This is a genomic window from Sphingobacterium sp. Ag1 (assembly GCF_000988325.1).
In the GTDB taxonomy this organism is placed as follows: domain Bacteria; phylum Bacteroidota; class Bacteroidia; order Sphingobacteriales; family Sphingobacteriaceae; genus Sphingobacterium.
In genome coordinates this window covers 1-115,343 of record NZ_LBGU01000039.1, presented here as the reverse complement: position 1 = coordinate 115,343, position 115,343 = coordinate 1, and the positions used below count along the sequence as shown (strand labels likewise).

103 protein-coding genes and 1 other RNA gene (1 of these 104 running past the window's edge) are annotated in these 115,343 nt (G+C 39.6%); 54 read left to right on the top strand and 50 right to left on the bottom strand.

Features of this window, described 5'->3' with window-relative positions; translation table 11 throughout:
- The 6 genes from AAW12_RS13310 to AAW12_RS13285 all read left to right on the top strand — a co-directional run.
- Positions 1 to 263 carry the 3' end of a heme-copper oxidase subunit III gene (locus tag AAW12_RS13310; protein WP_046674129.1) on the top strand. Its footprint begins 319 nt before the window's first position, so the window shows 263 of its 582 coding nt (coding positions 320–582); its start codon lies beyond the left edge, outside the window; the stop codon is at positions 261 to 263.
- A 9-nt stretch (positions 264 to 272) separates the two neighbouring features.
- Positions 273 to 1,007, top strand: a complete 735-nt coding sequence (locus AAW12_RS13305) for a cytochrome c oxidase subunit 3 (protein ID WP_046674128.1) — start codon at positions 273 to 275, stop codon at positions 1,005 to 1,007.
- Positions 1,008 to 1,034: 27 nt separating this feature from the next.
- Positions 1,035 to 1,412: a cytochrome C oxidase subunit IV family protein gene (locus AAW12_RS13300; protein WP_046674127.1), complete on the top strand. Its 378-nt coding sequence runs from the start codon at positions 1,035 to 1,037 to the stop codon at positions 1,410 to 1,412.
- 12 nt (positions 1,413 to 1,424) lie between these two features.
- Positions 1,425 to 2,153, top strand: a complete 729-nt coding sequence (locus AAW12_RS13295) for an SCO family protein (RefSeq protein ID WP_046674126.1) — start codon at positions 1,425 to 1,427, stop codon at positions 2,151 to 2,153.
- A gap of 10 nt (positions 2,154 to 2,163) precedes the next feature.
- Entirely contained in the window at positions 2,164 to 2,709 is a 546-nt protein-coding gene (locus tag AAW12_RS13290; RefSeq protein WP_046674125.1) for a DUF420 domain-containing protein, read from the top strand.
- Positions 2,710 to 2,917: 208 nt separating this feature from the next.
- A complete protein-coding gene (locus AAW12_RS13285; protein WP_046674124.1) occupies positions 2,918 to 3,373 on the top strand; it encodes a hypothetical protein in 456 nt (151 codons plus the stop codon).
- A 112-nt stretch (positions 3,374 to 3,485) separates the two neighbouring features.
- Here AAW12_RS13285 and mtgA read toward each other — a convergent pair whose 3' ends face one another.
- Positions 3,486 to 4,250, bottom strand: coding sequence for a monofunctional biosynthetic peptidoglycan transglycosylase (gene mtgA / locus AAW12_RS13280; protein ID WP_046674123.1), 765 nt, complete (start codon positions 4,248 to 4,250; stop codon positions 3,486 to 3,488).
- A 136-nt stretch (positions 4,251 to 4,386) separates the two neighbouring features.
- Between mtgA and mutS the strand changes: the two genes are divergently transcribed.
- Positions 4,387 to 6,993 (top strand): DNA mismatch repair protein MutS, encoded by a 2,607-nt coding sequence (mutS, locus tag AAW12_RS13275; RefSeq protein WP_046674190.1) that lies wholly within the window; start codon positions 4,387 to 4,389, stop codon positions 6,991 to 6,993.
- Between the two features lie 207 nt (positions 6,994 to 7,200).
- On the opposite strand, the gene AAW12_RS13270 is transcribed toward mutS, so the two are convergent.
- A complete protein-coding gene (locus tag AAW12_RS13270) occupies positions 7,201 to 8,358 on the bottom strand; it encodes a hypothetical protein (protein WP_046674122.1) in 1,158 nt (385 codons plus the stop codon).
- Between the two features lie 97 nt (positions 8,359 to 8,455).
- Here AAW12_RS13270 and AAW12_RS13265 point away from each other — a divergent pair, with 97 nt between their 5' ends.
- Together AAW12_RS13265 and AAW12_RS13260 are read left to right on the top strand one after the other, a co-directional pair.
- The gene (locus tag AAW12_RS13265; protein WP_046674121.1) at positions 8,456 to 9,163 is read left to right on the top strand and encodes a tRNA1(Val) (adenine(37)-N6)-methyltransferase; all 708 of its coding nucleotides are present in this window, start codon (positions 8,456 to 8,458) and stop codon (positions 9,161 to 9,163) included.
- Positions 9,164 to 9,166: 3 nt separating this feature from the next.
- The gene (locus AAW12_RS13260) at positions 9,167 to 9,661 is read left to right on the top strand and encodes a metallophosphoesterase family protein (RefSeq protein WP_046674189.1); all 495 of its coding nucleotides are present in this window, start codon (positions 9,167 to 9,169) and stop codon (positions 9,659 to 9,661) included.
- 219 nt (positions 9,662 to 9,880) lie between these two features.
- Here the strand turns inward: AAW12_RS13260 and AAW12_RS13255 are convergent, their stop codons facing one another.
- Positions 9,881 to 10,216 (bottom strand): MerR family transcriptional regulator, encoded by a 336-nt coding sequence (locus AAW12_RS13255; protein ID WP_046674120.1) that lies wholly within the window; start codon positions 10,214 to 10,216, stop codon positions 9,881 to 9,883.
- A gap of 188 nt (positions 10,217 to 10,404) precedes the next feature.
- Here AAW12_RS13255 and AAW12_RS13250 point away from each other — a divergent pair, with 188 nt between their 5' ends.
- The gene (locus tag AAW12_RS13250) at positions 10,405 to 10,740 is read left to right on the top strand and encodes a hypothetical protein (protein WP_046674119.1); all 336 of its coding nucleotides are present in this window, start codon (positions 10,405 to 10,407) and stop codon (positions 10,738 to 10,740) included.
- A 128-nt stretch (positions 10,741 to 10,868) separates the two neighbouring features.
- Here AAW12_RS13250 and accD read toward each other — a convergent pair whose 3' ends face one another.
- The 5 genes from accD to dprA form a co-directional block, all read right to left on the bottom strand.
- Entirely contained in the window at positions 10,869 to 11,711 is an 843-nt protein-coding gene (gene accD / locus AAW12_RS13245) for an acetyl-CoA carboxylase, carboxyltransferase subunit beta (protein ID WP_046674118.1), read from the bottom strand.
- Positions 11,712 to 11,933: 222 nt separating this feature from the next.
- Positions 11,934 to 12,031: signal recognition particle sRNA small type (ffs, locus tag AAW12_RS26060), an RNA gene on the bottom strand.
- A 306-nt stretch (positions 12,032 to 12,337) separates the two neighbouring features.
- Positions 12,338 to 12,565, bottom strand: a complete 228-nt coding sequence (locus tag AAW12_RS13240) for a DUF6814 family protein (RefSeq protein ID WP_046674117.1) — start codon at positions 12,563 to 12,565, stop codon at positions 12,338 to 12,340.
- Entirely contained in the window at positions 12,558 to 14,060 is a 1,503-nt protein-coding gene (locus AAW12_RS13235) for an MFS transporter (protein ID WP_046674116.1), read from the bottom strand. The genes AAW12_RS13240 and AAW12_RS13235 overlap by 8 nt, the downstream gene beginning before the upstream one ends.
- 92 nt (positions 14,061 to 14,152) lie before the next feature.
- Positions 14,153 to 15,271, bottom strand: a complete 1,119-nt coding sequence (gene dprA, locus AAW12_RS13230) for a DNA-processing protein DprA (protein ID WP_046674115.1) — start codon at positions 15,269 to 15,271, stop codon at positions 14,153 to 14,155.
- Positions 15,272 to 15,531: 260 nt separating this feature from the next.
- Here dprA and AAW12_RS13225 point away from each other — a divergent pair, with 260 nt between their 5' ends.
- Positions 15,532 to 15,765, top strand: coding sequence for a hypothetical protein (locus AAW12_RS13225; RefSeq protein ID WP_046674114.1), 234 nt, complete (start codon positions 15,532 to 15,534; stop codon positions 15,763 to 15,765).
- A 75-nt stretch (positions 15,766 to 15,840) separates the two neighbouring features.
- Positions 15,841 to 16,431 (top strand): hypothetical protein, encoded by a 591-nt coding sequence (locus AAW12_RS13220; RefSeq protein WP_046674113.1) that lies wholly within the window; start codon positions 15,841 to 15,843, stop codon positions 16,429 to 16,431.
- Here the strand turns inward: AAW12_RS13220 and rsmG are convergent, their stop codons facing one another.
- Both rsmG and AAW12_RS13210 read right to left on the bottom strand, forming a co-directional pair.
- Positions 16,432 to 17,067, bottom strand: coding sequence for a 16S rRNA (guanine(527)-N(7))-methyltransferase RsmG (gene rsmG / locus AAW12_RS13215; RefSeq protein ID WP_046674112.1), 636 nt, complete (start codon positions 17,065 to 17,067; stop codon positions 16,432 to 16,434).
- A 22-nt stretch (positions 17,068 to 17,089) separates the two neighbouring features.
- A complete protein-coding gene (locus AAW12_RS13210) occupies positions 17,090 to 18,232 on the bottom strand; it encodes a glycosyltransferase (RefSeq protein ID WP_046674111.1) in 1,143 nt (380 codons plus the stop codon).
- A 276-nt stretch (positions 18,233 to 18,508) separates the two neighbouring features.
- On the opposite strand from AAW12_RS13210, the gene tgt reads away from it, so the two are divergent.
- From tgt to AAW12_RS13195, 3 genes are all read left to right on the top strand, one after another.
- Complete coding sequence (tgt, locus tag AAW12_RS13205; protein WP_046674110.1) at positions 18,509 to 19,639, top strand: tRNA guanosine(34) transglycosylase Tgt; 1,131 nt, start codon at positions 18,509 to 18,511, stop codon at positions 19,637 to 19,639.
- A 26-nt stretch (positions 19,640 to 19,665) separates the two neighbouring features.
- On the top strand, positions 19,666 to 20,742 hold the full coding sequence (locus AAW12_RS13200) for an LptF/LptG family permease (RefSeq protein ID WP_046674188.1): 1,077 nt from the start codon (positions 19,666 to 19,668) through the stop codon (positions 20,740 to 20,742).
- 96 nt (positions 20,743 to 20,838) lie between these two features.
- Positions 20,839 to 21,750 carry a DMT family transporter gene (locus tag AAW12_RS13195; protein ID WP_046674109.1) on the top strand — a complete coding sequence of 304 codons (912 nt, stop codon included), beginning with the start codon at positions 20,839 to 20,841 and terminating at the stop codon, positions 21,748 to 21,750.
- A gap of 140 nt (positions 21,751 to 21,890) precedes the next feature.
- Here the strand turns inward: AAW12_RS13195 and AAW12_RS13190 are convergent, their stop codons facing one another.
- Complete coding sequence (locus AAW12_RS13190) at positions 21,891 to 24,932, bottom strand: VIT domain-containing protein (protein ID WP_046674108.1); 3,042 nt, start codon at positions 24,930 to 24,932, stop codon at positions 21,891 to 21,893.
- Between the two features lie 347 nt (positions 24,933 to 25,279).
- Between AAW12_RS13190 and AAW12_RS13185 the strand changes: the two genes are divergently transcribed.
- Positions 25,280 to 26,569, top strand: a complete 1,290-nt coding sequence (locus tag AAW12_RS13185) for an esterase-like activity of phytase family protein (RefSeq protein ID WP_053003672.1) — start codon at positions 25,280 to 25,282, stop codon at positions 26,567 to 26,569.
- Positions 26,570 to 26,717: 148 nt separating this feature from the next.
- Here AAW12_RS13185 and AAW12_RS13180 read toward each other — a convergent pair whose 3' ends face one another.
- Together AAW12_RS13180 and gltB are read right to left on the bottom strand one after the other, a co-directional pair.
- Positions 26,718 to 28,178, bottom strand: coding sequence for a glutamate synthase subunit beta (locus AAW12_RS13180; protein WP_046674107.1), 1,461 nt, complete (start codon positions 28,176 to 28,178; stop codon positions 26,718 to 26,720).
- A gap of 17 nt (positions 28,179 to 28,195) precedes the next feature.
- Positions 28,196 to 32,710 (bottom strand): glutamate synthase large subunit, encoded by a 4,515-nt coding sequence (gltB, locus tag AAW12_RS13175; RefSeq protein WP_046674106.1) that lies wholly within the window; start codon positions 32,708 to 32,710, stop codon positions 28,196 to 28,198.
- 303 nt (positions 32,711 to 33,013) lie between these two features.
- Here gltB and AAW12_RS13170 point away from each other — a divergent pair, with 303 nt between their 5' ends.
- From AAW12_RS13170 to AAW12_RS13140, 7 genes are all read left to right on the top strand, one after another.
- Entirely contained in the window at positions 33,014 to 34,111 is a 1,098-nt protein-coding gene (locus AAW12_RS13170; RefSeq protein WP_046674105.1) for a mandelate racemase/muconate lactonizing enzyme family protein, read from the top strand.
- Between the two features lie 156 nt (positions 34,112 to 34,267).
- A complete protein-coding gene (locus tag AAW12_RS13165) occupies positions 34,268 to 34,576 on the top strand; it encodes a hypothetical protein (protein WP_046674104.1) in 309 nt (102 codons plus the stop codon).
- Between the two features lie 243 nt (positions 34,577 to 34,819).
- Positions 34,820 to 35,836, top strand: a complete 1,017-nt coding sequence (locus AAW12_RS13160; RefSeq protein WP_046674103.1) for a hypothetical protein — start codon at positions 34,820 to 34,822, stop codon at positions 35,834 to 35,836.
- On the top strand, positions 35,737 to 36,822 hold the full coding sequence (locus AAW12_RS13155; RefSeq protein WP_084823167.1) for an outer membrane beta-barrel family protein: 1,086 nt from the start codon (positions 35,737 to 35,739) through the stop codon (positions 36,820 to 36,822). The genes AAW12_RS13160 and AAW12_RS13155 overlap by 100 nt, the downstream gene beginning before the upstream one ends.
- Positions 36,823 to 36,962: 140 nt before the next feature.
- The gene (locus AAW12_RS13150) at positions 36,963 to 37,943 is read left to right on the top strand and encodes a deoxyhypusine synthase family protein (protein ID WP_046674101.1); all 981 of its coding nucleotides are present in this window, start codon (positions 36,963 to 36,965) and stop codon (positions 37,941 to 37,943) included.
- A 188-nt stretch (positions 37,944 to 38,131) separates the two neighbouring features.
- On the top strand, positions 38,132 to 38,794 hold the full coding sequence (locus AAW12_RS26665) for a hypothetical protein (protein ID WP_046674100.1): 663 nt from the start codon (positions 38,132 to 38,134) through the stop codon (positions 38,792 to 38,794).
- 147 nt (positions 38,795 to 38,941) lie between these two features.
- Positions 38,942 to 39,517 (top strand): non-canonical purine NTP diphosphatase, encoded by a 576-nt coding sequence (locus AAW12_RS13140; RefSeq protein ID WP_046674099.1) that lies wholly within the window; start codon positions 38,942 to 38,944, stop codon positions 39,515 to 39,517.
- A 158-nt stretch (positions 39,518 to 39,675) separates the two neighbouring features.
- Here AAW12_RS13140 and AAW12_RS13135 read toward each other — a convergent pair whose 3' ends face one another.
- Positions 39,676 to 42,204: an OstA-like protein gene (locus tag AAW12_RS13135; protein ID WP_197084032.1), complete on the bottom strand. Its 2,529-nt coding sequence runs from the start codon at positions 42,202 to 42,204 to the stop codon at positions 39,676 to 39,678.
- A gap of 99 nt (positions 42,205 to 42,303) precedes the next feature.
- On the opposite strand from AAW12_RS13135, the gene tilS reads away from it, so the two are divergent.
- The 5 genes from tilS (at position 42,304) to AAW12_RS13110 (ending at position 46,185) form a co-directional block, all read left to right on the top strand.
- The gene (gene tilS / locus AAW12_RS13130) at positions 42,304 to 43,635 is read left to right on the top strand and encodes a tRNA lysidine(34) synthetase TilS (protein WP_046674098.1); all 1,332 of its coding nucleotides are present in this window, start codon (positions 42,304 to 42,306) and stop codon (positions 43,633 to 43,635) included.
- A gap of 189 nt (positions 43,636 to 43,824) precedes the next feature.
- Entirely contained in the window at positions 43,825 to 44,319 is a 495-nt protein-coding gene (locus tag AAW12_RS13125; protein ID WP_046674097.1) for a hypothetical protein, read from the top strand.
- 89 nt (positions 44,320 to 44,408) lie between these two features.
- Complete coding sequence (locus AAW12_RS13120; RefSeq protein WP_046674096.1) at positions 44,409 to 44,729, top strand: DUF4834 family protein; 321 nt, start codon at positions 44,409 to 44,411, stop codon at positions 44,727 to 44,729.
- Between the two features lie 33 nt (positions 44,730 to 44,762).
- A complete protein-coding gene (gene recF / locus AAW12_RS13115) occupies positions 44,763 to 45,866 on the top strand; it encodes a DNA replication/repair protein RecF (protein ID WP_046674095.1) in 1,104 nt (367 codons plus the stop codon).
- Positions 45,859 to 46,185 carry a DUF721 domain-containing protein gene (locus AAW12_RS13110; protein ID WP_046674094.1) on the top strand — a complete coding sequence of 109 codons (327 nt, stop codon included), beginning with the start codon at positions 45,859 to 45,861 and terminating at the stop codon, positions 46,183 to 46,185. Before recF ends, AAW12_RS13110 begins: the two co-directional genes overlap by 8 nt.
- Positions 46,186 to 46,878: 693 nt before the next feature.
- Here the strand turns inward: AAW12_RS13110 and AAW12_RS13105 are convergent.
- The 3 genes from AAW12_RS13105 to sucC all read right to left on the bottom strand — a co-directional run bounded on the left by AAW12_RS13105 (position 46,879) and on the right by sucC (position 50,611).
- Positions 46,879 to 47,499 (bottom strand): L-threonylcarbamoyladenylate synthase, encoded by a 621-nt coding sequence (locus tag AAW12_RS13105; protein ID WP_046674093.1) that lies wholly within the window; start codon positions 47,497 to 47,499, stop codon positions 46,879 to 46,881.
- Between the two features lie 148 nt (positions 47,500 to 47,647).
- Complete coding sequence (gene asnS, locus AAW12_RS13100; protein WP_046674092.1) at positions 47,648 to 49,093, bottom strand: asparagine--tRNA ligase; 1,446 nt, start codon at positions 49,091 to 49,093, stop codon at positions 47,648 to 47,650.
- A 324-nt stretch (positions 49,094 to 49,417) separates the two neighbouring features.
- Positions 49,418 to 50,611, bottom strand: coding sequence for an ADP-forming succinate--CoA ligase subunit beta (sucC, locus tag AAW12_RS13095; RefSeq protein ID WP_046674091.1), 1,194 nt, complete (start codon positions 50,609 to 50,611; stop codon positions 49,418 to 49,420).
- Positions 50,612 to 50,783: 172 nt separating this feature from the next.
- Here sucC and AAW12_RS13090 point away from each other — a divergent pair, with 172 nt between their 5' ends.
- From AAW12_RS13090 to AAW12_RS13075, 4 genes are all read left to right on the top strand, one after another.
- A complete protein-coding gene (locus AAW12_RS13090) occupies positions 50,784 to 51,434 on the top strand; it encodes an ABC transporter ATP-binding protein (protein WP_197084035.1) in 651 nt (216 codons plus the stop codon).
- Positions 51,435 to 51,499: 65 nt separating this feature from the next.
- Positions 51,500 to 51,979, top strand: coding sequence for a hypothetical protein (locus AAW12_RS13085; protein ID WP_046674089.1), 480 nt, complete (start codon positions 51,500 to 51,502; stop codon positions 51,977 to 51,979).
- 77 nt (positions 51,980 to 52,056) lie between these two features.
- On the top strand, positions 52,057 to 52,587 hold the full coding sequence (locus AAW12_RS13080) for an HAD hydrolase-like protein (protein ID WP_046674088.1): 531 nt from the start codon (positions 52,057 to 52,059) through the stop codon (positions 52,585 to 52,587).
- A 127-nt stretch (positions 52,588 to 52,714) separates the two neighbouring features.
- Complete coding sequence (locus AAW12_RS13075) at positions 52,715 to 53,719, top strand: LacI family DNA-binding transcriptional regulator (RefSeq protein ID WP_053003671.1); 1,005 nt, start codon at positions 52,715 to 52,717, stop codon at positions 53,717 to 53,719.
- Positions 53,720 to 53,801: 82 nt separating this feature from the next.
- On the opposite strand, the gene lpdA (AAW12_RS13070) is transcribed toward AAW12_RS13075, so the two are convergent.
- The gene (gene lpdA, locus AAW12_RS13070; protein ID WP_046674087.1) at positions 53,802 to 55,190 is read right to left on the bottom strand and encodes a dihydrolipoyl dehydrogenase; all 1,389 of its coding nucleotides are present in this window, start codon (positions 55,188 to 55,190) and stop codon (positions 53,802 to 53,804) included.
- A 245-nt stretch (positions 55,191 to 55,435) separates the two neighbouring features.
- On the opposite strand from lpdA (AAW12_RS13070), the gene AAW12_RS13065 reads away from it, so the two are divergent.
- On the top strand, positions 55,436 to 55,735 hold the full coding sequence (locus tag AAW12_RS13065) for a DUF3817 domain-containing protein (protein ID WP_046674086.1): 300 nt from the start codon (positions 55,436 to 55,438) through the stop codon (positions 55,733 to 55,735).
- 168 nt (positions 55,736 to 55,903) lie between these two features.
- Here the strand turns inward: AAW12_RS13065 and AAW12_RS13060 are convergent, their stop codons facing one another.
- From AAW12_RS13060 to AAW12_RS13030, 7 genes are all read right to left on the bottom strand, one after another.
- Positions 55,904 to 56,308, bottom strand: coding sequence for an acyl-CoA thioesterase (locus AAW12_RS13060; protein ID WP_046674085.1), 405 nt, complete (start codon positions 56,306 to 56,308; stop codon positions 55,904 to 55,906).
- Positions 56,309 to 56,375: 67 nt separating this feature from the next.
- Positions 56,376 to 57,782, bottom strand: a complete 1,407-nt coding sequence (gene lpdA / locus AAW12_RS13055) for a dihydrolipoyl dehydrogenase (protein ID WP_046674084.1) — start codon at positions 57,780 to 57,782, stop codon at positions 56,376 to 56,378.
- A 216-nt stretch (positions 57,783 to 57,998) separates the two neighbouring features.
- Entirely contained in the window at positions 57,999 to 58,532 is a 534-nt protein-coding gene (locus AAW12_RS13050; protein WP_046674083.1) for a plastocyanin/azurin family copper-binding protein, read from the bottom strand.
- 176 nt (positions 58,533 to 58,708) lie between these two features.
- Complete coding sequence (locus tag AAW12_RS13045) at positions 58,709 to 60,310, bottom strand: response regulator (protein WP_046674082.1); 1,602 nt, start codon at positions 60,308 to 60,310, stop codon at positions 58,709 to 58,711.
- 22 nt (positions 60,311 to 60,332) lie between these two features.
- Complete coding sequence (locus AAW12_RS13040; RefSeq protein WP_046674081.1) at positions 60,333 to 60,893, bottom strand: chemotaxis protein CheB; 561 nt, start codon at positions 60,891 to 60,893, stop codon at positions 60,333 to 60,335.
- Positions 60,894 to 60,895: 2 nt separating this feature from the next.
- Positions 60,896 to 61,735 (bottom strand): CheR family methyltransferase, encoded by an 840-nt coding sequence (locus AAW12_RS13035; RefSeq protein WP_231585263.1) that lies wholly within the window; start codon positions 61,733 to 61,735, stop codon positions 60,896 to 60,898.
- Positions 61,723 to 65,148 carry a response regulator gene (locus AAW12_RS13030; RefSeq protein WP_046674080.1) on the bottom strand — a complete coding sequence of 1,142 codons (3,426 nt, stop codon included), beginning with the start codon at positions 65,146 to 65,148 and terminating at the stop codon, positions 61,723 to 61,725. The genes AAW12_RS13035 and AAW12_RS13030 overlap by 13 nt, the downstream gene beginning before the upstream one ends.
- A gap of 928 nt (positions 65,149 to 66,076) precedes the next feature.
- Between AAW12_RS13030 and AAW12_RS13025 the strand changes: the two genes are divergently transcribed.
- The gene (locus tag AAW12_RS13025) at positions 66,077 to 66,595 is read left to right on the top strand and encodes a KdsC family phosphatase (RefSeq protein ID WP_046674079.1); all 519 of its coding nucleotides are present in this window, start codon (positions 66,077 to 66,079) and stop codon (positions 66,593 to 66,595) included.
- Between the two features lie 2 nt (positions 66,596 to 66,597).
- Positions 66,598 to 67,176 (top strand): Maf family protein, encoded by a 579-nt coding sequence (locus AAW12_RS13020; RefSeq protein ID WP_046674078.1) that lies wholly within the window; start codon positions 66,598 to 66,600, stop codon positions 67,174 to 67,176.
- A gap of 55 nt (positions 67,177 to 67,231) precedes the next feature.
- Here the strand turns inward: AAW12_RS13020 and AAW12_RS13015 are convergent, their stop codons facing one another.
- From AAW12_RS13015 to AAW12_RS12940, 16 genes are all read right to left on the bottom strand, one after another.
- Entirely contained in the window at positions 67,232 to 69,817 is a 2,586-nt protein-coding gene (locus AAW12_RS13015) for a TonB-dependent receptor domain-containing protein (protein ID WP_084823165.1), read from the bottom strand.
- Between the two features lie 263 nt (positions 69,818 to 70,080).
- A complete protein-coding gene (locus AAW12_RS13010) occupies positions 70,081 to 70,680 on the bottom strand; it encodes an HYC_CC_PP family protein (protein ID WP_046674077.1) in 600 nt (199 codons plus the stop codon).
- A 395-nt stretch (positions 70,681 to 71,075) separates the two neighbouring features.
- Positions 71,076 to 73,541: a phosphocholine-specific phospholipase C gene (locus AAW12_RS13005; RefSeq protein ID WP_046674076.1), complete on the bottom strand. Its 2,466-nt coding sequence runs from the start codon at positions 73,539 to 73,541 to the stop codon at positions 71,076 to 71,078.
- A gap of 183 nt (positions 73,542 to 73,724) precedes the next feature.
- Positions 73,725 to 74,486: a tryptophan synthase subunit alpha gene (gene trpA / locus AAW12_RS13000; protein ID WP_046674075.1), complete on the bottom strand. Its 762-nt coding sequence runs from the start codon at positions 74,484 to 74,486 to the stop codon at positions 73,725 to 73,727.
- Positions 74,487 to 74,489: 3 nt separating this feature from the next.
- Positions 74,490 to 75,674 carry a tryptophan synthase subunit beta gene (gene trpB / locus AAW12_RS12995; RefSeq protein ID WP_046674074.1) on the bottom strand — a complete coding sequence of 395 codons (1,185 nt, stop codon included), beginning with the start codon at positions 75,672 to 75,674 and terminating at the stop codon, positions 74,490 to 74,492.
- Positions 75,671 to 76,297, bottom strand: a complete 627-nt coding sequence (locus AAW12_RS12990; RefSeq protein WP_046674073.1) for a phosphoribosylanthranilate isomerase — start codon at positions 76,295 to 76,297, stop codon at positions 75,671 to 75,673. The genes trpB and AAW12_RS12990 overlap by 4 nt, the downstream gene beginning before the upstream one ends.
- Position 76,298: 1 nt before the next feature.
- Positions 76,299 to 77,288: an anthranilate phosphoribosyltransferase gene (gene trpD, locus AAW12_RS12985; protein WP_046674072.1), complete on the bottom strand. Its 990-nt coding sequence runs from the start codon at positions 77,286 to 77,288 to the stop codon at positions 76,299 to 76,301.
- Between the two features lie 361 nt (positions 77,289 to 77,649).
- The gene (locus AAW12_RS12980) at positions 77,650 to 78,117 is read right to left on the bottom strand and encodes a hypothetical protein (protein WP_156167639.1); all 468 of its coding nucleotides are present in this window, start codon (positions 78,115 to 78,117) and stop codon (positions 77,650 to 77,652) included.
- A gap of 139 nt (positions 78,118 to 78,256) precedes the next feature.
- On the bottom strand, positions 78,257 to 78,478 hold the full coding sequence (locus tag AAW12_RS12975; protein ID WP_028072584.1) for a DUF2795 domain-containing protein: 222 nt from the start codon (positions 78,476 to 78,478) through the stop codon (positions 78,257 to 78,259).
- 122 nt (positions 78,479 to 78,600) lie between these two features.
- Entirely contained in the window at positions 78,601 to 79,359 is a 759-nt protein-coding gene (locus AAW12_RS12970; RefSeq protein WP_046674070.1) for an ABC transporter ATP-binding protein, read from the bottom strand.
- A complete protein-coding gene (locus AAW12_RS12965; protein WP_046674069.1) occupies positions 79,341 to 80,132 on the bottom strand; it encodes a lysophospholipid acyltransferase family protein in 792 nt (263 codons plus the stop codon). Before AAW12_RS12965 ends, AAW12_RS12970 begins: the two co-directional genes overlap by 19 nt.
- Before the next feature lie 66 nt (positions 80,133 to 80,198).
- The gene (locus AAW12_RS12960; RefSeq protein WP_046674068.1) at positions 80,199 to 81,113 is read right to left on the bottom strand and encodes a substrate-binding domain-containing protein; all 915 of its coding nucleotides are present in this window, start codon (positions 81,111 to 81,113) and stop codon (positions 80,199 to 80,201) included.
- A 4-nt stretch (positions 81,114 to 81,117) separates the two neighbouring features.
- The gene (locus AAW12_RS12955; RefSeq protein ID WP_084823163.1) at positions 81,118 to 81,588 is read right to left on the bottom strand and encodes a DsrE family protein; all 471 of its coding nucleotides are present in this window, start codon (positions 81,586 to 81,588) and stop codon (positions 81,118 to 81,120) included.
- Between the two features lie 31 nt (positions 81,589 to 81,619).
- Positions 81,620 to 82,600, bottom strand: a complete 981-nt coding sequence (locus tag AAW12_RS12950) for a c-type cytochrome (RefSeq protein ID WP_046674066.1) — start codon at positions 82,598 to 82,600, stop codon at positions 81,620 to 81,622.
- 80 nt (positions 82,601 to 82,680) lie between these two features.
- Positions 82,681 to 83,583 (bottom strand): LysR family transcriptional regulator, encoded by a 903-nt coding sequence (locus AAW12_RS12945; RefSeq protein WP_046674065.1) that lies wholly within the window; start codon positions 83,581 to 83,583, stop codon positions 82,681 to 82,683.
- A gap of 61 nt (positions 83,584 to 83,644) precedes the next feature.
- Positions 83,645 to 85,015 carry a dipeptidase gene (locus AAW12_RS12940; protein WP_046674064.1) on the bottom strand — a complete coding sequence of 457 codons (1,371 nt, stop codon included), beginning with the start codon at positions 85,013 to 85,015 and terminating at the stop codon, positions 83,645 to 83,647.
- Between the two features lie 107 nt (positions 85,016 to 85,122).
- Between AAW12_RS12940 and AAW12_RS12935 the strand changes: the two genes are divergently transcribed.
- The 7 genes from AAW12_RS12935 to AAW12_RS12905 all read left to right on the top strand — a co-directional run bounded on the left by AAW12_RS12935 (position 85,123) and on the right by AAW12_RS12905 (position 93,825).
- Positions 85,123 to 85,437: a hypothetical protein gene (locus AAW12_RS12935; protein WP_156167638.1), complete on the top strand. Its 315-nt coding sequence runs from the start codon at positions 85,123 to 85,125 to the stop codon at positions 85,435 to 85,437.
- Positions 85,438 to 85,444: 7 nt separating this feature from the next.
- The gene (locus AAW12_RS12930; RefSeq protein ID WP_046674062.1) at positions 85,445 to 85,996 is read left to right on the top strand and encodes an RNA polymerase sigma factor; all 552 of its coding nucleotides are present in this window, start codon (positions 85,445 to 85,447) and stop codon (positions 85,994 to 85,996) included.
- Entirely contained in the window at positions 85,989 to 86,342 is a 354-nt protein-coding gene (locus AAW12_RS12925) for a hypothetical protein (protein ID WP_046674061.1), read from the top strand. Before AAW12_RS12930 ends, AAW12_RS12925 begins: the two co-directional genes overlap by 8 nt.
- 188 nt (positions 86,343 to 86,530) lie before the next feature.
- A complete protein-coding gene (locus AAW12_RS12920) occupies positions 86,531 to 89,254 on the top strand; it encodes an outer membrane beta-barrel protein (RefSeq protein WP_046674060.1) in 2,724 nt (907 codons plus the stop codon).
- An 18-nt stretch (positions 89,255 to 89,272) separates the two neighbouring features.
- A complete protein-coding gene (locus AAW12_RS12915; RefSeq protein ID WP_046674059.1) occupies positions 89,273 to 90,061 on the top strand; it encodes a GLPGLI family protein in 789 nt (262 codons plus the stop codon).
- A 253-nt stretch (positions 90,062 to 90,314) separates the two neighbouring features.
- Positions 90,315 to 93,032 (top strand): outer membrane beta-barrel protein, encoded by a 2,718-nt coding sequence (locus tag AAW12_RS12910; RefSeq protein WP_046674058.1) that lies wholly within the window; start codon positions 90,315 to 90,317, stop codon positions 93,030 to 93,032.
- 1 nt (position 93,033) lies between these two features.
- Positions 93,034 to 93,825 (top strand): GLPGLI family protein, encoded by a 792-nt coding sequence (locus AAW12_RS12905; RefSeq protein ID WP_053003670.1) that lies wholly within the window; start codon positions 93,034 to 93,036, stop codon positions 93,823 to 93,825.
- 59 nt (positions 93,826 to 93,884) lie between these two features.
- Here AAW12_RS12905 and AAW12_RS12900 read toward each other — a convergent pair whose 3' ends face one another.
- Together AAW12_RS12900 and AAW12_RS12895 are read right to left on the bottom strand one after the other, a co-directional pair.
- Positions 93,885 to 94,064 carry a hypothetical protein gene (locus AAW12_RS12900; protein WP_046674057.1) on the bottom strand — a complete coding sequence of 60 codons (180 nt, stop codon included), beginning with the start codon at positions 94,062 to 94,064 and terminating at the stop codon, positions 93,885 to 93,887.
- 118 nt (positions 94,065 to 94,182) lie between these two features.
- Entirely contained in the window at positions 94,183 to 96,321 is a 2,139-nt protein-coding gene (locus AAW12_RS12895) for a S46 family peptidase (protein ID WP_046674056.1), read from the bottom strand.
- Between the two features lie 176 nt (positions 96,322 to 96,497).
- Between AAW12_RS12895 and AAW12_RS12890 the strand changes: the two genes are divergently transcribed.
- The 4 genes from AAW12_RS12890 (at position 96,498) to AAW12_RS12875 (ending at position 99,009) form a co-directional block, all read left to right on the top strand.
- Positions 96,498 to 97,868 (top strand): DEAD/DEAH box helicase, encoded by a 1,371-nt coding sequence (locus AAW12_RS12890; RefSeq protein ID WP_046674181.1) that lies wholly within the window; start codon positions 96,498 to 96,500, stop codon positions 97,866 to 97,868.
- Positions 97,869 to 97,874: 6 nt separating this feature from the next.
- Complete coding sequence (locus AAW12_RS12885) at positions 97,875 to 98,120, top strand: hypothetical protein (protein WP_075991115.1); 246 nt, start codon at positions 97,875 to 97,877, stop codon at positions 98,118 to 98,120.
- A gap of 103 nt (positions 98,121 to 98,223) precedes the next feature.
- Positions 98,224 to 98,574 carry a gliding motility protein GldC gene (gene gldC / locus AAW12_RS12880; RefSeq protein WP_046674054.1) on the top strand — a complete coding sequence of 117 codons (351 nt, stop codon included), beginning with the start codon at positions 98,224 to 98,226 and terminating at the stop codon, positions 98,572 to 98,574.
- Positions 98,575 to 98,601: 27 nt separating this feature from the next.
- The gene (locus tag AAW12_RS12875) at positions 98,602 to 99,009 is read left to right on the top strand and encodes an EVE domain-containing protein (RefSeq protein ID WP_046674053.1); all 408 of its coding nucleotides are present in this window, start codon (positions 98,602 to 98,604) and stop codon (positions 99,007 to 99,009) included.
- 110 nt (positions 99,010 to 99,119) lie between these two features.
- Here AAW12_RS12875 and AAW12_RS12870 read toward each other — a convergent pair whose 3' ends face one another.
- From AAW12_RS12870 to AAW12_RS12840, 7 genes are all read right to left on the bottom strand, one after another.
- Positions 99,120 to 99,647 (bottom strand): acyl-CoA thioesterase, encoded by a 528-nt coding sequence (locus AAW12_RS12870; protein WP_046674180.1) that lies wholly within the window; start codon positions 99,645 to 99,647, stop codon positions 99,120 to 99,122.
- A 14-nt stretch (positions 99,648 to 99,661) separates the two neighbouring features.
- The gene (locus AAW12_RS12865) at positions 99,662 to 100,576 is read right to left on the bottom strand and encodes an SDR family oxidoreductase (RefSeq protein WP_046674052.1); all 915 of its coding nucleotides are present in this window, start codon (positions 100,574 to 100,576) and stop codon (positions 99,662 to 99,664) included.
- A gap of 182 nt (positions 100,577 to 100,758) precedes the next feature.
- On the bottom strand, positions 100,759 to 101,703 hold the full coding sequence (locus AAW12_RS12860; protein WP_046674051.1) for a M20/M25/M40 family metallo-hydrolase: 945 nt from the start codon (positions 101,701 to 101,703) through the stop codon (positions 100,759 to 100,761).
- A gap of 88 nt (positions 101,704 to 101,791) precedes the next feature.
- A complete protein-coding gene (locus tag AAW12_RS12855; protein ID WP_046674050.1) occupies positions 101,792 to 102,442 on the bottom strand; it encodes a lipoprotein signal peptidase in 651 nt (216 codons plus the stop codon).
- 55 nt (positions 102,443 to 102,497) lie between these two features.
- A complete protein-coding gene (locus AAW12_RS12850) occupies positions 102,498 to 102,884 on the bottom strand; it encodes a TraR/DksA family transcriptional regulator (protein ID WP_046674049.1) in 387 nt (128 codons plus the stop codon).
- A 3-nt stretch (positions 102,885 to 102,887) separates the two neighbouring features.
- The gene (ileS, locus tag AAW12_RS12845) at positions 102,888 to 106,301 is read right to left on the bottom strand and encodes an isoleucine--tRNA ligase (RefSeq protein WP_156167637.1); all 3,414 of its coding nucleotides are present in this window, start codon (positions 106,299 to 106,301) and stop codon (positions 102,888 to 102,890) included.
- Between the two features lie 214 nt (positions 106,302 to 106,515).
- A complete protein-coding gene (locus AAW12_RS12840) occupies positions 106,516 to 106,866 on the bottom strand; it encodes a HesB/IscA family protein (RefSeq protein ID WP_046674047.1) in 351 nt (116 codons plus the stop codon).
- Between the two features lie 285 nt (positions 106,867 to 107,151).
- Here AAW12_RS12840 and glyA point away from each other — a divergent pair, with 285 nt between their 5' ends.
- The 8 genes from glyA to purE all read left to right on the top strand — a co-directional run bounded on the left by glyA (position 107,152) and on the right by purE (position 115,316).
- Positions 107,152 to 108,423, top strand: a complete 1,272-nt coding sequence (gene glyA, locus AAW12_RS12835; RefSeq protein WP_046674046.1) for a serine hydroxymethyltransferase — start codon at positions 107,152 to 107,154, stop codon at positions 108,421 to 108,423.
- A 542-nt stretch (positions 108,424 to 108,965) separates the two neighbouring features.
- Positions 108,966 to 109,562, top strand: a complete 597-nt coding sequence (locus tag AAW12_RS12830; protein ID WP_046674045.1) for an RNA polymerase sigma factor — start codon at positions 108,966 to 108,968, stop codon at positions 109,560 to 109,562.
- Positions 109,563 to 110,024: 462 nt separating this feature from the next.
- Entirely contained in the window at positions 110,025 to 110,720 is a 696-nt protein-coding gene (locus AAW12_RS12825; RefSeq protein ID WP_046674044.1) for a zinc metallopeptidase, read from the top strand.
- Positions 110,721 to 110,853: 133 nt separating this feature from the next.
- A complete protein-coding gene (ffh, locus tag AAW12_RS12820) occupies positions 110,854 to 112,194 on the top strand; it encodes a signal recognition particle protein (protein WP_046674043.1) in 1,341 nt (446 codons plus the stop codon).
- Between the two features lie 333 nt (positions 112,195 to 112,527).
- A complete protein-coding gene (locus AAW12_RS12815; protein ID WP_046674042.1) occupies positions 112,528 to 113,118 on the top strand; it encodes an NADH-quinone oxidoreductase subunit A in 591 nt (196 codons plus the stop codon).
- Positions 113,119 to 113,120: 2 nt separating this feature from the next.
- Positions 113,121 to 113,624: an NADH-quinone oxidoreductase subunit B gene (locus tag AAW12_RS12810; RefSeq protein WP_046674041.1), complete on the top strand. Its 504-nt coding sequence runs from the start codon at positions 113,121 to 113,123 to the stop codon at positions 113,622 to 113,624.
- 31 nt (positions 113,625 to 113,655) lie between these two features.
- Positions 113,656 to 114,798 (top strand): 5-(carboxyamino)imidazole ribonucleotide synthase, encoded by a 1,143-nt coding sequence (locus AAW12_RS12805; RefSeq protein WP_046674040.1) that lies wholly within the window; start codon positions 113,656 to 113,658, stop codon positions 114,796 to 114,798.
- A gap of 8 nt (positions 114,799 to 114,806) precedes the next feature.
- The gene (gene purE, locus AAW12_RS12800) at positions 114,807 to 115,316 is read left to right on the top strand and encodes a 5-(carboxyamino)imidazole ribonucleotide mutase (protein ID WP_046674039.1); all 510 of its coding nucleotides are present in this window, start codon (positions 114,807 to 114,809) and stop codon (positions 115,314 to 115,316) included.
- The last annotated feature ends 27 nt before the right edge of the window (positions 115,317 to 115,343 follow it).

Below are 115,343 nucleotides of genomic sequence, written 5' to 3'. Positions count from 1 at the left end.
AAGTTCATGCTTGGAATGTATTGATCGATCGGGGTGTTTATTTTGTGAATAACAATGCTTCGCAATCGTTTATATATGTTTTTATATGGATGCACTTGGCACATATTATTGCGGGTTTGATCGTTTTGATTGGCGCGATTATAGGAATTAACAAACTTCCTAAAGACGGCAATCTTTTCCGCATGGATCTTGCCAGTATTTTTTGGCATTTTCTCGATCTTTTATGGATTTATATATATGTTTTCTTACTTTTGAATCAATAATAGTAAACAATGAGTACAACAGTATCGCAATTGGATAAGGTAAAAACTGGTCCATGGAATGGTGGAAAATCACCTTGGAACTTAGAGTATGGAAAAATCATGATGTGGTTTTTCTTGGTAGGGGATGCCTTCACATTTTCTGCATTTTTGGTTTATTATGGCGCACAACGCTTTTCCCATCCAACTTGGCCAGATCCTGATAAGATCTTCCAATCCATCCCTGGAATTGCGGAGCATGGTCAGCCGTTGGTATTTGTCGGTTTGATGACATTTATTTTGATTATGTCTTCAGTAACGATGGTTTTGGCTGTGGAGGCAGGTCATCGTAACCAAAAGAATGAAGTAGTCAAATGGATGTTGTGGACAATTTTAGGCGGTATCTGTTTCGTAGGTTGTCAGGCTATCGAGTGGACTCACTTACACCACATGGGTTTTTGGTTTGGTAAAAATCCAGCGACAGGTTTGGAAGGTGATGCCATCAAAACAGCGTTGATGCCTTATTTCACACATGACATTTCCTATACTTCAGCATTGCAATTTGCTAACTTGTTCTTTACCATTACGGGTTTTCACGGATTCCACGTTACAGTGGGTATTATTTTAAATATCATTATTTTGTGCATGACATTGAATAATACATTCGAAAACCGTGGTTCTTACCTGATGATCGAAAAAGTAGGTTTATATTGGCACTTTGTGGATTTGGTGTGGGTATTCGTATTTACATTCTTCTACTTAATCTAATTACGGAATAAATAATTTTAGATAGCTATGTCACAATATCAAGATAATATCGCTCATGGCGAGCACGCTCACGAAGGTGGGATGGATAAGAAAGCCATCTGGAGAGTATTTGGCGTACTTTTGGCCCTTACTTGTCTGGAGTTCTTAATTGCATTGGGCTTTGTGCACCATTGGCAAATTTTAGCGAAGGGTGCTTTAGTAAACACGATTTATATCGCGCTTACTTTAGTTAAAGCTTATTATATCGTTGCATTCTTTATGCACTTAAAGTTCGAGAAGTCAAGCTTTATTGTTACCGTTGCAATTGTCTTTATCTTTATTATTTATTTTATTGTTTTGATGCTTGTTGAAGGGGCGCATTTAGCTTCTGCTTTCCAGGAACATCAATTGTTTCCAAATAAATAGATAAAGTGGATAATGAATAATAATACTGGACAAAAGAAAGGTATTAAAACTATATTGATCCTGGCAGTAATTCTTTTATTGCCAGGATTTTTATATTTTATACTAAATAAAAGCGGCTCGAATAGCTACGCGTCCTTACCGATTTTTGGAAAAAAGGAGGTACCGGGGACAACACACCGAAAATGGGGACGTGATATTCCCGATACCATCTACCATACGGTGACACCTGTTGATTTTGTGAATTACGATGGTAAGAAAGTGCATTTGTTGGACAATGACACGACACTTTCTGTAGTCCACTTGATGTATTCTAGGGACGCTTCCTTATCAAGGACAATGATTAAGCGATTAGATCAAATTGCTAATCGGTTTATTCAGAATCAGAAAGTTAAGTTGTATTCTATCACGGTTGATACAGCCTATGATACACCTGATGTGTTAGCGAAATACGCGAAAGTTTACAAACCCTGGACCAAATCTTGGTTTTTTGTGACAGATCCTTCTGTTGATATCTTTAAATTTGCCAAGGAAAGTTTATTGCAGGATGCACTTGTCAATAATGATGGTAGTAAACCATTCATTATTGGGTCTAATTATCTTTTACTTGATACAAAAGGACGTATAAGAGGTATATATGATATCAACGTAAAGACAGATGTCGATCGTCTTGAGGATGAAATTAAATTATTATTGGTGGAGGAAATCCGAAACCATCCAGCTACAATAGAACAAAAGAGGTAATTATATTATCATGGAAGAGAGTCTTAATAAGGAAAAAAAGTACAGCAAATGGATTTGGTTGCTATCGATCGTCATACCGATAGTGGTCGCTGTCCTTTTTACGGTGAATTTGCAAAAATTGGGTTATGATGTGAAGCCACTAACCTTTTTGCCGCCGATCTACGCGGCTATCAATGGCGTTACGGCTATATTGCTGTTTTGGGCAGTGGCAGCGATAAAAAAGGGTAATAAGTCATTGCACGAACGTTTAATAAAATTGTGCATAGCTTGTTCTTTAGCTTTTCTGGCGATGTATGTTGCCTATCACATGACTTCCATCGAAACGAAATATGGCGGTGAGGGCATTTTGAGACCGATCTATTTCTTTATTCTGATCACCCATATCCTGCTTTCCATTATTATCATTCCTTTTGTACTCTTTACTTTTGTTAGGGGTATATCCGGTTCTTATGAGCGTCATAAAAAGCTTGCTCGTATTACTTATCCGATGTGGCTTTATGTGGCGGTTACCGGCGTGATTGTTTATTTAATGATCTCGCCTTACTATATCGGTTAGGTTCAAAGGGGAAGGGGATTAAATTACGTCGTAAACGTTCCGTTGTTAGTACCGTAAAAGGCTGAAAAAGGTTAGTTTGAAAACTGAACAACTTTCTTGGAAGGTATATTTGATAGCCGGCTGCATATAGATAGTATAGGACGATATAAATAGTACAGGACCAGTCTCACTGAAAGCAGACGACGGGGACTATAAAAATTAGTTACATATGAAGCGTATTTGGATTTATCAGGCAGATCGTCTATTATCGGCGATGGAGTCACACGATATTGTTACGGAATTGGAAGCTTTTGCTGAGCAGTGGAAAGTGCATGGAAAACCACTTTCGGCTACGGCAGAATTACGCGATAACCTTTTTATTATCCTTAAAGTGGACGAAGAAGTCGCAGCTGCATCGGGCTGCTCAATCGATAGTTCGGTTCGGTTTTTAAAAGGCATTGAAGCGAAATACGGGATTCAGCTATTTGATCGGATGCGATTTGCTTATAAAGATGAACAAGGAATTGCTGTTGTTAATCGCGACAGATTTGAAAAGTTATTGGCAGACGGTACCATCAATGATAATACCTTAGTATTTGATAATACCATTACCCATGAACATCAAATGGAGAATGCTTGGGCAGTGCCCTTCCATCAAAGCTGGCATAAACGACTTTTTAAATAAGTTGTAAACAAGTATAAAAGAAAGGCCATATGTAATTATGGCCTTTCTTTTTGATCTATAGATCTGTATTGCTTCTCTTTCTGATTGATCCGTCAAATGGCGATAGCTTCGCTTATTCAGGAATGGTATAATGGTGCATGTATTTTGCAATCGCATTTGCACGTCTATTGACATAGGCCGAAGGGTTACGCGCATCCCATTCTCTTGGATTTGGCAGTATGGCTATAATCAATGCGGCTTGCTTTTTCGAAAGGTTACTACCTGTTTTGCTGAAATAATACGAAGCTGCCGCATCGGCGCCATAGACACCCTGTCCCATTTCAATCACATTAAGATAAACTTCAAGAATTCTTTTCTTACTCCAAAAGGTCTCAATTAGAATTGTAAAATAGGTCTCGAAGCCTTTTCTTAACCAGGAGCGCCCTGGCCATAGAAAGACATTTTTGGCGACCTGCTGACTGATCGTACTTCCGCCACGTAATTTTTTTCCTTGCGCATTTTTTTTGATGGCATTCTGAATCCCTTGTAGGTCGAATCCCCAGTGTGTCATAAAGTGAGCATCTTCTCCTGCAATGGCCGCTAACTTTAGGTTGTCCGAAAGTTCATCGTAATCCAGCCAGTTTTTTTCCAGTTTAAATCCCTTTCCCTGTTCTTTTAGCTCAAACCCACGCTGAATCATCAACCAGGTGATGGGAGGATTGACGAACCTTAAGCTAATGACCCAAAAGAGTGAAATACCAATAAAATAGAGTACCACCCGTGTCACTATGCGCAGGATCGGAGATTTTATGGACTTCAATGGGTTGAAGGATTTTTTTTTGAAGGTATTTTGTTGTTTGCTGGACGTATTTTGTTTACCAGATCTTTTGATGGCCATGACTAATTTTTTTCGGATACAAACTTAGCTTATATTCTTGTTTAATGGAAATGATTTTGTCGAGAAGTTGAGTGTATCGTTTGCCAAAGCGACGATATTATCCTATTTTTACGCTTCATAAAAATTGATTTACAAGTTGGCAAAAGAAAAGAAAGTAACCCCATTGATGCAACAGTACAATGCGATCAAGATTAAGTATCCTGGAGCGTTGTTGTTGTTCCGTGTTGGCGATTTTTACGAGACATTTGGTGAGGATGCAATCAAAGCAGCCCAGATTTTGGGCATTGTTTTGACGAAGCGTGGTAATGGCTCGGAATCAGAAACCGCATTGGCTGGTTTTCCTCATCATTCGTTGGAGACATATCTTCCAAAACTGGTGCGTGCTGGCCAACGGGTGGCGATCTGTGATCAGTTGGAGGACCCGAAGACGACAAAGACAATCGTTAAGCGTGGTGTGACAGAGTTGGTCACACCTGGCGTTTCCTACAATGACAATATTGTTCAGCAGAAATCGAATAATTATTTAGCATCAATCTTTATCGAAAAAGAGCGGATCGGTATTTCTTTTCTTGATATTTCAACAGGCGAATTTTTGGTTGCTCAGGGAAGTGTTACCTATATTGATAAATTGCTCCAAGGTTTTAAACCAACGGAAGTCATTCTTTCCAAAAAACAGAGCAAGGATTTTGTGGAGCAGTTTGGGTCGCATTATTATACTTATTTTCTTGACGAATGGCCCTATACGGGAGACTATGCCACAGAAACATTATTGAAGCATTTTGAGGTTTCGTCGATGAAAGGATTTGGTGTTGATCGGATGCCTGCAGGAATTGTTGCTGCTGGTGTAGCTTTACATTACCTCAATGAGACCGAGCATCGCAACCTACAACACATCTCTACACTTTCCCGTATCGAAGAAGACCGTTTTATGTGGCTGGATCGTTTTACGATCCGCAATCTGGAACTAGTCGGTTCGTTGAATGAAAATGCGGTCACACTGTCCGATGTATTGGATCATACATCCAGTCCAATGGGAGCGCGCTTGCTCAAGCGTTGGATTGTGATGCCCTTAAAAGACAAGAAAAGTATTCAGGAACGATTGAATGTGGTGGATTTCTTTTTCACCGACCGCAATTTAAGGGATGAATTGATAGGTCAGATCAAGCAGGTGGGTGATCTTGAACGCTTAATTTCCAAGATTGGACTTCAGAAAGCCAATCCACGGGAAATCGTGCAATTAAAACGGGCTTTATATGCGATAGAAAAGTTGAAGGAACTTACAGATCGTAAAGATGCTAATGCGCTACAGACCATATCGGAGCAACTGGATGCTTGTACAGTTATCCGCGAAAGAATAGAGCTGCAGGTTCAGGCCGAGCCCCCAGTGGCAATCAATAAGGGTAGCGTAATTGCTGATGGGGTTGATCCGGAATTGGACCGATTGCGTAAAATTGCCTTTGGCGGTAAGGATTATTTGCTTGAGATTCAAAAAAGGGAAGCGGAACTCACTGGGATTCCCTCTTTAAAAATTGCATTCAATAATGTCTTTGGTTATTACCTGGAGGTTACCAATACACATAAGGATAAGGTTCCTACAACATGGATACGTAAACAGACGCTGGTGAATGCTGAGCGTTACATTACGGAGGAACTGAAAGAATATGAAGAACAGATTCTCGGTGCTGAGGAGAAGATCCAGGCACTGGAGAATAGACTATACGCTGAGTTATTGCTTGCCATTGCCGAATATATCAAACCTATTCAGCTCGATGCACAGTTGATTGCCAAGCTGGATGTGTTACTTAACTTTGCTGTTGTAGCAGAGAAAAATTATTATGTAAAGCCTGAAATCAGCGAGAGCAAGATTTTGGATATTAAAGGCGGGAGACACCCGGTCATTGAAAGAAACCTGCCAATAGGCGAGGACTATATTACCAATGATACGTTCTTGGATCCAAAGACGCAACAGATTATTATTATTACGGGGCCGAATATGGCCGGTAAATCGGCGTTACTCCGTCAGACCGGACTGATCGTGTTAATGGCACAAATAGGTTGTTTTGTACCGGCAAAAGAGGCTAAGATCGGTTTGGTTGACAAAATTTTTACCCGTGTGGGCGCGTCAGATAATCTTTCTTCTGGAGAATCCACGTTTATGGTAGAGATGAATGAGACGGCGAGCATCATGAATAATTTGTCCGATCGTAGTCTTATTCTTTTGGATGAAATTGGTCGTGGTACAAGTACATATGACGGCATCTCTATTGCTTGGGCCATTGCGGAGTTTTTACATAACCATCCCGCAGCTAAAGCAAAAACATTATTTGCAACGCATTACCATGAATTAAATGAGCTGACAACTTCATTGGATCGTATTAAAAACTTTAACGTGACCGTAAAAGAAGTCAATAATAAAGTTATTTTCTTACGGAAGCTCGTTCCAGGAGGTTCAGAGCATAGTTTTGGTATCCATGTGGCAAAGCTTGCGGGTATGCCGCAAAAGTTGCTGAATCGTGCCAATCAGATCTTGAAAAGATTGGAGCAGGAGCGAACAGGTGGGGAACAAATTAAGGATAGTATGCGTAAGATTCAGAAGCAGGCTTATCAATTGCAGATGTTTTCGATTGATGACCCTGTTTTGAATAAGATCAGGGATATGCTCAATAATTTGGATGTTAATTCGCTTACTCCGGTTGAAGCATTAATGAAATTGGATGAAATACAACGGCTGCTAAAGAATTAAATCTTCTTTTGGACTTGGACACCTGATCTCAAGAGGGACTTGTTTTCTTCGATTTACATACGCCAGATCATGTTTTGTTAAGGCAGACATCATCTGGCGTATTTTTTTTCTGAAATTGCCTGCTCTTATTGGCCAGAAAGACCCTTCAGCTCGCTTTCGTTGTTATTGGTGTCTGCGAAGTCATGAAGGTTTTTGAAGGGCTATTGCTTAAAACCTAAAGAATAGTTCAAAACTTCCGTAATTTGCCTGTATTGGGATCAATACCTTACTGCTGGCATCATATGGCGCGTAATGATAGCCGAGTTCAAAGCCGATATACTTTTGGTTTTTCATGCGAAATAAAGATGCGAAAGCAAGTCCCAGGTGAACATTATTGATCGTCACCATGCGGTCTGTATATCCGCCGTCGTAGTAATAACCGTCCGGATCATAATAACCAGAAGAATATGCACTCTCTGTGATACCTGTATCTGTGATGTCAATACCAAGGATACCTTTTGGAATCAGGATACATTTGTCGTTGTCAAAAACTTTGTAACCTACAGCGCCCCCCATAAATGCGGTAGCGGAAGAATTGACCGAAACAGTGGATCCTTCATAGTTATAGTCAATATTGCGGTCGTTCGAGTTGATGCGTATCTTGAATCCACCTTCAAAGATAAATTTTCTTTCCAGTGAGCTCATCAGCATAAATCCAAGGTTCAGGTTTGTGCCGAAAACCTTGTTCGCCCCGCTGAGTGGGCTCATTACACCGATAGAAGGTACATACCCTAATTTAGCTTTATGCCTGTCTTTGTATATCTTGTAGTTTGGAACTCGCTGTTGCTCATCTTGGTCGTTACTCGGGCTGTTTTGTTTATTCTCAGGCGCTGCTGTATCGGAAAAGAGTTGCAGTATATTTCTCTCCTGATCGGTTAACGTGTAACTGTCAGAAACAAGGAGTGCTTGTGCCCTCACTTTGATGAGGCCATCCAGGGGGTGCCGCAATGGATAGAAATTGTATTTTTCCTTATGCCGTTCGTATTGTGTTGCAAAATCGTCCTGGTCTGCCGCATCCAGTCTTTGTAGAAAGCTTTTATCGAATTGACTGCTCCAATAGAGGTCAATCGCTGCAGCACTATTTTTCTTTTCAATGATTTGCATAAGGATGCGTAACCGTTGTACATATTCATTGATGCCACAGCTTGTCTGTATATTATTAAGTAAAGGGTCAATTTTGTCAAAGTCATTGTTGTTTAAGGCTTGTGTCAATAGGGGAAGTGTCTCAACCGTATATCGTTCACAATTTTCCTGCCCATACAGTAGCTTTGTTGGAATGACACAGCTCATAATCAATATCATAAGAGCAAGCTGACGGATATTCATGGCTTATATAGATTTGTTGCTGACTAAATTAGCAAATAAATTGCAGGATGTATGGGTTTGTTTGCGCCAAAGGTCCTAAAAGTTTTATCTTTGGCGTATGGCGTCGATATTTCGGTTTAAACAATTTGAGGTTGATCAGTCTGATTGTGCGATGAAGATCAATACAGATGGTGTTTTGTTGGCTTCACTGTTGGAGATAGAACCTGTGGAACGTGTCTTGGATGTGGGTACAGGCACTGGAGTCATTGCCTTGATGTTGGCTCAGCGTCTTGGGGAAAGCCAGATAGAAGCTGTCGAAGTAGACGCTTTGGCTGCTTTGATGGCAGATAAGAATTTTCGGAATTCCATTTTTCGTGAACGCCTAACATTACATGCGAGTTCCTTTCAGCAATTGAGGACAGCGGGGTATTATGATTTAATTGTTTCAAATCCACCTTTTTATACGGATTCGTTGCATAACCCTGATGAACGCAGGAAACTGGCTAAACATACGGATCTGGATTTTTTCGCTGAACTGTTGGATTTTGCCTCTTTGCGTTTATCAGATCAGGGTAAATTAATCTTGATCGTTCCGACGCCGTTAGCAGATACCTTAGTCAAAATTTCTACAGAAAGAGGATTATATTGTTCTACTGAAGTTCGGATAAGTTCCTTTGAAGGAGAATCTGTGCTGCGTAAGATCATTACCTTTGAGCGCATGCCTGTTGAGTCGGTTGCTGTACGTGAGTTTATTATTTACGCTGCTAAAGGTATTTATTCAGACGCTTATCGCACGGCCTTGGCCCCTTATTTTTTAGCTTTTTAAATGATGACAAAGATCGGATTACTCTCAGATACACATTCCTTTTTGGATGAAGCTGTATTTACCCATTTTGCTGCGTGCGACGAGATTTGGCATGTGGGCGATTTTGGTGATGCGGATGTTGCAGATCGGTTGGCAGCTTTTAAACCACTGCGTGGAGTTTATGGGAATATTGATGGTCAAGAAATTCGTTCGCAATTTCCAGAAGATTTGAGGTTTAAATGTGAGGAGGTGGACGTTTTTATGACACATATTGGTGGTTATCCCGGGAAATATGCTCCGCGTATTAAGGGGGAATTGATGAAAAATCCGCCGAAATTATTTATTACAGGACATTCCCATATTCTAAAGGTTATCTTCGATCCTAAGATTCAATGCCTTCACCTCAATCCAGGTGCAGCGGGTAAGCATGGTTGGCATAAAGTGAGGACATTGATGCGATTTGATATCAACAAAGATAGAATTGAAAATCTTGAGGTTATAGAACTGAACGAGCGTTAGGTGGGGGTCTCTTTAATCTTTTTTGAGCTTTGAAAGCTGGATGATATATGGTGTGATGGCAAAGCGATCGTGGGTACATTTGGTTCCCATGTAATGGGTCCAGAAATTTGCGCTATTTCTGTATAGTCGAATGGATTTCGTTACTGAAATGGATCCGATGAACACTGCGAATATGATGTAATAATTCCGTTTCGGGAGTTTATAAGAGTTTTCTCAATGCTATAGTGAATCACGAACTTCCAGAAGAAAGTTCTTCAAACGCTCCAATGAATCTACAACACGTTGATTTTCTTTTGCCTCAGATTTGTTGTCACGTAGGTAATCACGTGCCCCCTGTAGTGTATAACCTTTATCTTTAACCAAATTGAAGATGATCTTTAAATTGGCAATATCTTCTTGCGTAAATAAGCGATTACCCTTTTTATTTTTCTTAGGCTGTAGAATATCAAATTCACGCTCATAAAAACGTATCTGGGATGCATTTACATCAAACATTTCTGTAACTTCTCCCATTGTATAATACAATTTATTTATTTCACGCTCTTTGTACGGCATATCTTCACAATTAATCTATAGCAAACTTAATAAAAATTCCTATTCAAAAAGAAATTTTTGCGATCTCTTATCTGATCAAGGACTGAACGATAGGTATATAGTACAATTCATAAGACGCCAATAATAATTGTGTATAAAAGTAAATTTTTCTAAGTTTGAGTCGTTTGAAAACGGTCTAGACGTCCTATATGATCATAGTTAGCAAATTTTGGACAAATTTCTTCTCTTTTGGAAAAGCTAATGCAATTACTATTTATCCTTTTATCTTTCTGAAAAGTACTTTTTTTAAACAGAAGGACGACTTGATTCGTCATGAGCGTATACATTTGCGACAGGCGCTTGAATTAGGTATTCTCTTCTTCTATGTTTGGTATCTCTTTGAATTTGCCGTTCATTTTATTCAATTTCGGGATTTTGATAAAGCGTACCGGCGTATTTCGTTTGAGCGGGAAGCGTATGACAAGGAAGTGGAACCGGACTATTTGTCCAAAAGAAAAATATGGGCTTTTTGGCGATATCTTTAAAAAAGACGGTTGATTTATCCGTTCTATAAATCCGACAAGAGGTCGCAGGCACAACAGTTATGGGGCGAAAAAAGAAAGCGGTACCAAGCATATTCTTGGCACCGCTTTCTTTTATATCCTAGCAATGATTATCCCACTAATTTAAGGTAGGTAGCCACTTGGTTTTTTAACTGTCTACGGTCGACAATGAAATCCAAAAATCCATGCTCGAGCACGAATTCCGAAGTCTGGAATCCTTTAGGAAGATCCTTTTTAATTGTTTCTTTAATGACACGGGGGCCGGCAAATCCGATTAACGCACCAGGTTCTGCGATATTTATATCACCCAACATCGCGTAAGATGCTGTAACTCCTCCTGTAGTAGGGTCTGTCAATAAACAAACGTAAGGGAGTTCTGCTTTTGCCAATAACGCTAATTTAGCCGAAGTTTTGGCCATTTGCATTAATGAAAATGCGGCTTCCATCATCCGTGCACCACCTGATTTGGATATTAACATAAATGGAATTTTATGCTCAATACAGTAATCTATCGAACGCGCGATTTTTTCACCAACGACAGATCCCATGGATCCGCCGATGAAACTAAAGTCCATACAAGCAATCACGATATCTTGACCATTCATTTTCCCATGGGCAGAACGTAAAGCATCTTTAAGGCCTGTTTTGGCTTGACTTTCCTTTAAACGTTCAGGATATGGCTTCGAATCGAAGAATTCTAATGGATCACCAGAATTTAGATTAGGAAATAGTTCTGTAAATTCGTTATTGTCAAATAAAATTGAAAAATATTCTTTGGAGCCAATTCTTAAGTGGTGGCCACAATATTGACAAACATAGTCGTTTTCTACTTGTTCAAGATGCAACAATGGCTTTTTACATGTCGGACATTTGTTCCACATGCCATCAGGTGCTTCTTTTTTATTAGCGGTAGCTGTGCTAATACCAGCTTTTTCTCTTTTAAACCAACTCATACGATAGTTCTTATTCGATTACAAACTTATATAAATTTGCTTTTATATACAATTATAATTGTGTTGAATGTACATGCCAAGCGATTAAAACGCCTTGTGTAACAGGGCTTCTATAAATAGGGGAATTAGGGGTAACAATTGGGATATATAAGATATTTGGTTGATTTTTAGGTTAGAATTGAATTTCAGACCAGCGGATTAGTCAAAAAAATGGGCATAAAAAAAGGGTAAGCTACTCCTATCGCACCGCTCAACCAAATACCCTTGCTTTGTTCCCAACCTGGGGGAGTCAATGGGAGCTGGTCGTAGAAGACTTACCCGCCACAAAAGTAGAAAAAAAAACAGTTTTAGGAAAGAAAAAATACCTTTTTATCTTATTCTGTTGATTATCATGGCAATAAATTGCATTTGATATCTTTTCATAGCACCAATTTATGGCGAAATAGGTCTGGTATTTGTGTAAACAGCTAAAAATGGCATGAAAAAAGCGCTTGACGAAGTCTATTTGCCGTAAATATTCTTTTCAAAATGTCGGAAAGTAGCATAACCTGGCGTATTCGGAGATCGACGTTGAATAAGCATAATCGGCTAATTTTGCCTATTCAACGTCGATCTCCTTTTTAGAACTACATTTTCTCTTGGTTGTATTCACCCAATAGGGAATAATAGCCAAATAAGCCAAGTCCAATGGAGATTATGGGGGTCAAGATGCACAGGATAATGATCCCAAATACCAGATCTTCTTGATGTCCCGTTGAAATCTTTGGCAGCGCCAGTTCAAAAATGGAGAAGTAGGCTGTAAATAGAGCTAAAATGATCCATAAGACGCCGAGGAATTTTTTGAGGTTATTCATGGGGTGCTGAAGTTGATTTGTTGTTGATATAAATACTGCCTATGATAAAACATACAATGGCAATGATAATAGGGTACCATAAACCTGCAAGATAGAATTGCGGGGTATTGGAAGCTTCGGCATTTGTCGTTAAATATGTCGATACAGCCGGAAGGAGTCCGCCGAATATTCCATTGCCAACATGATAGGGTAAGGACATGGATGTGTAGCGGATTTTTACGGGGAACAGTTCAACAAGGAATGCTGCAATGGGCCCGTACACCATGGTAATATAAATCACTTGTATAAAGATCAGCAGGACGAGCAGCATATAGTTTTTGCCTGCAATATGGACCGTGGTTTTGGTTGTTTGCTGCCCTTTTAGTTTTCCGGATTGATGTACTATTTTAGCGTTCGTGATTTCCGTTCCATCCTCATATTGCGTTTTGATAACTGACTTAATTTCTGCTTGTGAAACAGTCGAGGTATTGACTGTTTCATTCACTTTGACCTTCTGTTCGGCATTGGAAAGTTGGTACATGGATTCGTAAATCGGACGATAGGTCAATACGGCAAGTAACATCCCACCGAGCATGATCCATTTTCGTCCAATTTTGTCACTAAGCCACCCAAATACGACAAAAAATGGAGTTCCCAAGAGTAAGGCGATGCCGAGGATGGTATCGGCCTGGTCAGATTGAAGGTGCATGACCGTTTTCATGAAACTCATGGAGTAGAACTGCCCGGTGTACCAAACAACGCCCTGTCCCATGGCTGCACCAAAAAGGGCGAGCAGCACAAATTTGAGGTTGTAGCGGTTGCCAAAACTTTCTTTTAGCGGATTTGTGCTCGTTTTCCCTTCCGCTTTGGCCTTGCTAAATTCGGGTGATTCCTTCATTTTCTTACGAATAAGATAGGAAACGTATACCATGACTAAAGAGAGGAGGAAAGGAACCCGCCATCCCCAGGAATCAAATTGTGATTCGCTGAGAAAGCCTTTGGTAAGGAGGATGACAACGAGTGATATGAAAAGGCCAAAAGTAGCCGTTGTTTGTATCCAGGATGTCCAATAGCCCCGTTGACCCAATGGGGCATGCTCAGCCACATAAGTTGCTGCACCGCCATATTCGCCGCCTAGGGCAAGACCTTGCAAGAGACGAAGGATCAATACGAGCAGTGGTGCCCAAAAACCGATACTTTCATAACTGGGGATGCAACCGATGAGAAATGTTGCGCCGCCCATGAGCATTAAAGTTACCATAAACGTATATTTTCGACCGATAATATCGCCTAGTCGGCCAAAAAATAGAGCGCCAAATGGCCGGACGACAAATCCTGCCGCAAATGTGGCTAGGGTGGAAAGAAAAGCGGCTGTTGGATTTTCTGCCGGAAAGAATTTAGTGGAAATTACAATGGATAGGCTGCCAAAAATGAAAAAGTCATACCATTCGATAAGCGTTCCCATCGAAGAGGCCCCGATGACTTTCCAGATACTTTTTGTATTGTTTTCGTTCATTAATTCTTGGTTTTTGGTTGAGTATAAATGTACATTTTAATTGCGCTCTAAACTATATTCCTGAGGGTAGTTGGTGCATGACAGAAAGTGAGCTAATTCTTTTGAATTTCGGTAAGTCCGACTATTTTATAGCGTTTTCCGGGTAAGGCGTGAATGAGTGACTGCATTTCAAGTTCCAATAGGATTAAGGCCAATTTACTTTGTGGCCATTTTGTGAGGTCAATCATATGGTCTATTTCTAATTGTCCCTTTTGCTGAATGAGCGTAAAAAGGAGTTGTTGATCTTTTGTCAATGTCAAAGGAAGGCTAAGCTGTTGACCAACAGCTTTTGTACTGATTTCCCAATTCATGAGGTATTCGAGATCGTGAAGACCTCTAATCATATGCGCACGGTTGGTTTTGATGAGGTAATTGGTGCCTTCAGAACTTTTTTCGTAAACGGCTCCTGGAAAGGCACATACATCGCGATTGTAGCTGTTGGCTATTTCGGCGGTAATCAAAGCACCTCCTTTAATTGCAGCTTCTACAACAATGGTGACATCCGCCATACCGGCTATGATGCGGTTTCGCATAGGGAAGTTACTGCGCTCAGGTAATGTGTTGGATGTAAATTCTGTCAATAAACCTCCTTGGTCTAGCATTTTTGTGGCAAGTTCACGATGGGATGCCGGGTAAATTCGATCGAGACCATGCCCTAATACAGCAACGGTGGGAATATTATTTTTTAGTGCGTTGCGATGTGCTAAAGCGTCAATACCATAAGCCAGACCGCTTACGATTAAGGTGTCTTTGGTACCATTCATCGCCTCTAGCAAATCTTCGCATATTTTCTGACCGTAATAGGTTGCATGTCTAGTACCGACGATACTGATAACTTTGGTGCTGTTGAGTGGCTGGTTCCCTTTGTAATAGACAACAAGCGGAGCGTCTTCACATTGGCGCAGCCTATGGGGGTAATTTTCGTCTTCCAGCCATAATGCTTGTATCTGATGTTTTTCGATAAAAGCGAGTTCTTTTTCGCAGGCAGACATATAGCTTTTATTGTATATGGCTTCTGCGATCGATTCCCGTATCCCAAGAATTTGCATCAAATCTTTTTTTGAGTAAGCAAATAAGTCTGCCAACTCGTGACCTTGGTCAATGATGTTACGCGCTGTTCTAGGGCCAATGCCCTTGATTTTCGTCAAAGCTATGGGATAAATTAGTTTCATAATTGGGTTTATCTAAATATAGGAAAAATATAACGAGCTGTTGTACTTTTTGTTAGAATTGCTTAGGCATATTATGTTTTTAATGCAATGACAGAGTTCTTAGTCGGAGGCGATCGCGTGTCTGCTGAAAAGCCCTTGGATTGTATGACATGAATGCGCTTTTCCTAAGCTTATTTGAGATATCAAGGAATGAAATATTGGGCACTTTTGGAAAGAAAGAAGAGGAATTGGTACCTTTGGACGATTAATGATATTTAACTATGGAAATGAAAGAACCTTTTGATATCGAATTGGGGGATGTAGTTTATTCTGTTTTCCCTGAGGAAGAAGATACGTATGTTATTTTTAAAGAGGGTGTGGAATACGTAAAAATTATTAAAGACAATGATACAAACTGGTTGAAACTGAATCCAGAAACGGAGCTTCCTATGTTCGGAATGGATGAAGAAATCAATCTAATTGGCCTAGAAATTAAAAAACAGTTAGGTCTTTAGTTTTATAAGTTAAAGATAGTTAAATACTTTTTAATTTTATTTATAGTTGATTATTTTAGTTTATCAGTTATAAATATGGTTCGTATTGGGTTTCTATCTTTATTGTTTTTCTGTGTCTATTTCTCATTTTATCGGGAGGGGCTTTTTGCCTATCCAGCGGAATTTTATCATCAGGATACCATTGCGAAAAAAGGCAGTCAAAAAGATACTTTACGTTTGGATACTGTTTCGATCAAGCGTAAATCAGCAGCGGATAAATGGGAAGAAAAAAAAGAGGGGTATCAATCTATCTTCTTCTGGGGTGATACGAAGAATATGGTGACTTTGCCTCACCAGGGAGGAATTGCGGTCAATCTGAACAAACTTTACAATAAATTCAGTCGAAAGGGACGAAATTCGCGAAAGCTTCAACGTCAGTTTGAAAGAGAATATCAACAGGATCTGATTCGCGAGGAATGGTATCCGCTGACTCAGGAATACAGTAAGTTGTCGGGAGATTCTCTGCGCAAATTTAGAATATACTATGAGCCTTCCTTAAAGTGGCTTCGTGAGAATGATCGTTATGAGAAGATTGCTTATATCCATCAGTGTTTAACGAACTACCTGGACTCTGTAGACATTATCCATAGGCGACTTCAGTTTCCTATGGGTAATGCCAAACTTTAACTACATAGGTACGTATACCAGGTATTTTGTGTCAAAGAAATCTTCTTTAAAGTAACCGGAAAGTGGGTGTAATTCTGCTTTGAGCTTAGATTCTTTGATCTCTTCGGTGAGATCTCCGCCTTTCAAGTAAAGAATTCCATTAGGAATACCGTTTTTATCTTTTTTCGCGAATTTATTCTGTATCCAAGGCGTAAATTCTGCAAGTCTTGTCACAGCTCGTGATATCACAAAATCGTACTTGTCGTCGAGTTGTTCTGCGCGGATATGATCTGCTTCAACATTTTGGAGACCCAGTCCAGCAGCAACTTCGCGTACGACTTTGATTTTTTTGCCGATAGAATCGACCAAATGGAATTTGACTTCAGGAAACATAATGGCCATTGGGATACCTGGAAAGCCCCCGCCGGTTCCCACGTCCAAAATTTGTGTTCCTGGCGTGAGCTCTTGGACAAATTTTGCAATGCCTAGCGAGTGCAGCACGTGGTGCAGGTAGAGGCTATCAATGTCCTTACGTGAAATGACATTGATTTGGCTATTCCAAAATGTGTATAGGTCGGCAAGTTTTGCAAACTGTTCTTTTTGAATAGCCGTTAATTTTGGAAAATAGTTATAGATGATATCAACTGTTGGATTCAAAGCTTAATGTTTTAAAAGTGAATTATTTCCAGCTTATTTTTTTCTTTTTTCTGCTGAACATGCCATTGATGCAAATATAGAAATAGTAGATGAAGTCTACCAAAGGTAGCCACCAAATGAGTTCCTTTACTTCTAGTTTTTTATAGATGTTGGCAAATATTATCCATTGTGCAATCAGCCTTAGGAGGTAAGCTGTAACAGGAACATACCAGTACATTGGAAAGGCAATTGCTGTTGCGATAAGGGCGACATAAAAAAGGACGGCCGATACCAGCTGCGTGCCCAGCGTGCGCTGATGACGCTTTTTGTAAATGGTAGAGGCTCCTGAGTGTCTTGCTTTTTGCTTGTAATAGCTCCTCCAGGTCGCTTTGGGTTCCGAATAGACAATGGATTCGGCTGCCAGTGCAATGTTAACGTTGGTCGGATTTGCATTTTGGTTGACAAAAAGATCATCATCGCCAGATTTAATATGCATATGTGCCGCAAAACCTTTGTTACGAAAGAAAAGGTCTTTTTTGTAAGCCATATTGCGTCCTACTCCCATATAGGCATCTCCCTTTAGTGCATAGGCGAGATAACTCATGGCGGTATGGCTGGTTTCAAATCGAATCAATAGATTTAGCAAACTTTTTTTCTTAAAATAAGGAGAATAGCCCAGTACAATTTCTGTTTCTGGTCTGAAAGCTGCTGCAATTTCTTTGAGCCATTGATCGGACTGTGGCGCACAATCTGCATCGGTAAATACCAGTGTCTGATGCTTTGACGCTTTGATCCCCATACTAACGGCAAACTTTTTGCCATGTTTCAAGCGAATATGTTCTTTGATATCCACAATCTTTAAATGGGGGTATTTTGCTTCGAAATCATGCAATATCCAGGGCGTATTGTCAGTCGAGAAGTCATTGACCACAATGACTTCAAAATTGGGATAGTCTTGATTCAGTATACTCGGGAGGAATTCCGTAATATTATCCTGTTCATTGTGTGCACAAATAATAACGGATAGCGGTGGAAATTCAGTTCCTTCTTGTATAGGTTCAATTTGATAACTACTCAATTTACGATATACAAATAAGATGTAGTACAATTGTATCAATAGGAAAAGGCCCAATACTCCGAAAGCAATATATGGAAGATTGGCCAAAAATACGTGAAGGTCAAGCATAGCTCACAAAGATAAGTGCTTTCCGCAACTTTTTTATAGGGGAAAAATGATAATTTATTTTTGAAACATCCTGTTTGCAAATCTTTTTATAGTATTTTTGCAACGTATTCTAGGGATGAATCCGAGCTTGGGTGGAAATTAGGAAAGCTATAGCGACTTTTTAAGTTGCAACTGATTGAAAATGAGTTTTTATTTTTTTTACTCCAAATGCCGATACCGCCATGTCCTTGGCAAATCATCCTTTAAAATAGAAATAGTCTCAGAGGAAAAATATTAATGAAATTTACGCTACAAGCACAAGATAAGTTGTCAAAAGCACGTGCAGGTGTTGTCGAAACTGCACACGGTCCCATTCAAACACCTATTTTTATGCCTGTTGGTACGGCAGGTACAGTGAAAGCAATTCATCAACATGAATTGAAGAACGATATTGAAGCGCAGATTATTCTGGGTAATACCTACCACCTCTATTTACGTCCAGGATTGAATGTGTTGAATAAGGCGGGCGGACTGCATAAATTTAATGGTTGGGATCGACCTATTTTAACGGATTCCGGTGGTTATCAGGTGTATTCATTGACGGAAGTACGTAAAATAAAAGAAGAGGGGGTGACATTTCGTTCCCATATTGATGGATCAAAACATCTATTTACACCAGAGAATGTCATGGATACGCAACGTATTATCGGTGCGGATATCATTATGGCATTTGACGAGTGTACGCCTTATCCATGTGATTATGGGTATGCACGTCGTTCTTTGGATATGACCCATCGTTGGCTGAAACGCTGTGTGGATCGTTTTGATAGCACAGATCCACTTTATGGGTATGATCAAACGTTGTTTCCAATTGTTCAAGGATCTGTTTACAAAGATTTAAGAATAAAATCTGCGGAAACTATTGCTTCGTTTAACCGCGAAGGAAATGCGATTGGTGGATTGTCGGTAGGTGAACCTGCGGAAGAAATGTATGCGATGACCGAAGTTGTCTGTGATATCTTACCGTATGACAAGCCACGTTATCTTATGGGGGTGGGAACACCGGTAAATATCCTTGAAAATATTGCTTTAGGGGTGGATATGTTCGATTGCGTTATGCCAACCCGTAATGCTAGAAATGGTATGCTTTTCACGCAAAATGGTATTATCAATATCAAAAATGAAAAGTGGAAAGATGATTTTTCACCGATAGAAGTGGAGAGTGATCTACATGCAGATCAATTTTATTCGAAAGCCTATCTAAGGCATTTGATTAAATCGCAAGAAATTCTTGGAGCACAAATTGCTTCTTTACATAATTTACATTTTTACCTTTGGTTGGTGAATCAGGCTAGGGAGCGAATCATTGATGGAACTTTCTACGATTGGAAAAACAAAATGGTGAAAATATTGGATCAACGTTTGTAAAACTAAATAGCTCAAGTTAAAAAATGCTGTCGTTAATCGATCGTTACATCATCAAAAAGTATCTAAGTACTTTTTTATTCACTATGGCAATATTTACTGTTGTCATGGTGGTTTTTGACGTGTCCGAACGATTGGATGATTTTTTAAAATATCATGCTCCCCTCGATAAGATTATTTTTGAGTATTATGCAGGATTTATTCCTTTTTACCTAAATTTTCTTTGTCCGCTGATCAACTTTATTGCAGTTATTTTCTTTACCTCCAAGATGGCGGATCAAACAGAAATTGTCCCGATTCTCAGTGCCGGATATAGCTTTAACCGTTTGCTTCGTCCCTACATGATCGCTGCAACCCTAATCTTTGCCATTTCTTTGGTATTTAACATCTTTATTATTCCGAAGACCAATAAGATGAAGGTTGATTTTGAAAATATCTATGTAAAGCCACCTAAGGATAACTCGAGGGTTTCTACCCATATGCAACTGGACAAAAACAGCTATGTTTATATAGACAACTTTGATAATTCTACCAAAACAGGCTACGGATTTGTACTTGAAATTTTCAAAGGGGATACCCTTAAGGAGAAAATGATGGCTGACCGTATTACGTGGGACTCGGTGGCGACAAAATGGAAGATTGAAGGGTATACCAATCGTATTATCAATGGGCTACATGAACGCATGGACAAAGGAGCTGTTAAAGACACAACCTTGGATATGAAACCTTCTGATTTTGAGGTACGTGATAATATGTTTACCGCCATGGATACACGCGAATTAAATATTCGTATACATAAGGAGGAGATCAGGGGAACCGGAGTCATGAACGATTTATTACTGGAGAAATACAAGCGTTATGTATATCCATTTTCAGCTTTTGTATTGACCTTGATGGGTGTGGCACTGTCATCCAAGAAAGTGCGTGGGGGGATAGGATTGAGTCTTGGTATTGGTATCGCGCTAAGTTTTACGTATATCGTATTTATACAGTTTGCAACTATGTTTTCTTTGAAAGGGGGACTGCCACCGTTGATAGCCGTATTAATTCCGAATGTTACCTTCTTTTTGGTAGCACTATACCTGGCGATAAAAGCGCCAAAGTAATTTTTTGTTAGTTTTCAATAACTTCAGTGAGCCTGCCTTATAAAGGGAAATAATAGGTATTGCTCATCATTTCTATACAAATGTATTCTAGAGAATATGACTAAAATTCAATTAAATCGGAATATTCTAATTCTGCATTTAACAATACTCATTTGGGGATTTACCGGAATTTTGGGTAGTCTGATTTCCGTATCTGCCCTACATTTAGTGTGGTATCGTGTTGCAATAGCGTCTATCGCGCTGTTGATCTATTTCTTGGTAACCAAACAGTCTATTGTAGTTTCGAGGAAACAATTTCTCCAGTTTTTTATGGTGGGGGCCGTTGTTGGGCTGCATTGGGTATTATTTTTTTATTCAATTAAAGTATCCACTGTATCGGTAACATTGGTTACGCTATCCTCGGTGACTTTATTTACGGCAATATTGGAGCCTATTGTGAATAAAAAGCGTATTGCGCTGTTGGATATTGTAGTTGGTTTGGTTATTATCATCGGTATTTATACAATCTTTTCTTTTGAAACACATTACCTCGTTGGTCTATTGGCGGGGCTTGGCTGTGCGTTTTGCGCGAGTATATTTTCTATCGCCAATGCGCGCATGGTTAAAAAATCGAGCCCGACCCTGATTACGTTTTATGAGATGATGGGGGCATGCTTCTGGATCAGCGTATTGATGCTGTTTACAGGAGATTTCAATGCTGAAATGAAATTGGGGCAGCAAGATTTAATTTATCTGCTGTTGTTAGGTGTGGTTTGTACGGCGGTGGCCTATGTTATGGGAGTTGCTGTCATGAAGGAATTATCTGCTTTTACTGTTGCGCTGACAACCAATCTGGAACCTGTTTATGGTATTCTGTTGGCGATGTTGATATTTGGACAAAAGGAGACCATGAGCGGCGGGTTTTATCTTGGCGCTTGTATCGTTTTGGGAGCAGTGTTCACTTACCCCTATGTAAAAACAAAATTAGAACATAGGCAAAAGGATCTGGTTATCCGTAAATTGCATTAATTGAAGTCGGGGCTATCCAATCTTTTTGGATAGCCCCGATTTCATGTGGTTTTATGCCAGTCCCCCTAAAGCATCATTTCATAGAGCCAATTTTCAAAGGGTTTGATTTGTTTTTTTGAACACCTTCTGTCTCTGCTCATCTACTGGAATGAAAATTCGCCAATCCCAATATTGCGCTCTTTATTGCGGTCAAGATAGATCGTAACGATTTTTCGTTCTTGCTTGCCACTGCTATAGTAGGTATAAATTTCGGCCATGACCGCTGCAGGTCCTGCTAAAGTAAGCGAATCATCGTTATAGAAGTCAACTTCAATTTTGTATTTTCCTTTTAAAGCTTTTTTTAATAAAAATTGCTCAGGGCCATAACCACCAGTAAAGTCATTGCTAAGTCGGCCCCCAATGGCTGTGGCAGGATTACTATAGAAGCATTTTTCTTGATTTGGATCAGTTACCCAAAGGTCGATATCAGTGTTTCGTGAATTCCAATTGATGACAACACGCATGTCGACGGGTAGGTCAGCAATCAATTTTTTGTTCACCGCAACTTTGGAGCTTGCAGCTTTGTTTGCTTTAAGGAGATTATTGATTTCCATGACCAATGTTTCTTCAATACCATCATCGCGATCGGCAGCTTCTGGGGAGTAGCTCTGGGTCAAAATCCCATATAATTGTTCTAGTGCCTCCTTGAACATACCTTTGTCTTGTAAAACGAGAGCATAATCGCGGTGGCTTTGTGGATCCATGGAACGCCATTTTAATACCTTAGCAGTAATGAACAGTGCATTGTCGTAATCTCCCCATTCCCGTAACTTATAGGAAATGGTTTTGTAGAGATCTGCATTTTCAATTTGTAAGTCTGCAAGTGCGCTTAAGATGAGTAAGGCTTTGTTGTGATCTCCTCTTTTGAAAAAGAAGTTTGCGACATCAAAATAGAAAGTTGGCGTTCCCATATACTGATTCCGAAGTTGGAGATAGCTTTTGTAAGGATCTTTGGATTGATTAAGGTCCTGTAAATAGGCTTGGTCTTCTTTAATTTCAGGGATGCTTATTTTTCCATGTATGCTGTTGATGCTGCTTGTCATTTGCATGCCAGCTACGCGTTCTTCTAAGGATTGAACAACAGCGAATTCCTGAAGAACATCATCAGATGCGGCCGCCATCGCCAATTCATTGGTAACAGCTTTGGCGGTATTTGAATTGCCTTCGGCGGACACTCTTTTTTCACTAGCGGCATCTGATGACCTGAATTCTTCGGCTCGTGCTGTCGCGGCAGGGCTAGCTGAAGGACGCGACGGTATAGGTGTAACAGGAGCAACTCCGGTAGCCATTTCTTCGGTAACAGCAAGTTCAGGGGTGGAAATCAATCTTTTACGCGTTGGGTATTTCTTTTTTTGCTGAAAATCGGTATTCCACCAGGACTGAAGCTGTTTGGTAATGTCTTGAGCCTGATCCAACAAGTCTGCTACACGTTCTTCCTTTTCTATATGTTCTTCTTTGATGAGCCGATTGAATTCGGAAAGCAATTCGGCTGGCGGAGTTATTGCATAACGTACGTAATCTTCTACAGTTTCCAGTACAATCAGGCTGGTATTTCGGGTAACAATACCGAACTGTTTGCCAAGCGTTTCAATTTCTTCACGATTGTCTTCGTATTGAAGATCCAACGCTTCAATTTTCTTTTGTGCCCAGATCTGCTGTAGGTCAATTTCACCATGGTCAGGCTGCAGCGCTATACTAATCTCTTGCGGTGCTTGTTGCCCATCTCCTACAAGTACGGTGATCTGTTTCAATCCCGGGCGTTTCCCTACGCCTGCGAGAGAAAAATTGGCTTGTACTGGCGTGCCTTTTTGAGGATAAACTTCCTCAAAATCATTTTTTTCTTTTATCCCCAGGTAAATAAGGTCTATCGTATTTAGCTTATGGTACGCTTCAGTTGTTGGGGTATTGGCTAAATTGATCATCTTTCCAAGATGTGTCTGGGAAATTTGTTCTAGGACACCGTAGTCCGATCCATTGGACGAAGTAATGCTATAGACTGGATTGTCAAGGTTGATTTTACTTTGACCAAATGTAGAAAGGCCGTCGCTAAACAGCAGGTAATTGTTGGCTTGTATTATACCGGTCTTTATTTGACTATAGTCTGTGCCACCATCGTAGTTAATTCCTTTGATGTAGTTTTTGAGCTCATTCCAATTACCTTGTCGTACCTGAAACGTATGACCTTTTACAAAGCGGATATCCAATAAGCCCAGATCGACAGTCATATTGGGGTTTTCTTTAAAAAAGAGATCTAATAGGGCGAGTTCCTTTTCTATATCTCTATTTTTACTGCTGAGCGAGCGGTCCCATATAATTCCAATACTGTGCCCCCATTTTTTTTGAGTAGGTTTTATAGCGTTTACCGTTGCATTGGCAAGAAAGTAGAAGCTTTTATCACCATTTTCCTGAAATAGGCCAGATGCTTCCTTGTTGCCTGTCGGCAGTTGAACAACTAAATTTCGCTGGGATTTAAACTGTTGTTTATGTAAAGAAGCTGTGTAATTGCTGTTATGCTGTGAGAAAGCCAAAGAACCGTCTGGTTTCTCGGTGAAATCTGGCTTGTCGGTATTTTGAAAGACATGAATATCCAATGCGAAGTTTTCAATGGGGGAACTATAGTTTAAGGGTAGATGGTAGTAACGAGCCTGATCGGATGCTGTGGTTAGATTTTCTGAATAGCTAATCTGAACGGTGCGTTTCCCATTCGCTGGTAAAGGATAAATTCGAGTTCGGAAATTATTTCCTTCGACTTTTTCCAATAGACCCGGATCGACCCGGCGTGTTTCTATACTTTCAAATACTTCGGTTCCTTTATTCTTATCGACTGGAACTGCTTGGCGTAATTTGCCGTTGATATCTAAGGCGTAGCCGCTCACGGAGACACCTTCGGGCATAGGGAATGTCAGTTCGCCCTCGAGATCGCGGTTGGTCTTGTTATCAAAGACCATTGTCATCGTCGTTTTGGCTATATTTCCGAATATGACAACAGCTATTTTTAGGTCTGCCAATATCACTTTGTTTTGCTGGCCATCGCCATCTTTAATTTTTAAGCTTGGTATTTCGCGTGTAGTTCTGATCTGAGATTTCGTATCCACATTGGAAAATACCAAAATTATGCAAAGGGCAACTATAATCTTTTTCATCTTTCTATTTTTAGTAGGTGAGGGCAGAGAATATCCTGTCGATTCGCTGCACAATTAGCTATGTATTCTTGTAGTGATGCCGGGAAATTCAAAATTCCATAATCGAGGATAATTAATTTTTATACCGTGTTTTTTACGGTTGATGCAGTTTATTTAAACTTATGTTAATCATTGGCTAATATTTGGCTTTTATGTTTGCAATACCGTTGGGTTGCCCACTGCGCATGGATTGTGTAGACAAAACCTGCTGTGTTATAGCCTAAGCAAGACGATAAGAATGAAATTTAACTAGTTGAACGTGTCCGGAATATGGATAACAGTAAGCATTATTTGAAAAATTTAGACAGATGAAAAAAATATACAGTGTATTGGCGTTGGCCCTATTATGTGCTTCATGTAGTAAAGATGACGTATCGCAGATTACTGATCCGATTGAACTGACCTATCCCGAAAAGGCCATAGCAACAGATCCCAAAGTATTGATTGATGTTAATGGAGTAAAAGTGTATAATGGGGGTTATGGATCATCGATGGCTCAAGATCCTACTGATAAATCTATATTTTATCTTTTAACGGATAGGGGACCAAATATTGATGGGACGGAAAATGATAGTAAAGTATTTGCTTCGCCAACATTTACACCGCAGATCGGTAAATTCAGATTAAAAGATAATACGCTAACATTGGAATCTGTTATCGAATTGAAAAATAAAGATGGTGTGAAATTGAATGGTCTGCCAAATCCAGAAGGGAAGGGTGGTTCTGGGGAAAAAGCATTGGGAGTTGATGGTAAAGACCTAGGGAAAAGTGAGGATGGAATCGATTCAGAGGGACTAGCGAGAGCGGCGGATGGTTCTTGGTGGGTCAGTGACGAATACGGACCACATATCGTTCATTTTGACGCTTCGGGAAAAGAAATAGAGCGGATCAATCCGTGGTCTACGGGTAAAAAGTTGCCTTTGGTATTTGCCAAACGTCGTCCTAATCGTGGAATGGAAGGATTGACGCTTACACCAGATGGTAAAACACTGGTCGGAATTATGCAGTTTCCACTTTATAATCCATCTAAAGAGGCGATTAAAAATTCATTGGCAATCCGTATTGTCACGCTGGATATTGCGAGCGGCGTCACGAAACAATATGTCTATATGATGGAGCGTACCGATTTGCAGGCTGTAAGTGAAATTGCTGCCGTGAGCAATTCCACATTTATTGTCTTGGAACGTGATGGGGAATATGCGACGGAAGCAACCCGTTCCACTGTATTTAAGAAAATTTACAAAATTGATCTTTATGGCGCAACAGATATCTCAGACGCGAATAATACGGCAACGGGGAAATTATTTGATGGTAAAACTGTGGAGGAACTCAAAGATGCGGCTACATTGGCAAAATATAATATTAAACCAGTCACTAAGACATTGGTCGCCGATTTAATGACGGATATCAAGGAATTGTATCCGCATGATAAAGCTGAGGGCCTGGCTGTCATTAATCCATCCCTTATCGCGGTATGTAATGATGACGATTTTGGGGTAACAGGAAAAGGTTTTTACGAGTCAAAGATATTACCTTACATAAAGACTGTAGACAAAAACAGCATTTATTTTGTTAAACTTAAAGATCCATTGAAATAGTGACCGATTACTGATCATAAAAAGGTCCGTTGAATTCTCAACGGACCTTTTTATATTTTGTGCTGTCCAAGCTTTTATCCTTGTTACGAAGTCTAAACGTAGCTTAGCATATCACTGGTATGATCTCTCTATTGAGAACTTCCTTCTTTTAAGCATTTATTGTTGCCAGGAAGTCCTTGCTTTCAAGCTCTGAATACCCCATTAAGTATTCGTCTACTTTTCGAGCACATTCGCGTCCTTCAGAGATGGCCCAAACAACAAGCGACTGGCCTTTACGGCAATCTCCGGCAGTGAAGATATTATCAATTGTCGTTTGGTAGTCTTTGTCATTTGCAAGGATATTTCCTTTTTCATCGACACGTACACCCAATTGTTCTAGGAGCGTATGTTCAGTATGTTGATAACCAATAGCCAATAAGACGAGGTCTGCTGGTATTTCACGGATCTCGGATTCTCCTAAGCGGGTTCTTTTTCCAAATTCATCAACTTCGTATTGAACCTCTTTGATTTTTATAGCTTTGATATGGCCATCTTCATCTTTAACAAATTCTTGCGTTTCTGTAGCCCAAAGTCTTTCACAGCCTTCTTCCTGAGAAGAGGAAGTTCCGAATGTGAGCTTGTCCATGGGCCAAGGATTGTTCTTTAGACGTTGTTTAGAAGGTGTAGGTTTGCGGGCAATCTGTGTGATACTTTTTGCACGATGACGATTGGATGTACCAATACAGTCTGATCCGGTATCACCATCACCGATGACAACAACATGTTTGTCTGTTGCCAGTATGCGGTCTTGTTCGATATTAATTCCACTTACTTCTTTATTTTGCTGGGTCAGAAAGTCCATGGCAAAATGTATGCCTTTAGCTTCATGCCCTGGTAATTGCATGTGCCATGGAACGGTAGAGCCTGTTGCCAATATAACAGCATCATAAGCTTTTAATTCATAAAAACTGATGTCTTTGCCAACTTCTGTATTCACCTTGAATTCTATTCCCGATTCTTTCAGGAGATTGACACGGCGATCGATCACCGATTTTTCTAATTTAAAATCCGGAATACCGTAGCGGAGTAATCCTCCAACCTGATCATCACGTTCGAAAACAACAACATCGTGTCCTGCTTTATTGAGCTGAGCAGCAGCCGCTAGTCCTGCCGGACCGGAGCCCACGACGGCGACGCGTTTGCCTGTTTTTAAATAACTTTTATGTGCTTTGACATAACCCTTTTTAAAAGCAATCTCGATAATATGTTTTTCGATCTCCTCAATAGTGATCGGAGTACTATGTATACCGAGTACACAGGCTGATTCGCATGGTGCTGGACATATTCTACCTGTAAATTCAGGGAAGTTATTGGTGGAGGACAAAATCTGATAGGCCTCTTCCCATTTTCCATCGTATACGGCATCGTTAAATTCAGGGATGACATTGCCCAGTGGACAGCCTGAATGACAAAATGGAATACCGCAGTCCATGCAGCGCGCAGCCTGCTTATTGAGCTCGTTCTCCGAATACCCTTTATTGAATTCTTTAAAGTGCTGTACGCGGCTTTCCACAGCTTCTTTTGTCGGAAGCACGCGCTCAAATTCTTTAAAACCTGTAATTTTTCCCATGATCTGTGCTTCCTATATTATGCTTCAACTAATTTTTGACGAATGACATTTTTGTATTCTCTCGGGAATACCTTAATGAATTTATTTTTTTCTCTTGACCAATTTTGTAGAATGAAATCTGCTCTACGGCTATTGGTGAGCAAGATATGACGTTTCAGTAAGGCGATAATTGCGGTTTCGTCTTCACTTTCCAATGGATCCAGGTCGACCATTTCCTGATTACAGTTTTCGCGGAAATCTTCGTTAATGTCGTAGATCCACGCAATACCACCGCTCATTCCGGCAGCAAAGTTACGACCGGTTGCACCCAAGATCAGCGCACGCCCCCCTGTCATGTACTCACAGCCATGGTCACCGACACCTTCAACTACAGCTGTTGCCCCAGAGTTACGTACGGCGAAGCGTTCACCGGCCTGTCCGTTGACGAATAGATGCCCAGATGTGGCTCCAAATAGTGCAACGTTGCCAATAATGATATTATCTTCCGGCACTAGCGCACTTTCTGCAACTGGATAGATGGCTAACTGAGCTCCTGATAGTCCTTTTCCGACATAGTCATTGGCTTCACCTTGTAATTCAAATGAAAGACCTTTCGTTGAAAATGCACCAAAACTCTGTCCGGCAGAACCTTCAAATTTGAAATTGATGGTATTGTCTGGAAGACCTTCTGAACCATAAAGTTTTGAAATTTCATTGGACAGCATGGTTCCGATGGTACGGTCCGTGTTTTTTACTTTAAACGTGCCAAATACAGGCGTTTTGCTTTCTAAAGCCAACTTGGATTGTTTTAATAAGCCCCAATCCAAAATCATGGCCATACCGTGATCCTGCTCTTCGGTGTTGTATAACGATTGTCCAGGCTCGTTACGTTCCACATGTAGAATGTCTGTGAAATCAATTTTCTTAGCTTTCCAATGGTCTATATTTTCCCGTTTCTTTAAGAACTGAGCCCGTCCGACCATCTCGTTGATGGTGCGGAAACCAAGATAAGCCATCGTTTCACGGACTTCCTCTGCTAGGAAGGTAAATAAGTTGACAATATCTTCTGGTTTTCCAGAGAATAATTTACGCAGTTCTGGATCTTGCGTTGCAACACCTACAGGGCATGTATTCAAGTGGCATTTACGCATCATGATACAGCCACCGGCAACCAATGCTGCTGTAGATACACCCCATTCCTCAGCGCCCAATAGTGTGGCGATGATGATGTCACGACCTGTTTTTACCTGACCGTCCGCCTGCAATACAACGCGACTGCGCAATTTGTTTTTAACAAGTGTCTGATGCGCTTCTGCAAGGCCTAATTCCCAAGGCAATCCAGCGTGTTTGATTGAACTGATCGGGGATGCACCTGTACCGCCATCAAAACCTGCGATAAGAATCACGTCGGCATGGGCCTTCGCAACTCCGGCAGCAATGGTACCAACACCAGCTTTAGAGACCAACTTTACGTTGATTCTTGCTTGACGGTTAGCATTCTTTAGGTCAAAGATCAGCTGCGCTAAATCTTCGATGGAGTAAATATCGTGATGGGGTGGGGGTGAAATCAGACCGACACCCGGTGTAGAGTGTCTGGTTTTTGCAATCCAGGCATCCACTTTGGGGCCGGGTAATTGACCTCCTTCTCCCGGTTTGGCACCTTGTGCCATTTTGATTTGTAGTTCGTCTGCTTGTGTCAGATAGTTGGAAGTAACACCAAAACGAGCCGAGGCAACCTGTTTTATTGCCGAGCGCATAGAATCTCCATTTGGAAGCGGTTGATAACGCAATTCATCTTCGCCGCCTTCACCGGTGTTCGATTTTGCGCCGATGCGGTTCATGGCGATGGCAAGGGTGCTATGCGCTTCGTGAGAAATTGATCCAAAAGACATCGCGCCGGTTGCGAAACGTTTTAGAATTTCACTAGCAGGTTCTACTTGCTCCAATGGAATGGAGTTACGATGTTTTGCAAAGTCCAACAATCCACGAAGGGTAAACATGTGTTCTTTCTGCTCATTGATTTTCTGCGCGTATTTTTTATAGGTCGCATAGTCTCCAGTGCGACATGCCTGTTGCAATAGGTGAATCGTGTCTGGATTCCAAAGGTGGCCTTCACCACGACGTTTCCATTGATAAATACCGCCTTCTGGCAACAGATTTTGTGGAGTACGGCTTTTTTCAAATCCGCGCCAATGTTTTGAAAGAGCTTCTTTAGCCAGATCATCCAAGGTCATACCGCCTATACGTGAGACAGCTCCGCAGAAAAATTTATCGACAACAGACTTGTCAATACCAAGTACCTCAAAGATCTGTGCACCGTGGTAGGATTGCAATGTGGAGATCCCCATTTTGGAGAAAATTTTCAACAAACCATTGTTAACGGCTTTGACGTAATTTTTGGATAGTTCTGGCCAGGTCAGTTCGGTATCCAAGGTGTTTTGTTCTTTCATGGTACGGATACTTGCCAAGGCCATATAAGGATTGATCGCAGTGGCGCCGAATGCCAATAGGCAGGCAAAATGGTGTACTTCCCAAGCATCACCGGCTTCGACCACTAGGCCTACAGCACCACGATTACCTGTTTTGATCAAGTGGTGATGGACTGCCGAAACAGCAAGTAATGAAGGTATAGCTGCATGTTTGGAGTCGATGGCACGATCCGAGAGAATTAATACTTCAAAACCATCACGTACAGCATCATCCGCATAGCGGCATAATCGTTCCAGACCGGCTTCCAATGATCCAGGTTTACCATCTGAGCGGAAGTAAGACTGGATGGTTTTTGCTTGGAACAATCCTGTATCGATCGAACGCAATTTCTCCAGTTCTTTGGAGGTCAGGATCGGATGCGGTAAGGTTACACAGTGACAGAATTTCTTGTCTTCGATTAGGATATTGCCTGCGTTACCGATAAATGTTGCTAAACTCATGACCAAGCGTTCGCGAATCGGATCGATCGGTGGGTTGGTTACTTGGGCAAAAAATTGCTTAAAATAACTTGAAATATGTTGTGGTTGATCAGAAAGAATGGCTAGCGGAACATCGGACCCCATGGAGCCTGTTGGTTCGTATCCTGTCAATGCCATTGGGGTCAGGATGGTTTCTAGATCCTCGCGGGAGAAACCAAATGTCTTTTGATATTTGAAAACAGAATCTTTGGAAAGATAGGTGTAGGTTACACGAGGTTCTTCCAGTTCTTCTAGCTTAATTTTATAGTTGTCCAACCAATCACTATAAGGCTGTTGGTTGATCAATTGATCTTTTACTTCGTTATCGGTGAGGATACGGCCTTGTTCCATGTCGACAAGGAAAATCTTGCCTGCTTGTTGACGGCCTTTTTTGATGATGGTAGACTCCTCGATCGGAAGTGCCCCTGCTTCAGAAGCAACAACGACGCGGTCGTCTGAGGTTACGGCATAACGTAGCGGGCGTAAGCCGTTGCGGTCTAATGTAGCACCAATATGCTTGCCATCGGTGAAGCAGAGTGCTGCAGGACCATCCCAAGGCTCCATCAAGGTTGCGTGATATTCGTAGAAAGCACGTTTTAAAGGATCCATTTGCGTATTGCCATCCCAAGCCTCAGGGACCAACATCAACATCACATGGGTGAGACTACGTCCGCTATGTAAAAGCAGCTCGGCTACATTGTCAAGGCAGGCTGAATCTGACTGACCACGGTCAACAATAGGAAGTAAGATTTCCATCTCTTCTTCCGTGAAATACGGCGATGATAAAGCGCGCATACCGGCGTAAAACCAATTCAGGTTACCTGTCAATGTATTGATCTCGCCATTGTGTGCCAGCATACGGAATGGTTGAGCGAGGGACCATGAAGGAAAAGTATTGGTGGAAAAGCGCGAGTGAACTAAGCCAAAAGCAGATACCACACGAGGATCGCGTAAATCAAGATAATAAGTTCCGACCTGGTATGTTGTTAATTGACCTTTGTAAATAATTGTTTTGCAAGAAAGCGATGCAAAGTAAAGAGGGAGAGGGTATTCTTGTTGTTGTTTAACTTTTTGAATGATCAGGCGACGTAGTACAAAAAGTTTGCGTTCAAATTCTTCAGTGTTTGAAACGCCGTCCGGTCTGCTGACAAAAAATTGGACTATTTCAGGTTCTGCACTGAGCGCTGTTGGTCCAATACCTTCACGATTGACTGGTACTGGACGGTAGCCAAGGAATTTCATACCCCTTTCTGCTGCCGCTTCCTCAATCAAATCCCGACATATTTTGTTCATGTCTTCTTCTTTTGGAAGAAAGACCATACCTGTGCCATAATAACCTGGCTCTTCCAATTGTATACCCAAGTTGATACATTCTTCCCATAAAAATTCATGGGGAAGCTGGATCATGATACCCGCTCCATCACCGCTTTCTGGGTCACAGCCACAAGCACCACGGTGCTCCATATTCTCCAACATGGTTAATGCATCTTTTACTTGTGCGTGTGATTTATTCCCTTTGATATGGGCGACAAAGCCTACCCCACAGGCGTCATGCTCAAAATTAGGGTCGTAGAGGCCCTCCGTTTTCGGTCTTTGTTGAATCATCTTTCCTTTTCAAATATTATACATTGCTAATATAGGAATAAAAAACGGAAATATTGTAAATATTCTAATGAAAATGTATTTAGTTTGATTTTATCATTTCTTTTGATATGTTTTGTTGCCGATATTGTATTTGATGTTCGCCGCAGTCAATTCTGTTTGATGCATCGCTGAATAATGCAACATTTGGCAATATTTTTTGTGGGATTTGGAAAAATCATCCCAAGATTGCAAGAATATATATAAATTAGGCAAAGTATTGCATATCCTTTATGCTGTATCGACATGGCTTAACTAAAGAGTGAGATGAAAATAACTGAAATTGAAATTTATCGACTAAGCATTCCTATGGAACCTTTTGTTATCGCAACAGGGACGATGGATTATGCGCAAAATACTTTTATACGTATATATACAGATGCTAATGTATATGGTGTGGGCGAATGTTCTGCCTTTCCGATGATCGTAGGAGAAACACAAGATACTTGTTTAATTCTGGCACGGGATTTTGCAAAGATTTGGAAGGGGCGCGATCCTTTGGCTATAGAAGAGCGTTTGGCAGAATTGGACCTATATATCGCCGGTAACAAGACGATCAAATCAGCTTTTGATATGGCCTTGCATGATCTGGCGGCCAAACATGCTGGTCTGCCACTTTATCAATTTCTAAAGGGAGCGAAGCGAGAGATTACGACAGATATCACCTTGGGAATTGCGTCTCCAGAAGAGATGGCGTTGAAAGCAAAACGTTTACAGAGCGAAGGTGCGGTCATGTTGAAAGTTAAGTTGGGAAAGGATCCAAAAACAGATATTGCGCGTATACGTGAAATACGTAAGGCTATTGGATTCGAAATGCCTATTCGTGTTGATGCAAACCAAGGCTGGTCTTATGAGGAGGCATTAGAAGCATTACAGGGGTTGGAACCTTATAAGATACAATTTTGCGAGCAACCGATGCGTACATGGGACGACGAATATTTACCGCAATTGCGTGCAGAAACAATTGTTCCCGTGATGGCGGATGAATCCGTTTATTCTCACCATGATGCAGAGCGTCTCTGCAAAGCGGATGCTTGCGATTATATCAATATTAAATTCTCGAAATCAGGAGGCATACAGGAAGCTTTGAAAATTAATCATATTGCCGCGGAATACGGTATTACTTGTATGATCGGAGGGATGTTGGAATCTCGCTTGGCTTTAGCTGCTAAAGTACATTTCGCTTATGCAGCACCGAATGTTAAGTTTTTTGATCTGGACACCTGTATGGTTGGCCATCTGAAGGACCCTGTTATAGGTGGTATTCAATATGACGGATACAAAATACATATCTCAGACCAAATTGGAATCGGAGCAGATATGGAACAGACATTTTTAGATCAATGCGAGAAATGGATCATTTAAATTGAAAAAATATGAATAGTATGAATTGGGGAATAGGGATGCAAGAGATTGTTGTCCTAATTATTATCGTTATTTTTTTGGTAGCGGCATATCTGTTTTTCTCTAAGTTGCTGAAAAAGTAGGTTTTAATGACCTTTTTTTGATTGAGTTCCTTCTATGAACTTATTTTTCAGTGTAAAGAGCAAACAATCTCTTCCTATACGAATATTATATCAGTCGGGGGTTAGTCATACGATGCTAGAAGAGCTTAACCGCAAATTTGCGTTTAGTTTGGGCCAAATGTTGCAACAGAATGGACTGGCTGCGGGTACTCCAGCGATAAATACAAAGCTTGCAATTTTACGCGGTGCTAAAATACCGGCGCTTCTCCTTGAGCTGGATAACATCAATGCCATTGATAAAAACGTAAAACCTGAATTTATCCATAAACTAGCCCAGGCTATAGACCAAAGCTTTGAAGACTAAGCGCTAATTTTAGTAGATATCATGAAGTTTAGGATGCTTATAGGGTTATCCATGGCATTGCCATGTCTGTTATCGGCGCAAATAGTCCCCAGAACTAAACAGCAATTAACCGACAGCACGATGCTGCGAAATACTGGATCCGATTCAAGGAGGATAGATACAGTGCTTGTTGAGGGATCAGGGCCGCTCGAACAGCAACTTTTGGATCGGGTCCGTATTTGAACGGGCAGCAATCCCGTTTTATTGAATGGAAATACGTTGGCTGTTTTAAATGCCATTCCGAGTATACAGGTAGACGAATTGGGCAATTTTTCTTTACAGGGAAAAACGGGCGTGTTGATTACCGTCAACGGCAAGGAGACCTATCTCACCGGAACCTCTTTGATCGCCTATTTAAAATCTATCCCGGCAAGCTCTTTAGAGAGCATTGATCTCATGACCATTCCACTAGCAAAATGGAGTGCGGAAGGGGCTGGTGGAGTAATTGATATTCGTATCAAAAAGGATGTCCTGAAAGGTCTAACAGGAAATGTTTTTTTAGGAGCATCAAAAGGAAGGCTTTGGAAGTATAATAATGGCGTGGGGCTGCAGTATGGAATGAAGAAATGGACCTTAAACTCCAGTTTTTCCGTTGCACGCTCTTCGAATTATTTTGATGTTGACCGTAGGCGTGAACTTGCGTATCGTGAAAATGTTCATTATATGATCGGACAGCTGAATAAAGAGACAAATAGCACGCAGGAATTAAATGGTCGTTTGGGCATGAATTATCGAATCGACAAGCATTCGTCTATTGAATTGAACTGGAATTATCTTCGCAATAATTATGAGGAGATAGGCGTCTATCAAAATGATTTTTCAGCCGATGGAACATTGGAGCAATCCACTGCTTCAACTAGTAACCTGGGAAATCCGCTGTATAGAAATAGTATAAATCTTCACTATGATTTTGCTGGGGAAAATAAGGGTAAAGTGCTGCAGTTCGATGTTGATTATTTGCGGTACAGCAGTATTCGGAAACAGGACTTGAAGACAAAGACCATACCTTTTTTTTCTGACCAACAAGAGCAGCAGCAATTTTTGCGCTCAAATAACCCCTTCTCTGTTGACCTCTTTGGCTTCCGGGGGACGTTCAACGGAAACTTGATGGGCCCTTCTCTATGGAGGCAGGTTTTCAGGCGAATCGTTCTCAACGTCAATCGCATGGGCATTATCAAAAAGGAGAAAAAGAGTACGCATTGGCCGACGATGATAGCCTAGAAAATACGGTTAAACAAACCGAATACCTGGAAGCTGTTTATACGGATTTTCAGCTAAAACTTGCGCAATGGGAGATTAAATTAGGTGTACGTGCTGAATACACACAATTTCAGACGAAAATTGACTACATAAATCAAAATGCACATGGAAGAAATCAAATATTCAATCTATTCCCGACTGTATTTGGAATTTATCGAATGGCTAAAAATATGGATCAAGCGGTACAGCTAGGGTATGGACGAAGAATATCAAGACCTAATTATCAAGATTTAAACCCTTCGATTTTCTTTTTCGATCCAAGCACAAGCTATCAGGGGAATGCTCAGCTTTCCGCTCAATTGTCAGATAATATGGATCTTAAATATGGTCATGGTCAAAAATGGAATATTGGGATTTCTTTGATCAATCACCACAATTATATCTCCATGGTCCATCAGCTTAGTGCGCAAAATTATATGCAAACCTATCAGAATATTGCCGATGTTAAGAGTTCTGCTATCTCGATGAATATGGGAGGAAAAGCCATTGCTAAAAATATGATGCTTTATAGTTTCGGTCAGCTTCAATATATACATTATAAAAATTTCCCAACAGCGTTGAATGATCTTCTGATCGATCGGGGAATTTGGTCCTTTCAGACTAATTTAATGATGCAGTTAAATTTACCTTATCAGCTGACTGTAAATTGGACAAACTCATACAGGACTAATGTGCTTTATGCGCAGACCGTTATAAAACCTTTATATGAAATGCATCTGACGGTCAATAAGCAATTTTCGAATGCGTTAAGTCTTGCGCTGACAGCACGAGATCTGTTCCATAGCCGGGTTTTGAAAAGAGAGATTTTGGGACAGGGATTCAACATTTATTCTAAAACAGTGGTTGATTCAAGAACTATTGGCCTGAATTTTAACTATACATTTGGCCTTTATAAAAAGCAAAAGATCAAACAGACGTCGATTGAAGGAGAAGTGTCACGTTTATAAGCACAACTTAGGAATACCATTCTTTTTACATTTGTTAAAAAAATGTGGTCTATACGTGTTTTGAATCTCTATTGGGACGAAAATAGATTATATTCAGTACCTTTGTGGTACTTATTATTTTATAAAAGTTAGAAAATATCATGAGTACTCAAAAAGGACCTATTTCTCAATTTATTGAGCATAATTACCGTCACTTTAACGCAGCTGCATTAGTAGACGCTGCAAAAGGTTACGAGGAGCATCTGTTGGATGGTGGAAAAATGTTGATCTCTTTGGGAGGTGCAATGTCTACTGCCGAATTGGGTGTTTCTTTAGCAGAAATGATCCGTCAAGATAAAGTACACTTTATTTCTTGTACTGGTGCCAATTTGGAAGAGGACGTGATGAACCTTGTCGCACACTCACACTACAAAAGAATTCCGAATTATAGAGATTTGACAGCTGAGCAAGAAAGAGAGCTATTGGATAATCACTATAATCGTGTTACAGATACTTGTATTCCAGAAGAGGAAGCTTTTCGTCGTTTGCAGAAACATCTTGAAGATGTTTGGCATGCTGCTGAGGCTAAAGGTGAGCGTTACTTACCACATGAGTTTCTTTATCAGGTTGTTAACTCTGGTGTGTTGGAACAATATTATGAAATCGACCCAAAAGATTCTTGGATTGTTGCTGCTGCTGAGAAAAATTTACCAATTGTATGTCCGGGATGGGAAGATTCAACGACGGGTAATATCTTCGCTTCCAATGTGATCAAAGGTAAATTGAAAGCAAGTACAGTAAAATCGGGTATCGAATACATGATTTACTTGACAGAGTGGTACCGTAACAACTCCGCAGGTAAAGGTGTTGGATTTTTCCAAATCGCAGGTGGTATTTCTGGTGACTTCCCAATTTGTGTAGTTCCGATGATGTATCAAGATCTTGAATGGGAAGAAGTACCTTTTTGGGCTTATTTCTGTCAGATCTCTGATTCAACAACTTCGTATGGTTCTTACTCAGGCGCTGTTCCAAACGAGAAAATCACTTGGGGTAAATTAGATATTGATACACCTAAATTTATCGTAGAATCTGACGCGACAATCGTTGCGCCATTAATTTTCTCGTATATCTTAGGTCATTAATCTTTTTGACATACAGCAGGGGCTATCCAAAGGTTGGATAGCCCCTTTTTTATGAGATTTTATATTTGTTACCTGGCAGTATCGTTTCTAATGTTCCGTTCGCGAAAGGTTTGGCTTGACTTATTAGACGGCTTTTTTTTCTTTTCCCTTTTCTTCTTTATCTTTACTGGCTAATATTTCTTTTCTAGATGAGCAATCTTATAACAGATAATCCCGTTGCACTTCAGGCCTTAATGGATGAAACCATCTTTGGAAATGGTTTTGACTTTCAAGCCGATCTGTCTGTACATCCTATGCCGGAGGAGAACGGTACTCCAGTGCAGTCTGCTGGACCCACCTCATCTGCGAGGCAAGATACCTCCTATGTAGCGGTAGGATTAGGAGCAGAACAAAAAGCTGTAGGTATTGAACCTGAAAGGGGGCTTCCTGATGCTGTTAACGATCTTGAAGTGCGCGGTGGCGAATTTATCTATCAGGGGAATAAAGAAAAGGGGATACTTTTTATTTTGCGCTACGAGCAATATCCCTACTTTTCTCCCGCAGCATTGGACGCTTTTGAAAAAACAATTGGTGCTTTGAAATTGACTAAAGAGACCGTTGCGGTACTCAATTTGGCAAATCCCCATAATCCGAATGATTTTAAGCGCATTATGCAGTTTTTTCAACCGACTAAGATTATTTTGTTGGGTGTCGAACCGGCCTCGCTGAAATTACCTTTTATTGAACATAATTCCTATATGAAAGGCCGTATTGCAACGGTTTTTAATACGTTCAGTTTTGAAGAGATGTTTGTCGATGTGAATAAAAAGAAGCTGTTCTGGAACGAATTTAAGACCTTTATTGTTGCCTGATTTTTATCAGATACTTGTTCTGAATAAAAATTGGGGTTTAATGCTTATTTTTGGGGGCGTGACTTCATGGAAAGATAGTAACATACTCAAGGTGAGGAGCACTGTCAACAAAGAGAAAGAACAAACAAAAAGCTAAATTTGAAGAAGATGCTAGAACTTGTATTTGCAACCAATAATGCCCATAAGCTGGAAGAAGTCCAAGCGATCGTAGGAAATGCTTTTATCATTAAGAGTTTAAACGATATTGACTGTCAGGATGATATTCCAGAAACAGGAGTAACCTTTGAGGAAAATGCACAACAGAAAACAGACTATTTGGTTAATAAGTATGGTCTTTATTGTTTTGGTGATGACTCAGGTTTAGAGATAGACGCATTGAATGGCGAACCGGGAGTCTATTCAGCACGTTATTCGGGATCAAGGGATATGGAAAAGAATATTGATCTTGTCCTACAAAAATTAGGCGATAACCCCAATCGTACAGCGCGATTCAAAACAGTTATTTCATTGTATTTGAATGAGCAGCAGCACTTTTTTGAAGGCAGTATCGAGGGGAAAATTATTGAAGAACGTAGAGGTATTGATGGCTTTGGTTATGATCCCATTTTTATTCCGAATGGCTATGATAGGACGTTTGCAGAAATGACAGCGGCAGAAAAAAATAGCATTAGCCATCGAGCGATTGCTGTTGGTAAACTTGCTACATATTTAAAAACGAAATAGGTTAATAACTACCTCATTTGAGTTATAAATAGAAATTTTCATTTCTCTGAGCTAAGGGATGAGTGCGTCTGATACGATCAGGAGATAGCCTTAAATTAAAAAAGCAGCGCAAAACAAATTGTTTTGCGCTGCTTTTTTGTGCGAATCAGTATTGGCGGTTATTTAGCTTTTACTTTTGTTTGAATACTATCTTGAGCAGGTATTATCGTTGACTTACGACTTGTCGAGTCGGACTTCGCAGCTAGCTTGTCGGTTGCGGTCTTTACATTTGTTTTTTTAGCGTTAACTTTATCTGTTGTTTCGGATGGCTTAGCCATTTGGGTGACAGCGCTTGTCTTATTGTTTGCAGCGTCCACCTCATTTTCTTTCTCGGGCGTTTCGTTAGCACCGGCTTTCTTGTCGGCCCCTTTTTTCGGGGTAGCGGTTTTATCGCCTTTTTTGATAGATTTCATTGTTCCTGATTCTTCACTTTCCGGTGTAGCTGGGACAGTAAAGGATGTTTTTGACAGATCCCTTTTGCGATTCAATAAATCATTTTTCGATTTAGGTCTGTCTTCGGGACGCCAGGTGAAATTCGGAAGAAACTCCTTGTCGGCAGTGACTTCAGCAATAGGATAGACTTTTCCATCTACCTTCCGAATGGAAACATATTCCTTCAACTTATTATCTTCCATCAAGATCTTGAAACGACTGCTTCGATCATGGATAAGTTCCGTGGTTACGTTGGTCTTTTCATCAATATTGTAGAAGATATTTTCTGCGTTGCCATCGACAAATAGGCGTTCCATGCGGTTATTGGTGAAAAAGCTGGTAATTTTACGACCTTTAATCTGGTTAAATTTCAAGGAGTCGCTTGTTGCGTTTACCATGAAAGCGTTACCGACGAGTAGCGAATTGTCCAATTTCTGATTCTTAACCTGTAGGAATATGGTATCTCCGGAGATTTGTGAGTTTTCGGCCCACATCATTGGTTTTCCCATCAGTCTGAACATGGAGTCTTGCATGCCATAATACATAGAATCTGCTACAGCTTGCAGGTCTGATTTAAATAATCGGGCATTATAGTAGGCCTTTATAATCCGTGTTTTAGCCGTATCCTGGGCGAGGGAATCCCGTTTACCCTGTTGGGCATTTTTTAACGCTGCTCCCATCAGTTTATCGGATTCTCCACCTTTTGGGATGATCGCTTTTTTACGCAATACACTATCAGCCTTGAGGTTTTTTTCAATTTCTATCTTGTTTTGATCACCGACAATAGCTGTTGTTTTCTTTGGCACATTCGGCTTCTTATTTGTCAGGCTATCTTGTGCTTTCTTTATACCCTTTTCAATAACCGGTTTGCCAGTATCCTTTTTATGCAAGCTATCGATGCTTTTTTGAAGACCGTCCGCTCCGGTTTTTGAAGTGCCTGTAGAGTCAATCTGTAATGAAGTTGAATCTTTATCGCCATAATCGACCTCATTATCATCCTCAATAGCCCCACCTTCGCGATTCAGTTTAAAATCTCTTGCAACATAATCTCTGCGAAATATCATTTGCGAGAAGAGGGTGTCGGCTGTCATAAAAACAGAATCTACCTGTGAATCAGACTTGAGCGGTTGATTTTTGTTGTCTTTAATGTTTTTACCCGGATTTTCCTTTTCTTCCAGCACAACTTCCGATGTGCCTTTCTTTGGTTTGGGCTCATCTTGGTGTTGTTCTTTTACAATCTTCCTCACTTCTTTAGCTTCTTTTTTTAGCTCTTTCTCCGATTTTTGTTGGGCAGGAGACAAAGAAGATGCAGAATCTTGTTTTGTTGAATCTTTTTTGACAACTGAAATGATCAGTGGTTTGTCTGTCATTGTAATGGATTCGTTCCTGCCATTGTACAGACCAAATCCCCCATAGGCATAAAATTTGTCCAAGGTGTCAACGAAGACCACATTTTTTACGGCTTTACCGATGCCTACTTGTCTATCGTAGAAAAGGCTGTCTCCCTTAAGAAACTTTGTCCCTTCCGTATAGAGGTTGTTCTTAGAGAAATAAGCCTGACCCGTTGCCATATGGTATCGGCCTTTTTCAGTATACAGGTTTTCCCCTTTATTTCCTTTGATATTTGTGGGACCGTAGAAATCGGTAATGCGCGTATTACCATTATATTTCATGGAATCTGTGTAGACTTTTACATTGGTTGACCGGACTACAACTTTTTGGTTGAAATAGGATTCTCCTGTATTTTCGAAATAGGTAGCGCGCTGGCTGGTAATTGTATCGCTTCCTGATAGAATGCGCCCGCCGCTGTAATAATTGCCGATTTTACTTCGCATATTATAGACAAGATGATCGGTTGTCAGTACAGACCCGCTGGTACTGACCATGCGAACTGCTCCCGTAAGCGTAGCTAGTTGCATTGCCGCTTCGTAATGTAATTTATTGGAAAATATCTGTGTACCGTCGGGCTGCGTGATGATTACATTCCCAAAAGCTTCAAAAAATTGTCGGCCAATGTTGTCTTTATGTAAATAGCCACTATCTGATGATAGTGTGGAACCCACGTGTTCATAGACTGGACGGTAAAACAAAATATTGCCGTCTTTCCCAGTAATAATATGGGATGAAGAAAGAAGCTTTAGTTCATCCTGTTTCTGAGCTTGTACCGACAAGCCAGTTAAAATTAATACAATAAGTGTATAAATGTATTGTTTCACAAGGGCAAAAATATGGATTTTAATTGCTACTTTACTGGATTTCACAAATTTTAAGAGTTGAATTTATCATTCGGACAAAATATACCGTAACTTTGTTCTATGAATGTGTTGGAAAGACTAATGGGCTATATTGAAAAGGAGCATTTGTTGATGCCTCATGATAAAATATTGCTTACGGTAAGTGGGGGAAAGGACTCAATGTTAATGGCACATTTATTTACAAAAGCGGGGTATACTGTGGCCATTGCACATTGCAATTTTCAATTGAGAGGGAGTGAATCTGAGGAGGATGAAGCTTTAGTTCGGAAATTTGCAGTGGAAAATAGTGTTCCAATATATGTGAAACACTTTGATACGAAAGCTTACGCTAAGGAGCATCAGATTTCGATTCAGATGGCGGCCAGGGAACTTCGTTATGCTTGGTTTGAGAAATTGCGCCATGAACTGCAGTTCGATCGAATTGCAGTAGCTCAGCATCTGAACGATCATATCGAAACGGTACTCCTGAACCTTTCACGTGGAACTGGTCTCCAAGGTCTCCAGGGTATTTTCCCTATCCGGGAACGCATCATTCGGCCGCTACTTTTTCTGAAGGCAAGCGAAATTGAACATTTTGTTAAGATGTATGGGATTGCCTATCGAGACGATCAATCCAACTTTTCAACAAAATATGCGCGTAATAAGATTAGGATTGATATCATCCCACATTTTAAAAAACTTCAGCCAGATTTTGAAACGGTTTTCGAGCAGAATATCAATCATTTTAAAGAGTCCTACCAGCTGCTGCAACAATTTGTGGAGCCTATTCGGAAAAAACTGTTTTACCCTATAGACGAGGGTTGGGGAGTTCGGAAAGAAGATCTGGAACCCTATATGGATAATTTACCTTTGCTCTATGAGTTGTTTTCGGCTTTTAATTTTTCAAAGGCGGTGCTAAGTGATCTCCAATATGCATGGGTGAGGGAATCGGGACGAATTTTCCAATCCGATTGTTACCATATGCTTTTGGATAGAAACGAACTTTTTATTCGGGAAAAGGAATTTATATCTCCCGATGAAGCTTTAATCACCTCCGAAACGTCGACTGTGGAGTGGAAACAATACTGTTTTCATGCCCATATTTCTACGGATATAGCTATTGTTAAATCGCGTGATGTCGCGAAGTTGGACTATGATTTATTGGTTTTTCCACTCACGATCCGATCATGGAAAGTTGGAGATTGCTTTTATCCTTTAGGTATGGAAGGACGTAAGAAGCTCAGTGATTTTTTTATCAATAAAAAGATCAGCTTATTCGAAAAGGAAAATATTCCGATCCTTGTCAATGGAAACGGAGATATCCTTTGGGTGGCCAATTATCGCATGGACAATCGTTATAAAATTACCGCCAATACAAAAAAAGTCCTTACTTTAGTTTGTGGAATTGATTAGCAGGAAAATGACTGATGCTAATCAGCGCGAAGGGTCTCTGTTTAGAGAAGCATGCCATATGGTTGATAGTTCATACGATGGGGCCTGGAGGTGATAAAATCTATAGCAGTAAAAACGAAGTTATTGAGGAGCTCAACTATTAGAAAACAATGGTGCGAGGCTCCACATGCATAGCTAAATCTTAAATAAATGAAACAAGGTGTACTCTATTCGGAAAATCAATATTTAGGTCGTGATCGGGTTTGGATAAGCGTGCGTTTGGTGCTCGTGCTTTTTTGCTTTACGGCATTTTATCTGAATTTGGATCACCTGATATCCAGTCAGTTGTTCTTTATTGTAGGAGTAGGCATTATCATCACGTCCATCGTCATGATGTATATGGTATTATTTCGTACGGAAGTATTTCAAGATCATGTTCTCATCAGTGGACTTTGGTCTACCCGGGTCGTCAAAATTGATCTTGCCTCTATTACTAAGATTGAAAAGGCGCCTTATAGTACCTTCTTTTTCAATAATCCAGTTTACAATCTGCACACAAAAGGAAAGATCAAATTCTTTGCTGGTGGTAAAAATGCTGTTTTTTTAACGGATAAAGATGGTTTAACCTATGTGTTGGGAACACAGCGTCAGGAAGAGCTCTACCGAATTATTATGGAAGCAAAAGGGCGATTAGGAAAGTCTTAAAATTTGTTAATAAATTCTTATCTGACATTTTAAAGACAACAGTTTATCGAGTTATTGGTTAAATTTGAGAAAATAGCAACGAATTAACTATGGCATTTTTAAAATTTATACTTATTACATTCGCTGTTTACTTTGTAATAAGATTCTTATTTAGATTATTTTTACCATTTGCAATGCGTAAAGCGGCTGAGAAGTTGATGAAAAAAGCGCAGCAGCAGGGTGGAACATACGGTAGTCAAGGATCAGGCGGTACATTTTATTATGAATTTAATGGTCAGGGACAACAGGAAAGTAAAAAATCTCAGCCCGAAGGAAAGGTACATGTCGATTATATTCCACCGAAAGAAAGCCCTGACCGCAAAGGGACCGAAACCGCTGGTGAGTTTGTGGATTTTGAGGAAATAAAATAATTTTTAGCAATCCAAATAGCGTATCTTTGTGCTATGTGGCTGAAGCAACTTTCTGTTCTAAATTTCAAGAATTACTCGGAATCATCTTTGGAATTTCTTCCCGAGGTAAATGCGTTTACAGGCAATAATGGTGTTGGTAAAACCAATCTTTTGGATGCAATTCACTATTTATCACTCTGCAAAAGTTATTTTAATCCAATTGATTCGCAGCATATTAAATCAGGCAATGACTGGTTTATGGTACAGGGCGAATTTGATAAAGAATCAATTAGTGATTTCATTTCTTGCAGCCTAAAAAAAAATCAGAAAAAACAATTTAAAAAAAATAAGAAGGATTATCCCCGATTGGCTGATCATATCGGATTATTTCCTTTGGTCATGATATCCCCAAATGATAGTATCATTGTAACAGATGGGAGTGAGGAGCGGAGAAAGTTTGTGGATAACGTGATTTCCCAAACAGACAATAAATATCTAGATACCCTAATTATCTATAATAAGTTTTTAGCTCAACGTAATAGCCTCCTTAAACAAGCGCGTCAAACCAGTGTATTAGATCTTGGCCTAATCGAAATTCTCAATTTTCAACTTGAAGAAGTAGGAAATATTATTTTCCATAAAAGGAGGTCTTTTATGGAAGAGTTTCAGCCCGAGTTTGACCGACACTATCAGTTCCTTACCGAGGATGCAGAGTCGGTACAATTACACTATGAGTCCCCTTTAATGACTGAGTCTTTTCTTACTATTTTGGAGAAGAATTTGGAACGTGACCGTATCCTGGAACGTACGACTCAGGGAATACATAAGGATGATCTGATCTTTACGATCCATGGTGGAATGCCTTTAAAGAAGTTTGGTTCTCAGGGCCAGCAAAAATCTTTTCTAATTGCGCTAAAACTTGCACAGTATTCTTATTTGCAGCAGAAAAAGGGGTTTAAACCTTTACTTCTTTTGGATGATATCTTTGATAAGCTTGACGATCGCCGAACACATAAATTGATGCAGATGGTTTCGGAAGATGACTTTGGCCAAATTTTTCTGACCGATACGGATTCGACACGAATTCAAAGAATCTTTGATGAAATCAACCGTCCCGTTCGTATATTTGATATTGAAGGAGGACAAGTCAATGTATAAGAAGCAAGTTAAAAAGAGCCTGGAATTTATTCGTTCAAGCGACGATATGACAATTAAGGAAGGGATTGAACGTCTTTTGGAGGCATACAAACTGCGAAGGAAATTTGATGAGACCTCGATCGCATCGGTGTGGCCCCAGTTGATCGGGAAAGCTATTGCTAATCGCACCCAACAGCTCTATGTCCGCGATAAAAAACTGTTTGTACGTGTGGAGTCTGCCGTTATTAAGAATGAATTGGCGCTGATGCGCAGACAAATCCTAGGGCGGGTAAATGAATATGTAGGTCACGTCATTATTGAGGAAGTTGTGATTTTATAAAACCTCCTTTCATGTTAGAGCAACTCTTTTAAGATTTTTTTCCTACATCTGGGCTAGTGCCTTAAAACTTTTCTCAAACTTCGAGCGTATTGGATTAAAAGAGTATTCTCATTGACGCGACAGCAGAAGAGGTATGGAGCCCAACTATCAAACAGTTTGAAAAGCAACCGGTCGGAAATGCATAGGTTAGATTTGTCCAAGGTGAATTGTTTTGGATTGTTTTTTCCTTTTCTAGGAAAACTACTTATAGAAACAAAGCGCAGATATGGCCTTTTCAACATAGCGATAAAAAGACGGATAGCATATAGTTCTTAACTTTCCACAGGGATCTGTTAGTATAGTATTTTTATAAACACGCTATTTAACAAATTTGTCGATAACCGCTTACTTATACACATTTTTGTGTGTATAACCCCTTGGTTTTGCACATTTTGTCATTTTTTAGAAACCTTACACTTTGTGTTATTAACAATTCTATGTTGATAAGTGGTTACTTGTACACATTTTATGTTAATGTGCATAGGCCATTAAGCTACTTATTAACATTTTCTGTGTTAATAAGTAGCTTATTTTGTTAATAAGTATATTGACGGGAGTAGTTTATGCACAAATTACCAACAATGTTGTTGGAGGAGATTTTGAAACTTAGTTAAGAAACTTAGTTCATATGGGGAATTCCCAGAAAATTGGTTTTTATAGGAATTGCTCCAAGTCACCTTTTCCTTCACGAATAACATCAAAAGTTCCTTCTGTAAGGTCAACCACGGTAGATGCGACATTATCGCCATAACCGCCATCTATAACAGCATCAACTAGATCTTCGTATTTTTCGTGAATTAATTCTGGATCAGTAGAATATTCAATAATTTCATCTTCATCGTGAATGGAGGCTGTCACAATAGGGTTGCCTAATTGTCTGACAATTTCACGAACAATATTATTGTCTGGAACACGGATACCCACGGTCTTCTTTTTGGAACTTAGGAGCTTAGGGACTTTAGTTGTTGCGTTAAAAATAAAAGTAAAAGGTCCTGGCAATGCTTTTTTCAATACACGGAATACGGAGGTATCGAAGGATTTTGTGTACTGCGAAATATCTGTTAAATCATAGCAGATAAATGATAGGTTCGCCTTTTCTGGTTTTAGCCCCCTAATTTCACATACGCGTTCTATGGCTTTTTGTTGCGTGATATCACAGCCAATACCGTATACGGTATCGGTAGGGTAGATAATTACACCACCACGGCGAAGAATATCAACCGCCTGTTCTATTGCCCTGGGATTGGGGTTATCGTTATATATCTTAATGAGCATTTTTATTTTTGTTAAGCACCTGAATTAGGTCTAATCTCAGGCCCTATTGTAGGATGTCAATAGGGCAATGGTTATTATCTGCATTCAGATACGTTATATATAAAAGAACAACAGCCAAAATATTTTGTTTTGGCTGTTGTTCTTTATATTAAAATTCTGCGTTTTTCGGCGTACGTGGGAATGGAATGACGTCGCGAATATTGGTCATTCCCGTTGTGAACAAAACGAGGCGTTCGAAACCTACACCAAATCCTGAATGTGGTACTGAACCAAAGCGTCGTGTATCCAAGAACCACTCCATTTCTTCTGCAGGAATACCAACTTCGGCCATGCGATCGAGTAAACGGTCAAGATTTTCTTCACGCTGTGAACCACCGACCATTTCACCAATACCTGGGAAAAGAATATCCATGGCACGGACGGTGTTTCTTCCTTGCGCATCTGGCTCATTTTGCTTCATATAGAAGGACTTGATTTCGCGTGGATAGTCTGTTAAGATGACAGGTTTCTTGAAGTGTTTTTCCACCAAATAGCGTTCGTGTTCCGATTGTAAATCAGCTCCCCAATCATCAATTAAATATTTGAATTGTTTCTTTTGGTTTGGTTTGCTACGCTTTAATATTTCAACAGCATCTGTATAAGTAACGCGCTCAAAATCGTTTGTTAATACGAAGTTTAATTTCTCAACAAGATTTAATTCTGAGCGTTCTGTAGCTGGTTTAGATTTCTCTTCTTCCAGCAAACGATTTTTTAGGAACTCGATTTCTTCCGGACAGGTTTCCAAAGCGTATTTGATGACATATTTCAGCAAAGCTTCGGCCAGATCCATATTGTCTTCCAATTCATAGAAAGCCATTTCTGGTTCGATCATCCAAAATTCGGCTAAGTGACGTGTTGTATTTGAGTTTTCCGCTCTAAATGTTGGGCCGAACGTATAGATGTTTCCAAAGGCCATAGCGCCAAGTTCCCCTTCCAATTGGCCCGATACAGTTAGGTTCGTCGATTTTCCAAAGAAGTCTTCTTTGAAATCGATATCTCCATTTTCTTTGCGTGGCGGGTTGTTTAAATCCAAGGTTGTAACCTGAAACATTTCTCCAGCGCCTTCCGCATCCGAACCTGTGATGATCGGTGTATGCATATAGACAAAGTCATTTTCCTGAAAAAACTTGTGTACCGCAAATGCCAATGCATTGCGTACTTTGAATACCGCATTGAATGTGCCAGTACGGAAACGTAAATGCGCAATTTCACGTAAAAATTCTAAGCTATGCTTTTTGGGTTGTAATGGATATTTTTCGGGGTCAGAGTCGCCAATAATACTTACTTCAGTAGCTTTAACCTCAACTTTTTGCCCTTTACCGAGTGATTCTATCAATTGACCTTTTACGCGAACTGCTGCTCCAGTGGTGATCCGTTTTAAGATATCTTCAGGTGTATTTTCAAAATCGACAACTGCTTGAATATTATTGATTGACGAACCGTCATTGATTGCTATAAACTGATTGTTACGGAAAGTTCTTACCCAACCTTTAACAACGACCTCTTTGCCAAATTCTGTGGCATTCAATAGTTCCTTTATTCTTGTGTGTTCCATCTTAATTTTTGGAGATTGACTTGTAAAAGATGCTTTGTTAGAAAAGCAATACAAAAATAAGCTATTCTGTTGGTTTATTGGTTATAAATGTTGATTTAATTCGCTTGAAGATGGTTCACTAATATGCAAAAGGAAAATATATTTTGAAATGAAGATGGGTGAAAATGGAAAGCAGGGGAAACGACGCATAGCTCACTTTGATAGGGCGTATGAGGAATCGGTAAGAGGCGTCCTTTTTATTGTTGTGGCCAACGGAAACAGCAGGTAAAAATAAAAAACGCGGACTATCATTAATCCGCGTTTTCGTTATGATGATTAAAGGAATTAACCTTTCAATACTTTCGTTACCAATTCGGCAGCTTCTTTCAATAAGATTGCAGAATAAACTTGTAAACCGGACTCATCAATTAATTTTTTCGCTTCTTCAGCATTCGTACCTTGAAGGCGAACGATGATTGGAACAGGAATGTTACCGATTTCGCTGTAAGCGTCAATTACACCTTGGGCAACGCGGTCACAACGAACAATACCACCGAAGATATTAATTAAGATCGCTTTTACGTTAGGGTCTTTTAAAATAATGTTGAAACCAGCTTTTACCGTCTCAGCATTTGCAGTACCACCTACGTCCAAGAAATTTGCAGGCTCACCACCAGCTAATTTGATGATATCCATTGTAGCCATTGCTAAACCAGCACCATTTACCATACAACCTACGTTACCATCTAATTTAACGTAGTTTAGGTTTGATTCACCAGCTTCAACTTCCGTTGGATCTTCCTCAGTTACGTCACGCATAGCAGCGTAATCTGGGTGACGGTACAATGCGTTCTCATCAAGATTTACTTTCGCATCAACTGCTAAGATCTTGTCGTCTGAAGTTTTCAATACCGGATTGATCTCAAACATGGAAGAGTCTGTAGAATCGTATGCTTTGTAAAGAGCGGCAACAAATTTTACCATTTCTTTGTGTGCTGCACCAGAAAGACCAAGATTGAAAGCAATTTTACGTGCTTGGAATCCTTGTAAGCCTACTTTTGGATCGATTTCTTCTTTGAAAATCAAGTGCGGTGTTTTTTCTGCAACTTCTTCGATGTCCATACCACCTTCTGTAGAGTACATAACGATGTTACGTCCCTTAGCACGGTCCAATAATACAGACATGTAGAATTCTTTTGTTTCGCTCTCGCCTGGATAGTAAACGTCTTGGGCTACCAAAACTTTGTTTACTTTTTTACCTTCAGGTCCAGTTTGAGGCGTTACTAATTGCATACCAATGATGTCAGTTGCTCTTTGTTTGACTTCATCTAAGTTCTTAGCTAACTTGACACCACCACCTTTACCACGGCCACCAGCGTGAATTTGAGCTTTGACAACAACCCAATCCGAATTGTAGTCTTCTTTCATTTTTTTAGCCGCTTCCACAGCTTGCTCTGGAGTATCTGCTACGATACCTTCCTGTACGCGCACACCAAAGCTCTTTAGTATTTGTTTTCCTTGATATTCGTGAATGTTCATTTGCAAAAATATTTGGCGTAAAAATATAATTTTTTGGGGGATAAGACAAGGGATAAATTGCTCTTTTATCTATTTTTTGACATTTAGACAAAATAAAATGGCCGGAATAGAGAAATAACAGCTTATTTATTCAAACTCGTGGTATCGTAAATTTATTTATCTTTGCCCTATGATGTTACATGCCAAAGGAATTCACAAAGCTTATGGATCACTACCTATTTTGAAAGGTGTTGATATCGCCGTTGAAAAGGGGGAAATCGTCAGTATTGTCGGTGCTTCAGGAGCTGGTAAAAGTACACTATTGCACATCATTGGCACCTTGGATAAACCTGATCAAGGCTCGGTGTCTATAAATGGAATTGATGTTCAAAAATTGAATGCTAAAAAGCTGAGTGCGTTCCGTAATGAGCATATAGGCTTTGTTTTTCAATTTCACCATCTATTGCCTGAATTTACGGCCTTGGAAAATGTATGTATTCCGGCTTTTATTCAAGGAAAGGGGCGGTCCGAGGCAGAGGCTAAAGCAAAGGAATTACTTGAATTATTGGGCGTTTCGCATCGAATTGACCACAAACCTGCGGAAATGTCCGGCGGCGAACAGCAACGCGTTTCTGTGGCGCGTGCTTTAATCAATGATCCCTCCATTATTTTAGCAGATGAACCCTCAGGTAATCTTGATTCAGAGAATGCAGCAGCTTTACATCAATTGTTTTTTGATCTTAGGCATAAATTTCAACAGACATTTATTATCGTTACTCATAATGAGGAACTCGCTCGAATTTCCGACCGAACAATCCATATGCGCGACGGGCTAGTCATTTAGCAGATCCAAAATACCTTAAAATATCAAATTGTCCTTAAATAATTTAGGCTATAACTATATTTTTAATGAAGAAAATACTCATAACTTTCGGAACCAGGCCTTTGGCGATGCGTATCGCTAAAAGACTTGGAGCTGATTTCGAAATATTATATGCCAGTTCAGAAGACATTCCCGAATTGCTTTTAGCATCCGGAAAATACACCAAAATTCCAAAAGGTCTTCTTCCTACTTTTGCTCATGAGATACTCAAATTAAGTTTAGACCAAGAGGTTGATTATCTGTTGCCTTTGGGTGGTTTTGAGCTGGAACCATTGTCTACTGCGAAAGTTTTATTTGAGGAATATCAGATATCCGTTCTTGTCCCAGATAAACAGCTGCTTGAAACTATTCCCGTTCTAGAAAACCCACCCGCTGACTTGCCATATAGACTCCTTTCAAAGGGTACGAATTTATTGGATTCGACGAGATTTGAGAGACCGTTGGATGGATTGTTTGTCGCCTCGGATTCAGGCGAAGACTTAGCGCTAATCTGTGTGTCCAAATAGAATCTTATTGTTGTGGCCAGTGTTATTAAGGTTTTAACGATGTCGACACAACCCTTAATTTTAAGCTTTTACTTATCATGATGTTTCCAGAAGATAAAAAGGTCTATGTCTTTGAATTAGATGATGTAATCTTTCCTAAAAAAGATTACTTACTTCAAGTATATTATCTTTTTGCTAATTTTATAGAATTTACAGAGACTGTTCCGGCCCAAGCTGATTTGGTGCAATTTATGAAAAATCACCTCGAACATCAAGGTGAACATTTATTATTCGAACATGCACAGCAGGCTTTTGGGTTTGATCCGAAGTATAAAGAGAACTTCGAGCGGCTCCATGTGAATGCAATTTTGCCGCTACGCTTACATTTATTTGATCATATTAATACGCTGTTTAAGCAGTTGAAAGCCGCGGATAAACAGGTTTGTATCTTAACGAAAGGAAATCCGCTAGAACAACTTAATAAAGTGAAATTTGTAGACTGGGGCGAGTATGGGAATGCGTTAAAAATTTACTTCTTGGATGAACTCGTTTTTAAGGGAATCGAACCTTTGGAGTTCCTTGCGGATGAGTTTGCAGTAGAAGCTACCGCAATTCAATTTGTAGACTAAGCTTACAGTAAGTATCTTTGTTTAATCTACCAACAATAGTTGTCATTAAAGTCATCGTCAATATTGTTGAGAAAAAATTATGATTAGGGATATAAAAGCCCTATTTTTATGTAAAGCCCTTGGATTTATGAATAAAGTGAACAAGCCCGCCACGATTAAAGAAATTGCCAAGAAGCTCAAAATCAGTCCTTCGACAGTTTCTAGAGCATTGAATGATCATCCAAGTATTGGATTGGTAACAACAATGCGGGTTAAAAAAATGGCCGAAGAATTGAATTACGAACCCAATCAAACGGCGATATTCTTCAAGCAGCGTAAAACATTTACGATTGCCGTCATCTTACCGAGTTTGTCTGAACCATTTTTTTCTTTCGCTATCAGTGAAATTGAAAATGTCGCATCCGAGCATCGATATACTGTACTGATGGGACAATCATTGGATGACCCTGATCGTGAAGAACAGATCTTAAAGACATTTAAAAACCATCGCGTCGATGGTATTTTGATGTCTATAGGTAAAAAAACGACCAATTTGGAGTTTATTGAAAAATTGGAAGCGTCCGGTATCCCTATTGTTTTCTTTGATTGTGTGCCAAGTTTACCAAATATCAATAAAGTACAAAGCGATCTTTCTACGGGTATGAATGAAGCTGTGGATGCTTTCGTCGCACGTGGTCATAAAGTGATTGCACTTGTGAATGGACCGAAAACATTACCAGCAAGTGAAGATAGAAAGGTGGCTTATCTATCGGCTATGAAAAGGAATGGAATGGACATCCTGGAAAAGAATATCATCGAAACGGATTTAAGTACGGAGGGAAATGAGAAAGCCATGGATCATATATTCGCAATGTCGGAGCGACCTTCTGCCATTATATCTTTTAATGACTTTGTTACACTTGATTTGATGAAGGCAGCCAGACAAAAAGGCCTTGTCTTAAACCAGGATATCTTCTTTATCAGCTATGCAAATTATCCTTTATGGCAATATATGGAAAATCCACCAATGGGGCGCATTGAACAATTCCCTGGAATGCAGGCACGTAAAGCGGCTGAAATTTTATTTGATCGCATTGACAATACCGAAATTGTCGATCAACAGATTGTCTTTAAGTCGAGATTGGTTATGTAAACGCTGTTGCTCATTCGATAATAAAACTAAAAAGGGGAAAATCGTTAGATTTTCCCCTTTTTAGTTTTATATTGTTTCAATACTATAAGTGAATAACTTCACCGTAAGCATCAGCACAAGCTTCCATAATTGCTTCACTCATTGTTGGGTGAGGATGGATCGTTTTAATCATTTCATGCCCCGTTGTTTCCAATTTACGGGCAACAACAACTTCTGCAATCATCTCGGTCACATTGGCTCCGATCAGGTGTGCGCCTAGAAACTCACCATATTTAGCGTCAAAGATAACTTTAACAAAGCCATCTTTGGCACCAGCAGCTGAAGCTTTTCCTGAAGCTGAGAATGGGAATTTACCAACTTTAATTTCATAGCCGGCTTCTTTTGCCGCTTTTTCGGTATAGCCTACAGAAGCAATTTCTGGGGAGCAATAGGTACAGCCTGGGATATTATTGTAGTCAATAGGTTCAACATGTAGCCCTTTGATTTTTTCAACACAAGTGATCCCTTCTGCTGAGGCAACGTGAGCCAAGGCTTGGCCTTTAACGATGTCACCGATAGCATATACACCTTCGATGTTAGTTTTGTAGAAATCATCCACAACAACACGGCCGCGATCGGTTTTTACACCAACCTCTTCCAAGCCGATATTTTCGATATTTGGAGCGATACCAACCGCAGATAATACAACCTCTGCTTCGATAACTTCAATGCCTTTTTCTGTTTTGATCGAAACTTTACTCAACTCAGCTGTTGTGTCAACCGATTGAACTTCAGATTTCGTTAAGATGTTAATACCTTGTTTCTTTAAACTTTTCTCTAATTGTTTTGAAATTTCTTCATCTTCAACAGGAACAATTCTATCCATAAATTCCACGATCGTTACTTTTGTTCCGATTGCGTTGTAGAAATAAGCGAATTCAACACCGATGGCACCAGAACCTACAACAACTAAAGATTTTGGTTGTTTAGGAAGTGTCATTGCTTGACGGTAGCCGATGATTTTTTTACCATCTTGCGGTAAATTAGGCAATTCACGTGAACGTGCACCCGTCGCTAGGATGGTATGTTTTGCCGAATATTCTTTCGTAGAACCGTCTGCTCCTTTCACATCGATTTTACCACCTTTTTTAATTTTTGCAGTTCCATTGATAACATCGATTTTATTCTTTTTCATCAAGAACTGAATACCTTTACTCATTCCTTCAGCAACCCCGCGACTTCTTTTGACAATAGCGTCAAAATCGGCCTCACCACCTTGAACATTGATGCCGTAATCAGCGGCATGGTTTAAATATTCAAATACCTGAGCACTTTTCAATAATGCTTTTGTAGGGATACAGCCCCAGTTTAGACAGATTCCGCCTAATGATTCGCGTTCAATAATCGCTGTTTTGAACCCTAACTGAGCGGCTCTAATGGCAGCAACATACCCGCCTGGACCACTACCGATTACAATGATGTCGTAATTCATATAAATAAATATTCTGTAGTTGAGTGTTATAGCTTCAAATACCAAAATATACGAAGCATATATTCATTCAAAAGTACGCATTTTTTCTGATGAATCTGAACTATTTATTGTAAAATTGGCGGTTTCTGATAAAACACTGACCTTGCTCTTGGGTTAATGTCACATCCTGGTCAAAGGGAGAAAAATAATGAATAAAGCGTTTCTAGAGTCTTATTTTTGAAGTTCACAATACACAGTTTATCATTATGTTAAGAATATTCAGACAGATCGCCCTGTGGGAAGCAATCTCCACCATTTGCTTGTTTTTTATTGCTATGCCTTTGAAGTATTTTGCGGGAATCCCCGAAGCTGTCAAAATAGCCGGTTCCATTCATGGCTTCTTTGTTGTTATTTTTGTGGTTATGCTGATTATGTCAACAGTAGAATACAAGTGGCCTATATTAAAGGCGGTAAAATATTTCTTGGCATCTTTGATCCCTATTTTTGGCTTTTGGGTGGAATTGGACCTTAAAAAAGAAATCGAAGGAAAAAGACAGAAGTCATAGTGTTTGTATAAAAATTCAAATGCATGATTTTTATAAAGGGTCAGGAAGAGGTAAGAGAAGGAATTGGATTGCGAATAGATCAGAGGAATCGCTTGTATTCAATGGACGAATACGTGTGTCCATCTCCTTTGCGGGAGATATCAATTAATAAGAACAGGAGAGAGATGTTTAATCCTCTCTACCTGTCTTCTCAATACCCATATACGCATAGGTAATGCTATCCCTTCCGTGGGGAGCAGGATTACCTTCTTCATCCAGGTTTACAAAGACCAATTTATCGATTGATAGAATTGTTTTTCTAGATATTTTATTGCGGACCTCGCAGCGCATCGTTAGCGATGTCGTTCCAAAGTTAATCGCTTCAATACCCAATTCGAGAATGTCACCTTGTTTGGCTGAGCTTACGAAGTTTATTTCTGAAATAAATTTCGTAACCACCTTTGGATTTCCCAATTGAACGATAGCATAGATGACTGCCTCTTCATCAATCCATCGTAATAATGTTCCACCAAATAATGTTCCATTGGGATTTAGGTCTTCGGGTTTGACCCACTTTCTTGTGTAAAAATTCATTGTGTTTAGGTAGTTAAGACAAAGGGGAAAAGTTTCCTTTTCCCCTCATGTATTCGATATTTATCGCCTAAGCGTGTATTGCTCTATTTGCTGTCGCTGCTAGCGCCGCCTCTTTGATTGCTTCCGTATAGGTTGGGTGTGCATGGCAAATACGTGCGATATCTTCTGCAGATGCACGGTATTCCATAGCTACGGTTGCCTCACCGATCATATCTGCTGCACGCGGACCGATCATATGTACACCCAATACTTCATCAGTTGTGGCGTCAGCCAGTACTTTTACAAAACCGTCGGTGTCACCCGATGCTTTTGCACGACCAGAAGCTTTGAAAGAGAATGATCCAGCTTTGTATTTTACACCAGCCTCTTTAAGTTGTTCTTCCGTCTTGCCAACAGAAGCAACTTCAGGCCAAGTATACACAACACCTGGGATCAAATTATAATCAATATGTGGTTTTTGACCTGCGATATATTCTGCAACATATACACCTTCGTCTTCCGCTTTGTGTGCCAACATTGCTCCAGTGATCACATCGCCAATGGCAAATACACCTTGTACAGCCGTTTCCAAATGTGCATTAACGGGGATTTTCTTGCCTCTTTCTTCGACCGTAATGCCGATATTTTCTAATCCTAAACCTTCAGAATAAGCGGTACGACCAACGGCTACGATACAATAATCACCTTCTAGCGTTACTTCTTGTCCTTTTGGATCTTCTGCAGTTACTTTTACAACTTTACCTTTCGCAGAAGCTCCAGTTACTTTATGACCTAAATAGAACTCCATGCCCAATGATTTTTTCAAAACACGTTGTAGTTCTTTTCCTAAGCCACCATCCATTGTACCGATGATCGATTTTGCAAATTCCACAACAGAAACTTTTGAACCCAAGCGCGCGTAAACTGAGCCTAATTCCAAACCGATAACACCACCACCAATGACGATAAGGTGTTTTGGTATCTCTTTTAGGTTAAGTGCTTCGGTAGAGGTAATGATTCTTTTTTTATCAACAGGTAAGAAAGGCAATGCAGTAGGTTTCGATCCCGTTGCAATAATGACATTCTTAGCCGTGATCTGCTCTGTAGAGCCATCTGCTTTCGTTATTTTGATGGTGTTTTTGTCCACAAATGAACCCACACCTTGAAAACTGTCAATTTTATTCTTTTTGAATAAGAAGGTGATACCGGCAGTATTTTGGGCAATGACATCGTCTTTACGAGCAATCATCTTTGCCATGTCTACTTTCAGGTCTTTCAAGCTGATGCCGAATGCATCAAAATTGTGCGCAGCATTGTGGTAATGCTCCGAAGAATCCAAAAGCGCTTTTGAAGGAATACATCCAACGTTAAGACAAGTACCACCAAATGTGCTATATTTTTCAATAACAGCTGTTTTTAATCCTAATTGGGCACAACGGATAGCTCCTACATATCCGCCTGGACCACTTCCGATTACAATTACGTCGTATTGCATTGATTACGTTTTATTTTTTTGTACCACAAATTTAATGATTATTAATGGGATAGGAAATCAAAACTTACGATTTATGACCAAAGACCCTTACTTTACATTTTTTTGATAAAAGAATCGAAATTGTGCACCTTTTGGAGGAATGAGTAGGTGTTTGTGGGGGGAAATAAATCTAAAAAAAGGATATTCATATTTTGAATATCCTTTTTTACTTATTTGTTATTCTGCAACAATTTTTCCTTGCATGACACCATAATGGCCAGGGAAGCTACAAATAAACGTGTAAACCCCTTTTTCAAGTGTAAAAGTGATTTTATCCGTTTCTCCAGGTCCCAATAATTTGGTATGGGAAACAATTGAAGATAACGCTGATTTTGGAATATATTCGTCGGCAGCAGCTGCGGCAGCCTCAGCACCAAAAGTTGGAAGGTCAACACCTGGTTTTAGGATAACGACGTTGTGTCCCATGGACTCTTTTGGCATAGTACCTGCATTTTTGAAAGATAACTCGACAGGCTCACCCGCTTTTACACGAAATAAATCCTTATCGTATTTCATTTGATCGTTACCTTCTAAAGATAAGCTGTTGGAAATAGCTACGTTTTCAATACCAGGCACTGTTTCTGTCGCTTGGCTTTCTGTTGAAGTTGCTGCTTCTGTACTAGTTGATTTTTCAGACTTGTCACTGTTTCCACCACAAGAAGCAATTGATAAAGCAACTGCTACTGCTGGTATCATAAAAAGTTTTTTCATTTGAATGATTGTTTGTTTATCTTTTATTTACTGGAGGCATTTCCGCTGCCCTCAGCGGTTTAGTGATGAAGTTATTATGAATTTGATTCCTTTTTGGATACGCGTTCAGGAGAAATAACATCAAAACATATTGTTAATGTTTTAAAATTAATGATTTCATTGATAAATTGAAACTATCATTTCAATTTTGACAATAAAGTATCAATTGTTTTATATAATTTGATAGGATCGAATGGCTTGCCGACAACTTCATTGGCTCCGGCATCGAGTGCTTCCTGTTGTTCGGCCTGTAACACCGACGCTGAAATGGAAATAATTGGCATGTTGGCGATTGTCGGATTTGTATTTCGACGTATTTCCTTAATCGCTTCAAAACCACTCATCAGTGGCATGTGTGCATCCATAAATACCAAATCAATTTTTTTCTTGTTGATCTCTTCTAAGGCAATGAGGCCATTGGTTGCTAAAGTGATCTCACAGTTCCAGCTTTTGAGGATATTTGCCAACATAAAACTGTTTAATTCATTGTCTTCAGCAATCAGAATCATCGGGAAGTTGAACTTGGGTAACTCTGTATAAAGTATCTGCGTTTCTTTCTCGACGGGTTTGTCTTTGATTTTGTCGAAAGTACATTCAAAGGAAAATATACTTCCTTTACCGTATTCGCTTGAAGCAAAAACCCGACCGTTGAGCAGGGCAGCAATACGTTTTACAATCGCCAATCCCAATCCTGTACCACCAAATTTTTTGGTAATGCTATCCTCTCCCTGTTCAAACGCAATAAATATTTTTTCCAAGGCATCTTCTACGATGCCAATTCCTGTGTCTATCACCTGAAACCGTAAACAGATACTATGGTTGTCTTCTGTCAGAAGCTGAATTTTTAAAACAACGGACCCTTCTGCAGTGAATTTAAAACTATTGGATATAAAATTGGTCAATATTTGTTTTAATCGAAGTGGATCTGTTAGAAAATAGCTTGTGATCCGCTCATCGACATCAATTGAAAAATCCAGACCTTTGTAGATCGCTTTATCAATGAAGAGATTGTTTAGATCATCCGTAATATCATGTACAGAGGTAGATTCCATATTAAGTTTCATCATGCCCGAGTCAACTTTCGATAGGTCGAGTATGTCGTTGATAATAGTCAACAGATTTTGAGAGGCAGAATCCAATTTATTGATCCAATTTTCTTGCTCTAGCGTGAGCTGAGAGTTTTTTAGCATCTGTGTAATGCCCATAATGCCGTTAATTGGAGTACGGATCTCATGGCTCATGTTGGCTAAAAAGGTTTCCTTGGATTTTCGTGCGAGATCGGCCTCTTCCTTTGCTTTAAGAATAGCTTGTTTTGACTCTTCTAAAGCAATGTTTTTCTCTTTAATTTCTTGCTGTATCAGTAATTGCTGAACAAAAGATTTGACTTTCGCGATGGTTGCTTCGGGGTTGAGCGGTTTATATAAATAATCCACAGCTCCGCTATTAAGTCCCTGAATGAGGTATTTATCTTCTTTTGAAATCGCTGTCACCATAATGGGGATAATATGATTTGTTTTCGGATTCTTCTTTAGAAAGGAAACAAATTCAAAACCGTTGATTTCGGGCATTTGTACATCTACGAGCGCTAAATCGATATCCTCTTTCCAACAGATTTTTAAGGCTTCGTTGGGATCTGTGCTCGTTACTATATTTATATTTTCGATATCTTCCAGCAATGCTGTTAGACTGATAATATTTTCAATTTTATCATCGACAATCAATATATTTACCTTCTTCATTATAGCAAATCTAAATACAATTTTAAATCAACTGCTTGATGTAATCTTTTATTTCTTGAATACTCAAAATGCGTTCCTGTGCATCGAGCTGAATAGCTGCTTCGGGCATGATGGGAACTTCAGCAGTCGCAGGGTCTTGTACAAATGTCTTCCCACCGTATCGTTTTATCATTAATAATCCTTGTGCACCATCCTGATTCGCTCCAGAGAACAAAATAGCTGTACAGTTTTCTTTATATATTTCGGCTACGGATTCAAAAGTCACATCAATTGATGGCCTTGAGTACTGAACAGGTTCCGAGATATCCAAAGAAAAGCTGTAGTCTGGCTCAACCAGAAGATGATAGCCCGCAGGGGCAAAGTAGATTGTCCCATTTTCTATCGCTTCCTTATCATCTGCAGTTTTTATTTTTTGAACAAGTGCTTTGGAAAGCGTGTCCTCAATACTAGAAGCATATTTAGGGTTTCTGTGTACAATGACAATAACGGGTATGTGTATTGGTCGTTCCAATGACTTTAAGATATTTAGAATCACACTAAAGCCACCTGCGGACCCCGCTAACAAAAGAATTTTTCTTTCCATCACTACCCAATTTTTTGGTAAATATTCTGTTTTTTGTTTACGATCTTAAATTTAGCTGAGTCTTTATAGTTGATTAAAGATTCTTTCGCCCCCAAACATAAGAAGCCGAGATGGCATAGTGAATGATAGAATAAATCCAGGACTTTATTTTGCAATTCAGTATCAAAATAAATCAATACATTACGGCAGGTAATCAGTTGAAATTCATTAAAAACGCCATCGGACACCAAGCTATGCATGGAGAAAAGAACATTTTTCTTAAGGCTATTATTAATGGTAGCGGCATTGTACATCGCTGTATAATAATCCGACAAGGAGTTTTTTGGTTCTGTTTTAATAAAATTCTCCGAGTATTCTTTGACTTTTGCAAGCGCATAAATGCCGCGTTTTGCCTTTTCTAACACTTTGCTGTTAATATCGGTACCATAAATAAACGCACGTTGATATAGATTAGCTTCTTCTAATAAGATGGCTAACGAATAGACTTCTTCGCCTGTAGAACAACCTGCACTCCAAAGTTTAATATGTGGATAAGTTGCGAGGTAGGGAAATACATCGATTTTTACAGCTTTATAGAAATCCGGATCCCTAAACATTTCTGTCACATTGACAGTGATTTCCTGTAGAAAATAGGTGCTGAATCCGGGCTGATTGATCAAATTGGACTTTAACTCCTGCAGATTGAGCTTATTAAGTTCCATTATCCTATTCACACGTCTTTTTAGCGAAGCTCTTGTATAGCCCGACACATCATAACCATGGAGATTTTTGACTATATCAACAACTTCTTCCAACTCTTCAAAATTGATCATTGCTACTGTTTTATCGGTTAACTCAGCCATACGCGCATTAGGGATATCAATTTATCAACATCAATCGGTTTACTAATATAATCGTTTGCTCCAACAGCAATTGTTTTTTCCCGATCCCCTTTCATTGCTTTCGCTGTCACAGCAATAATAGGGAGATTTGCAAATTTCTTGTTTGCCCTTATTTTTTCAATTGCTTCATAACCATCCATCACAGGCATCATGATATCCATTAAAACAAGGTCAATCTGTTCATTTCTTTCCAGAATATCTAATGCTTCCTGACCATTGTTGGCAATTTCAATGTTCATGTCATAGCTTTCAAACGCCGTGCTAAGCGCGAAAATATTCCGCATATCGTCATCTGCTAGCAGTACTGTTTTGGAGGCTAAATTGTTTTCAGCAATGACAGAAGCTCCTGAGTGATTAAACATATTGTATTCGCGCTTATTGCTGCGAATTTTATTTAAGAATAAATTCACTTCATCAATCAGACGATTATTTGATTTAGCAGACTTAAGGACCATCGCTTGGCTGTGATGCAAAATTTCGGAAGTCTGCTCTGTAGTAAGTTCCATTGCCGTATTGATGATAATGGGTAAATCCTTAAATTGATGATTTGATTTGATTTCATTCAAGAGTTCAATGCCTGATTTGTCAGGAAGGTTCAGGTCCATAATGATGCAGTCAAATAATTTTTCCTGATCCAAGAGATCGAGGGCCTGTTTTGCATTAAAAGCCTGAAATATCTGAATATGCTGTTCTTCTAAAGATTGTTTGATAAAATCGCTTTGAATTTCCTGATCTTCTACCAGCAGGATTCTTTTCAATGGATGACTGGTCGATGCTTTTATCTGTAAGAATGTTTCAGCCAAAGATTCTTCTGACACAGGTTTAGCCATAAACCCGATGGCTCCGGCAGAAATTGGTTCATCATGTAAAAATGTTCCTGCCGACATCATGTGCACGGGAATTTCCTTGGTGTTATCAATTTTTTTGAGGTTACGAAGCACTTCCCACCCATCCATTTTAGGCAACATAATATCTAAGATAATTGCGGCAGGTCGTAAATTTTGTGCTTTTTGTAAACCATCTTGCCCATCATAGCTGATATATACGTCATAGCCATTTTGTTCGGCGTAGTCTTTGAGAATATCTGCAAAAATAAAATCGTCCTCAATAATCAGCAGTTTATTGTGTTTTCCGTCGGTGTCGATCGACTTCGTTTTTTCTACTATAGGAGATTCATTCGGAACTTGCAGCGGTAGGTCACTTTCTTTTTTGGTCGATGTCATTTCCGGAATTTGAATTTCCTGTTCTAGCGGAATACTGAAGGTGAAGATACTACCTTCACCAACCTTACTGGATAAGGTTATTTTTCCTTTTAGTAATCCGGCAATTTCGCGACATATCGATAAGCCTAAACCAGTGCCACCATATTTACGGCTCGTTGAGCCGTCTTCCTGTTTAAAGGCATCGAAGATAAGCTCCTGTTTTTCAGGAGCGATCCCGATCCCATTATCTTTGACCGTAAAGTGAAGATTTCCTGCTTCAACTATTATTCCTAAAGAAACTTCGCCCTTTTCACCTGTAAATTTGAACGCATTCGATAATAAATTCTTGAGGACTTGTTGTATCCGATGTTCATCACCAATAAATTCCTGCGGTGCATTTACATTGACATCGAGCAAGAAGTGGATATTTTTCGAAGCTGCGGTATCACTAAAAAAATCTTTAATATAATTGACGAGGTAATTCGTGTTAATACGTTCTTTTTGTACCTCCACCTTTCCGGATTCAATTTTTGCCAGATCCAACAATTCGTTAATTAAATGGAGGAGATCAGATCCGGCGCTATGGATAACAGATGCATATTTTATTTGGTCCTCACTGAGGTTTTTCTTTTTGTTGTCCTGAAGTAATTTGGCAAGAATGAGAATACTATTAAGTGGAGTCCGCAATTCATGGCTCATATTGGCCATAAATTCAGATTTATATTTACTGGACAGTTCTACTTCCTCTATTTTTTGAGCGATGGCCTGACGGGCTTTTTCTAGATCTTCATTTTGTGCAAAGAGCAATTTTGCCTTCTCGTCCAGTTCATTATTGGTTTGGATAAGCTCTTCCTGCTGTACTCTAAGCTCTTCCTCAGAAGCCTCCAACAAATGTGTTTTATGGATTAATTCCTCATTGGTTGTTCTCAATTCTTCCTGTTGAGCCTCTAATTCCTCGGTTTGCTGTTGAAGTTCCTCATAAAGATCGGCAAGCTTTCCATGCGTTTGGGCTACTTTGATGATAACGGCAATGTTATCTTTTGCTTTATCCAAGAAGTTAAATCGCAGCTGCTCGTCCTTCGCATTGATTATGGGGCAACAGATCTCCATGATGCCGACACAATGATTTTCATAAGAGAAGGGAACGATATAAATTTCAGCTTCTAATCGATCTGATAACGAGGTTTCTAAGATAAGGTGCTTGTGGTCAATATCCTTAATTTTAACAACCTTATGGTTGTTTGCCACTTCGCCTAAAATACCATCATTTTCCTTAAACGTTCGTTTGATATACTGTGTTGAGGAAATACCAATTTTGTGGCAAAGCTGATACTCCTGATAGTTATCATCAAAAATATAAACAGTCCCACCTAACGCTTTTGTCGTGGACGCAATAGCATGTAGGCTTATTTCGGCAATTTTCTTGTCTGTATAATCACCGCGTAACTGTTCGTCGATATGATTGATAGCATTCAGAATCCAGTTGTCATTGTTGGTTTGGTCTTGCAAAAGCTGGAGTTGATCATTAGACTCCTGCTGGCTTCTTACAGTAGACCTCAGAAATCTAGAGATCGAGGAAATTTTGGCGAGAATATAGAAGAATCCGCTTAAGCCAATGGCGATGAAAAGGTAAGTAATGTACTGGGCCAGTTGCAGATCATTTCTGGATTTTTCTAAGAGTCTTGCACGTTGATCCAATAAATCTCTTGACAGTAGATCGATCTCAGCTAATATAGCGGCCTTTTGTTCATGAATACGATGGGATTTAGAAAGCGTTTCTTGTGTATTCGTAATATCTTGATCAAAATCATAAAACGTCGCAACGTCTTTGCGGATAGTTTCGATGCTGTTAGGCGGTACATGGTAGAAATCATCTCTCAAACTTAAAGAACGTAGGAGTTCATCCGTTTTTCTTAATTCCAATTTGTAGGGAATAAATAACGAAGCATCTCTTTTATTCAGATAATCAAGTTTGGTGTCGTTTACTTCATCAACACTTGATTTAATTTCATTAATAATATTGAATCTATTTTCGGCAACTCGAACAATACTTCGTTCGTTATTTAAATTATGATGCAGCGATATGAAAAAATATAGGGCTGAAAGGAAGATAAGCGAAAAAGAAATGATCACTCCTATGGTAATTTGCTTTCTATAATTTTTTCGATCCATGTGAGAATGAGTTTATCGTTTACTTTTCTGTAGGTATTGTGTTTTGATGCTACCTGGGGAAAAAGATATATGTAAAATAACAAAAAAACTTGCTATTCCTAAAATAATCAAAAGTCAGTATAGAAACAAACCTATACACCAGTTAAGAATCCCCCAATACGATCTATTTGCGCACAACATCGAATTTTTGTTGCGTAAGTGTAACTTAGGTCATTTTTTGTCTTTTAATTCCTAGTTGCGGCAAATTGAAATCAAAGAGTAATCAAGTTTGGTTTTCTAACAGTACTTGTTCAGTGCTCGTTCAGTGATTGTTCAGTGCTCGTTCAGTGATCACTCAGTATGAACTGAATATTAAGTGACTAATCACTGTCTAATAATAGATGGAAAACTGTAATAAGCTTTAAGGTGATATGAAGATCCGTCAGGCTGAACGTTATTCCGATTATTGATAATCGGATATCGTAACAATCATCAAATAGTAGAATCTATAAAATAGAAGAAGAAAAAATACTTATAAAAACAAAACCCTGATGATGGGCACCAGGGTTCGTTACTAACCAATTATAAACCTAAATTATGAAAAGACTCTTTAAGGGCTTCTAAACTAAATTAGTTGCCGTGTTGTGCCGTGAAAACTAAAAATGATTGTTTTTTAAATCTTATGCAAGCTTCAAGTAAATAACTCTTCTGACTGCTTGCTGTTAGTGTTTCATAGCGAGATAACCTTTAATTATCTTCTACAAAGATACGGTAAATATACAGTAGCATCCAAATATTTTTGAGAATAAGTTGCTAATACAACTATGTTGTGACACACAAATGATATTTTGGCTTATCTGAATAATTATCTGACGGTCTTGTCAATTAGATTAGTATCGCTACGCGAATTATTACTCGAAATCCCTTACTTTTACAAAAAAATATTTTTATGGTATTGACTGAATTTAAATCGATAAAAGCATTTGTATTGGATGTAGATGGTGTGTTGACTGATGGTACTGTGCAAGTTAATGAAGAAGGTCATCAGTTACGTACCTTTCATATAAAAGATGGCTATGCTATGCAGTTGGCGATCAAGAAAGGCTATCCGATTTTTATTATCACAGGTGGAGGTTCGAGGGGGGTCGAGCAGCGGATGAAAGGTTTAGGGATCAAAGAAGTGTATTCAAAAGTCACTGACAAGCTATCTAAAATGAAAGAACTTGCTTGCGAGTACAAGCTTGAATTAAATCAGTTGATGTACATCGGTGACGATATCCCTGATCTTAGCTGCATGAAATCCGTTGGGATAGCTGTTTCTCCGGCAGATGCCGTAGAAGAGATCAAGAAAATTTCACATTATGTGTCTGGTTTTTGTGGCGGAAAGGGAGTTGTACGTGAATTGATCGAAAAGGTCATGAAAGTACAAGGCAATTGGCATGTGGATGAAACAGTAAAAAGTGTATAAGGATGTTGAAAAATTTAGAAAATAGAACAATTATATTAGGATCACAATCTCCACGAAGAAAACAACTGTTAGCAGGACTTGGGCTGACATTTGAAGTCGACGTACGGGAAACGGCAGAATATGTGGATCCGAATTTGTCTGCAGCTGAGGTCGTTCGTCAAATTGCTATTTGTAAAGCGGAAGCATTTGCGGATAAAAAAGATTGTTTGGTTATCTGTGCCGATACTATTGTGGTATCGGATAAGGGCGAAATCTTAGGTAAGCCCAAAGATGAACAGGAAGCCAGAGAAACGCTAACAAACTTGTCTGGTCAGAAACATGTGGTGCTGACTGCTGTAGCGATCTCATGGGAGGGTAAGATGAGCACTTTTGTCGAGACGACAACTGTTTATTTTTACGAACTAGAGCTGGATGAAATCGATCATTATGTTACTCAGTTTTCGCCACTAGATAAAGCAGGTTCTTATGGAATACAGGAATGGATCGGCTTAATCGCCATAAAAAAGATAGAAGGGGAATACAATAATGTGGTCGGATTACCCACGGCAAAGCTTTATCAAGAATTGAAAAAATTAATGTAAAAAAAGCGGCAAAAGCCGCTTTTTTATTACTCTTTGATTTTTTTTAGCTTAGTTGTTATTTGATGAAATAACGAACACCGGTGTAGAACATGCGTCCTGTTAAAGGCCCCCATAGCATCGACGTATCAAAATAGTTTCCGAAGGGTTGATCCGCGGCAAGGATTGGCATATTTTGGAAATAATTAGACAGATTTTCTCCGCCCACATACACGGTGAAGTTTTTCTCTTTCCCAAAAGTTTTGCTAATCTGCGCATTCATTGTCGCATAAGCCTTTGATGCTGTAGGTATTTGATATTCAACGGGATTCTCTGCTGTTGATGGAATGCGTTTTTGTCCAACGACATTTAATGTATAATCTACACTCCAACCAGAATGGTGATTATAAGCTAGGTTGACAAAACCACGGTGTTTGGCCAATAGCGGTTTGGTCTTTCTGCCACTTTCAAAATCAGTTTGGACATCAAGTAAGCGATAGGCCAACCTAGTTTCAAAATGTGGTGCTGGCATCAAGCGAAATTCTGTTTGCAAACTATTGGAGAAAGATTTTCCACTCAAATTATAAAAATTGATCTCTCGGGGATTTTCGTAATCGACCACCACCTGATTAGAGAAGCTGTTATGGAAAAATTCAACTGATGCCGAAGCCTCACGTCCAAAGATCCGCATACTTTGGTCTATCGCTATTCCGCTATTCCAGGAGACTTCGGGTTGTAGGCCATAAGCCTTATCGTATATATTAGGCGATTGGATAACCAATTTTCTGCTACTAGCCAACACTGCCGTGTTCTCCGCAAATATATTTGCAGTACGTTGACCTCTTCCTGAGCTCGCTCGAACTGTTGTTCCCGAAAGCGGGGCATAACGTAAATGGATGCGTGGTGTTGTAAACCATCCATACAGGGAGTTGTAGTCTTGGCGAAGACCAATAATGGCATCAAATTTTTCTGATGGACTATAGGTATATTCTGCAAATGCTCCCGAAACCACTTCTTTCCTTTTGAAGTTTTGATCTTTTAAATACCACTCATTGTAATTGTCATAATTAATGGAGGCACCAACGCGATACTTGTGAGCGACTGTCCCGATAATATCTTGAAATAAAAGGTTAGCATATCCATTTTGTTGCTCCGAATCGTAGTTATTGAGCCCAAAATAGCTTTTTTGATTGTAGTTTGATCCTGCAAGCTGGAGACCTATGCTGCGGTGCTTATTTTCGGGGAACACATAACCAATTTTGGCAAAGCCTTCTACGCGTTCAATATCAAACCCTAAACCATAGCGATTCGTCGTCCCTTTATCCGTCTTTTCGTTAAAATCAATCTGCCCGCCTGTACGGTCATCATTAAGATATTTTACCCCAAATTGTACCATAAGTCCTTTTCCATTTTCATAAAACCAACGGTTGACACCGGAGAATAGATTGCCAACGGGTACATCTCTAAATCCATTGTGACTAAAGTTCATGGATTTATTGTACATGAAATTGTCGTGCAGGAGCACTGCAGTGGACCAATGCTGACCGATTTTTTGTGAAAGATTTAAGTTGACATCTGTACGTCCCATGTTGTTCGCATAGGCATTAAAAAACAATCTTTCTGAATTTTGAGGTTTCTTCAATTCGACGTTGATCTGTCCGGCCATGTTTTCGAAACCGTTGGCTACGGAACCTATACCCTTTGCGATTTGAATTGATTCAATCCATGTCCCTGCAATAGAATTTAAACCTAAAGGAGAAGCGAGCCCACGTGGCCCAGGTAAATTTTCAACGGTTAATTGGGTATAAATACCGCTAAGGCCTAGCATTTGAATCTGTTTACTGCCTGTTACTGCATCAGCACTGACGACATCGACGGAGGCGTTGGTTTCGAAGCTCTCGCTTAAATCGCAGCATGCCGCTTTGAATAACTCTTTTCCGGTAAGAACTTCAAGCCGTGCAGGTGTCATACGGTCAATGTAATTTGAGCGTCGTGTGCCTTTAACCTCGACTTCCATCAATACATTTCCCTTTGCTGTGATCATAATGACTTCATGAAGATCTTTGATGGTGATGGTGTCAGATTTCATTCCAACATAGCTTACAACCAATTTGTTGAATCCTTCTTTATGGTCCAATTTAAAAACACCATTTTCGTTTGTCCTTGTGTTTTTGGTCGGAAGGTTGGCCCAGTGTAAATTGGCGCCAATGATGGGTTTAAGATCTCCCTTTTCATTTTCTTCAACAACAACACCGGTAACGGTATGTGGATGATCATGGTTATCGGTCGTCACCGTTTTCTTTTCGGGTACTTTGCCATTTTCCAGTCGCGGATACATACAACATTCATGAAGTTTAGCATAGGATTCATCAGTGGCAACCAAGTTGTCTACATCATGACCAACCTGAGCAATATTTTTCTTAATTGTCTCCAGTTGAACTTTTTGGGGGTTATATTTGATTTGCAATAGGTTGTCGCCTGCATTCCAAACGGCCGTTTCTACGCCATGTATTTTTGCGGCCGTTTCAATACGTTTTTTACACATAGCGCAATTTCCGGCCACTGTAAGTGTGCGCGTACTGTCGGTCTGTGCCTGTACGAATGCCAGAAAAAATAAGGATAGAATGGTCGTTATATATATTTTTTTGAAAATTTGATTCATCATTTTAATTAAGAGTATTCGCTTCAACTAGCATTTAATTTTTACCTTCATGATATCGCGCAACCACATGCAAGGGGTACGGATGTTTTTTTTAGTTCTAAAATTCTATTACTGAATAATTTAAAATCCACTGTTTTTGTTCCGTGTCAAGCGACGGAAAGATCCATGTTGGGAATAACAGTCTGCTATTCTCGCGAAATATAATAACTATAGTGGACTTCGATCAATTCAAGAAAATGAACTGCGTTCAGTGAAAAGAGGTAATATTAAATTCTAAAATTTTGATTGAGAATAAAAACAGGAGGGCTCTGTCTATTGTAGCTCACAAAATCGGTATACTTTAGTTTAGAAAAATCGTCTTCCTCCCCAGAGAAATCATAATAATTAAGTATCCAATGAAGCGTAATTATTGCGGGAGAAAAAGTATTAAAATCAATATTTTGTGTCACCCGGTTAAAATGATCAACCTTTTGTGCTTCGATCTTAACATCTTTACAGCTTCCTGTTTCATGACAGTGTTTCTGCTGTTTTTTTGCAGACTTGGCACACAGAGGGCAGGCCATATTATGGCTTTCCGATAACGAGACACTTTGTGTTTCCCCTTGGCAAAAATGAAGATGCACTGAGGCACCACTTGCTGCGAGCAAATAGAAAAATAGGCCGATTAATAGTGCAATTTTCTTCATCGAAGCAAAAATAGAGAAAATATGTAATTTTTTTTTGTAATATTTTGGATAAATGTTATAACTTGTAGTAACAAATGAAAAACCAAAAATTACCAGAGTTATGTATGTATTATTTATCAATCCGGTCAGCTCGTACCTATTAGCTATCTTTTTGATTATTGGGGCAATATTATTGTACAAGGGATTCTACCATCTCGCTCGTCGTATACAGGAATAAAAGGATAGTCAGTCTTCTTGTAGTTTCGTTTTAGTAGCCTGCATGTGCTTTGTTGCTATTGAAGGTGTAACGCGTTCTAGTCGTTCATCTCGCTCGTCGTATACAGGAATAAAAGGATAATCAGTCTTCTTGTAGTTTCGTTTTAGTGACCTGCATGTGCTTTGCTGCTGCTATGGGGAACAACTGCTTGTCATTCAAGGTGAATCTTGAATCTTCGTGGAAATCATTATCAGTAGAATGAAGATTCAAAAACTGAAAGCAAGCTCCTAGCGTGTGGCCTATCTGACTGATGAAGACAAGGATACAATTGCATGAAAACGGGGCTGCCCAATCTATTTGGACAGCCCATTCACTTTGTTTATCGGCTTAATAAGGGGTCACTTTTTCCCGAATTTCCAACCTCTATACGACCCGCATATCGTTCTTCAAAATTTAGAAAGCCAGTGCAGATGAGGCGAAAATCATACCAAAAGTTTTGCTTAGCCAAATCAAAATGTATCGTGATAGATTGTCCACCTTTAAGTTGCAGACTCCTTTTTTCTTTTCCATAGCTGATATCCTCAAAAACAAGTTGCTCGGTTGTCTTCCCATTGTTTGTACAGGAGAAAGACAAACGGCCAGTAAATGCTGATTCATTTTTATTTTTTTCATACATACAGCGGATCTTTACATATGGATTATCCGCGTCGCCTTTAAATTCCCGATAAAATCCGTTTGGCCCATGGATTTCAAAATGGTATATTCTTTTGTCGAAGGCATCTAGCGACCAATGGTCTGTTACATAATCTCCTGGAGAAACCGCATAATTTCTGGAGGTTCCAACTTCTCCTTTGTAGCTAGCAGCATGGTAAACTGTAAATGGTGAGCCCGCAGCATGCTTGCCAAAAATTTTATTTGACGCCTCAAATGTGATCAAGTAATCCCCCTTGGGTTCGTATTCGCCATGTACATAAAGTTCATAAGGAAGGATACATGAATCCCGAAGCCCTTTTTCCTGTTTTGGGAAATAGGGTGAACTGCCGGGGTCTTGCTCAATTTGTTTGATCTCCATTGCGCTAAGTGCTTTGAAGCCCATGGGAAGGCCTTTGAACTTGGCTTGATGAATCTCCTGGATAAAAGGCTCTCGTTCCAGTACAATAGGTTTGTTCATGGTTTCTCCATGATAGGGTCTAAATGCTGAAGTTAAGTCTCCACATACGGTACGTCGCCAACTGCTGATGTTGGTTTCTTTTATATTTTTATTGATTTTGTGATTAATAAACTTCTCCAGGAATTGTAAACTGGAGGTATGGTCAAACACTTGTGAATTGACCCAACCACCTCTGGTCCACGGAGAAGCAATAATCATCGGTACGCGATAGCCAAGACCGATATTGCTTTCTCTGCCGCTTTCAGGATAATATTGCTCATCGCGGCGTACAAATTCCAACGCAGGGTTTATTCCCTCGGATACTTTTCCACTTTCTGTATCATCAGGGTTTGGTGCTGTAAAGGGTGCAAAGTGATCGAAATACCCATCATTCTCATCATAGGTAAGTATAAAAATTGTCTTTTTCCAAACTTCTGGATTTTGGGTGAGAATGTCCATAATTTCGCTGACATACCATGCGCCGAACCAAGGAGAATCGGGGTGGTCAGAAAAAAGCTGGGGCGGAGCTAACCAAGATACGGTTGGAAGTTTACCCTCCTCAACATCTTTTCGGAATTGATACAGGACATCTCCTTTAGGGATCTGTAACTCGCGCTGTTGCCCCCCTTCTTGATAATGCATTGTTTCCAATTCCATATAATCTGGCTGCGCACTGTTGTTAACAAAGGCACGGCGATGAATATCTTTTGTCCGCTCGTCGAGCCTTTCAAAGTTCTCGGCTGTATATCGCTGTAATTCTTCTTGAATATGCTTGAGATTTTTCTTTAAATCTTCAAGTGCTTCGGCAGCTGGTGTTTCGCTAATTTTACGCTCGAGATCTTCTTTTTTTAGTGTCAGGAGCTGGCGATAGCGGGGATGATATTTGACCTGATATTGGGGGAAGTACTCCATCGGATTACAACCAAAATTGGCGAGCCAGCTGTTTGCCTCTCCACTATAACCAGCACTGCTTGAAGAAATTTCATTTTGATAGATTTTCCAGTCTACGCCTAATTCCGAAAGGCGTTCGGGAAAAGTGGTCCATGTTGCTTTCCCGCTAAACTCGGAGTCTCCATTCCAAACTAAGGCTTTTCCTGTCAGATTTTCCCGGATATTGGCCGTCCAGAAATAAAGCCGGTTTGGATTCGTGCCGGTGATGCTCGAACAAAAGTGCTGGTCGCAAATAGTGAAAGAGTCCGCTAGAGAATAGTAAAAAGGAATGTCTTCACGGGTATAATGTCCCATAGTCAACGGTAGATCGGCAAATTCTTTAAATCCAGAATGTTTTACATCCAACCATCTGTTCATTTTACCCTTATTCCTTGCGTCGGTTTGATCGGTCCAGTTATGCGGGAGGCAGCCCATCCAGGTAACTTTTGAGTCTTTGATATCCAATCGGAAGGGAGCAAATGTTTCTCCGGATTTTTGCGTCTGAAACCAGACTTTATTTCGGTTGGGTTGACGGATAGCTCTGGGGTCATTGAAGCCTCTTACACCACGTAATGTTCCAAAGGCATGATCAAATGAACGGTTTTCCTGCATTAATAGAACTACGTGCTCCGCATCATAAAAGGTGCTGCCCAATGCTGGATTAATAGCCATCGCCTTCGCAATAGCGGATGGGATAACATGGGAGAGAGATGCTCCCCCGGCAAGCATAGCCGCTTTCTTTAAAAAATCTCTTCGTGTATCCATGGTTATATCAGTATTGATTTGACGGGCCGCCTATTGCTTGGTGAATCAGGGCAGCAAAGCTATTCTCTTTGAAAAAATACATTTTCAAAAACTGTCTTAAAAATAAGAGTTCGATCCAAGAAAAAAGATTTTAGATCGAACTCTTATTAAAAAAATAATGCTTTGCTATTTTTAGCCTGTAGATTAGGCTTTGATAGACGAGATAAATGCTGGGATTTGGTCGAGATAATCCGGTTCTTTTAACCGTTTGACAAATGCAGTACCCATAATGGCACCAGCTGTATACTTACTTGCTTTTTGAAAGGTCGGTTTATCGGAGATACCGAAGCCAACGATCAATGGATTTTTTAAATGAAGATCATGTACCCGCTTAAAGTACGCGGCTGTATTATCGCCAACATCGAGTGTTTTACCCGTCGTTGCATTGGAAGAAAGTAAATAAATAAAGCTTCTGGAAAGGCTATCTATTTTTCTGATTCGTTCTTCTGAAGTCTGCGGTGTTACGATGAATATATTGGCGATGCCATTTTTCTCGAACGTCTCTTTGTAAAGTTCTTCGTACTCATCCATGGGTAGGTCGGGTATAATGACACCATTAACGCCTACATTTTTACATGCTTCACAGAATCTTTCCACACCAAATTGAAGTACAGGATTAAAGTAGCCCATCAAAAATACGGGGATACTGACATGCTTACGCAGGTCATTCAACTGATTGAACAACTTTTCTACAGTCATGCCATTTGCCAAAGCAATTTCAGAACTGTGCTGAATGACAGGTCCGTCGGCAACAGGGTCGGAATAAGGAAAACCAATTTCCAGAAAGTCCGCGCCGGCTTCTTCCAATTTCTTGGCAATATGGATTGTGCTGTCCAATGTTGGATACCCAGCGGTAAAATATATCGATAAAAGGGGGGCACCTTCTTTTTTTTCAATTGTATTCATGACTTAAAAATCAAAGTATTTCATATAATTATCTAGATCCTTGTCACCACGTCCAGAAAGACAGACAACAACAGTCTCATCGCCTTTAAAAGGTATTTTTTCCAAATAAGCCAGCGCATGAGAACTCTCAATAGCCGGTATGATACCTTCTAGTCGCGTAAGTTCAAGACCTGCCTGCATGGCTTCGTCGTCAGTCACACTGACATAGTTACCTCTACCGGATTTGAATAACCAAGCGTGTTGGGGGCCAATACCGGGATAATCGAGTCCCGCCGATATGGAGTAAGGTTCGATGACTTGGCCATCTGCTGTTTGCATGAGTATGGATCGGCTTCCATGTAAAACGCCCTCTTTTCCTAGTGCTGTTGTTGCAGCAGATTCGCCTGAATCAACACCGTGGCCAGCGGCCTCTACGGCGTACAATTGAACCGATTCTTCATCGAGGTAATGATAGAACATACCTGCCGCATTGGATCCGCCACCGACACAGGCCAATACCATATCCGGATTTTCTTTTCCTGTCTTTGTCAAGAGCTGTTTTTTCGTTTCGGCAGAAATAATAGACTGAAACCGGGCAACCATATCGGGATAAGGGTGCGGGCCCACAACAGAGCCAATGATATAATGGGTGTCAACGGGATTGTTGATCCAATCTCGCAAAGCCTCATTGGTAGCATCCTTTAATGTTTTGGAGCCTGAAGTTGCCGGAATAACTTCAGCACCCATCATTTTCATCCGTGCTACATTTGGAGCCTGACGTTGAATATCAACTTCTCCCATGTACACTGCACATTGTATCCCTTTGAGCGCACAGACGGTCGCTGTGGCAACGCCATGCTGTCCTGCCCCTGTCTCCGCAATGATGCGCTTTTTGCCCAAGCGTTCCGCTAATAGAATTTGGCCAATGGTATTGTTGATTTTATGCGCTCCGGTATGGTTAAGATCCTCCCGTTTTAAGTAAATCGTAGTTCCATATTTTTCAGATAGACGCTTGGCATGATATAATGGAGAAGGACGTCCGACATAATCGCTGAGCAGTTGGTTAAATTCCTCCTGAAAGCTCTCTTCTTCGATAATTTTGAGATATTCTTCACGTAGCTCTTTCACATTTGGATAGAGCATCTCAGGGATATAGGCTCCTCCAAAGGGACCATAATATCCTTTTTCATTGACTTGATATATACTCATTTTTTAATTGTATTTATACTGTGGCTTAATAGCGCAATATCTTTTAAGCCGGGTTCTACTTCAAATTTTGAATTTAAATCCAGGGCATATAGCCGTGGATCATTTCTTTCTAGCGCTGTTTTGATATTTTCGGGATCTAAACCACCGCTGAGAAAATAGGGGATAGTAAGTTTGTATTGGTCCAATAGGGACCAGTCAAATTGTACTCCTGTGCCACCATAGGAACTACTTTTGGTATCAAATAAAAAGTAGTCCACAACTTTAGCGTAAGGATCAAGCTGTATCCAGTCAAAGTTTTGATCGACTCCGAAGGCTTTCAGGATGATAACCCCTGATTTTTCTTTCAATTCAAGACAGAATTCGACAGATTCATCGCCATGCAATTGAATCACATTTAGTTGGAATTCAGTTATTTTATCTAGAATTGCTGAGAGGCTAGCATTGACGAAAACTCCGACTTTGCTTAGGCCGTCAAGCTCCTTAATGTATGCGTAGGAGCTTTGACCAACATAACGTTTGGATTGATCATAAAATATAAATCCCATATAATCGATGCCCAAGGAAGCTACAGCGGTTATATTGTCGGGATATTTCATACCACAAACTTTTACTTTGACCGCCATTTTATTTTTTGATTAGTTTTTGGAAACTTCGTAAAGCTTTACCTCCCATCAATGAACCTTCTGCTTCATAAAAACAGTCGCCAAAAGATTTTTCGGGGTTAAAGGTCTTGATCGCAAATGCGGCATTGGTCAAAACAACATTGTTCTGCACATCTGTACCCTGATTGTTCAATATCGATAAGAATGTCTGGGCAGCTTCGGCTATGGTTTCACCTCCTGTAAGCTCTTGGGCTAAAACGGGGGTAAAACCAAGATCCTCCATGCTGTAGTAATTCTCTCCTTTGTTGTTGATTACCTTAAAATCACCGGTCATGGATATCTCGTCATAACCGTCCAAAGCATGAATAATGGAATATTGTTTGTTGGTGTTTTGGTATAAATAACCATACAGTCTTGCCAATTCTAAACTAAATACACCAACAGACTGAAATCTAGGATTGGAAGGATTTGTCAATGGCCCTAGCATGTTAAAGAAAGTCTTAACACCCAATGCACGACGTATCGGGGCAACAGTTTTCATTGCAGGGTGAAACAATGGTGCATGGAGAAAACAGATGTTGGCTTCATCAAGCTGGAGTTGTAGTTCAGCCTTATCGTTGCTGAATTGATAGCCTAAATATTCCATGACATTGGAAGAACCACAGCTCGAAGATACCCCGATATTACCGTGTTTTGCGACATGGTAACCAGCCCCAGCTGTGATAAAAGATGCTATTGTCGAGATATTGAAGGTATTTTTACCATCTCCACCTGTACCGCAAAGGTCAATTAAATCATAACCATCAAAATCCAGTTTGAGACATAAATCATACATCGCATCCCTAAACCCTCCAAGCTCTTCAACGCGAATGCTGCGCATACCATAAGCGGTCATAAATGCCGCAATTTGGTGGCTGTCATATTTGCCCATGGCAATGTTGGTTAGAATCTCGTAGGCCTCTTGCCGAGAAAATGTCTTGTATTCAAATAAATGCGCTAAAATTTCTTTCATGGTAATTTAAATAAAAAAAGGGCTTACCTTATTTAGGCAAGCCCATCATATCTTGACGTATTAATCAAATAATGCAATAGGAATTTGCCACAACGTTATTCGTTGTGCCACCACCAAGCTTTATTTGAGACAGTTGTTATCATTGTTGTTTTTATTAATACAAATATGGTTGATAGAATTATAAAATGCAAGTGTTTTTATTGAAAAATTTTTAAGAAAGCATCATTGGCTTAATATTGCTCACAAATATGCTGTAAAATAAAACCTGATAAGCGCGCATTTATGTAAGCCTGAGCGTGATATTTAAGGGTTATAAGAGCAGGTATCTGATAAAATGGGGGCGATGAAAACAAGATGAAAATTAATAGAATACAAAATGGGCTTTATTGTTGCCTTTGGAAACTAAAGTGAAGGAGGCAATTTTTTCATCACGAATGACTGCAGCGAATACAAAACGTCTGAGGTATTTGACAAAATAGACTTGCTGGGGGTCAATACCTTCGAGATCAATATCGCTTGTTTCTTTCCTTCCCGCCTGGGCAAAGCTGAGGTATTCCAGTTGTTTGATATCCTTACTCTGTACATTTATCCGGATTTCATCGATGCTTGCCAATAGATATTCCTGCAGATCTTCGTCCATTTTTTTTGATGTGATTAGGTCTTGGCTTAGTATAATATCAGTAGCTAGATTAGGATCATGTAAACGGTGGACAAACCTTTTTAAGACAACAATATATTCATTGGAAGTTTGTTGTTCCTGGGCAAATAAGCTTTGGCTGATCATACAGCTGACACATACGAACAGCACTAACTTTAGTTTTATCTTCATATCTGTATGACTGATATTTATTAAAATGGATTAAAACGATGGAAACATTCGTCAGCGGATAAGCTGTGCTAATAATCTCCGAAAAGAGGGCGGTACCGTCAATAAAAAACGCCTTTTGGATAAAGGCGTTTTTTATTTTTTAGTATTCATCTTCATTGAAGAAGAAATCGTCTTTTGTTGGATAGTCGGGCCAAATTTCTTCGATATTTTCATATGGCTCGCCATCATCCTCAAGAGATTGTAAGTTTTCAATCACCTCAACAGGTGCACCCGAACGAATAGCGTAATCGATTAATTCATCTTTTGTTGCTGGCCATGGTGCATCTTCTAGATGCGAAGCTAATTCTAATGTCCAATACATATAAAAACAATTTAAGTTCTCTATTTTCGCAAAACTATGATTTAATTTAACTTAAGCAAGTAAATTACGTGTTATTTTTATGATAATAATGTAAGTTGTTGATTTTTAGTATTATAATATTTTTAGATATTCTCAAAATCACTTCCCTTTTCGTTTAAAGCATTCAACCTTGGGGACACCGATTTAATATCGGGGTTAGGATAATCATTTTCGATCAGTCCATCCCGCATACGTACAATACGGTGGGCATGTAATGCAATATCCTCTTCATGTGTCACGAGAATAATGGTATTACCTTTAGAGTGAATCTCCTCAAGTAGGCCCATGATTTCAATGGACGTTTTGGTGTCAAGGTTTCCCGTTGGCTCATCAGCAAGTATAATGGATGGATCGTTGATCAACGCTCTTGCAACAGCCACACGTTGTCGTTGACCTCCTGAAAGTTCATTGGGTCTATGATCCATACGATGGCCTAAGCCCACACTTTCCAATGCGGCAACAGCTTTTTCCTCCCGTTTAATCTTGCTATAGCCGGCATAAATTAGGGGAAGTGCAACATTTTCAAGTGCTGTATTTTTTGGTAGTAGGTTAAACGTTTGAAAGACAAAACCAATTTCTTTGTTCCTCACTTCCGCGAGTTCGTCGTCAGTCATGTCACTGACATTAATCCCGTTGAGGATGTATTCTCCTCGGCTTGGTGTATCCAAACAGCCGAGAATATTCATTAAAGTGGATTTGCCTGAACCTGAAGGCCCCATTAGGGCAACAAATTCTCCTTTATGGATATTGAGTGTAACGGAGCTTAAGGCGTGAATTGTCTCTGCACCAATTTGGTATTCTCTGGCAATATCCTTGATTTCGATTAAGGTCTTTCCTGACATATATTTTGGAGGTTCTCTAGCTCATGAAAATACGATTTATTCTTCATAATCCAATAGGAATGCATTTTGTCATAGACAACTTTCTCTAGTTCTGATGCGTTATCATCATTAAAATCTTTGGTCTCTATCGGATTGAACACATGTATTTTAACAATTCCTGGTCGAGACCCTCTCTTTGATCCATCATCGAAAAAGATATCCCAAGCATTCTCGATGATAATAGGTACCGTGGGAACGTCATTCTGAATAGCGATACGAAAAGCACCAGATTTAAATGCGTGAATCTGTGGCGGAAAACTATCATCGATTTTTCCCTCGGGAAAGATAACGACACTTCTTCCATTTCGCACAAGTTCATTGGCCCGCTGGAAGGCCCTAAACGATGATACTTTACTTTTTCTAGTAACGGGGATATCTATTGTTTTGAAAAAAATACGTGTAACCGGATTTTTGAGTAAGGAAGCTTTTCCGATAAATGAAAACGGAGCTGGGCATAAATAGGTTAGGGCTGTTATGTCCAAGACGGAAGTATGGTTGGGACAAAGTACCATGGAGCGGTTCCAGTCTATTGTTGATTCATAGCTTACCTTAAAGAATACACCAGCTAAGGCCGAACCAGTAACAGAGACCCAGCGTCGCATACGGGCGATCCGAGCATAATTTTTTTCAGGGCGGCGTGCCAGGAAATAGATATAAGGGAAAAACAGAAGAAAAACAAGTAGGACGCTGATAAAATACCAATACCGATGGAGTTTTTTGAGCAATAAGATCATACAAGTCGACTAATTTTGACCTAAAGTAAAGAAAGAAAATGGATAATTAATTATCCATTTTCTTTTTTAGTCTACTGTAAACCCATATTTCTTGTAAATATCCTTGGCTGTTGCAGAGTCCATGAATTTTAAGAAGTCATCTGCTGCCTGAGCATGCGGCGCAGTTTTAAGCTTTGCGGCAACGTAAGTTGCAGTCGTATTTTGGGCATCAGGAATGATGATTCCTTCGACAGGATGACCAATTAGTTTTTGGTAAACGACTTCAGATGACCATACCGGAGCAGCGTCTGCTTGTCCGTACAACACACGCATAGGGCTTTCCCGATGGTGGATCTTAGTCAGATAGGTGCTGCCGTCGTTGACCTTATCTTCCATAATTTTCTTGACGAGCTGTTCACCCCCCGCTTTTTTATAGGACGCTTTGATCTGTTCGCCGATCCCTTCCCATAGCGGGTTAGGCATGCTGATACGAATGTTCTCCTTTCCCAGATCATTCAATGTGCTAATATTGGCAGGATTTCCTTTTGGAACCATCAAACAGATGTTGTTATAGCAATACACCTGCGTATGGCTAAAATAATCTGCCATTTCGTTGATGGCTCTTTTACTTGCGGTATAAATATCGGGCTGATGTGTAATGCGTAGATTGCCTATCGTAATTGATCCGCCTTTAATCTGCTTCGCTAAAATGCCTGGTGGCAGGGTTTCAACAAAAATACGTTCGTACTGCGGGTATTCTTTTTTGAATGATGCCAGTAGATCATCGACAACCATAAATTGATTGCCAGCGAAAAAGATAGTAAGCTGTGGATTCTCGATATCACCATATAAATCTGGAATATTGTCTATCCCGGGTACCGTAAAGTTTAGTGCCGATTCTGGTGGACTATTCCAGGGCGGGTCAAAAAGATGTTCTTGTGCCTTAATTTCCTGGACACCCAACAATGCGGTTGTTAGACCAAGCAGTAGAAAATTTTTCATTATACTATGGTTTAACGATAACCCAACCTTCATTTGCTCGTAAGATTAATTCACCATTTCCGCTAGGAACATAACCTATAAAGTCAAATAGTTCTTCTTTGGCAATATGTTTCTCTTCTAAAGTATTGAGGCATTGCGCTACGATTACACCTTTCTCGACGAGTTCTTTCAGGGGTTTCTCATATTGGCTGTTCTTTTTTAGGTATGCTTCGGTACCGCCAGAAAATGCAACTAATTCGATTTGTAAATGTCCTTTTAGTCGCGGGTCTTTCAAGACATTATTAATATTACGGATTGCTTTTTCAATTGTTTTTGGATCGTTACTGTCCAACTGATAGATGGCTTTATACGCTTTTTTCTTCGCAACGGCACCCGTATACTGGTGGTTATTGAGCAGTAATGTATTGTCCTGTGCTTTCGCATGAAAAGCCGTTATCGCTAGAAGAATACAAGCGATTGTAAACTGTTTTTTCATATTTATCATTGATTTAATGGGGTATTTATGTTTAAAAATTGTAAGGTCCGATTTTGTGCTGTTCGATATTAATGTTATCAGCATAAGGTGGATAGGGGCTATCTTTGGGCTTTTTGCTTAGATTGGGATAGTCCAATTGCTTGTTCGTTTTTTGAGGTCGATCGAACGAATTGATGTATGCAGCGACATCATAGGCCTCGTCGTCCCTCAATTGAGGAGAGTCATACGTTGCACCTAAGGGCATATTCGCTTTGATAAAACGAGCAGCGGTAAGCAATCTCGCCATCCCAGCACCATCGTTGTAGCTGTCTTTACCCCATAAGGGGGGATATTGATATCCTTTTCCAGCTGTGTGAGGCAGCCCCTGTCCATCTCGTCCATGACAACTGGCACATTTGTTATCAAATACCACTTGACCATGTTTTAGATCTGCGGCACGATTGGGGATATCCATTTTGACAAACCCTTGGCCTGCCAAACGGCCCTTATTCACTGTATTCACGCTGATGTTCTTGATATAGGTGACAATGGCCCTCATTTCTTTGCTGTTTTCGGGAATGGCTCGGCCATTCATACTTCGCTCAAAACAGCCATTGATACGCTCTTCGAGTGATTCAACCTTATTTTCTCGTCCAATATAGGTTGGAAACACATTGGTAAGTCCAACGTAAGGAGCTGCAAAAGCCTTTGTCCCGCCATTGAGATGGCAGCTGCTACACGCCAGCTTGTTCCCAATCTTGACTTCACCATCATAAAAATAATCGTATGTGTTTTTAATTAGCTTTTCACCATAATTGGCCATTTTACCTTCCGGATTATCTTTGAAGGAGATTTCTTTGAATTGGGAAACATGGGTAATAAGCGAGTCGTTGTGTATATCAAGAGCATCTGTTTTGTTTTTCTGATTCTCATGTTTGAGTGGAAATACACATAAAGTTGTACAAGTAATGACCAATGCGACGATGATCCAGCTGAGTGCCTTTAAGTAATTTGTAAGTTTCTTATAATCCATTACGCTAATTCATTTGTACAAATCTAGGCGGCTCTAATCTGGAATTAAAACGAAGTTTGTTTATGAGACATAACATTTGGTTATAACTTGAAGTTTTGCCGTAGACAGAATTGCAGAAACTGATTGGGAGTGCCTGCAAGCCCTCCATATAAATGGGTAAAATAGAAATAACGTTCTATTGTTAACTGTGGAATATCGACAATGGTCAATAGATTATTTAACACTTCTTTTTGCACCGTATGGATCGATAAAAAGGCAAAGCTGTTGCGACGGGCAAGGTAGCCTTTGATACTCTCTGTTGAAGGTAATATCATTTCTATCTGTACTTCGGATAGATTGATGCGGTTATCTTTTAGAGCATTCTCAATAATTGTTCGTGTACCCGAGCCCTGCTCTCGCAGGACCAAAGGTAAGCGCGTGATATCGGATAGTATAGGGTTTTTTAATTGATCTAACCGTGGGTTTTGGCTATTGGTGACGAGAACCAGCTCATCCTTCATAAAAGGAATATATTTCAGGGCCCGGTTGTCGGTAGACCCCTCCGTGATACCTAAATCCAATGTTTTATCAATAAGCTGTTCCTCAATACTACGGCTATTGGATTGAAAAGACTGGATGCGATTGTTGGGATATTGCGATAGAAAATCGGCCAGTAAAGCGGGGAGAACATATTGGGAGATGGTTGTGCTAGCCCCTAAAATCAGGTTTCCTTTTCGCCCTTCCTGCAATTCCTGTATTTCTTGGCCCGCCTGGTTATACAGATTGATAATCTGTTGGGCATATTTATATAGAATTTGGCCTGAATTAGTCAGATTAAGGTTATTACCCTTTCTTTCGAAGAGCGGCACAGCCAGTTTCTTTTCTAGTTCCTGTATGTTTTTGCTTACAGCAGGTTGCGAGATGAAAAGGGCAGAGGCCGTTTTGGTGAAGTTAAGGTGCTGTGCTGCGGTGTAAAATACAATTAGGCGGAAGTCAAAATCCATAAAAGATAAAGGGTTATTTCTAAAAATTTAAAAATAACCCTTTATCCGAAGAAAAACTAAATTATTTGCTTAGTTCCGCGTAATATTTATGAAATAAAGGTATTGTTGAAATTCCCATCAGGTAATTCTCAATACCATATTTTTCATTTGGCGAGTGCAGGTTGTCACTATCCAAACCGAAGCCTAGAAGTACCGTTTTTAAACCCAATACTTCCTCAAAAAGAGCAACGATAGGAATAGATCCGCCACCCCGTGTTGGGATCGGTTGAACACCAAATGTTTCATGTAGCGCTTTTTCTGCTGCTTTGTATGCAATGCTGTCGGTCGGTGTCACGACAGGCTCACCACCATGATGAGGTTTTACCTCTACTTTCACATAATCTGGTGCAATAGATTCAAAATGTTTTTTGAAAAGCTCCGTAATACGGTGAGAGTTTTGGTTTGGCACAAGACGCATGGAGATTTTCGCATTCGCTTTTGATGGAAGTACTGTTTTGGCGCCTTCACCGATATAACCACCCCAGATACCATTTACCTCCAAGGTTGGACGAATACCGGTGCGTTCTAATGTTGTGAAGCCTTTTTCTCCCCAAATATTTTGGATACCTAGGTCTGTTTTATATTCTTCAATGTCAAAAGGTGCTTCATTTAATGCTTTGCGTTCTTCGGCAGTCAATTCGACAACATCATCATAAAATCCTGGGATAGCGATATGATTGTTTTCATCATGCAAGGATGCAATCAGTTTTGCTAATATCGTTGCTGGATTGGCTACTGCTCCACCATAGACACCCGAGTGTAAATCTCTGTTCGGGCCAGTAACCTCTACTTCAACATAAGAAAGACCGCGTAAGCCAGTTTCTAAAGAAGGTTGCTCCATGCTGATCATGGAGGTGTCAGAAATAACAATAACATCAGCTTTCAGTCTCTCTGTATTTTCTTTTACAAATGTGCCTAAATTGACCGAACCAACTTCCTCTTCACCTTCGATCATAAATTTGATATTGCATGCCAAGGCGTCATTTTTAATCATGTATTCGAAGGCCTTTACATGCATATAAAACTGACCTTTATCATCGGCAGAACCGCGTGCGTATATTTTGCCATCACGGACGGTTGGTTCGAAAGGAGGGGTATCCCACAACTCATATGGGTCGGCAGGTTGTACGTCGTAATGACCATAAGTCAATACAGTAGGTAGTGCCGGATCAATAATTTTTTCTCCATAAACGATTGGATTACCAGCAGTAGGACAAACTTCTACATTGTCGGCTCCGGCTTCACGTAATTTCTGAGCAACAAATTCAGCAGTTTTTTCGACATCTCCTTTAAATTTAGGATCGGCACTAACTGATGGTAAACGCAATAAATCAAACAACTCATCTAAAAAACGTTGCTTGTTTGCTTCTACATATTCTTTAATGTTTTGCATATTGTTTGTGTTTGAAACAAATTTACACAAATCGACACATTTAACTCAATTTGTTGTAACCTTTTCGGGAATGGTGGTGACTAATGTAAAAACTAATTCAAATAATTATGGAAAAGCAATCAGTAGCAGCCATTTTGGGCGTCGGATTATTTACGTGTATTACCCTGTGTGTTTATTTTATTATGCGTTATCGAAGTGCCACAGTACACCTACCTAGCGAAAGTAGGAAAAAGGAGTCTTTGGATTGGCAAAAGCCCGGGATTTTGGTGCTTGGTATCGGAGTGGGCCTCTTCATTGTCGGTATATTGGACAATTACATCAAGACTGATTTACCCGATTCACTCGCCGTAGCAATTTTGATTATTTCTGCAGGTGTTGCGATGATAATTGCTAACCGATTGGATAAAAAACGCGATATTTAACCCGCCAATGGATGAAATCTATATTCGAAAAGTTCTGTCAGGCGATGTGGAATCTTATCGTTATTTTATAAAAACGTATAAGGATATGGCATTTTCTGTCGCTCTTTCTATTGTAAAGGAAGAGCATTTGGCAGAAGATGCCGTTCAGGATGCATTTATAAAGTGCTATCAATCGCTGTCTTCCTTTAAAGGGAAATCTAAATTTAGTACCTGGTTTTATCGGATTGTGGTACATGTGGCTTTTAATACCGTTCGGCATAAGAAACTGGACCTGGTCAATTTTGATCTATCCCATCACGACACGTCGCATGAGGATTCGGTATTGGATGAAATAATCGCGCATGAAAGAAAAGAAATGATCAACGACGCACTCACTATTCTGCCCGCCCGGGAGTCTGTAGCGTTACGTTTATTCTATTTAGAAGAACAGTCGATGGATGAAATTCAGGAAATTATGGGTTGGACATTGGCAAATACAAAAGTGATCTTGCACCGGGCCCGTAAAAATATGCAGATCATCTTGAGTCAGTTAATTAAAAAAGCAGAGTATTATGGATAAGCAGCAGGAAAAATTCAGAAAGGTTATGCAAATGAGCAAAATAGAAATGCCATTCGACGATTTTGAACAACGGGTCATGGGCAGCATCGCAGCGCTTGAGAAAGATAAAGAAAGAGCCCTGTCAAATAAAAAGTATGCGATTACATTTTTTCTCCTTGGGACTGTTTGTGGAATTCTGTTAAATAATTATCTGATGGCCAAAATTGAAGTTGCAGACATAACCCCGGATCTTAAAAATTATAGTGCAATAGCTTGTCAAATATCATTTGCCCTGTTGATATGTTTCTTTTGTCTTCAGTTGTGGCGGTTGATCAATATGCAACAGAAGAATCATTATCAAGTGTAGCAAAAGTCTTTTTTATGAATAAATGTATAGGGGCTGAGTTTTTGTAAAATGGGCTTCCTATTTCGTGCAAATAGCGGAGCTCTGGGACAAAATTAGTTTTTTTAGAAATAAAATTAAATTTACTGTAACAAAACATTGGTTTTACCTACTAATGTTATATTGATATTAATTTACTATCCAACAATTTTATGAAAAGAGTTTTACAAATGCTCTTATTTTTCATTTTTGCTATTCCTGGTCTGGCTTCAGGTCAATCCAAGATTGCTGGAAAAATAAGTGATGTAAAGGACCAACTAAAGTTATCAGACGCAACAGTCATGCTGTTGACTGCTAAAGATTCTATATTAACAGGCTTTACGAGATCTGATGAAAATGGTCTGTTTTCTTTAGTCAAGCCCGATACCGGAGCCTATGTGCTGATTGTGAGTTATCCCAAGTATGGCGACTTTTATACGGAGATTCAGCCTGGTGTGGATTATTCTAAATTGGCTATTGGCCTCACAAATACAGCTACATTATTACAAGAAGTCATTGTTACGGGCCGTATTCCGATCACCATTAAAGGTGATACGACAGAATATGACGCCGGCAGTTTTAAAGTTGAAAAAAATGCAAAGGTCGAAGATTTGTTAAAAGCTTTGCCTGGAATCACGGTTGATGCATCTGGAAAGATTACTGCACAAGGTAAAACAGTCAAAAAAGTATTGGTAGACGGCGAGGAATTTTTTGGCGACGATCCGACGCTGGTGACACGCAATATCCGTTCGGATATGGTGGATAAAGTTCAGGTTTACGAGAAAAAATCCGAGCAGGCAGAACGTACAGGTGTGGATGACGTCCAGCGTGAGCAAACCATCAATGTCAAGCTGAAGGAGGGCTCTAAAAACGGCATGTTCGGAAAAGCGCTTCTTGGCGGTGGAACCGACGACTATTATATGGGGCAATTGATGTTGAACAAGTTTAAGGGATCACAGAAAATATCAGTTTATGGGCTTTTCGGTAATAATGGTACCACCAGCATGAACTGGCAAGATGCGCAAAAGTATGGTGGTGATTCAGGTGTGTCCTATGGTGATGACGGATCGATGAGCTGGTCGAATTTTACGGATCCTTTTTCTGGACAAGGAGTTATTGGTGTACCTAAAGCCATAAATTCGGGCGTTAATTTCTCGGATAAATTTGATAAAGATAAACATACAGTCAACATTAACTATAAATATGGAAGACTGAGCAGTGATGGAAATGATGAAACAATTACTACTGGTTTGATCAATAACAAATCGGTGAAGAATATAGATTCCGAAAATGACCAGCATCGTGCCAATCTGAAATATGATCTGAAATTAGATTCGTTAAATCTCTTAACCATACGAGGCGGGGCATCAAGAAAGAATCTTTGGTCAGATAACAAGCGTGAAGCTTATCAGTTTGGGCAAAACGCAGATACAACCATTGCCGAGAATACACGGGAATTGGTGAAAAATAGCATCAATGAGTTTAACTTTAGTACCTATTTTACCCATAAATTCAAGAAAAAAGGACGTTCTTTTACATTTGATGGTCAATGGAAAAGAAATGAGATGAAGGGTACTGGACATTTAAATTCTGACCTGAGAAATTATAGCTTAAAAACAGATTCAACCACGGATCAAAGTAAGGTACGTAACAATACAAGTGATGTGCTAAGTGCTTCAATCTCCTATACCGAGCCCTTATCCAAAATTTGGAATGTTGTTGTGGGAACAGGAATTGAGCAAAGTAATAGCAGTTCCATCGTGGAGTCTTTCAATAGGGATGGAGAGGGGAATTATACGCAATTGGACCGTCGTTTTAGTAATAACTATGATTTTGATAGAAGCAGCAGTAGATACAAATTGGCTATAGTTCATACAACTGAAAAATTGAAGTTCACAGTAGCCAATAATTTCAATAATGACAAATTGAAACAGTTCAATAACTATACAAGTGAGGGGATTACAAGAAGTTATTTTACCTATAATCCAAATGTGAGTGCTGGTTATTCCTTTACGAAAACTAAGGGGTTATGGATGAACTATACCGGTAAAAATCAATTGCCTTCATTGAGCCAGATCCAGCCAATCTTGGATAATTCAGACCAGATTAATCGTTATTTGGGAAATGAAAATTTAAAACCATCGTTTAGAAACTCATTAAATCTGAATTATAACTCATTCCGTGTGTTGACCGGAAATTATGTCTATGTTGGCGGTAATATTTCTACGGAAAAGAACCCGATTACGCAGAATATCGATACACTAAAAGGAATCAATACGTATACGTGGAATAATGTGGATGGTAAGACAAATACGTCTTTAAACGTATGGTCTGGAGTTTATTTCAAGTTGAGTAAAAAACTTGGCTTGTCCAACTCGCCACAGTTTTATGTGAATATGAGTGACAATTATAATATGTTCAATCACCAATTGAATAAAGTAAATACAACGAATTTTAATTTTACATATAATTTCAAGAGAGATACCAAGACAGGTTTAAATTTTGACTTGAACTTTAGTCCACAATATCGTTTGATGAAATCAAGTTTGGAACGCAATACCAACAGCAATGGTTTCGTATTCGCTTCCAACGGAAGTGTGGAGTATTTTTTCAACAAAACATTTAAGGTGTACACCAATTATACCTACTCTTACGAGGCAGCGACCAAAGCTTTTGACGAGAAGTTTGAGCAGTTTTTATTACACCCGGGTATTAGTAAGAAATTCTTGAAAAATGAATCGTTGGTGTTGGATTTTATGATCAATGATGTTCTTAACCAAAACAAGGGCTTTAGTCGTTCGGCATCGACTTCTGTCTTTACGCAACGTCGATATGATACGATACGCAGATATTATATGCTTAAACTATCATGGGATTTTACAAAAATGTTTTTATAAAATATTAAGCGAAATACAATGTTAAAATATATCTTTTTTCTCTTCTTCTGTTGTTCAGCCTTTGGTCTTAAAGCACAGTATACGTTGTTTGGCCGATCGGGAACTATTTCTTACGATAAGACGATGTATATGAAGAATATCGTAAGCAAAAAATTTATCGCTAAGGCTGATGATAATTCAAAACAGTTTTTTGAGCGTATAATACCGAGATTACCGGAAAATGCCGTGCTAAAGAAGTCAATGAAATTCAATGCCACGGAGACATTGTTCGAATCGGTAAAAGATGAGAGCCTGGATGCAGAGATTAAGCAGTATATTATGATGCTTGCGCTGGACTTTGATGCATCCACACTTTCAAATATGTCTAACCGGTCTTTTTTGAGATACAATGATATTGTTGGTGAAAAGATCATCGTTCAGGACTCTATGAAGCGCATCAAATGGAAAATTACCGATGAGTATCGCGAGATCGCAGGCTACAATTGTAGAAGAGCCAATGGGATTACGCCAGACTCCATTTATGTCATTGGTTACTACTGCAATGAGATTCCTATCAGTGGAGGTCCCGAATCCATCAATGGTCTTCCGGGAATGATTTTAGGCCTGGTGGTACCCAGCCAGCACGTTTCCTATTTTGCAACAAAAGTCGAACTTAGCAACACTGTGGTGATGGATAAAAAGAAATTCGAGAATACTAAGGTGAAACGAATGACTAGAAAGGCCATGACCGATCAGATTACAAGTGTACTGTCTCAGCACATGAATAAAGAGACAGTTCAATTTATTATGGAACTTGGCAATTTATAAAGATCACAGCATGCTGTTCATACAATATGTTGTATATTTCTAACTGTTTAGATAAAAAAGCTCTTCTTTTGAAGAGCTTTTTTTGTGAATGTTTTCTTGTATTTTGTTGTTAATCAGTTGTTTGTTTTGTTTTTTTTAAGCCTTTTTATTGCTTGTATTTTTTTTGAGATAAACTAAAATTAACTGAAACAAAATATTAGTTTTGTGCACGAATCTTATTATTTATATAATTATATACTATCCAAACCATATTATGAAAAGAGTGGGGCACCTACTTTTAGTTATTTTATTCTGTTTCTGCGGAATAGTTCATGCGCAATCCCGAATTGAAGGAAAAATCAGTGATGTAAAAGATCAGCTTAAGCTACATAACGCAACAATTATGTTGTTAACGGCCAAAGATTCCATTTTGACCAATTTTGCCCGTTCGGATGAACAAGGTAGGTTCTCTCTTGAGCGCCCAGATACGGGTCAATATTTTATCATTGTCACCTATCCGAAGTATGGAGAATATTACGCAGAGATCTTGCCAGGGCAGCATTACAATAACATGTCCATTGGAATGACGAGCAGTGCAACCTTGCTGGAGGAAGTCATTGTAATGGGGCGGATACCTATTAGTATCAAGGGGGATACTACGGAATACGATGCTGGCAGTTTTAAAGTGGAAAAAAATGCTAAAGTGGAGGATTTGTTAAAAGTTCTCCCTGGGATAACAGTCGACGCCTCTGGTAAAATTACTGCACAAGGAAAAACAGTGAAGAAAATGCTGGTTGACGGGGAGGAGTTCTTCGGTGATGATCCAATTTTGGTAAGCCGGAATATTCGCTCTGATATGGTCGACAAAATTCAGGTCTATGAAAAGAAGTCTGATAAGGCTGAAAAAACAGGTATTGATGATGGTGAACGTACACAGACAATCAACGTGAAGCTAAAAGAGGAAGCTAGACGCGGAATATTTGGAAAAGTAGATGTCGGTGGTGGGAATGATAAGTTCTATGCTGGACAGGGGTTTTTGAACTATTTTAATCAGTCGTTTAAAGCTTCAGCTTATTTGATTGCAAGCAATACCGGGAAGACCGGTCTCAGCTATGATGAAGTGAATAGTATGGGGGGAGATTACGATGGCGGTGATAATTTTAATGGCGAAGGTATTCCCAAATCCTTGAATACAGGATTTTTATATTCGGATAAAACCGCTAACAAAAAACATGCTTGGCGGATCGACTATAAGCATATCCGATCTGATGTTGATCTAGATCGCAGCGTGTTCACGCGCAATGCGGCACGCGATACGATATTAACAAGCAATAGCAACACATTGGCATCAAACGAAAACAGAAGGCATAATATCGGTTTGAAATACGAGTTTAAGGTCGATTCGATGTCGGATTTAACGGTTTGGGCAGGTGCAAACAAAAGGCATGATAATAGTTCTTCGGAGACCCAGTCAACGACTGTAAATCAATTTGATCAAAAGATCAACAATAACATTCGAAACTTTAAGAACGACTCCAAGTCGGAACAGTATAATGCTTCGGCGCTCTATGTGAGACGTTTTAAAAAGAAAGGCCGTTCCTTATCATTTAACTATTTCACATCGGGCAATAAACAGGACGGTGAGCAGGATTTATTTTCTAAACTTACATTTTATAAAGAAGGGAATGCTGAAAGGGATTCAACTCTCAACCAGAGGAAATTTGTGAAAAATAGCTCTTTTTCAACCGGTGGCGAATTTGCTTATTCCGAGCCAATTTCAAAAAAGATGATCCTTTCCTTCGAATATGGATTGAATCTTAACAGAAATAATAACGCAGTTCAGTCTTTCGACAAAAATCAGCATACCGGTATTTTTGACAGACTGGATAGTTTGTATAGTAATGATTTCTTATACAAAACGACGAAAAACACCTATAATCTCGCAATTAATTACAAGCCTCTGGAAAAGCTTGTGGTCAACGTCTCGAATAAGTTCGAAAACAGTGATCTGTCGCAATTAAACCGTATGGAAAATACGAGAATTTCACGATCATTTTTTGTATATAATCCAGTGGTTGATGTCAATTATGAGATTCAAAAAAATAAATCAATCAGTTTGAAGTATCAGGGTACAAATGGTTTACCGTCCCTAAATCAGATCCAACCATTACGTTCGAATTTGGATCCCCTGAATGAGTACTTGGGGAACGAGAATCTAAAGCCATCTTACACCAATAATCTAAATCTTAATTTTAGATCTTATTCCATATTAGAAGATAAGTTTATTGGAATCTTCCTAAGCGCTTCACGTACAAATAATGCTTTGGTGCAAAATACGACAATTGATTCACTCGGTAAAACGACATTTGTGTGGGGAAATTTAAATCATAAGAGCAACAATCAGATTAGCATCAGTCCAATGTATTATGGCAAGTTATCCAAAAAATTTCAATTGAGACATGGAGGAGGACCATCCGTATCTTTCAGCAACAATTATAATTACGTCAATACGGTACTGGCCAATGCTAAAGTGCAGCGTTATGGGTTGAATTATGGTCTACAGCGATCGACAACGAAAGGCTTGGACTTTGGTGTTGAATTGTCGCCAGGATATCTTATTCAAGATAATTCCATTGGCATTATGGAAGATAGTAAGGGATTTACGTTTTCCGCTGAAGGAAATCTAAAGTACTTTCTACCGGCTAAATTTATTGTTCGAGCAGATTTCAGCTATACGTATCAGGCTCCTACGGCGGTGTACAGTAAAAAATTTGAACGATTTGTGCTGAGTCCCGCCTTATCAAAAAAATTCCGAAAAGATGAAAAGCTGGAATTGACATTTATGATTAATGACCTTTTTAAACAGAACGTCGGTTTTGACAGAAGTCAGAACGGAACATTGCTGACCGAACGCCGATACAACACGATCAGCAGATATTATATGGTTAAGCTCACTTGGGAAATCAATAAAATGCTCGTAAAATCGAAATAAAATGAAAGATACTAAAAATTTACTGGTCCTATTGTTTGCGTTTTTCTGGGCAGCGACAGCATTTGGGCAATATGCTTATTTTCCTACGCAAGGCACAGTTACCTACGATAAGACCGTGTTTCTTAAAAACCTGCTCAAGCGCTATGCCACTTATGCAAAAGATGAGGATACGCGTAACTCCATCAAAGAAATGATCGGTCAGGTCCCCGAAAATCAGGTGCTGAAAAAGAAACTGACATTTTCCAACGAGGAGGTGCTCTATGAGCATGTCGCTGAAGAGTATTCGGAGGTTGTTAGTGGCTTGATGCGTTCTGGAATTTTTGAGTCGGGTATAAGTGGCTATCAGAATCTAAAAAGTAAAGTATTTCATTCCGTTTTTGAATTAGGTGGGGAACGGGTCGTCGTGACTGATTCGACATTAAAGATCAAGTGGAAAATTACGAATGAATACCGTGAAATTGCAGGTTATCCCTGCCGCAGGGCCAATGGACTTGTCCTGGATTCCATCTATGCCGTGGCTTTTTATACGGATCAAATCCCTGTTTCAGGAGGTCCTTCAGCCTTTAATGGGCTACCGGGAATGATCCTTGGGTTGGCTGTCCCTGAACTGCATTACAACATGTTTGCGACGAAGGTGGAATTAGGAGCTGTGAATCCCTCGTCGGCCACTTTGTTAAAAAAGAAAGATAAACCATTGACCAGGCAGCAGGTATATGATAAACTAAAGGCCTCATTTGGTGATTATCTGGGTATTAAGATTTACAATTTGGTGATGGCCTGTACGTTCCTATAAAAGCCAAGAAAAAAGGCCTTTCATTTGAAAGGCCTTTTTTATGTTTAACTTCGAAAAGACTATTTTCCGTCGTTTTTCTTAGCAGTAACTTCGTTACGAATTTCTTGTGCTAAGGTTTTGATCTCTTGTAATCCTTTACGTACACGTGTACCAGCTGCAGAATTACCATTGTTGAAGAACTTGTCTGCATCAGCTTCGATAGAAGCTACTAACTCTTTTAATTTTACGTAGTTTTCCATTTTTTTATAATTATAATTTTAGTTTTTATGGTTTTTCCTAAACACTCCTTAAATATACAAAAACGAATCAAATAGAAAATAAATTTCGTTTTTTTTTATCGAAAAAGCTTAAAAAAAACTATTCAACAATCTTAAGTTCGTCAATAATGTTGGTTGCTCCTGCAAATTTATCAATGATAAATAATACATAACGGATATCAACTGAAATTGTACGCTGTAGCTTATGGTCGAAGATCACATCGCCAGCCATTGCTTCAATGTTACCATCAAAAGCTAGGCCAATTAATTCCCCGTTGCCATTTATCACTGGTGAACCTGAGTTTCCACCTGTTATGTCATTGTCACTTAGGAAGTTTACTGGTAAATGTCCTTTTTTGTCCGCATAGCGACCATAGTCCTTATTATTGTACAGATCCATCAAACGCTGTGGCAAATCAAACTCCTCGTCGCCCTTTTTGTATTTTGCAATAGTACCTTTTAACGTCGTGTAAAAGTTCTTGTCAGCATCGTTACGCGGGTCTTGTGGTAAGCCTTTGATCGAGCCGTAAGTTAAACGTAAAGTACTGTTTGCATCCGGATAGAATTTACCTTTTGGATTAGAAGCCAATACACCAGCAACATATTTGCGATAAGCACCTTCAAATTTGTCGTCTTGTGCTTTCCAGCTAGGATCTACTTGACGGTATCTGTTAAGTAGGGCCGAAGAAAGTTTATACAATGGATCATTGGCCAAGATTTCAGCGTTAGGGGTAGCTAGATAATTGTTCAAACGTTCTGCTGAAGCGAAGATGCTGTTCTTCACAGATTCTTTGACATACGCCGTAAAGTCACCATTATTTTTAGCCGCCAATTCTGCAATATATGGTGCAATATTTCCTGCTTTTTTAGCGTAAAGATTCAATTCGTCAATCAATACCTGCTCTTCAAGCGGCATGTACATTTTTTCATAACCTGCGTCGATGGCCGATTTTAAACGGGGAAGAATTGCATTTCTTCTTGCTTCATCTCCAGCAGCATAAACTTCTAAACCGGATCCGATTGTATACGGTAAAGCTGCCATTGCGCTAGAACGCAGCATGCCCATTAAATAATTGTCATGTCTAGCTTTCTCGTTTGTCGAAGCATAAAATTCGTTGATTGTTTTGATGACATCACCGTACTCTGCTTTGTTAGCAGCTTTATTTGCCCATTTGTCAAATTTAGCTTCGTCTTTTGCTTTCGCTTCCGCCGTTTTATGTAATGTCAAAGCGTCAATCATTCCTTGACGGTTTTTCCAGTAATTCGCTACTTGAGAGTATTTCGAAGCGTAGTTCAATTTGACTGCCTGGTCTTGGTCCATGAATTTTTTCATGGCATCCATACCTGTTTTAGAAGCTTCTACCCAAGCTGGATAAGCGAATTTAACATTTTGGTTGATGCCACCAGAAGGCATCCAACGATTGGTGCGACCTGGATATCCTAAGATCATTGCAAAATCTCCTTCTTGAACACCTTTTAAGCTGACAGGTAGGAAATGTTTTGGTTTCAAAGGAACATTATCTTGTGCATACTCTGCAGGATTCCCATTTTTATCAGCATATACGCGGAAAATCGAGAAATCTCCGGTATGACGGGGCCATTCCCAGTTATCAGTATCACCACCAAATTTACCGATGCTATTTGGAGGCGTGCCCACCAACCGAACGTCATTGTAATCTTGGTATACAAAATAATAGTACTCATTGCCTTGGTAGAACGATTTTACTTCAACCACATACTTGCCATTTTCGCTATTTTCCTTTTGGATTTTAGCAGTCTCAGCAGCAATGATCTTTTTACGTTCATCTTCAGACATTTTGTTGTTGACCAAACCTAAGATTCGTTTTGAAACATCATCCATACGCACAAAGAAGCGAACCGATAGCGATTTAGGCTTTAATTCTTCATTTTTGGATTTGGCCCAGAAACCATTTGTTAAATGATCATTTTCTGGTGTAGAAAGTTCTGCAATAGCACCATATCCACAGTGATGGTTGGTGAATACCAATCCTTGATCAGAAACGATCTCAGCGGTACAGCCACCATTGAATTGTACGATTGCATCCTTTAAGCTCGAGTGGTTAATGCTGTAGATTTCTTCGGCACTTAAGCGAAGTCCTTTTTTCTGCATATCTGACTCATTCAGACGCTTTAGATACATTAAAAACCACATTCCCTCATCGGCAAATGCAGCAAAGCTTGTTGTGATGAACAACAAACACATCCATAATTTTTTCATATCAACCTGATAAAAAGTTTGTTTATACAGTACAAAAATGCTTTAATTCTCTTAAAAACCAAAATATTAGACTTTATAATATGCTTTTTACCAATTTTTATGTCAATTGAAAGTAAATGTGTACCGTATTGGTTGTCAAGGAAAGTCAAATGGACTCTTTTCCTTATCTTTGCAAGATGCAGCAATCATTTGAAAATTTTAAATTCAATAAACAGATCTTAAATGCGATAGCGGAGGCGGGGTATCAACAACCGACAGAGATCCAGGAAAAGGCAATTACGCCAATATTGGCCGGGCAGGATGTGATGGGCATCGCTCAGACTGGAACTGGGAAAACGGCGGCATTCGTTTTACCCATGCTGATGAAGCTAAAGTATGCTCAGGGAAATGATGCGCGTGCGTTGATTTTGACACCAACGAGGGAATTGGCCATGCAAATCGAAGAAAATATTAAACTGTTTTCTACTTATCTTGATTTGCGTTCAGTGGTACTTTATGGTGGATTAGGGCCAAAAACTCAAATAGAAGCACTCGAAAAAGGAGTGGATATTATCGTTGCAACGCCAGGTCGATTTTTGGACTTGTACCTGGAAGGGCATATTGGCGTTAAGTCACTTAAATTTTTGGTCTTAGATGAGGCCGATAAGATGATGGATATGGGTTTTATCAGTAAGATCCATCGCGTGCTTGAAATTGTCCCACGCAAACGGCAGAACTTACTGTTCTCAGCAACAATGAGTGAGCTTGTCCGCAAAATTGCAGGCGATTTCTTAGCATTTCCGACGGTTATTGAAGTGTCCGAACAAGCTACACCAGCGAAGACGGTAAGCCAGGCGCTCTATATCGTTCCCAACCAAAAGACAAAATTGAATTTACTTCAACATCTCCTAAAAGATGATGAAGCGTTTAGCCGATTGATTGTTTTCTGTAAAACAAAGCAGGTAGCAGATAATGTTTTCCACTTTTTGGAACGTAAATATGGTAAAGATGAGGTTCGTGTTATTCATGCCAATAAAGGCCAGAACACACGCATCAACTCTATTAATGCATTTAAGGAAGGAAATATCCGGATTTTGGTCGCAACGGATGTGGCGGCGCGAGGACTTGATGTTTCTAATGTAAGCCATGTGATCAACTTTGAAGTACCTATTGTTATTGAAGATTACGTACATCGTATTGGACGTACAGGGCGTGCGTTCAATGAAGGGGACGCCATCACGTTCTGTAATGAAGCCGAGAAATATTATGTTCGCAAAATCGAAAAATTGATCAAACAAAGTATCCCCGTGCACGCACTCCCAGAGGATGTCTTTATCGAGAAAACACCCTTTCATGAAAAACAGGATATTGCTCGCGAGATTGATAATCAAAAGCGAAAAGATGATCCTGATTTCCAAGGTGCTTTTCACGAGAAAAAATACGTTATCAAACAGAAAGAAGTGCGCGAGGCACAACGAGCTTCTGGATTTAAACCAAAAGCAAAAAGTAAAAGTAAGTCTGCAGGTGGAAAATCGGGGGGAACAAATCGCAATTTTAAAAAACGTTAATTTATTGTGCGCTTTACACCACTAAATATCGCCAGTGCATGCCTTGTTGCCTGGTTTGTTATGGAAAACCCCAATGATGAAAAGGCCTTATTTACTTGGGGCGCATTTATCCTATTGTTGTTGATATTGACCGTCATTGATATTGTATTTAGGGTCTTTGTAAAGCCAAATAAAAAAATGTGGTTATTACAATTGGCATTTTTGGTAGTCGTTTGTGTCACCAGTTTAATTGTCAAAGTAACCTTTGGGTAAGAGAAAAAATTAAAAATAAAGACGAGTAAGATTGTGAATCGATGACAAATATAGTCTCTATTTCAAAAACATAGCTCAATATAAATAGCTCAATAATATTAAAATGAAAAAAGCTGAAATAAAATTACAGGTAGCGTTAGATGAAAACAACGTGCCTGAAAATATCATGTGGTCGTCTACAGATGGAAATAATGCAGAGGAATTACCTGCAAAAGCCATGTTTTTAGCCCTATGGGATTCACATTATAAAAATTCAATGCGTATCGATCTTTGGACTAAAGATATGCCTTACGATGAGATGAAACGTTTTTTCTATGAAACACTTCAAACATTGGGCGACTCCTTTATCCGTTCTTCAGGCGGTGATCCAATGGCAGAAAAGGTTATTGGCGACTTGCGTGATTACTGTGCGCATTTTGCAGATAAAATGGAAGTTTTAATGCCACAACAATAGTTTTAAACGCTTAACAGAAATTTGACCATGCAATACTTCTTAGTAAAATCTGAACCATTTAAATATAGCTGGGAACAATTTAATAAAGATGGCCGTACATTTTGGGATGGTGTTCGTAATTACCAAGCTAGGAATAATATCAAAGCCATGAAAGAAGGTGATTTGGTCCTGTTCTACCATAGCAATGAAGGAAAAGAAGTTGTCGGCGTGGCCAAAGTCGTCAGGGAATTTTATCAGGATCCGACAACAGATGACGAGCGTTGGGTCGTTGTGGATCTGGCACCTGTAGAGACGATGAAGAAATCCGTTACGTTGGAAACCATTAAGGCTGATGCGCAGTTGCAGGATATCGCTTTGGTCAGACAGGGGCGTCTGTCTGTGATGCCGTTGAAGCCGGAGGAGTTTGATCGGATTTTAGCGCTCGGTAACGAGTAAGCTACCGCAAATAAATAAACCCAGTGTATGGGGATATAATAAAAAAGGGAAAACAAGCTGTTTTCCCTTTTTTATTATTTGCACGGTATGTAAGCCATAAAAATTAGGTATTAATTCTTTTGGCTAAAAAGACTGACCAGCGCTTTTAATTTTTTTGCATTTTCAGGTTTTAATTTCCCCGCGAGAATAAGGCGCAGCTCTCTTCGTTGTAATGCATCTTCGTAAGCTTTGTGTTCTATGTCTGTTTCAGGAATTAATACCGGCACAGCTTTGGGGTTGTTATCCGCATCAACAGCAACAAAGGTATAATACGCTTCGTTGGTTTTTACACGGGTGCCTTCCGGTAAATTAGATGCGAAAATTTCCATGCGTACTTCCAAAGAACTATTAAACGCACGTGTTACTTGAGCTTGTATCGTGACGACCTCACCCAGTTTAATGGAGCGCTTAAAAGATACATTATCAACAGATACTGTGACGACGACATTGCTACAGTGTTTTTGAGCAGCAATAGCCGAACAGATATCCATCCAATACAATAAACGGCCACCCATCAAATTTCCAAATGTATTGGTATCGTTGGGTAATACCAATTCGTTCATCTCTGTGTATGACTCTCGCGCAAATTTCTCTATCATATCATTATTTGTCATTATCGTCCAAACGTTTTGAATTGATGATCTATGATTGCCAAAGCATCCGTAAATGACGTCGGCACATAACCCAATTCAGCGTTAGATCTAGTCAGATCAAAGCCTGTCTGCCGTGGCCTGTTTTCTGCCTGTCCAATGCTGGCAGCGCTGATCTCCGAAATCAATCCTTTGTCTAGTTGCCAGAAGTCTGCAATTGTGTAGACAGCCTCATTGATCGACATGAGCTCTGCTCCTGAAATATGAAATATTCCCTGTGCTTCTCGGTCAATAGCGAGTTGGCAAGCATAAGCTAAATCATCAACAAAGGTAGGCATTCTCCATTGGTCATTGACTACTTTTATAGGTTCATTTTGTGACAACTTACTTTTGGCCCATAATACGAGATTCGAACGATTGGGGTCAGCATTGATCCCATAGACTAATATTGTGCGAAGGATAGCATAATGACAGCCCGATTGTGCAAGCACTTGTTCGGAAGCATATTTACTTTTCCCATATTCACTTTGTGGATTGGGGAGATCTGTTTCATCATAAGGCGTATTTTTTTTGCCATCAAATACAAAGTCCGTAGATAAGTGGACCAGTTGAGTCTGATGTGTAGTACAATAGGAGGCAAGATAGGCCACAAGATCGACGTTAAGCGATTGACATGCGGCTTGATTTGCTTCACAAGCTTCCACACTTGTCATGGCTGCTGTATGTACAATTGCATCAAAAGTTTGTGCAGCTAGAAAGTCTGTCAGTTTTTCCCGATCCGATAGATCTACTTGAAAGAAAGTATAATTCACTTGATTTGGGTTGCGATTTGGACCCTTTGAAATGGCAACAACATCATAGTGGTCATTTTTAGCAAGTAAATCAACGACTTTTTGGCCGAGGAATCCATTGGATCCTGTCACTAGTATTTTTTTCATCAATAATAATTAAATGATATCCAAGCACCCGTTTATAAAGACTCGTTTGCAGGGACTTAAGTGCGCTGTTTAGTTTATTCGTGTATGTCTAAAAACTAGTTGACTAATCTCTGTTATAGCATCTGAGCACATAAAAAGCTAGATTATCACTTGCTGTTAAAGACAAATCCGCTTTTTTTGTTTTAGTTGGTCCATATAAAGTCCATTTTACTGGATTGTTTCATGATATTTTCAACCACTGTTTTTTCTAGATCTAAAATGGATTTTAAAGCATTGTAATCAATTTTATCGGCATCATCGGTCGGCATATGGTAGTCTGGGTGTCCACCAGTATGGAAAAACAACACCGGTATATTCTTTTTGTAGAATGAAGTTTGGTCAGATCCGCCATTACCATCCTTACTAAGATTAAATTTTATAGGTGCTTGAACATCTTTGAATATAGCCGGCCATTGACTACTTGTTCCATAGCCGATTACAGCAAGGCCATTGCTGGGATTATAACGGCCAATCATATCCATATTCAGCATGGCTGTGATTTTCTCCAATGGGAGCGTAGGGTGTTCCGTAAAATATTTTGAACCTACTAATCCCAATTCTTCTGCCCCGAAAGCGATAAATAATAGGTTGTAGGGTTCTTTTTCCTTGTTGCTACTAAAGTAACGTGCGAGCTCCAATAAACCAGCGGTACCAGAGGCATTATCGTCGGCTCCGTTATGGATTTTGCCTACCCCTAGGGAATCCTTTGAGCTTCCTTGACGACCTGTTCCCAGGTGATCGTAATGTGCGCCTATAACAACTGTTAAGTCGGCGCCATTGTCAAGAAATCCAATGATATTATCTGCATTGCGAATGCTGTCTGCAACTTTTACTTTCCAGACTTTGGCTTTGAAGGATTGGCGGTAGCCTTTTTCACCTTTAGGTTCAAGTTTGTATTTTTTGAATTCCTTTTCAATATAATCTGCAGCTTTAAAGACTTCCTTACTGCCCGTTCCTCGTCCTTGCATTTTGTCGTCAGCGAGGTAATAAATATGTTTCTTTAAGTTGGAAACTTCGATCTGCTGCGCCCGTGCTATTTGGATTCCTAGTAGGCAGCAAAGTGTCAGAAGTAGACTAATGTTTTTCATGCGAATAGTAGAGTTTAGAAGTTGTATTGGGTTATATGTAAAAAAAATAAAAGCCTTGCGATTAACAAGGCTTTTAAGGAATATTTCGTTAATCTTCAACGATTTCGCTGTGTATGCTGGATTTTTCTTCTTTTTCGGTTTTGAAATACCGTTTTTGAAATAACAGGATTAAAACCACCCCTACAGAAATCGCCGAATCTGCAATGTTGAATACAGGTCGGAAAAAGAGAAACTCTTCACCGCCCCAAAAGGGCACCCAAGAAGGCAAGTTACCTTGAATCAATGGGAAATAAAGCATATCGACTACTTTTCCATGTAGGAAGGAAGAATAACCACCACCTGCTGGAAACAAACTCGCTTTATCATACCAGGTGCTTTCACTAAAGATGACACCGTAAAAAGCAGAATCGATGATATTTCCTAGCGCACCGGCAAGAATTAAAGCAACATTTAAGATGAAACCCCGGTTATACTTATTTTTGATCATGTAATGCAGGCCGTATCCAATACCCGCTACGGCTAAAATACGAAATACCGTCAAAAATAATTTTCCATAATCACCGCCAAATTCCATCCCATAGGCCATTCCATTGTTTTCAATAAAATGAATCTGGAAAAATTTGCCCAATACATGGTGGCTTTGTCCGATTGTCATGGATAACTTAACCCAGATCTTCGACAATTGGTCTATTAAAAGTATCGCGACAATAAGCGCGATCGGTTTCGTATAACCCTTCATTGTGTTATAAAAATGGTCTTTGCCTAAACAAAGACCATATATTTAATGCCTAAAATTAATATTGTTTGTTTTTCGCTTCGATGCTCAACGTTGTATGTGGAACAGCTTTCAAACGTTCTTTTTGAATCAGTTTCCCTGTTTCTCTACAGATACCATACGTTTTGTTCTCGATGCGCACCAACGCTGCTTCTAGGTTGTCGATAAATTTCTTTTGACGAGCGGCCAATTGATTTGTTTGCTCTTTTTCCAAAGTAGCTGAACCGTCTTCCAATGTCTTGTACGTTCCAGCAGTATCGTCGGTACCATTTGCATTACTGTTATTTAGCGTTGCGGTCAACGAGGAAAGCTCTTCTTTTGCTATTCTAAGCTTGTCCAAGATAATATCTTTGAATTCTTGTAATTCTGAATCGCTATAGCGTGTTTTCTCGTTGTTGTTTGCCATAATTTAATTTTTTTGGATTAATGCCTTAAGTTCTTTGCCATCGATTTCGATGGTCTCTCCTTCAGTTAGTGAATCTTCAAATACCAATGAATCGGCCAGAATTTCGGTGCAAATATACGATAAATTTTCGTTGGCAGCATTGACCACTTCTGAAGCAGCTGTTAACTTTACGTTAATTCTATCAGTTACTTCTAATCCTTTATCCTTCCTTAGATTTTGTAGGCGGTTGATCAATTCTCTTGACAAACCTTCTTTTTTCAATTCTTCGGTGATATGTACATCTAATGCTACGGTCAATTTACCTAGGTTCGCTACCTGCCATCCCTCGACGTCTTCTGCTATAATTTCTACATCGCTCAATAGAATCGTATATGGTGTGCCTGCTAGGACCAATTCGCCTGTTGATTCCAATGAACTTATTTGATCTATAGTCAACGATTGGATAGACGAAGAAACTAACTTCATATCCTTACCAACTTTCGCGCCAAGAGCTTTAAAATTTGGTTTTATTTTTTTCTTAATGATACCGGTGGTGTCCGTAATAAACTCGATATCTTTGATATTAGTCTCAGAAAGTATCAGATCTTTTACTTTTTCTACCTTTTCCTGGAAGACACTATCCAGTACCGGAACCAAAATTTTGTTTAATGGTTGACGTACGTTGATGGAGGTTTTCTTACGCAAAGAAAGTGTCAAAGACGAGATGTCTTGCGCTAACGCCATACGTTCTTCCAGATCTTTGTCGACTAGACTTTCATTGTAAACCGGGAAATTCGCTAAGTGAACAGATTCAACTTGTTCCTTATTCGTTGCTGCATTCAAATCCAGGAATAACCTGTCCGAGAAGAAAGGTGATATTGGCGACATCAATTTCGCAATCGTATCAAGACATGTATAAAGTGTCTGATAGGCCGAAATTTTGTCTTCTGTATAATCTCCTTTCCAGAAGCGACGACGGCAAAGACGGACATACCAGTTGCTGAGATGTTCATCAACAAAGTTTTGAATAGCACGCGCTGCTTTTGTAGGCTCGTAATCCGCCAAGTATTCGTCTACTTCCTTGGTCAACGAATTTAACAAGGAGATAATCCAACGATCAATTTCAGGACGTTTCTCCAACGCAATATCGGATTCTGCATAGGAGAACTTATCGATATTGGCATACAATGCAAAAAAAGCGTAGGTATTATATAAAGTACCAAAGAATTTACGACGGACTTCATCTAACCCTTCCATATTAAATTTAAGATTGTCCCATGGGGCAGCATTGCTGATCATGTACCAGCGTGTTGCATCGGCACTGTATTGATCGATCGTTGAGAATGGATCAACACCGTTGCCGAGGCGTTTGGACATCTTATTTCCATTTTTATCCAATACCAGGCCATTGGAAACGACGTTTTTGAAGGAAACCGATTTGTACATCATCGTAGAAATCGCATGTAAGGTGAAAAACCAGCCCCGTGTTTGATCAACCCCTTCAGCGATAAAGTCTGCCGGGTATGCATGATCGAATCCAGCTTTAAAAGGAAATTGTTCCCCTTTGGCTAATTTTTCGTGATCCAGTCCCCATTGCGCATACGGCATGGCACCCGAATCAAACCAAACGTCGATCAAGTCCGGTTCGCGGAATAACTTTTGTCCGGCATCAGAAACCAAGACGATATCGTCTACATAGGGACGGTGAAGGTCCAATTGTTCGGTATCGAATTTATCCAAGTAAGCTTTATTTTTCGCTTTTTCATCCTCAGACAGAATGTCGGAGGTCAAAGAAGCTTCCAATAAAGACTTTAATTCAGGTAAGGAACCGATACAAACCTCTTCATTTTCGTCTTCTGAGCGCCAGATAGGAAGTGGAGTTCCCCAATAACGTGAACGCGAAAGGTTCCAGTCTACCAGGTTTTCCAACCAGTTTCCAAAGCGTCCAGTACCGGTTGCTTCAGGTTTCCAGTTGATGGTTTTATTTAAGGCAACCAAATCTTCTTTCACTGCTGTGGTGCGGATAAACCAGCTGTCTAGCGGATAGTAAAGAACAGGTTTGTCTGTACGCCAACAATGTGGATAGGTGTGCTCATATTTTTTGACATCAAAAGCTTTGTTGTCCTCTTTTAGTTTGATAGAGATCAACACGTCTGTGGGTTTGAAATCTTCTTTTGAACGTTCCTCTGCACTGTAATATTCCTCTTTGACAAATCTTCCGGCAAAATCGGTGATTTCACTTACAAAACGTCCAGTACGGTCCACAGTAGGAACCTCTTTTCCGTTTTCATCTTTTACCAAGATGCCCGGTACACCATGTTCTTTTGCGACACGAAAGTCATCCGCACCATACGTAGGGGCTGCATGGACGATACCCGTACCATCCTCGGTCGTAACAAAGTCGCCTGGAATAACGCGGAAAGCACTTTCTTGTAAATCCTCGCTGGTGATATAAGGCAACAATTGCTCATAACGCAAGCCAACAAGCTCTTCGCCCACAAATTCTGCTGCAAGCTCCCAAGGAATTACTTTGTCGCCCAATTTATAGTCTTGGAAGGATGCATTTTCGCCTTCTGCTTTAAAATGTTTGCTGATCAGATCTTTCGCTAATACGACGGATACAGGCGCACCGGTATATTTATTGAACGTTCGGATCTTCACATAATTTATTTTCTTGCCTACAACCAGAGCTGTGTTGGATGGTAAAGTCCATGGTGTGGTGGTCCAGGCAATGAATGCAACATCCTCCGCATCGTCGTCAACTAATTTTTCTATAGCTGGATGAAGCTGACTTTTGATCAGTCTAAATTCTGCAACGATGGTGGTATCTTTCACATCTTTATAGGTGCCGGGCTGGTTAAGTTCATGTGAACTCAATCCCGTACCTGCTGCCGGAGAGTAAGGCTGTATCGTATAACCCTTGTACAAAAGACCTTTTTTGTAAAGTTCTTTCAATAAATACCATAAGGTTTCGATGTATTCATTCTTGTAAGTAATATAAGGATGTTCAAGGTCAACCCAATACCCCATTTTGGTGGTTAGGTCATTCCATACATCGGTATATTTCATTACCTCCTTGCGACAAGCGTCATTATATTGTTCTACGGTAATCTTTTTGCCGATATCCTCTTTTGTGATTCCAAGAGCTTTTTCGACAGCAAGTTCAATGGGCAGGCCATGGGTATCCCAACCACCTTTTCTTTTCACTTGGTAACCTTTCAAAGTCTTGTAACGACAGAAAATATCCTTAATCGTACGTGCCATCACGTGGTGAATCCCGGGCATGCCATTTGCAGAAGGCGGACCTTCAAAAAATGTATAGGTCTTGCTTTCAGGACGATTATTGATACTTTTTTCGAATATTTTTTCCTGTTCCCAACGGGTCAAAATCTCTTTACCTATCTCGGGTAAATTTAACTGCTTATATTCTTTGTACATCAGACTGTTGTATGCTTCTTTTATAAAGGTCGCTAATTTAGTGATTTATGATGGAAAATGAAAGAGGGCTTTGTTGTGCTAATCTCATTAAATCGAGGTTGAACTTTTTGAAATCTCTCCTCGATCAACCAACAAAAAATGAGTGTGGTGTCTACTACGACAAAGGGACTACCTATGGCAGTCCCTTTCTTATTTCATTTGTACTGAAATTCAGTTATGCTGAAAAACTGCTTCCACATCCGCAGGTACTTGTTGCATTGGGGTTATTAAATGTGAAGCCCCTTGCATCGAGTCCCGATTTGAAGTCGATTTCCATTCCGGCAAGATATAGGCCATGTGCTTTGTTCATAAAGATGCGGATTCCTTGAATTTCGTATTCGTTATCGCCGTCCTTTTTCTGGTCAAAGCCCAAGATATAACTCATACCGGAACAACCGCCGCCTTCAACACCGACACGTAAACCAAAATCATCAGAGATTTCTTGTTGATCCTTTAATTTATTTAGTTCCTTGATTGCCCCTTCTGTTAAAGAAACAGGAGCAACTGCTGTATGTTCTGTACTCATTGTAATAGTGTTTTAGCCAATCCAATACAAAAATACATTTTTTTAACGGCAAATTGCTTGACCTGGATTTTTTGACATTTTCGAAACATTCAATTCTTTGTCCGCTTATTTTGTCCGATAGTACCATAAAATGATCCCGACCTAATTAGGTAATTCGCATTAATAAGGCTGTTTTTCTAAGAACATTTAATAAAATATGGCTTTTTGTCGATATTCTTTATGGAATATGCTATCTTTGAGGCATTAAAATAAACTACAAAATTTACTTTACAACATTTAAAAACAATGGAAAGAGATCAAGCCATTTTTAATTTAATAGCTGATGAGCTTAAACGCCAAGAAGAAGGTATTGAATTAATTGCTTCAGAGAACTTTGTTTCAAAACAAGTGATGGAAGCTGCTGGTTCAGTGTTGACAAATAAATATGCAGAAGGCCTCCCAGGAAAACGTTACTATGGAGGTTGTGAAGTTGTGGATGAGATTGAAACCATCGCAATTGACCGTGCAAAACAATTATTTGGCGCAGAATGGGTAAATGTTCAGCCTCACTCTGGTGCTCAAGCAAATGCGGCTGTTTTTTTGGCGACAATCAAACCTGGCGACAAAATTTTAGGTCTTGATTTATCTCACGGTGGTCACTTGACACACGGTTCACCAGCGAACTTATCGGGTAAGATCTATCAACCATTATTTTATGGTGTAAAAGAAGATACTGGTTTAATTGACTATGAGCAATTGGAAGAAACAGCGCTTCGTGAAAAACCAAAGATGATCATCTGTGGTGCTTCGGCTTATTCTCGTGATTGGGATTACGCACGTATTCGTAAAGTTGCTGATGAAATTGGTGCTATCGTGATGGCTGATATTTCTCACCCTGCGGGTTTAATCGCGCGTGGTTTATTGAATGATCCACTTCCACATTGCCATATTGTTACGACAACGACGCATAAAACGCTTCGTGGCCCTCGTGGTGGTATGATTATGGTCGGTAAAGATTTTGAAAATCCATGGGGTATCAAAACACCTAAAGGTGAAATCCGTACAATCACACAATTATTGGATTTAGCTGTATTCCCAGGTACACAAGGTGGTCCTTTAGAACATACAATCGCTGCGAAAGCGATTGCTTATGGCGAGGCTTTATCCGATGAGTATATGGAATATATCGTTCAGGTAAAGAAAAATGCAGCTGCATTGGCGCAATTCTTTGTAGAAAGAGATTATAAGATCATCTCTGGTGGTACAGACAATCACTTGATGTTGGTGGATCTACGCAATAAAGATATTTCTGGTAAAGAAGCCGAAGCTGTATTGGGTAAAGCGGGTATCACAACAAATAAAAATATGGTTCCTTTCGATACACGTTCTCCTTTTGTGACTTCAGGTGTACGTTTTGGTACTGCTGCAATCACTACACGTGGTATTAAAGAGAATGAAATTATTCAAATCGGTGAATTGATCGATGAGGCATTGAAAAATGCATCAAATGATGCGCAACTGGATTTGATCCATGGTAAAGTAAAAGCAATGATGGCTGAGTTCCCATTGTATAAATAAGACTTTTTCCATAGGAATAGAAAAAGCGGAATTACCGATGCGGTGGTTCCGCTTTTTTTATCCCGTCTTTTTTTCTACTGCCATTTTAGAAAGAATAGTTTCGTTACAGTCTTGTATCAACTTAACTTTTTAGACTATATTAACAACAATCTTATACGGACTTTAAACGGATTTTATAGGTATTCATCCGAATGAGGTCCCTATAAGGTCCCTATTAGCTCCCTATAAAGTCCGTATGAAGTAATAACTTTAAAACTTGTTATTTTGGAGCTGTTCGAGGTTGTTATTCCATCTTGTCTGATGGGGCGTACTGTGTTCGAAGAACCTTTATTTTGGAATTATGAGGTAGATAACTTATTTTTAAATGTTAAAAAATCTTAAAATAAATTGTAATAATTTGATTACTCATTTATTTTACGGTAATTTGGTTTTAGATTAATTGATTGTTTTACAATAAGAAAGGATAGTTTATACGGCAAACATTTACATTTTAACACAGAACTGATAATTTATTTGCGAACTGCTAAAAAAGTAAGTGACGTATGAGACTTTTAAAAAGTAAAAGCGATCAAGAGTTGATCCAAATGTATGTCGGCGGCCAAGAGTCCGGTCTAGAGGCATTGTTGAATCGATATAAATCGAAAATATATACTTCCATATATATGAAAGTAAAAGATGAATATCTTGCTGAAGATATTTTCCAGGAGACTTTCATAAAAATCATCAACACCTTAAAATCCGGTAAATATAATGAAGAAGGTAAATTTTTACCTTGGGCTATACGTATAGCGCACAATATGATTGTTGACTTTTTTAGAAAAGCAAAACGTGCTCCAAATATTGTGAATGCCGACGGGTTTGATATTTTTGAGGTGCTCGAATTTAGTGATGAAAGCGCAGAGTCAAAAATGCTCAAACAGCAGGTTGATGTCGACCTTAAAAAAATGATCCAAAAGCTTCCGGACGATCAAAAAGAAGTGCTTATTATGCGTCACTTTTGTGATATGAGTTTTAAAGATATTGCTGAGATAACCGAAGTAAGTATCAATACTGCTTTAGGGAGGATGCGCTACGCATTGAGCAATTTACGTAAAATGATTGAAGGTACTGATCTTACCCTGCAAATGGGCTATTTATAATAAAGGGGGCATTTTTTAATGCCCCTTTTTATTTGCATTCCTAATTGGAGCCATATGAAGTCTCGACGCTTTTGTAGTTTCTCGTCTTTTATCTTAGTTTCTCATCTTTTATCTTAATAGTATAGCAAGGCTATAATCCGTTGAGCATCGTGTTTTCAAAAGCCATTTGCTTCAATAATAAGCTCCCTGATCGAACTTGAAATAAAACGCATCTCCAATACTCACCGATGAGACTACATCTTGGATTCTTGTTAAATAGCGCAGGTGTTTCACTGTACGAAGCTGAAAATGGAGTTATCTGCCCAAATGATCTGGCAATTATGTCATGTGGAGATCAGAAGAACCTGTTCTTTTTGTCAGGTCAAAGACTTTTTTTATCTTAGAATTCATGCATATACCTTTTTTCGACGATTGGAATAAGGTTTGATAGTCATATAATAACTATAAAACGATTGAATAGCTATGTACTTGATTTTATTTATTGGAATAATGGTGGTAAGCCTAATTGTCCAAACAAGATTCAAAAACAAATTTAAGAAATACTCCGAAATGCCTTTGAGCAATGGGATGTCCGGAGCTGAGATTGCGCAAAAAATGTTAAATGATAACGGTATATATGATGTAAAGGTAGTGTCTATTCCAGATCGCTTGGGAGATCACTATAATCCGTCAGATAAGACCGTAAATTTAAGTCCCGAAGTTTACAGTGGCCGCAGTGTTGCAGCTGCAGCAGTAGCGGCGCACGAATGTGGTCATGCTGTACAGCACGCCAAAGCCTATAAATGGTTGGGATTCCGTTCGGCAATGGTTCCGATGGTAAATGTGGCCTCTAAAATGACATCATGGGTATTGATGCTGGGTGTTATGCTATTTGCTTTTTCCAAAGGTGGTAACCCATGGCTTTTAGCTGTTGGAGTGGGGGCTTTGGCTATTACGACCCTGTTCTCTTTTATCACTTTGCCCGTAGAGTTTGATGCGTCGAACCGCGCTCTGGAATGGTTAAACCATGCCGGTGTAACCTATAATGGCGAAGAACATGACGGTGCGAAAGATGCTTTGAAATGGGCAGCGATGACTTATGTCGTAGCGGCGTTAAGTGCGTTGGTAACACTTTTGTATTATGCGTCTATTTTATTCGGTGGCCGTAGAAGTGATTAAATACAGATATTGTAACTTTATCCTACAAAAATGCGATTATTTTTTATAGTCGCATTTTTTATGGGGTGTTAATGAGGTTACTATAGACAATTTTTTTAACTTTGCTGTTTATATAGAATAAGATTCAGATTTTATGTTTTCAAATCTTCAAGATAAGTTAGATAGGGCCTTTAAAGTATTAAAAGGACAGGGTAGTATTACCGAGATCAACGTTGCAGAAACGATGAAAGAAATTCGCAAAGCGTTGTTGGATGCCGATGTGAATTATAAAACTGCCAAAACTTTTACCGACGATGTTAAACAAAAAGCTTTAGGCGAAAATGTACTGACAAGTATTTCCCCGGGCCAATTGTTGACGAAGATCATGAACGATGAGTTGACAGCTTTGATGGGCGGATCTGTTACGGAGCTTGAGACTGGAAAAAATCCAACAGTCATTTTAATTGCGGGTTTGAATGGTGCTGGTAAAACAACTTTCTCCGGTAAGTTGGCCTTGTACCTTAAAGATAAAAAGAATAAAAAACCATTGTTGGTGGCTGGTGACGTTTACCGCCCTGCAGCGATCGATCAATTGGAAGTGCTTGCCGAACAAGTGGGCGTACCAGTGTATGTGAATCGTGAATCTAACGATCCTATTGCGATTGCCAAAGCTGGTGTGGAAGAAGCAAAACGCAATGGAAATAATGTCGTAATCATTGATACAGCCGGTCGTTTGGCCATCGATGAGCCTTTAATGGTGGAGATCACAGCAGTTAAAGAGGCGACAAAGCCAGACGAAATCCTATTTGTTGTGGATTCAATGACTGGTCAAGATGCCGTGAATACAGCTAAGACGTTCAACGACCGTCTGGACTTTACAGGTGTAGTATTGACTAAGTTGGATGGTGATACACGCGGTGGTGCAGCTTTATCGATTAAATCTGTCGTTAATAAGCCTATCAAGTTTATTGGTACAGGTGAAAAGATGGATGCATTGGATGTATTCCACCCTGATCGTATGGCCTCTCGTATTTTGGGTATGGGTGACGTGGTATCCTTAGTGGAACGTGCACAACAACAGTTTGACGAGAAGCAAGCCGCAGAGCTCCAAAAGAAAATCCGTAAGAATAAATTCGATTTCAACGATTTTAAATCCCAGATTCAACAAATCAAGAAAATGGGTAATATGAAAGACCTCATGGGAATGATCCCTGGCGTTGGTAAAGCAATGAAAGATATTGAAGTCGATGACAATGCTTTCAAACCCATTGAAGCGATTATCGATTCCATGACACCTTTTGAACGCGAAAACCCAGATGTCATTGATCAAAAACGTCGTTTACGTATTGCCAAGGGATCAGGTACTGATATTAATGAAGTGAATAAGTTATTGAAACAATTTGGTGATATGCGTAAAGTCATGAAGCAGATGTCTAATCCAGCGATGGCGGCTAAATTGATGCGTAATATGCCCAAAATGCCAGGAAAAATGTAATTTTTGGAGAATAGTTACATCATAAGAAGGGCATCGTTTTATACGATGCCCTCTTTTTTTTCTGAAAATGTCTGATCTTATTGGCCAGAAAGAACCTTCAGTCCGCTTTCATTGCTGTTGGTGTCTGCAAAGTCATGAAAGTTTTGAACATGGCATTGCTCTTTCGATTATTTTCGGTTGCTGCTAAGTGCTGCACCAGATGAATTGGGGACTGCTTGCAGACCGGATACGGCGCATTAGTGCCTTAAAATTCGAACTGTTTTTAAAGAAATAATTCGTAATTTCAAGTTCCTCACCCGAGTAAACGAAATATTTGTTAAATTTGTAATTATTATGGATGACCCCGCGCAATTATCGGAATACGGCAAAATCCTTATCATTCTGCTGATAGGGGCGCTGTTAGTCTGTGCGACCATTTTTCTAGCACGTTTAATCTCTCCGAAAAAGAATAATCCCATCAAATCTGGTACTTACGAATGTGGAGAGGATCCCATTGGTTCTTCTTGGGTTCAGTTTAATCCACGGTTCTATGTTATTGCCCTTGTATTTTTACTTTTTGATGTAGAACTTATTTTTATTTTTCCATGGGCCACTGTATTTGGACAGTCCGAATATATTGCGGCAGATGGAAGATGGGGGTGGTTTACCATGATTGAAATGGCTATGTTCATTGGCATTTTAATTTTAGGATTGGTTTTTGTCTGGAAAAAGGGCGATTTGGAATGGGTTAAACCGAATGTGTCCTTACCTAAAGTTCCTGTAGCTATCCCAGATAGTGCCTATGCAAGCCTGAATAGCAGGACTTATCAGGTGCGTGATTATGCACAGATCGTAGAGGATGCTGTCGCGCACAAAACGACGACAAATGAACAGGTGTCGACGCCGAAACCAGCCTTTAAACCTCGATTTAAAAAACCTGAGTAAGCATGAGTTTAGATAGTCAATTGCAGAATAATGGTGTTATTGTTGCCAAATTAGATGATTTGCTGAATTGGGCAAGGTTATCTTCGATGTGGCCCATGAGCTTTGGTATTGCTTGCTGTGCCATTGAAATGATGGGGGCAATGGCTTCAACGTATGATTTAGACCGGATGGGCGTATTCCCAAGGCCTTCTCCACGGCAATCCGACGTGATCATTATTGCTGGAACGGTTACTTTTAAGATGGCCGATCGTATCAAGAAACTATATGAACAGATGCCCGATCCTAAATATGTTATCTCGATGGGCTCTTGCTCCAACTGTGGCGGTCCATATTGGCAGCATGGTTATCATGTGGTCAAAGGGGTAGATCGAGTGATCCCTGTGGATGTTTATGTCCAGGGCTGTCCGCCACGTCCCGAGGCATTAATTGGTGCTTTTATTGAGTTGCAAAAAAAGATAGACAAAGAAAGCTTGTTGGGTGAGCAATTGTTCAGCGGAAAAGCTTAAAAGATAAATTTTATAAGATTTTAAATCAATTATGGCAAAAGATTTTTATGGTGAATTGCAATTGGGTATTCTTGGCGGTGGTCAACTGGGAAGAATGCTCATCCAGGAAGCCATTAATTACAATGTAAATGTTCATGTATTGGACCCGGATAAGAATGCTCCTTGTCGCAAGTTGTGCAATAAATTTGAATGTGGTTCATTGGGCGATTTTGAAACGGTCTATAATTTCGGTAAGGATTTGGACATGATCACGATCGAGATTGAGAAGGTGAATGTAGATGCTTTAGAGAAACTGGAAGGCGAGGGCGTTATCGTGTACCCACAATCACGTATCATTCGTCTGATTCAAGATAAAGGTCTGCAAAAGCAATTTTTTAAACAAAATGATATCCCCACTTCGGCATTTCAATTGATATCCAATAAAGATAATTTAGTGAATGCCTCGTTAAACTTACCCTATATCCAGAAATTGCGTAAGGATGGATACGATGGGAAAGGGGTAAAGAAGATTGTTAGCCAGCAGGATCTGCAAGATGCCTTCGAAGAACCTAGCTTAATTGAAGAATGGGTAGATTTTGAAAAGGAAATTGCGGTCATTGTTGCCCGGAATGATAAAGGTGAGGTGTCTACATTTCCAATGGTAGAGATGGAATTTAATCCTCAGGCTAACTTGGTAGAATTTTTGATTGCGCCGTCTTTATACGGTGTAGAGATCCAACAACGCGCAGAGGCTATAGCAAAAAAGATTGCCGACGATTTGCAGATTGTGGGTATATTGGCTGTAGAGATGTTCCTAACGAAAAATGGTGATATTCTGGTCAATGAATTGGCTCCGCGTCCGCATAATAGTGGTCACCAGACCATAGAGGGTAATTATGTGTCGCAATTTGGACAGCATTTAAGGGCTATATTCAACCTACCGTTAGGGGATACCAGATGTAGAACGAATGCCGTTATGATTAACCTGTTAGGTGAACCTGGCTATGAAGGATTGGCCAAATACGAGGGGGTGGAAGAAGTGCTGGCAATGGAAGGTGTATATATTCATTTGTATGGAAAGAAATATACGAAGCCATTCCGCAAGATGGGCCATGTTTGTATTATCAATGATGACCGGGAGAAAGCGATCTCCAATGCAAGAAAAGTACAAGAAATATTAAAAGTTAAAGCTTAAACAATACTATGTCAGTCAATAATAAGGCCCAGGTAGGCATTATCATGGGAAGCAAATCGGACCTTCCTGTCATGCAGGATGCGATAGATGTACTTAAAACCCTTGGGGTGGAATTTGAGGTAACGATCGTATCAGCACATCGTACACCACAACGTATGTTTGATTATGCCAAAAATGCAGCATTTCGTGGTTTGAAAGTTATTATTGCTGGAGCGGGTGGTGCGGCGCATTTGCCTGGAATGGTCGCTTCTATTACACATTTACCTGTAATAGGCGTACCTGTAAAATCATCAAATTCCATTGATGGATGGGACTCGGTACTTTCTATCCTGCAGATGCCCAATGGTATTCCTGTAGCAACTGTCGCTTTAAATGCAGCGAAGAATGCGGGTATATTGGCAGCTCAGATTCTGGGTACACATGATGAAACGATCAGCAAGAATATTATCGAATTTAAAGAAGAGTTGGCGAGAAAAGTAATCGAGACTGCAGTAGAGGTCGAAGATACCGAATTCTAAGTTGACAATCTTACAAAATAAAAAAGG

What these genes read in the sequence shown, in the direction of transcription:
- AAW12_RS13005 (WP_046674076.1), bottom strand. Translation starts at nt 73,541, where the DNA reads ATGGATACACGAAGAGATTTTTTAAAGAAAGCGGCTATGCTTGCCGGG.
- AAW12_RS13195 (WP_046674109.1), top strand. Translation starts at nt 20,839, where the DNA reads ATGACTAAAATTCAATTAAATCGGAATATTCTAATTCTGCATTTAACA.
- tgt (WP_046674110.1), top strand. Translation starts at nt 18,509, where the DNA reads ATGAAATTTACGCTACAAGCACAAGATAAGTTGTCAAAAGCACGTGCA.
- AAW12_RS12900 (WP_046674057.1), bottom strand. Translation starts at nt 94,064, where the DNA reads ATGGAAAACTACGTAAAATTAAAAGAGTTAGTAGCTTCTATCGAAGCT.
- AAW12_RS13060 (WP_046674085.1), bottom strand. Translation starts at nt 56,308, where the DNA reads ATGAATTTTTACACAAGAAAGTGGGTCAAACCCGAAGACCTAAATCCC.
- sucC (WP_046674091.1), bottom strand. Translation starts at nt 50,611, where the DNA reads ATGAACATTCACGAATATCAAGGAAAACAAATACTAAAGAGCTTTGGT.
- ileS (WP_156167637.1), bottom strand. Translation starts at nt 106,301, where the DNA reads ATGTACAAAGAATATAAGCAGTTAAATTTACCCGAGATAGGTAAAGAG.
- AAW12_RS13225 (WP_046674114.1), top strand. Translation starts at nt 15,532, where the DNA reads ATGGAAATGAAAGAACCTTTTGATATCGAATTGGGGGATGTAGTTTAT.
- AAW12_RS12810 (WP_046674041.1), top strand. Translation starts at nt 113,121, where the DNA reads ATGAGTTTAGATAGTCAATTGCAGAATAATGGTGTTATTGTTGCCAAA.
- gltB (WP_046674106.1), bottom strand. Translation starts at nt 32,710, where the DNA reads ATGATTCAACAAAGACCGAAAACGGAGGGCCTCTACGACCCTAATTTT.
- AAW12_RS12950 (WP_046674066.1), bottom strand. Translation starts at nt 82,600, where the DNA reads ATGGATTATAAGAAACTTACAAATTACTTAAAGGCACTCAGCTGGATC.
- tilS (WP_046674098.1), top strand. Translation starts at nt 42,304, where the DNA reads ATGAATGTGTTGGAAAGACTAATGGGCTATATTGAAAAGGAGCATTTG.
- AAW12_RS12925 (WP_046674061.1), top strand. Translation starts at nt 85,989, where the DNA reads ATGGATAAGCAGCAGGAAAAATTCAGAAAGGTTATGCAAATGAGCAAA.
- AAW12_RS13140 (WP_046674099.1), top strand. Translation starts at nt 38,942, where the DNA reads ATGCTAGAACTTGTATTTGCAACCAATAATGCCCATAAGCTGGAAGAA.
- AAW12_RS13250 (WP_046674119.1), top strand. Translation starts at nt 10,405, where the DNA reads ATGATCATAGTTAGCAAATTTTGGACAAATTTCTTCTCTTTTGGAAAA.
- AAW12_RS13290 (WP_046674125.1), top strand. Translation starts at nt 2,164, where the DNA reads ATGGAAGAGAGTCTTAATAAGGAAAAAAAGTACAGCAAATGGATTTGG.
- ffh (WP_046674043.1), top strand. Translation starts at nt 110,854, where the DNA reads ATGTTTTCAAATCTTCAAGATAAGTTAGATAGGGCCTTTAAAGTATTA.
- AAW12_RS12910 (WP_046674058.1), top strand. Translation starts at nt 90,315, where the DNA reads ATGAAAAGAGTGGGGCACCTACTTTTAGTTATTTTATTCTGTTTCTGC.
- AAW12_RS13035 (WP_231585263.1), bottom strand. Translation starts at nt 61,735, where the DNA reads ATGGCTGAGTTAACCGATAAAACAGTAGCAATGATCAATTTTGAAGAG.
- AAW12_RS26665 (WP_046674100.1), top strand. Translation starts at nt 38,132, where the DNA reads ATGAGCAATCTTATAACAGATAATCCCGTTGCACTTCAGGCCTTAATG.
- AAW12_RS13020 (WP_046674078.1), top strand. Translation starts at nt 66,598, where the DNA reads ATGTTGAAAAATTTAGAAAATAGAACAATTATATTAGGATCACAATCT.
- AAW12_RS12915 (WP_046674059.1), top strand. Translation starts at nt 89,273, where the DNA reads ATGTTAAAATATATCTTTTTTCTCTTCTTCTGTTGTTCAGCCTTTGGT.
- AAW12_RS12815 (WP_046674042.1), top strand. Translation starts at nt 112,528, where the DNA reads ATGGATGACCCCGCGCAATTATCGGAATACGGCAAAATCCTTATCATT.
- AAW12_RS13210 (WP_046674111.1), bottom strand. Translation starts at nt 18,232, where the DNA reads ATGCTTGACCTTCACGTATTTTTGGCCAATCTTCCATATATTGCTTTC.
- AAW12_RS12830 (WP_046674045.1), top strand. Translation starts at nt 108,966, where the DNA reads ATGAGACTTTTAAAAAGTAAAAGCGATCAAGAGTTGATCCAAATGTAT.
- purE (WP_046674039.1), top strand. Translation starts at nt 114,807, where the DNA reads ATGTCAGTCAATAATAAGGCCCAGGTAGGCATTATCATGGGAAGCAAA.
- trpD (WP_046674072.1), bottom strand. Translation starts at nt 77,288, where the DNA reads ATGAAAGAAATTTTAGCGCATTTATTTGAATACAAGACATTTTCTCGG.
- AAW12_RS12840 (WP_046674047.1), bottom strand. Translation starts at nt 106,866, where the DNA reads ATGAGTACAGAACATACAGCAGTTGCTCCTGTTTCTTTAACAGAAGGG.
- accD (WP_046674118.1), bottom strand. Translation starts at nt 11,711, where the DNA reads ATGAGTTGGTTTAAAAGAGAAAAAGCTGGTATTAGCACAGCTACCGCT.
- AAW12_RS13255 (WP_046674120.1), bottom strand. Translation starts at nt 10,216, where the DNA reads ATGCCGTACAAAGAGCGTGAAATAAATAAATTGTATTATACAATGGGA.
- AAW12_RS12875 (WP_046674053.1), top strand. Translation starts at nt 98,602, where the DNA reads ATGCAATACTTCTTAGTAAAATCTGAACCATTTAAATATAGCTGGGAA.
- AAW12_RS12805 (WP_046674040.1), top strand. Translation starts at nt 113,656, where the DNA reads ATGGCAAAAGATTTTTATGGTGAATTGCAATTGGGTATTCTTGGCGGT.
- AAW12_RS12955 (WP_084823163.1), bottom strand. Translation starts at nt 81,588, where the DNA reads ATGAAAAAACAGTTTACAATCGCTTGTATTCTTCTAGCGATAACGGCT.
- AAW12_RS13065 (WP_046674086.1), top strand. Translation starts at nt 55,436, where the DNA reads ATGTTAAGAATATTCAGACAGATCGCCCTGTGGGAAGCAATCTCCACC.
- AAW12_RS13155 (WP_084823167.1), top strand. Translation starts at nt 35,737, where the DNA reads ATGGAGGCAGGTTTTCAGGCGAATCGTTCTCAACGTCAATCGCATGGG.
- AAW12_RS13110 (WP_046674094.1), top strand. Translation starts at nt 45,859, where the DNA reads ATGTATAAGAAGCAAGTTAAAAAGAGCCTGGAATTTATTCGTTCAAGC.
- AAW12_RS12965 (WP_046674069.1), bottom strand. Translation starts at nt 80,132, where the DNA reads ATGATCTTATTGCTCAAAAAACTCCATCGGTATTGGTATTTTATCAGC.
- AAW12_RS12960 (WP_046674068.1), bottom strand. Translation starts at nt 81,113, where the DNA reads ATGAAAAATTTTCTACTGCTTGGTCTAACAACCGCATTGTTGGGTGTC.
- AAW12_RS12980 (WP_156167639.1), bottom strand. Translation starts at nt 78,117, where the DNA reads ATGAAGATAAAACTAAAGTTAGTGCTGTTCGTATGTGTCAGCTGTATG.
- AAW12_RS13265 (WP_046674121.1), top strand. Translation starts at nt 8,456, where the DNA reads ATGGCGTCGATATTTCGGTTTAAACAATTTGAGGTTGATCAGTCTGAT.
- AAW12_RS12855 (WP_046674050.1), bottom strand. Translation starts at nt 102,442, where the DNA reads ATGAAGGGTTATACGAAACCGATCGCGCTTATTGTCGCGATACTTTTA.
- AAW12_RS13085 (WP_046674089.1), top strand. Translation starts at nt 51,500, where the DNA reads ATGAAGAAAATACTCATAACTTTCGGAACCAGGCCTTTGGCGATGCGT.
- AAW12_RS13015 (WP_084823165.1), bottom strand. Translation starts at nt 69,817, where the DNA reads ATGATGAATCAAATTTTCAAAAAAATATATATAACGACCATTCTATCC.
- AAW12_RS12940 (WP_046674064.1), bottom strand. Translation starts at nt 85,015, where the DNA reads ATGCAAAACATTAAAGAATATGTAGAAGCAAACAAGCAACGTTTTTTA.
- AAW12_RS13075 (WP_053003671.1), top strand. Translation starts at nt 52,715, where the DNA reads ATGAATAAAGTGAACAAGCCCGCCACGATTAAAGAAATTGCCAAGAAG.
- glyA (WP_046674046.1), top strand. Translation starts at nt 107,152, where the DNA reads ATGGAAAGAGATCAAGCCATTTTTAATTTAATAGCTGATGAGCTTAAA.
- AAW12_RS13300 (WP_046674127.1), top strand. Translation starts at nt 1,035, where the DNA reads ATGTCACAATATCAAGATAATATCGCTCATGGCGAGCACGCTCACGAA.
- AAW12_RS12920 (WP_046674060.1), top strand. Translation starts at nt 86,531, where the DNA reads ATGAAAAGAGTTTTACAAATGCTCTTATTTTTCATTTTTGCTATTCCT.
- AAW12_RS13080 (WP_046674088.1), top strand. Translation starts at nt 52,057, where the DNA reads ATGATGTTTCCAGAAGATAAAAAGGTCTATGTCTTTGAATTAGATGAT.
- AAW12_RS13180 (WP_046674107.1), bottom strand. Translation starts at nt 28,178, where the DNA reads ATGGGAAAAATTACAGGTTTTAAAGAATTTGAGCGCGTGCTTCCGACA.
- AAW12_RS13045 (WP_046674082.1), bottom strand. Translation starts at nt 60,310, where the DNA reads ATGAAGAAGGTAAATATATTGATTGTCGATGATAAAATTGAAAATATT.
- AAW12_RS12895 (WP_046674056.1), bottom strand. Translation starts at nt 96,321, where the DNA reads ATGAAAAAATTATGGATGTGTTTGTTGTTCATCACAACAAGCTTTGCT.
- AAW12_RS12930 (WP_046674062.1), top strand. Translation starts at nt 85,445, where the DNA reads ATGGATGAAATCTATATTCGAAAAGTTCTGTCAGGCGATGTGGAATCT.
- AAW12_RS13220 (WP_046674113.1), top strand. Translation starts at nt 15,841, where the DNA reads ATGGTTCGTATTGGGTTTCTATCTTTATTGTTTTTCTGTGTCTATTTC.
- AAW12_RS12935 (WP_156167638.1), top strand. Translation starts at nt 85,123, where the DNA reads ATGGAAAAGCAATCAGTAGCAGCCATTTTGGGCGTCGGATTATTTACG.
- AAW12_RS13125 (WP_046674097.1), top strand. Translation starts at nt 43,825, where the DNA reads ATGAAACAAGGTGTACTCTATTCGGAAAATCAATATTTAGGTCGTGAT.
- AAW12_RS12870 (WP_046674180.1), bottom strand. Translation starts at nt 99,647, where the DNA reads ATGATAGAGAAATTTGCGCGAGAGTCATACACAGAGATGAACGAATTG.
- AAW12_RS13090 (WP_197084035.1), top strand. Translation starts at nt 50,784, where the DNA reads ATGTTACATGCCAAAGGAATTCACAAAGCTTATGGATCACTACCTATT.
- AAW12_RS13025 (WP_046674079.1), top strand. Translation starts at nt 66,077, where the DNA reads ATGGTATTGACTGAATTTAAATCGATAAAAGCATTTGTATTGGATGTA.
- AAW12_RS12990 (WP_046674073.1), bottom strand. Translation starts at nt 76,297, where the DNA reads ATGGCGGTCAAAGTAAAAGTTTGTGGTATGAAATATCCCGACAATATA.
- AAW12_RS12860 (WP_046674051.1), bottom strand. Translation starts at nt 101,703, where the DNA reads ATGAAAAACATTAGTCTACTTCTGACACTTTGCTGCCTACTAGGAATC.
- AAW12_RS13170 (WP_046674105.1), top strand. Translation starts at nt 33,014, where the DNA reads ATGAAAATAACTGAAATTGAAATTTATCGACTAAGCATTCCTATGGAA.
- AAW12_RS13235 (WP_046674116.1), bottom strand. Translation starts at nt 14,060, where the DNA reads ATGAACGAAAACAATACAAAAAGTATCTGGAAAGTCATCGGGGCCTCT.
- AAW12_RS12825 (WP_046674044.1), top strand. Translation starts at nt 110,025, where the DNA reads ATGTACTTGATTTTATTTATTGGAATAATGGTGGTAAGCCTAATTGTC.
- dprA (WP_046674115.1), bottom strand. Translation starts at nt 15,271, where the DNA reads ATGAAACTAATTTATCCCATAGCTTTGACGAAAATCAAGGGCATTGGC.
- mtgA (WP_046674123.1), bottom strand. Translation starts at nt 4,250, where the DNA reads ATGGCCATCAAAAGATCTGGTAAACAAAATACGTCCAGCAAACAACAA.
- AAW12_RS13165 (WP_046674104.1), top strand. Translation starts at nt 34,268, where the DNA reads ATGAACTTATTTTTCAGTGTAAAGAGCAAACAATCTCTTCCTATACGA.
- AAW12_RS13260 (WP_046674189.1), top strand. Translation starts at nt 9,167, where the DNA reads ATGACAAAGATCGGATTACTCTCAGATACACATTCCTTTTTGGATGAA.
- AAW12_RS13240 (WP_046674117.1), bottom strand. Translation starts at nt 12,565, where the DNA reads ATGAATAACCTCAAAAAATTCCTCGGCGTCTTATGGATCATTTTAGCT.
- AAW12_RS12945 (WP_046674065.1), bottom strand. Translation starts at nt 83,583, where the DNA reads ATGGATTTTGACTTCCGCCTAATTGTATTTTACACCGCAGCACAGCAC.
- AAW12_RS13305 (WP_046674128.1), top strand. Translation starts at nt 273, where the DNA reads ATGAGTACAACAGTATCGCAATTGGATAAGGTAAAAACTGGTCCATGG.
- gldC (WP_046674054.1), top strand. Translation starts at nt 98,224, where the DNA reads ATGAAAAAAGCTGAAATAAAATTACAGGTAGCGTTAGATGAAAACAAC.
- AAW12_RS13295 (WP_046674126.1), top strand. Translation starts at nt 1,425, where the DNA reads ATGAATAATAATACTGGACAAAAGAAAGGTATTAAAACTATATTGATC.
- AAW12_RS13270 (WP_046674122.1), bottom strand. Translation starts at nt 8,358, where the DNA reads ATGAATATCCGTCAGCTTGCTCTTATGATATTGATTATGAGCTGTGTC.
- recF (WP_046674095.1), top strand. Translation starts at nt 44,763, where the DNA reads ATGTGGCTGAAGCAACTTTCTGTTCTAAATTTCAAGAATTACTCGGAA.
- AAW12_RS12890 (WP_046674181.1), top strand. Translation starts at nt 96,498, where the DNA reads ATGCAGCAATCATTTGAAAATTTTAAATTCAATAAACAGATCTTAAAT.
- AAW12_RS13185 (WP_053003672.1), top strand. Translation starts at nt 25,280, where the DNA reads ATGAAAAAAATATACAGTGTATTGGCGTTGGCCCTATTATGTGCTTCA.
- trpA (WP_046674075.1), bottom strand. Translation starts at nt 74,486, where the DNA reads ATGAATACAATTGAAAAAAAAGAAGGTGCCCCCCTTTTATCGATATAT.
- asnS (WP_046674092.1), bottom strand. Translation starts at nt 49,093, where the DNA reads ATGGAACACACAAGAATAAAGGAACTATTGAATGCCACAGAATTTGGC.
- lpdA (WP_046674084.1), bottom strand. Translation starts at nt 57,782, where the DNA reads ATGCAATACGACGTAATTGTAATCGGAAGTGGTCCAGGCGGATATGTA.
- AAW12_RS13150 (WP_046674101.1), top strand. Translation starts at nt 36,963, where the DNA reads ATGAGTACTCAAAAAGGACCTATTTCTCAATTTATTGAGCATAATTAC.
- AAW12_RS12850 (WP_046674049.1), bottom strand. Translation starts at nt 102,884, where the DNA reads ATGGCAAACAACAACGAGAAAACACGCTATAGCGATTCAGAATTACAA.
- AAW12_RS13120 (WP_046674096.1), top strand. Translation starts at nt 44,409, where the DNA reads ATGGCATTTTTAAAATTTATACTTATTACATTCGCTGTTTACTTTGTA.
- AAW12_RS13040 (WP_046674081.1), bottom strand. Translation starts at nt 60,893, where the DNA reads ATGGAAAGAAAAATTCTTTTGTTAGCGGGGTCCGCAGGTGGCTTTAGT.
- AAW12_RS12865 (WP_046674052.1), bottom strand. Translation starts at nt 100,576, where the DNA reads ATGAAAAAAATACTAGTGACAGGATCCAATGGATTCCTCGGCCAAAAA.
- AAW12_RS12975 (WP_028072584.1), bottom strand. Translation starts at nt 78,478, where the DNA reads ATGTATTGGACATTAGAATTAGCTTCGCATCTAGAAGATGCACCATGG.
- lpdA (WP_046674087.1), bottom strand. Translation starts at nt 55,190, where the DNA reads ATGAATTACGACATCATTGTAATCGGTAGTGGTCCAGGCGGGTATGTT.
- AAW12_RS12970 (WP_046674070.1), bottom strand. Translation starts at nt 79,359, where the DNA reads ATGTCAGGAAAGACCTTAATCGAAATCAAGGATATTGCCAGAGAATAC.
- AAW12_RS13105 (WP_046674093.1), bottom strand. Translation starts at nt 47,499, where the DNA reads ATGCTCATTAAGATATATAACGATAACCCCAATCCCAGGGCAATAGAA.
- AAW12_RS12905 (WP_053003670.1), top strand. Translation starts at nt 93,034, where the DNA reads ATGAAAGATACTAAAAATTTACTGGTCCTATTGTTTGCGTTTTTCTGG.
- trpB (WP_046674074.1), bottom strand. Translation starts at nt 75,674, where the DNA reads ATGAGTATATATCAAGTCAATGAAAAAGGATATTATGGTCCCTTTGGA.
- AAW12_RS13050 (WP_046674083.1), bottom strand. Translation starts at nt 58,532, where the DNA reads ATGAAAAAACTTTTTATGATACCAGCAGTAGCAGTTGCTTTATCAATT.
- AAW12_RS13030 (WP_046674080.1), bottom strand. Translation starts at nt 65,148, where the DNA reads ATGGATCGAAAAAATTATAGAAAGCAAATTACCATAGGAGTGATCATT.
- AAW12_RS13285 (WP_046674124.1), top strand. Translation starts at nt 2,918, where the DNA reads ATGAAGCGTATTTGGATTTATCAGGCAGATCGTCTATTATCGGCGATG.
- AAW12_RS13190 (WP_046674108.1), bottom strand. Translation starts at nt 24,932, where the DNA reads ATGAAAAAGATTATAGTTGCCCTTTGCATAATTTTGGTATTTTCCAAT.